Source organism: Parasulfitobacter algicola, from assembly GCF_013315265.1.
In the GTDB taxonomy this organism is placed as follows: Bacteria; Pseudomonadota; Alphaproteobacteria; order Rhodobacterales; family Rhodobacteraceae; genus Parasulfitobacter; species Parasulfitobacter algicola.
Genome location: NZ_JABUFE010000013.1, coordinates 1 through 92,931 on the forward strand (window position 1 = coordinate 1; position 92,931 = coordinate 92,931).

Genomic DNA, 92,931 nt, shown 5'->3' on the forward strand with positions numbered 1-92,931 from the left:
TTCCGCATTGTATTTGCGCATGACTCCGCATCCTTTCTGAAGTGCTAATTTAAAGGGGGGTTGAGGGGTTCCTTTAATCAGAAAGACGCGGCGCGGTGTTGGGTGAACCGTTACGCAGATTCTTTTCTTCAACCGTATCCAGACTGCTGAGCGCTTTACATGCTCGTCTACGCTCTTGCCACCAGACCAAAACAATCGGCACCCCAAACGCAAAAAACATCTGTCCGCCAACAGGCCAGCTTTGCAACGCAACAGTTACAACAACCATGCAAATTAAAAAATAAAGCGCGGACAAAAAATAATTCGGAAGAACTTTAGAATTGATACCATTAACAGAATCCTCTTAAGAACTAGATTAGTCTGCGGGATCCGTGATGCAATCACTATCGCTAAAGTAGTGGCGCAAAAATTTTAGGTTCTGCAATCTCTAAGCTCTCGGTTGGCGACGCAGTTTGTTGTCGATGGTGAAAATATCTTCAGTGAAACGGCGGTAGGCACAGGTTATGCCTGAATCTGCGAAGTGATATTTCGGGTTTTTGGTTTCCCGCTTACCCTCACCATCAAGCTTTGTGATGGGACGACTTTAGGCACCTTGTCTCGTTTTTGCCTGATTGGCAGCAGCCTTTGTACCATTTCCAAATAACTGCTTCCGACTGGTTTCTAACCTTGGTGAATCTTGCGACATCTGATCGATATCGCCACTTGGTCAAGCGCAGCGATGCGATGTGGCGGCTGACGCAAATTGGGCAGGCTGAAAAAGGCGCTTGTTGTTAACTACGAAAATAGCCATCGCCAAAGGCGCAACTTTCAGCCAATTAGAATTATTTGCAGCGAGTCTTGAGTAAGATAACTGCAATTTGCATTTTTTTGTAAAACTCGAGCGTTTAAGACAGAGCGGTCGTCGCATGAAAAACCTCAAAGATCGAACCACCTCCCCCTTTTGCAACGAAAAATCTATGCATTCGAGTGCATAGCTTGTCTTTTGAAGTGGGGGATACTGCGGGGGATAAGTTAATGCCGATCCAGCTTATCTCTTTGATATAAATAAAAACAGATATGGTGGCGGAGGCTGTGGGATTCGAACCCACGGGACGCTCTCACGCCCAACGGTTTTCAAGACCGCCGCATTCGACCACTCTGCCAAACCTCCGGTGGCGATGTCCCTAACGTGATCAAAACGATTCTGAAAGTCTAATTACGAAATGTGGAAAATTGCCGAAATTCAAGCTAACCCTTCCCAAATACAATCCTTGTGGTTACTATGGCTACTAATAGTGGTATAAAGCCATACAAAGAAAACATCATAAAGATGATCGAGCGGTAGTTTGAGGGCAAAAACAATGACAGGTAAGAGAATTATTGGCGTTGTGGCGACACTTGGCGCTGCGGCCTTTTTGGCGGGCTGCGAAGGGTCAGACTTTCAGCCATTTAAAAAAGCCGACGCATCAGAAACAACGACACGAACCGCAACGCAGACTTTACGCACCGTTGAGCGTGACGTAGAATCCCCCGAAGTTTTCCTTGCACGCGAACAAGGGCTTTGGGATGGACGTCTTTCGCTTGGCGGCATTTGGGTCGCGCATCCGGATGTTATCGATCCCGAACGTGCTGTGATCAGAAATGTACGCACGGGTGATAGCGTCGTTGGCGCGTTGTTCCGGCGCGAACGCGAATTTCCCGGCCCCCGTATTCAGGTGTCTTCGGATGCCGCGCGCGATTTGGGCTTGATCGCTGGTCAACCCGTTGAACTTGAAATCGTGGCCTTGCGCAGCGAAAAGGTTGAATTGGGCCCTGCCCCGCAGGATCTGGATACTGAAACTCAACCCCTGGGCTCACCCGGCGACGTTGAAGCAACACCGCTGGATCCGTCAAAATCACTGGATGACCCGATTGAGGCCGCAGCCGCCGCGATTGAACAGGCCGAAACCGGTGGCGCGATGGCTATGCCGCAAAGCACGGGCGAAGAACCTGTCATGATCGGTACCACCGCAGAAGATGGAACCATTGCACCAGCAGAACCGCAAACTGCAGAAGTAAAGCCTGCGCGAAAGGGTTTGTTCGCATTACGCAAACCAATCGTTGAAATTGCGACTTTTCCGACGCGGGAACGCGCTGAACAGGCAGTCGGTGATCTGCGCCGCATTGATATCAGTGCCCGTGTATCGACGGATAATTCAAGCGGCGAACCCGTGTACCGCGTGTTATATGGCCCTGTCTCGGACAGATCTGAACGCAGTGCTGCAATTATAACAGCCAAGGCGTCAGGCTATACCAACGCGAAACCTGTCGCCGAGTAAAAACAGAAAGAACCGGAATGCTAAAACAGATCGTTTCTGCTTTTGCTGTTTTTTTCCTGATCAGCCAAGCGGCGTTTGCTTATGAAACACGCGCAACCGCCGCTTATGTATTGGACCAGGGAACAGGAACGGTTCTGCTAAGTAAAAACGCCGAACAGCCTTTGCCGCCTGCGTCGATGTCAAAACTCATGACGCTATATATGGCGTTTGAGGCTGTATCAGACGGACGGTTGAAAATCGACGAACGCCTTCCCGTGTCTGAACACGCCATGAGCTATGGCGGATCGACCATGTTTCTGGATACGACCGATCGCCCGACGGTCAAGGATCTGATCCGCGGTATTATCGTGATGAGTGGAAATGACGCCTGCGTTGTGATTGCAGAAGCTCTGTCCATTGACGGGACCGAAGCTGGGTTTTCCCGAATGATGACAGCCCGCGCACTCGAACTTGGTATGACAGACTCTGTGTTCACCAACTCAAACGGATGGCCTGACCCTGACCACCGGATGAGCATGAAAGACCTTGCCCTGCTGGCCGATCACCTGATCAAGGATTATCCGACCTATTACCCCTTGTTTGCAGAGCGCGAATTTCAGTTCGATGGGCGCGCGCCACAAAATACCCAAAACCGCAATCCGCTTCTGGGATTGGATATTGGCGCGGATGGCTTGAAAACCGGCCACACGCGCGAGGCTGGGTATGGTCTGGTCGGATCCGCAAAACAGGGTGATCGTCGCATTATTTTCGTGATTACAGGATTGGAAACAACGGCTGAACGTGCCGCGGAATCACGGCGCATTGTGAATTGGGCGTTCCGTCAGTTTTCAGAAAAACAAGTGGCGCCGTCTGGCACTGTTATTACCGAAGCTGAAGTTTGGAATGGCGCGGCGCCCACCGTCGGTCTGGCTATAGATGAAGATTTAAAGCTGTTGATCCCCCTTTTGGCCCGCGACAGCATCACATCAGAAGTTGTCTATACCGGCCCTATTGAGGCACCGATCACTGCCGGAACACCAGCAGGTGAATTGGTCATCCGTGCCGAAGGTCTGCCCGAACGCCGCATTTCATTGGTTGCTGCGACAGATATTGAAAAGGGCGGCTTTCTGCCCCGCATGCGGACTGTGACGCAAGTATTGATGCGCAATCTTGCCGAAAAACAGGCAGATGCGCCATCTTGAACGGCGGGTTGTTCATAACCTTCGAAGGTATTGATGGATCAGGCAAATCAACGCAGGCGCGATTGCTGGCGGATGCACTAGGCTCAGATACGCTTTTGACACGCGAACCAGGTGGATCCCCTGGTGCAGAAGAAATTCGCGCACTTTTGCTGCAAGGTGATCCGGATCGCTGGTCAGCAGAAACTGAAATTCTGCTGTTTACCGCCGCGCGCCGTGATCATCTGGAAAAGACTATTCTGCCCGCACTCAAGGCGCATAAGAATGTCATCTCAGATCGGTTCGCCGACAGCACACGCATATACCAGGGCGCTACACGCGGTGATCTGCGCACCATGGTCGACAATCTGCATATCCAAATGATCGGGCGTGAACCTGATCTGACCTTTATCGTGGATATGAACCCCGATATCGCCCTGACCCGCGGTTTGGCGCGCAACAGTGGCGAAGATCGGTTCGAAGACATGGGGCTTGAGTTTCAACGTCGTCTGCGTACAGGGTTTCTGGCCTTGGCAGATGAATTTTCAGACCGCTGCGTTGTAATAGATGGGCATCGCCCGATTGAAAGCGTTGCAGCCGATATCCTGTCCGTGGCAAAAGCCAGAATATGACTGACACGACCTTTCTTGAAGCAGACCGTATCGCAGGCGCACCGCACCCGCGCGAAACTTTGCACTTAATAGGTCAAAATGATGCACAGACCAGCTTTCTTGAGGCTTTTAATTCCGGCCGTCTGCACCACGCCTGGATGATCACCGGCCCACGCGGTGTCGGTAAGGCCACACTGGCATACCGGATCACACGGTTTCTTTTGACAACCCCTTTAAATGACGATCCCGGATTGTTTGGCGATCCTGCCCCTGTGACGACACTGGATGTGCCAGTCGATGACCCGGTCAGCCGTCGGATCAATGCAAACAGCGAAGCGCGCTTGTTCGTGTTGCGACGCGGTGTCGACGAAAAAGACAAACGCGACCCAAAGCTGAAAACCGTCATTTCGGTTGATGATGCGCGTAAGCTCAAGGGTTTTTTCAGCATGTCCGCCACCGATGGTGGACGGCGGATTGTGATCATCGACGCCGCGGATGAGATGAACCCACAAACCGCAAATGCTATTCTGAAACTACTGGAAGAGCCCCCTGAAAACGTATTCTTGTTGCTGATCTGCCATCAACCTTCGCGGTTGTTGCCAACCATCAGATCCAGATGTCGAGAATTGCGGCTGCGCGCCTTGGATCCAGAACAGATGGATCAAGCCATCGGCGCAACAGGTGCAGATGTTGGTTCGCAGACCGAATATTTAGCTGCTTTGTCAGATGGTTCTGTTGGCGAAGCGATCCGGATGCTGAACCTTGATGGTCTTCAAAGCTATCAAAACATTATCGACCTACTGGGCACCCTGCCACAACTGGATCGCCCCAAGACACTCAAACTGGGCGAAAGTATTCTGGGCCGTGCCAAGGAACCGCAATTCGATCTTTTACTGCGCCTGATGGATATCTTTCTATCCCGCGTGGCGCAAACCGGAATACGCGGAGCCCTACCAGCCGAGGCCGCAAATGATGAGGCGGCTTTACTGACGCGCCTTGCCCCAAATGTCCACGCCGCACGCGCCTGGGCCGAGCTGCAACAGACACTATCCGCCCGTGCGCGTCACGGCAAAGCGGTCAACCTTGACCCTGCCTCGTTGATCCTTGATATGTTTCTCAAGATCGAACAAACAGCGGCCAAATTCGCGCCCATCCGAGGTTGAATGAGCATTCCTGAAATAGCCGACAGTCATTGCCACCTGGATTTCCCTGACTTTGACGCAGAACGTGATGCCATTGTTCAGCGTGCTGTTGACGCTGGCGTCACGCGGATGATTACGATCTGCACCAAGCTGCGCACAGAACCAAATGTGCGGGCGATTGCAGAAAAATACACGCCTGTGTTTTACGCCGCCGGCACCCACCCGATGAGTGTGGCCGACGAACCGATGATCACGCTGGACCAACTGATTGCACTGGCCGATCATCCAAAATTCGTTGGCATCGGCGAAACAGGTCTGGATTATTATTACACCGCAGATACGGCTGACATCCAAAAGGAAAGCCTGAAAATCCATATTCATGCCGCACGTCAAACAGGCCTGCCTTTAATCATCCATGCCCGTGCCGCAGACGAAGACATGGCTCGCATTCTGACCGATGAACATGCCAATGGGGCATTTTCCTGTGTCATGCACTGCTTTTCATCCAGCGCGGAACTGGCACAAACCGCACTGGACTTGGGCTTTTATCTGTCGATGTCTGGCATTGCCGCTTTTCCCAAAAGCCAAGATCTGCGCGATATCTTTGGCAAGGCCCCCGCAGACCGCATTTTGGTCGAAACCGATGCACCCTACCTTGCCCCACCGCCCTTTCGCGGCAAACGCAATGAACCGGGCTATACCGTACACACTGCCAAAATCGGGGCCGAGGTTTTTGGCCTAAGCTATAAAGATTTCGCCGCGCAAACGACCGCAAACTTTGATCGTCTTTTCAGTAAGGCCGCTTAATGGCGCAGCTTCGCTTTACCATATTGGGATGCGGGTCATCGGGCGGAGTACCGCGTCTGGGTGGAAACTGGGGCGACTGTGATCCGACCAACCCTCGCAATGCAAGACAACGCTGTTCGATGCTGATCGAACGCCAGACTAATGCAGGTATCACGCGGGTTCTGATCGATACATCCCCCGATCTGCGCAGCCAACTTCTGGATGCTAATGTGGGCGAACTGGACGCTGTTGTTTATACCCATTCGCACGCCGATCATGTTCACGGTTTGGATGATCTACGGATGATCGTCTATAATATGCGCCAGAGACTGCCTGTTTGGGCCGATGGTGATACGCAGAATGATCTGTTTTCGCGGTTTGGCTATGCATTCGTCCAACCCGAAGGGTCGCCCTATCCGTCTATTCTGGATATGCACACGATCAACGGCGATGTTGTCATTGACGGCGCGGGTGGGGCTGTGGCGCTAACACCCTTCAAGGTCAATCACGGATCAATCGATGCGCTTGGATTTCGGATTGCCGATCTGGCATATTTGCCGGACGTGGCAGACATGTATGACGATAGCTGGGCCGCTCTGGATGGGCTGGACTGCTGGATTCTGGATGCTCTGCGCCGCACACCGCATCCGACACACTTGCATCTGGAAAAGTCGCTGAACTGGATTGCGCGTGTAAAGCCCAAACGCGCCGTGCTAACGAATATGCACATCGATCTAGATTACACCACGGTTGATGCAGAAACACCTAACCACATCACGCCGGCCTATGATGGGATGACCATCACCTACGAGGTCTAGAATTTGGGCGCGCTAATCGACGTCATTTTACCGGTTTTCCTTGTCATCGGGTTCGGTTACGTCGCCGTATGGCGCGGTTTTTTCAGCAACGAAGGCGTCGACGGTCTGATGAAATTCACCCAGAATTTCGCAATCCCCTGTCTTCTGTTCAGCGCGATTTCACAACTGGATCTGGGTCAGAACTTTGATCTGAACCTATTGTTCAGCTTTTACACCGGGGCAACAGCGGGCTTTCTGGCGGGGCTTCTGGGGGCCAGATATCTGTTTGGTCGCCCATGGGAAGACAGCGTTGCTATTGGATTCTGCGGTTTGTTTTCAAATTCGGTTCTGCTTGGCCTGCCCATAACTGAACGTGCATACGGCACCAGCGCGCTTGAAGCGAACTATGCCATTGTCGCGATCCATTCGCCGTTTTGCTACATGCTGGGCATCACCGTCATGGAAATCGTAAGGGCCAAGGGAACCGTTGGCATGGCCGTCGCGGGCAAGGTTTTAAAGGCGATTTTCTCAAACGCTCTGATCATTGGCATCATGTTGGGGTTTGCGGTAAACATCAGCGAAATATCACTTTTCGAACCATTACAAGACGGTATTGACCTAATGGTTCGCGCGGCCCTGCCTGCCGCTTTGTTCGGCCTTGGCGGTGTTCTTTACCGATATAAACCCGAAGGAGACTTGCGCACGATTTTCTTTATTTGTGCGGTCAGTCTGATCCTGCATCCCATGGTCGTTTGGGGTATGGCGACATGGCTTAACGTTGACCGTGATGCATTCAGATCGGCCATCCTGACCTCTGCAATGGCGCCGGGCATCAACACTTATATCTTTGCCAACATTTACGGCGTGGCAAAACGGGTCGCGGCATCGGGGGTTCTGATTGGGACAGCCCTGTCAATTCTGACGGTTTGGGTGTGGCTGGCAATCCTGCCCTGACCTGTCAGATCAAAGTGCCAGAACCGCCAGCGCCTCGTGTGACTTAAGGCTCGTCGCGGCGGAATTACCATAGTTGTCTGGACAGCCAAGCTGAGGAAACAGCTGTAATATTTCAACCTTTGCCGCGTCATCAAACGCGTTCAGCGATATTTGACCGGGATGCAGGCTTTCGGTTGGAACATTCTCTGCAAAGAGAATCTGATGGGTTTCAAACAGTATGTGAAAATATTCCACAACCCCGCCCGGATCACAGATAATATCAATTCCATTCACAAAATGCTTTGCTGCGATCAAGGCCTGATCCGCGCCGATCAGAAAATCAACACGCCAGTCCTGCACAATCATCCGGTGCTATGGCGACACACGCAAATCACGTGTATTTCCGATACTGCCCTTACGAAATAAAACAGGGGCCATATGCCCGTGCGCCCGCCGCTTGACCGACCCGATCCACATAACTTTCTGAAACTCTTGGGATTGGGTTAGAACCTCATCACCGACAGACAGCGTTTCAACCCGCTTATAGCCAGTTTTTGTTCTGATGCGTGTGCCACGGACAAAACAGGGCGGGGTTGCAAAATCAGGCGCTGGAAAGCTGGGCCCTTCGGCGGCTGATATCACCTCAAGCGGGACACCAACCGGGAGAAAGCCCCCGACATCGCCAATGAATGCCAAACCTTCGATCGTGGCGTAGGGCGGGCTTGAGTCCACGACGTTGAACGCAACGACCGTATATTGATTGCCGTCAGGATCTTCGACGATAAAGGAATATTCGGCTTCAACCCTGGTGCCATCAGCATAAAGGGTCCCATCAATCGTCTGGCCGCCATCCAATCTTTGACTGCCGTCATTGTCTGCAAAATCCTCGTCAGACCCGGCGCCATCACTGATGTTGATCTGGTTCCAGCCATTGTTATTCAGCGTCAGAAATTCACCAACCAAATGGGATCCATTGCCTTGGATGACGCCGTCCAAAATGGCTCCGCCTGTCAAACTAATGTCGGCTTCGTCTAATACATAAATCGAATAGTCAGCCATAATCTTACACCTGCAATCACGGCGTAGGATAAACTGTAGTTAACAAGAAGTTAAATAAAATTAGGTATTTATGGTTTACGACTGCGTTATTCCACGCAATTTTTCTGATCTGCGACGCAATAATTCAACCACGGTGAGAAGGCAAATTGACACCACAACCAAAAGCGTCGCAACCGACAAAATGGCTGGGCTGATCTGTTCACGAATACCGTTCCACATTTGCCGCGGAATCGTTTGCTGATCAAAGTCAGCAACGAACAACACCACAACAACCTCGTCAAAACTGGTCACAAAGGCAAACAATGCGCCAGAGATTACGCCGGGCAAAATCAACGGCATGATCACCTTGAAAAACGTGGTTGTGGGATTTGCACCCAAACTGGCCGCAGCACGTGTCAACGAATGATCAAATCCAATAAGCGTCGCCGTCACGGTAATGATCACAAACGGAATACCCAATGTTGCGTGGGCCATGATTACGCCGATGAATGAATTGGCCAAACCAATCGACGAATAGAAAAAGAACATGCCTGTGGCCACAATAATAATCGGAACAATCATGGGCGAGATCAGGATAGCCATGATCGCCCTGCGATAAGGCATCTCGGGTCGGCTAAGCCCCAATGCCGCCAATGTGCCCAACACTGTCGCCAGAATGGTCGAAAACAGCCCGATCCAAAGCGAATTGCCAGCAACCTGCAACCATGTGGAATTGTTCCACACGTCGCGCCACCAATTGCCATCGCGTACAGCATTGGGCGCGTTCATCCCAAAGGTCAGCAGTGTGTCGTACCAACGCAGACTGTACCCTGCGGGATCAAAACTCAGCATTTCCTTCGTGAACGTAAAATAAGGCTGCGAATTGAAGCTAAGCGGGATTACGATCAGAATCGGGGCAATCAGAAACAGAAAAATCAGCCCGCATATAACCAGATAGACATAATGCCAGATGCGTTCCAAGGTCGATGCGTGTTTGGGAAGGGCCATGGGTTATCCAAGCTTCAGGTTGTCGATGCCAACAAGGCGATCATAAAGCCAATACAGGATCAGCACGCCTGCCAGCAGCAGCGATGCCAAAGCGGCCGCCAGTGACCAGTTCAGCGACCCCTGCATATGAAAGGCAATCAGATTTGAGATCAGCTGACCGGACGATCCACCGACAAGTGCTGGCGTGATGTAATATCCAACGGCCAGAATAAAGACCAGCAACGCCCCCGCCCCGATACCCGGTGCGGTTTGCGGCAGATATATCCGGAAAAATGCTGTCCAACTGGACGCACCCAGCGATCGCGCCGCACGCACATAACTGGGGTCAATCGGCCGCATCACTGAATAAAGCGGAAGCACCATGAACGGCAACAGGATATGCGTCATCGCGATGATCGTACCCGTCTGGTTATAGATCATCTGCATCCGGCCATCATCGCCCACAATGCCAAGCGTCACCAGTATGTCATTTACAACACCTTGCGATTGCAAGAGCACGATCCAACTGGTCGTTCGGACCAAAAGTGATGTCCAAAACGGCAACAGCACGAAAATCATCAACAGATTGGAATAGCGCAGCGGTAAGGTCGCCAGCAGATGTGCCACCGGAAAGGCCAGTATAAAGCAGAGCACGGTAATCAGCGCGGCCAGCAACAGCGTCCGCCAGAACAGTTTGACATAAACCTTACGATTATCATTCACCTGCGTGATCGATCCATCTGCATCACGCGCCAGATCAACCGCCGCCAGATAGAAATTCGCGGTATAGGGCGACGACGCACCGCGCATCGCTTGCCACAAGGCAGGATCGGCCCAATCTTCATCGATGTCCAACAGCGCCTCTTTATAGGGCGGTTCAAGCCGCTCGGCCCGCCGCGCCGATTTGGTAAACAATGATCTGGTGCCCGACACTTCGTAATTGATCCGCGTGCCCACCTGACCCGGCGCACGCAATTCGCGCAGCACGACCAGATCGGCAGCAAGTGCTGCAAAGGCAGCCTCGTCCGGGTCAGTACCTGCCAGATTTGCATCAAACCATGCGGACAGATTGGTCATAATCGGGGTAATTTCCCGTGTGCCGAAATCTTTGTGAATGGTAAAATCGGCATTATAAACTGATCGGTGCAACATCTGACCGATGGGCACAATAAAAGTCACGATCACAAAGGCCAACAAAGGCAGCACCAGCAGAAACGCCCGGCGGCGCGCTTTGGCCTGCGCGGCTGACAGTGCCTTTTTCAGCGGCTGCCCGTCGACTGTTCTAAGACCTGTATCGGTACTTGTGTCAGACATTGATATCGTTCCATAAACATCCGGCTTTGCGAAAGACCCGCATCATCGGACAGGTTTCGGCGCCAGAACACCCTTGTAATAGGCCTGATCTTCGGCAGACAACTGTGGCAGCATCACCCGCATTGTGAACGCACCGTGCATTTTTTCATCCTGCCAAAAGAACCAGTCCGAAATATCGGCATTGGTAAATTCTATAACATCCCCACGATTGCCTTGTGCCATAGCAGGCTGGTTCATCAAAGCGCCTTCAAAACTGTTATTTTGATGATTGAAATATGCTACCCACACATGTTCATGGCCCGCATCAGGCGTTGGCAAAGCCACCTTAAGGGCAAATAATTCCTGTGCCGGATTAGACACGCTGACCTTATTTAAAAAGATCGGCAACGTCGCGCGGGCCTCGGCGATGGCGTCATTCATGACCGGATCGCTGGCTTCGAAATTCCAGACCGGGTCTGCTTTATCTGCCAGCAGACCAACGGGTAAAACCATCAGACAGGCCGCAAAAAGAATGGATAAAATACGCATCAAATCAACCGTTGGTTTGGGCACACCCAGAATGGATGCGCCCGTTGCTTTTATTGCGCCAACCAGGCGTTGAAACGTTCAGACAGGTCTGTATCGCGATCGGCCCAGAACTCAAAGTTATTGACCAATGCGTTTGTCAGATTGGCTTCGGCTGTGGGCATGTGTGACGCCATGTCGGTTTCACCGTCCATGAATTTACCAACCAATGCACCCGATGATTTGCGCGCAGGACCATAGCTGATCCAGCTGGCCTGATCCGCTAACGGCTGTGTGCCAGTGGAAAATGCAATGAACTTCATTGCTTCTTCCTTGTTCGGTGCGCCTTTTGGTACAACAAACAGGTCAAAATCCATGATCTGACCGTCCCAGACGATTTCAAACGGTTGGTTTTCACTAACGGCCGCGTTGAAGATACGACCGTTATAGGCAGTGGACATCACCACTTCGCCATCTGCCAAAAGCTGGGGCGGTTGCGCACCGGCTTCCCACCAAACGATGTCGTCCTTGATTGTATCCAGCTTAGCAAAAGCACGATCCACACCTTCGTCGGTTTCCAACAGGTCATAGACCTCGGCTGCAGGTACACCATCTGCCATTAGCGCCATTTCCAAGTTCGCTTTGGCAGATTTGCGCATACCACGCTTGCCCGGGAACTCTGCCGTATTGAAGAAATCGTCAATTGTGTCGGGCGTGCCTTCCAGATTTGCAGTGTTATAAGCAAAAACAGTGGACCATACGATATTGGCCACCGCGCAATCGGTCAGCGCACCTTCGATAAAGTCATCTGCCGCAGCGGTGCCATCGGGAGCGGCTGGCAACATGGATTGGTCGATCTCGTACAGCAGGCCTTCGTCACATAGACGAACAGCGTCAGAATATTCCACGTCTGCCACGTCGATTGTGACATTGCCCGCTTCAACTTGCGCTTTGATCGGCGTGCCAGGATTGTCAGCATCAACCGAATTCACGGTAATCCCAGTCTCGGCCATGAAAGGTTTGTGATACGCCTCGACCTGCGATTTGGTATAGGCACCACCCCATGACATCACGGTGACCTCTTGCGCGGATGCGGCAAAGGCCATGCTGGTCAGGGCAGTTGTTAAAATAAGTGTCTTTTTCATCGTACTCTCCTACTGATGGATTTTATGCGACCGGGTTTGCCCCGATTCATGGTTTAAAGTGGGTTCAAGGCACGGGCGTCTTCAGTGGCCCATGTCACCATAGTGTCTTCGCCAACGATCAAATGCTTGTGGCCTGCCGAATTCGGCACCTTGACGATAAAGGCATCATTTCCATGCACATTCATGCGGCACCGGATGTGATCGCCCAGATAAATCAGCTCAAGCACTTTGGCCTGCGCCGTATTGGGACCTGCGGCTTCGGTCACGTCCACACGTTCGGGCCGGATCGAAATCAACGTTTCGCTGCCTGGTTCGCCGCAATTTACAGCCAAGGCTTCACAGGTTTTGCCATCGGGCAACTCGACCAAAACAGCATCGCCTGCGCGGTTCAGAACCTTGCCGGTCAGCTTGTTGTTTTCCCCGATAAACTGCGCCACAAAGCTGTTGTCAGGGCGTTCATACAGCTGATCAGGTGGGGCCAATTGTTGGATTTTACCATCGTTGAAAACAGCCACACGGTCAGACATTGTCAAAGCCTCTGACTGGTCATGCGTTACATAAACAACTGTAATACCAAGATTTTCATGCAAATGTTTGATTTCATATTGCATGTGTTCGCGCAGCTGTTTGTCCAACGCGCCCAAGGGTTCGTCCATCAACACAAGCGTTGGATCAAAGACCAAGGCACGTGACAGGGCGATGCGCTGTTGCTGCCCGCCTGACAATTGCGCCGGACGCCGGTCCCCAAATTCGCCCATCTGAACCATATCCAGTGCACGTTTGACTTTTTCCTCGCGTTCGGACTTGCCCATTTTGCGCACTTCCAATGGAAAGGACAGATTTTCAGACACTGTCATATGCGGAAACAAAGCATAGTTCTGGAATACCATGCCAATATCTCGCTTGTGCGGCGGGATGTTGTTGATCTCGCGCCCTTCAAGTCGGATTTCACCGTGCGTAGCCGTTTCAAACCCTGCCAACATCATCAGACAGGTTGTCTTGCCCGATCCTGATGGTCCAAGCATTGTCAGAAACTCGCCCCGAGCCATGGACAGATTCAAATCTTTGACGACAAGTGTCTCACCGTCATAGCTTTTTTGGACGCGGTCAAACTCAACAAATGCGTCCTGCGTTACAGCTGATGCCACCAATGGCTCCCTGATATCATCGCGGGTTGGCCCGCTTGTTCAGTCGATAGTAAAACAACTGCCGGGCCGTCATGCAAGCGTTACAATTTGTTTTTCACAAAAAAGCGAACGGCAGAATTTTTCCGCACCCTTTCATAAAGCACAAGAAACGGGTCGCCTGAACTGCGGTCTGACATCAACATGTCATTGCAAAGTCAAGGAAACATCCAATGATCGAAACAACAATTGCATTGATTATCTTCCTTTTCCCGCTGGCCTATAGCCCCGGCCCCGGCAATATGTTTTTTGCAGCCAATGGCGCACGGTTTGGGTTTCGGGCAACGATTCCCGCCAACGCGGGGTATCACATCGCAACTTGGATTGTGACTTTTGCAATTGGTTTTGGGTTTCTGGCCACACTGGATAAATACCCGCAGATTTTCATGACCCTTAAAATTGCTGGCGCGCTTTATGTTTTTTGGCTGGCTTGGAAACTGTTTCGCATGGGCACGTTGCAGGAAAACGAAAGCGCCCGCCCGGCAAATTTCATAGACGGAGTCATGTTGTTGCTGTTGAACCCCAAAGCCTATGTCATCATCGGCCTGATGTTCACGCAGTTCCTTGCCCAATCTCAGGGATCATTATTCACATTGGTCTTGCTGATCACCACCGTGTTCACGCTGAACAATCTGCTGGCCTTTAGTATCTGGACAATCATCGGCGACAGCATTGCCAACCATTTCCGATCACCTGAAACAGCCGGCATTTTAAACAAGGTTTTTGGCGTGATCCTGGCATTGGTCGCGACCTGGATGCTGTTCTTTTAAATCAGATCATCCAAAAACATAGCGCCCATCTTCAACCGTGACATCGGGCGGATTGCGTGTGTTTTCAAACGCATCATACCCTTGTTTCAAATTCTGCCAGAAGGCATACCACATCGTCCCCTGCTCTTTCATCAGTCGGTCGTCTGTCATTCGGAACGGAAACGCATGCACGCGGAAAAAAGGCTGACCGTTGGTATGTGCGGCTTCAGCGATCACGTAAATCTCTTCGATTTGGGCATCGGTCATCGCATAGCATCCGACCGACACACAATCCCCGTGTACCATCAAAAAACTGCCCGTCCGCCCTGCATCATGGTCAAACCGATTGGGAAAACCCAGATTGAACGACAGATGATAACTGCTGTTGGGGTTCATTGCACCGGGCGGCACGAAATAAAAACCTTCGGGGGATTGCCAATCGCCTTCGCGCAGTTTTGGCCCCAACGCGCCGGAATAATTGCAAATGCCATAGGTTTTGAACAATTCAAACTGATGGCCATTCTGCACCCAAAACTCAAGCACGCGCTCTTCCTTGAAAATACGCATGAACACCGGTGCGCCATACGTCAACCCGGCCTCGGCAAATTCGGCCTGCAGTTGCGGCGTCACACGCGCGCGAATTTCATTGATATCGCGAGGTGGGGCGGTGATGAAAGGCGGATCAATCCGATCACGAAGTATCACCGTCAGAATCGCAACACAAACCACAGCCACCAACAGGATCTTAAGGCGGGTCATTTTACATCTGCCTCAAAAATCTGATCAAAACTGTGGCGCAGCGCCAGATCAACGTCTGGCATCGTCACTGGAAGGCCAAGATCAACCAAACTGGTCACCCCATGATCTTGAATACCGCAAGGTACAATCCCGTCAAAATGGCTTAGATCAGGATCCACATTAATCGACAGCCCATGAAAACTGACCCATTTGCGCAGCCTGATACCCAAAGCGGCAATCTTATCTTCCTGCGGCTGTCCCATTAGGCCAAGCGGTTTGTCATTGCGCTGAACCCAAACGCCAACACGACCATCGCGCAATTCGCCGGTAACCTTGAACTCTGCGAGCGTCGCAATCACCCACGCCTCGAGCTGACGCACAAACCGCCGCACATCCTGTCCGCGCTTGCCCACATCCAACAGCACATAAACCACCCGCTGCCCCGGTCCGTGATAGGTGTATTGCCCGCCCCGACGCGTCTGGTGCACAGGAAACCGGTCCGGTTGCGTCAGATCTTTGGGGTCGGCACTTGTGCCCGCCGTATAAAGAGCAGGATGTTCCAGCAGCCAGACCGCCTCATCTGCCTGGCCCGCCGCAATTGCATTGGCGCGCGTTTCCATCCAGTCGACAGCCCGCTGATACTCCGTCAGCCCATCTGATGTGATCCATTCCACCATAAACCCATCCTTTTCGCCGTCATGCCGTGTCTGACAGAAGTTGTCAAAGGCGCGCATTTGGGGGCTTCACAACAGCACCCCGCTGGTCTATATCGCCCGCTACCGAAAGGTCACATGCGGTTGTGGCGGAATGGTAGACGCGCAGCGTTGAGGTCGCTGTGGGGTAACACCCGTGGAGGTTCGAGTCCTCTCAACCGCACCATTTTACATTTTTCTGAAATCTCACCTAAAAATTCAAATATTACAGACACTTGCGGAGTTCGATAACCAGTTTTGTAGTCGTATGCGACAGGGCCCTCAAAGGCGAGTTTTAGCACAAGTCGTTTCATTGCAAAGCTGCTATTTTTATAAAGATTCCAGGGACTTGCGAGGAATGCCATAGGTGGTTCGATAACTTCAGCGAATGTGCGCTTTGGCTTTGTTGATGTTTCACATCTTTCAACCAAAGCCGTCTTTTCGATTTCCAGGTTCTCAATCCGCTTTTCAAAGGCTGCGATGACGGTTGGCGTGTTGGCGCTCATGATCTTGTCCAGGGTTTTCTCGATCTCTTTGTCGATGGCTTTGATCTTTGTCTTCAGTGCCGTCTTATGCTGCCCTTGTTGAGCAAGGCGAATGTCCCAGGCGTGTTTGAGCATCGCCTTCACGATCTCAAAGAGATTTTGGGTCGGTTGTAACGCTTGGAGTGTGTCTTCAAATGCGCCTTCGATATCTTCACGGCGGATGGATTTGCGACGATAATCGCATCCACGCGTCTGACAGAAGTAATATGGATGTCCATTGCCTGTTCTGCTTTTTGCCCAGGCCGCCGTCATGGGGTTGTCGCAGCAGGCACAGGTGACAAATCCTCTCAAGGGAAAGTCACGATTAAGATCTTTGCGAGCCGGTGCAATCGGGCGCGCAAGCTTACGGTTTTGAATGGCCTGATAAGTTTCTAATGAGATAATCTGCTCATGGTGGCCCTTGCGGCGAGTGATGCCCCAAGGTTCATGTTCGACATACCCAGCATAAATTACGCGGTTCAGAATATCGCTGACCTTTTGCTGGCGGATTTGACCGCCGGGCAGGTCTTTAGGGAAATCGGGTTGCGCCTCAAAGAAGCGCTTCACTTCAGCTTGCGTGGCAAAGCGGCCAGAGGCATATCCTTCCAACGCCTCCTGAATGATCGAGGCAATCGGCTCATCGCGGGTCAGCAGTTTTCCATGCGATCCGGTCTTCTTGTATTTGTAACCGATGGGCGCGGCGAAGACGGCGTAGCCGTTCATCATGCGGCCCCGAAAAGCAAAGTCAGCTGGATCAGCCATCGGCGACCAATCCACATTGCACAAAACCAGACCATGCACGCATCAGCGCTCGGCGCTTTTCTAAGAGGTCCGATCTTGCATACGCCCGCTCGACCTCATTTCCAACAGTATGGGCAAGACTCAACTCTGCAATTTCACGTGGCACATTCGGCTGCTCGGACGCCCAATCCCTGAACGCAGAACGGAACCCATGAACAGTGATCCCCTCTACCTTCATTCGCCGCAGAAGCATCAGCATGGCCATGTTGCTCATGGGTTTGTGCCGCTTCTGTCCCTCGAACACGACTTCGGATCGCAGCGCCTTTAGCGGTTCAAGGATCGCAATCATCTCCGGTGTTAGGGGAACTCGGTGCTCTTTGTCTGCCTTCATTCGCTCGGCAGGAATGGTCCAAAGGTGTTCGTCAAAGTCGAACTCCTTCCATCGCGCCTGCAAGACCTCGCTGGTTCGGCTGGCCGTCAAGCAGGTGAACATAAGCGCCTTCGCGGCCATGGCATCTTTTGTGGCCAATTCTGCATAGAATGCAGGCACATCTTGCCAGCGCATCGCTTTGTGGTGCTGCACCTTCTGTTTAACGGTCGGCAGCACCCGCGCATCGCGGATGGTCGTCACAGGGTTTTCACCATCGCGAAAGCCTTTCGACTTCGGCACGTCCAGCACTGCTTTGATCCGCTGTGCGAGCCGTTTGGCTGTTTCGTGCTTTTCCGTCCAGACTGGCAGAAGGACTTGCAGCACCTCGGGCTGGCCGACCTCGGACACCGGCAACCGCCCGATCTTGGGGAAGGCATACTCGGCCAGCGTGTTAATCCACTGCTGGCCATGCTTTGGGTTTTTCCATGTCGGCAGGCGCTCAATGTGGACCTGACGAGCGATTTCCTCAAAGCAGGGAATTTCCTGGCGTCCATTGTAGCGGGGATTGATGCTCTGCTTGGCAAGGCGGCGATATTCTAATGCCCGATCCCGCGCTTCGTTGAGAGTCACCACATCCGCGCCGCCCAACCCGAAGTCAGTTCGCAACGGTTTGCCTTCGCGGTTGCGCTGACCCTTTACTGTGACGCGCACAATCCAGCGCCGAGCACCGGATGGATCGACAACGAGGTACAAGCCGCTACCGTCGCCATGACGACCGGGGCCAAGGGTTCGGACCAGATTTTTCGTCAGCTTTCCGCTTAGAGCAGCCATGAAAATACCACGATTTCTACCGCGCAATGAATAGAAACGAATCTATTCGAAGAGAAATGAAATACAATAACGAATGCAGATAGATCAACAAAAACAGCCCCGTAAGGGGTTGTATGAGTGCCGGCAGAACTGAATGAAAATGGTGGGTGGCGGAGACGAAGGGATTCGAACCCTCGAGACGGTTTCCCGCCTACTCCCTTAGCAGGGGAGCGCCTTCGACCACTCGGCCACGTCTCCGCTGATCGTCCTATCGGGACAGCATCAAGAAAACAAGGTGAAAAATACATTCATTTTGCATCTAATAAAATTTTTTCTTCGAGTCTCAAATCGGCATTCGTTTGTATGAAAATCTTTACAAAAGTGCGTGCTGATCGCTTCTATTAAGTATAATTTACAGCTCTATTGGCTAAGCATCCAGTCCGGTTAGAGCTTTGGCAAAATCCTCAGGATCAAAGGCATCCAGATCATCTATCTGTTCGCCGACCCCAATGGCATGGATTGGCAATCCAAATTTATCGGCCAGCGCAACCAGCACACCGCCTTTGGCGGTGCCGTCCAATTTTGTCATAACCAAGCCTGACACGTTAGCCAGTTTCTGGAAAATCTCGACCTGATTGATCGCATTCTGACCTGTCGTGGCGTCCAGAACCAATAAGGTGTTATGTGGTGCTGTTTCGTCTTTCTTACGGATCACACGAACTATCTTAGCCAATTCTTCCATTAAATCCGCACGGTTTTGCAAACGGCCCGCGGTATCAATCAACAACAGATCCGCGCCATCTGTTTCAGCTTTGGTCATTGCGTCAAAGGCAAGGCTGGCCGGATCTGATCCTTCGGGGGCGGTCAAGACCGGCACGCCAGCGCGGTCACCCCAAACCTGCAATTGCTCAACGGCGGCAGCACGGAATGTATCGCCCGCAGCAATGACAACGTTTTTACCGGCAGCGCGGAATTGGCTGGCCAGTTTGCCGATGGTTGTCGTTTTACCGGATCCGTTCACGCCCACGACCAGAACGACCTGTGGTGTCTTTGGATAAAGCGGAAGGGGTTTCGCGACAGGATCCATGACCCGCGTTACTTCATCCGCCAGCAATCCCTTGATTTCATTGACAGACAGCTTTTTGCCGAACCGCCCTTCGGCCATGTTTGCGGTCACACGCATCGCAGTATCCACGCCCATATCTGCGCTGATTAACAGTTCTTCCAACTGTTCCAACATATCATCATCCAGCACGCGGCGGGGTGCTGTGCTATCTTCAACCTTGCCTAAAAGACGACCCAGAATACCTGGCTTTTCTTCAGGCTCAGCAATTACAAGACTGGTCTCTTCACCGCTATCAGGCGCTTCGGTTGGACCTTCTTCTACAATAGCGTCCAGGCCTTCTTCCAATTTGGAAGAAGATTTGAACATCCGGTCTTTGAGTTTTTTGAAAAAGGCCATTCCTGCCCCCGATCTGCAAGCGTTTCACTCACCTAATGTGAAAGGCCGGGATTTGAAAGGCCGATGGTGCTAAACCTCGTTGGGGAAATGCTTTATTGTCAAACGGATCGGATTGGGCGCAGCTTGCCCCAACCCGCAGATTGATGCATCGGCCATCGCAGTGCATAGATCCTCTAGCAGCGCTTGATCCCATGTGTTGGCCTGCATCAGCTTGACCGCTTTTTCGCATCCCACACGGCAAGGTGTGCATTGGCCACAACTTTCATCTTCAAAAAACCGCAACATATTCAAAGCGGCGGCTTTCACGCTGTCATGATCCGATAAAACCACAACTGCCGCTGATCCGATAAAGCTGCCGTGTTCCTGCAATGTGTCAAAGTCCAGCGGCACATTGTTCAATGTTGCGGGCAACAGCCCCGAAGACGGGCCGCCAGGTTGATAGGCTTTTAAAGTATGGCCTGCCAGCATTCCACCTGCAGCGTCGATAATATCCAGAATGGTCGATCCCGCAGGCAACAGATAGACACCCGGAGCATTCACGCGCCCCGAAACGGAATAGTTCCGCAGTCCTTTACGCCCGTTTTTCTCAACGCTGTTCAAAATCTCGGGGCCCTCGCGACAGATACGTGTGACCCAGTGAAGCGTCTCAACATTATGAACTAGCGTCGGCTTCCCAAAAATGCCAACCTCGGCCACGAAGGGCGGACGATGGCGAGGCAAACCGCGTTTGCCTTCGATGCTTTCGATCATCGCGCTTTCTTCACCACAGATATAGGCCCCGGCCCCGCGTCGCAGATCAATATAACCCGGCGCAACCAGACCCGTATCTTCCAGCGCTTTGATTTCACACTGCAGAATTTCCAGTACAGCGGGGTATTCATCGCGCATATAGATGAAACAGGTTTCCGCATTGATCGCCCACGCGGCAATCAACATACCTTCTAGAAACATGTGCGGTTCACGTTCCAGATGATAACGATCCTTGAACGTGCCGGGTTCGCCTTCATCCCCGTTCACAGCCAGATAACGGGGGCCATCATAACTGCGCACGAATGACCATTTTCGGCCTGATGGGAAGCCCGCGCCACCCAATCCGCGCAAACCGGCATCCAGCAATTTATCTTGAATATTTTCCGGATTTCCGTCTTTTCGCAGCTGGGATAAAAGCCGATAGCCGCCTTTAGTCTGATATAGATCCAAGGATTGATACTTGGGGATCACGGGATGGGTTTTGTTTGCCTTGATTGCAGCCAGGATTTTTTCGGATGTCGCTTGATCGATGTGGTTATGCCCCAACTCGACCGTAGGAGCGACATCACAACGCCCCATGCAGGGCGCACGCAAAACGCGAACTTTTGCAGGATCAAGCCCGTCTTCCAATGCCGCCTTAAGCTGCTGCGCGCCTGCCAGTTCACACGACAATGAATCGCACACGCGGATCGTCAGGGCGGGCGGCGGGGTGTCATTTTCTTTTACGACATCGAAATGCGCATAAAAGGTCGCAACTTCGTAAACTTCGGCCATGCTGAGTCGCATTTCTTCGGCCAATGCACGCAAATGGCGGGCGGAAAGATGACCATAATGGTCTTGCAACAGATGCAAATATTCAATCAAAAGGTCAGGCCGACGCGGGCGTTCGCCTAATAGTTGCTGAACATCAGTCCATGCCTGATCATCCAGCTGGCGTCCTTTGGGCGTTTTGCGGCCCTTGCCTTTGCCTGATTTCCAGACACCCTTTTTTTCGTCCAGCGCCATGCCATATCCCTTTGTTTCATTGCTGATTATAGAAACTTGCGCGCAGATGCGACAGACCAAATGCGACATCTTATGGTCCCTAAAAGCCACCTGTTATGATGCATGCAAAACCTTGGCAAGTGGCCGGTTTTTGCCGATCGCGAAACACGGGCCTTGGCGTATTGGAACCGGATCGGTCAAGATAACCCTATGAGATATCTAATTATATTTCTGGTTTTTGTGCTTCCAGCTTACGCTGTACCAGATCAGCAGCTTAGCCCGGATGCGTTTGAGCAGTATGTAACTGGTAAGACTTTGTATTACGGCGAACCCGGTGCCCGACCTTATGGTGCAGAAGAATATTTGCCCGGTCGGCGCGTGCGTTGGTCTTTTCTGAATGGTGAATGCATTGAAGGTCAGTGGTTTGTTGATATGGACCTGATTTGCTTTGTTTACGAGGATAACCCGGAACCACAATGCTGGAGTTTTTACAAAGACGGTGGTGGCATTGTGGCCATGTTTGAAAACGACCCCAATTCGACAACTTTATACGAGCTTCAGAATGCGTCTGAGCCGCTAAGATGTCTGGGGCCGGATGTCGGTGTTTAGTTTGTGCGATGGTACTGATGGGACGGTTAGTGTGCACAAAACAGGATGATGACCATCAGAAAAGTGAACCTTGTTCGGGCGCTTTTTGAGTTTTTGTTTTTCGTGATTTTGCCCCTAGGGTCAGGCGACCGTCTGTGAATTCGATTTCCAGATGAGTTGCCTGGCCTGCTGCGGTTTTCGTCGTCACGACCTCGCCGTCACCATAGACGACAGCATAACCGCGTTTCAGCGTGGCTTTATATCCAAGCGTTTCATGCAATCTGTCCAGGCTTTCAAGCATTGATATTCTGGTCGAATGCTGGCGCTTTGCGGCGTCCGACAGGCGCTTGGCCATTTGCGAAAACCCATCTGATTTTCGCTTTAGATCATCTTGCAAAAGCTGCATCCGCAGCCCGCGCGCAGTCTGTTCCAATTTTTGTCGCTTATCCCGCATACTGCGCGATAATCCTGGGGCCAGTCTAGCAGAACGCTCATCAAGCTTTCTGCTTTCTTCGCGAATACTCCGGATCAAAACCGCGGGCTTTAGACCACCCGACACATCCGCCAGTTTCAGCTTTTTAAACTGTGCGGCCGCGCGCAGGGCGGCAGGCAGACGGTCATCCATATAATCCAGCCGCTGGCGCGCGTTCGACAGCAACGCTTCTGGTCGTGGCAGCGCCCGCGCCACATCACGCAATCGCTGTTGACGCTGACCCAACGTCGACGTCAACGCGCGGGTCAGGCGGGCGTCTTGATCATCGACCCATGACAGCAACTCAAGCCTGACAGGAACGGCCAATTCCGCCGCAGCCGTGGGCGTTGGTGCCCGCTGGTCTGACACGAAATCAATCAGCGTCGTATCTGTTTCATGCCCCACAGCCGAAATCAGTGGTATGTCAGATGCCGCCACCGCACGGGCGACGATTTCTTCGTTAAAGCCCCAAAGATCTTCGATTGATCCACCACCACGTGCCACGATCAGCAAATCAGGGCGTGGCACTGGCCCACCGGGTGTCAGCGCATTAAAGCCATTGATGGCTGCGGTTACTTCGGGTGCACATTTTGCCCCCTGCACAGCAACCGGCCAGATCAGCACTTTGCGTGGAAACCGGTCGCGCAAACGATGCAGAATATCACGGATCACAGCCCCCGATGGCGATGTCACAACCCCGATCACCTCGGGCAAATAGGGCAACCGTTTTTTGCGGTCAGGGCTGAACAGACCTTCGGCCTCAAGCGTTTTTTTGCGCTTTTCCAGCATCGCCATAAGCGCACCCACACCCGCAGGTGCGATATCTTCGATGACCATCTGATATTTTGACTGCCCACCGAATGTGGTCAGTTTGCCGGTCGCGACGACCTCAAGCCCTTCCTCGGGTTGCGTAGCCAGACGACTTGCAACGCCCTTCCAGATCACACCTGACAAAACGGATCGGTCGTCTTTCAGGTCCAGATAGACATGGCCGGATCGCGGCCGCGACACGCGCCCGATTTCGCCTTTGACCCGAACGTGGCCGAATTCACCTTCGATTGTGCGCTTCACCGCGCCCGAAATTTCGGTAACAGTGAATTCAGGGGCATTCTGGCCCGGGCTTGGGTCGTCGATCAGATCCATGACGGCTCGCTTGTGCTTGGTGTCGCTTGACCTTAGAACGCCCAGCAACAAAGGCCAAGCAAGAGGTGCGCATGAATATCTTGATCCTGGGCGGCGGCGGGCGCGAACACAGTCTGGCCTGGGCCGTCAAGCAAAACCCAAAATGCGACCGATTGATTGTCGCCCCCGGAAACGCCGGGATCGCAGCCATCGCTGAATGCGCCGATCTTGATATTGAAAATGGCGGGGCCGTCGTGACATTTGCCGAAGAAAACGCGATTGATTTCGTGATTGTCGGCCCCGAGGCCCCACTGGCCGCCGGTATCGCGGATCGCCTGACTGACGCAGGATTGCTGGTCTTTGGCTGTTCACAAGAAGCCGCACAGCTTGAGGCATCCAAAGCCTTTACCAAAGAAATTTGCGACGCCTGCAACGCCCCAACCGCCGCCTATGCCCACTTTACCGATGCGACTGCAGCCAAGGATTATATCCGCGCCCAAGGCACCCCGATTGTTGTCAAAGCCGACGGTTTGGCAGCGGGTAAAGGCGTGATTGTCGCGATGGACGAAGCCACCGCACTGGCCGCCATCGACGATATGTTCGGCGGCGCGTTTGGCGGAGCCGGGGCAGAAGTCGTGATCGAAGAATTCATGGAAGGCGAAGAGGCGTCGTTCTTCGTGCTGTGCGATGGAACAGATGTGCTGCCCTTGGGCACTGCGCAAGACCACAAACGTGTGGGCGAAGGCGATACCGGGCCAAATACCGGCGGCATGGGGGCTTATTCCCCCGCGCCGGTGTTGTCGGCTGACGTGATGGAACGAACCCTTGACCAGATAATCCGTCCGACTGTTACCGAAATGGCGCGGCGCGGTACACCTTTTAAGGGGATCCTTTTCGCCGGCCTGATGATCAAGGACAACCAGCCCAGATTGGTGGAATACAACGTGCGTTTCGGCGACCCAGAATGTCAGGTTCTGATGATGCGGCTTGGGGCGCAAGCGTTTGATCTGATGCATGCCTGTGCCGAAGGGCGCTTGAAAGACATGCAGGTCAACTGGGCCGATGACCATGCGATCACGGTTGTCATGGCCGCAGATGGATACCCAGGGTCTTACGAAAAAGGCAGTCTGATCAAAGGACTGGATGATCTGCCTGCAACAAGTTTTGAAATGTGCTTTCACGCCGGAACCACCCATCGCAATGGTCAGATCACAGCAACAGGTGGCCGCGTTCTAAGTGTGACCGCGCGGGGCGCGTCCTTGTCTGAGGCACGGGATAAAGCCTATGATATGATGCGCAAAATTGACTGGCCACAGGGATTTTATCGTAATGATATTGCCTGGCGCGCACTGCCGTGACGGCAGTATCGCACTATCGGCATACACATACAGACAACGATAAGGATGTGTTTGCCGTGTTAAGGATGATGCGAACATTGTGTGAACACCTCTTTTCTTTAAATTACAATCGCGCTAGGTAAACCGATATGAGTGGGTTTTCCGAAGATGACGCCTTTGATGCCGCCGTGCCCCTGTCGCAACGGGCGATGGCCGCACGTCCCATGCCCTATCTGGATGGGTTAAACCCCGCGCAGCGCGAAGCTGTTGAAAAAACAGACGGCCCCGTTCTGATGCTTGCGGGCGCTGGAACGGGTAAAACCAAAGCGCTGACGTCGCGCATCGCGCATCTGCTAAGCGCCGGTACTGCACGCCCCAACGAAATATTGGCCGTGACTTTTACCAACAAAGCCGCGCGCGAGATGAAAAAACGTGTGGGCGATCTGATGGGCCAAACTGTCGAAGGCATGCCGTGGCTGGGTACGTTCCATTCAATCTGCGCCAAATTGTTGCGCCGTCACGCGGAACTGGTTGGGTTAAAGCCAAACTTCACCATTCTTGACACCGATGATCAGAACCGCTTGTTAAAACAGTTGATCGTTGCCGAAAACATTGATGAAAAACGCTGGCCCGCCCGTGCGCTGTCCAGTGTTATTGACGGCTGGAAAAATCGGGCCCTAACACCAGACAAGGTTCCCGCTGCCGATGCAGGCGCGTTTGATCAAAAGGGGCCCTTGCTTTACGCCCAATATCAGGATCGGCTGAAATCGCTGAACGCCGTCGATTTCGGTGATCTTCTGCTGCACATGGTCACAATCTTTCAAACGCACTCAGACGTGCTGAACCAGTATCAGCGTTGGTTCAAATATATCCTTGTCGACGAATATCAGGACACGAACGTCGCGCAGTATATGTGGCTTCGGCTGCTGGCCAGTGGTCACAAAAACATCTGTTGTGTGGGTGATGATGACCAGTCGATCTATGGTTGGCGCGGGGCCGAAGTGGGCAATATCCTGCGATTTGAAAAGGATTTTCCAGGCGCCCATGTGGTACGACTGGAACAGAATTACCGCTCAACCCCGCATATTCTGGCAGCCGCGTCGGGTGTAATCGCTGCGAACCAAGGGCGCTTGGGCAAAACACTTTGGACAGCGGAAACCGAAGGAGAACAGGTCCGACTGATCGGCCACTGGGACGGCGAAGAAGAAGCCCGCTGGATCGGCGATGAGATTGAAGCGATGCAATCGGGCACGCGCGGGTTACATCCGTTCAATCTGGATCAGATGGCTATACTCGTCCGCGCCTCGCACCAGATGCGCGCGTTTGAGGATCGCTTTCTGACCATCGGCCTGCCTTACCGTGTCATCGGCGGCCCCCGGTTTTATGAACGGATGGAAATCCGCGACGCCATGGCCTATTTCCGGCTGGCGGTGTCGCCCGATGATGATCTGGCATTTGAGCGGATTGTGAACACGCCAAAGCGCGGACTTGGCGATAAGGCGCAGCAGAAAATTCAGATCACCGCACGCACCAACGGTGTCTCGCTTGTCGAAGGTGCGCGACTTCTTCTGGCAGTCAAGGGTATCGGCGGCAAGGGTGCGACAGAACTGGCCAAACTATTGGATGGGCTGGACCGGTGGGCGAAAAATGCCCGCAACGGTGCGATGGGTCATATTGAACTGGCCGAGGTTATTCTGGACGAAAGCGGCTATACTGAAATGTGGCAGAACGACAAAACGCCCGAAGCCCCGGGTCGTTTGGAAAACCTCAAGGAACTCGTTAAAGCGCTGGAAAATTTCGAAAATCTGCAAGGATTTCTGGAACATGTCAGCTTGATCATGGACAACGAATCCGATGGTGACGGCGAAAAGGTGTCGATCATGACCCTGCACGCCGCCAAGGGGCTGGAATTTCCCGCCGTCTTCCTGCCCGGATGGGAAGATGGCCTGTTTCCCAGTCAACGATCCATGGATGAAAGCGGGCTAAAAGGGCTAGAGGAAGAACGCCGTCTGGCCTATGTCGGCATTACCCGGGCCGAGGAAATCTGCACCATCAGCTTTGCCGCCAACCGCCGCGTTTACGGGCAATGGCAATCCGCGATGCCATCGCGATTTATTGATGAATTGCCGCAGGAACATGTTGACGTACTAACACCCCCCGGTCTTTACGGGTGCGGATATGGTGCGGCGGCTGGAAATTCCATTGAAACCGCAGCAGCCGCAGCAAATGTGTATAATTCGCCCGGCTGGAAGCGCCTTCAGGCACGCAGTCAGGCCCGTGGCACCAGCCAACCAGCAGAGGCGAAAAATATGGTGATCGATCTGGATGCTGTATCATCTTTTACAGCAGGTGATCGCGTCTTTCACCAAAAATTCGGCTATGGCACTATTTTGGGCATCGAAGGCGACAAATTAGATATCGAATTTGATAAGGCAGGCAGCAAGAAAGTTGTCGCGCGATTTATTGTGTCCGCAGACCGCGCCGATGATATCCCGTTCTAGGCTAAATTGCGCAAATCCATGAAAAAAGGCACGCCTGAAAGACGTGCCTTGGTCATATCAGCATCCAAAGCTGCTGATATCAGATCGATCAGTCAGCAGAAGCTACTGCGACAATCAAAAGAAGCGCAATCAAAGGAATGATCACACCGGCCGAGCTGGACGATGTTTCTGTTTCTTCAATAATGATTTCTTTTTCCATCTCAGGTTCGTCAAAACCGCCAGCGAACGCGCCGCCTGCGACTGCGAAGCTAAGTGCAAATGCAGATAGTGTTTTTTTCATCCTGTGTCCCTTCACTTAATAAGTTGGATGTGAATTCAGCTTTTATTCTTTTTATAGGTAGTTACAACAGGCAGATGACAGGCCAGTGTTTCAAATTTCAGCTTTAGGTCATCAAAGATAAAACGCATCGCAACCAATCATAATAAAAAGTCGAATTCTTTGTTTAACGGCAAATCACGCACTCTGGTTCCCGACAAATCAAATAAAGCATTCGCAAGCGCTGGCATCGATGGTGGGGTCGCAGGTTCGCCAACACCGCCCATGTGTGCGTTGTTTTCCAAAATACGCACGTCGACCTGTGGCGCGTTGTGCATGCGCAACGCATCATAATCGGGAAAATTATATTGCTGCGCTTCGCCGTCCGCAAACGTGATGTCGCCCTGAACGGCCGCAGACAGACCATAGATCAGCCCAGATATCATCTGCGCCTCGATAATACTTTTATCCAAGGCAAGGCCAACATCACAGGCGATCCAGGCTTTCTGAATGCGGATCAGACCATCTTCTTGCACGACCTCAACCACTTGCGCGACGGGTGTGCCAAAGGAATAGGTAAACGCCACGCCGCGCCCCACGCCATCAATGGTGGATCCTGTCCAACCGGACATCTCGGCCACTTCGTCCAGCAATGCCGCAGAAGGTGCATGTTCACGCGCGATAAGTTCATGACGAAATTCCAGTGGATCACGATTTGCAGCATGGGCCATTTCGTCAATAAAGCTATCAAAGAAGAACCCATTAAAGGAATTCCCGACAGATCGCCAAAACCCGATGGGCACTGACACATCCGCCAGATGTCCCGTGATGCGATAATTCGGGATACCATAAGGTTGGTCAAAGGCACCTTCGACATGGCCCTTATCAGGACCGGGGGCCGCAAAACCTGCCAGACGCATCGTTGCGGCCCGGGTCACAGAAGGGGCCGCGATTTTACCGTCCAGTAACACAGCCTTGCCGTTTTGGATCAATCCACGAAAGCGGGCACTGGCAGCGGGGCGATAAAAATCATGACGCATGTCTTCTTCGCGCGACCATGTTGTTTTGACAGGTGTGCCAGGCATCGCCTGGGCCACGCGCGCTGCCAGAACAGCGAAATCAAATTCACCCCGGCGTCCAAAACCGCCACCAAGATAGGTCGTATGCACGGTAACCGCATCCTTTTTCAGATCTACAGCGGCGGCACATTTATCACGTACAATCGTAGGCGCTTGTGTGCCGGACCAGATCTCAAGACTGCTATCTGTGTAAAGCGCGACTGAATTCATCGGCTCCATGGTGGAATGGGCCAGCCAAGGCACGTGGTATTCTGCCGTGATCTCAGTCGCACCTTCAATCGCTGTATCAACGTCGCCATCGCCCCGCATGGTGGAATTAGCGCTGGTATCGAACGCTTTGACGATCTCGGCTCGCAAGGCTGCGGTCGTGGCAGGATAACTGGCGGCTTCCCATTCGATCTCAACGGCTTCGGCGGCTTTCATAGCCAACCACGTGTTATTTGCGATCACAGCGATACCATCGCCCAGATCAACGATCTTTTCGACACCGGGCATCGTTTCGGCTGCGCTGGCGTCAAAGCGGATCATGCCAGCGCGTTTGGGGTTCATCCGGACAGTTGCAAATTTCATGCCCGGCAGGCGCACATCTGCACCGAATTCGGCCGTGCCCGTGGCTTTGCCCACCATATCAACCCGGGGCAAGGATGTGCCCAACAGCTTCCATTCGCTGGCCGGGCGCAGCGTGATCTCTGCCGGGGGCTCAATGGCGGCCGCCGCTTGGGCCAGATCAGCGTAAGACAAGGTCTGACCATTTGGCCCAATCACCTGACCGTTTTCGGTTGCCACCTCAAAATCCTGCACGCCCCACTGATTAGCAGCGGCAGTTTTCAGCGTTTCGCGCGCAGTAGCCCCCGCCATGCGCATTTTTTCAAACGCATCCACGGTCGAGGTTGACCCACCCGTGACCTGAAGCCCCATAATCTTGCCAACAACGCCGACAGTTTCTTTGACGGTGTCCTGAAAATCGGTGACGGCATAGTCTTTGAACGGTAAACTAAGCCCCATCATCACACCATTATAATATGCCTGCGCAGCCGGGCCATGAATGACGTTGATGCTTGCAAAATCTACATCCAGTTCCTCGGCCGCCAAAGCGGCAAGGGTCGTCATGATGCCCTGTCCCATCTCGGCCCGCGGCGCGATGATCGTCGTGCCGGACTGGTCAATGATGATATAGGGGTTCAGCGTGACCGCATCGCCTTCGGGACGCAGCGGGTTTTCCAATTCACGCCGGGCCTGCCAGACACCAAAGGCCACACCACCCACAACAGCAGCCGATCCGATCAGAAACGTACGGCGGGCGATTTTTCCAAGACGGCTCATCTTTATGCCTCCTGCAGCTTTTGCGCGGCATCCTTTATCGCCGCGCGGATGCGGGGATAGGTGCCGCAGCGGCACAGGTTGCCCTGCATTGCGTCATCAATTTCAGCGTCATTTGGGTTGGGTGTGTTCGCCAAAAGATCGGCAGCTTGCATGATCTGGCCGGATTGGCAGTAGCCGCATTGCGCCACCTGATTGTCGATCCAGGCTTGCTGGATTACAGCCAGATTGTCGGGCGTCCCCAGCCCTTCGATGGTTGTCACATCACCCCAGACATCGGCCAAAGCCACCTGACATGACCGCACAGCTTCGCCGTCAATATGAACCGTGCAGGCCCCACAAGCCGCAACACCGCAGCCAAACTTGGTGCCGGTCAGACCGACTTCATCACGTAAAACCCAAAGCAAGGGCACATCTTCGGGCAAATCCACGGTATGGGATTGCCCGTTTATGGTAAGTGTGGTGGCCATCGTAATGCTCCCTTTCATCGGATATGACAAAATATTCGTATTTTGTCATAATGTCAAATTGACGTTCTAGCGCGAAACTGTCAAATGCTTTTACATGACAACTGCATTACCAGATTTCAGCCCGGATCCCCGCGTAAAAGATATTATGGGCGCGGCGTTTGAAACTTTTGCAACCTATGGCTATCGCCGTACTGCAATGGAAGACATCGCCAAGACTGCCGGTATGTCGCGATCTGCGCTTTATCTGCATTTCAAGAATAAAGAAGACATCTTCCGGTCCTTGGCACAGTATTACTACGACGCAGCCGCCGAAGGTATGACAAAAGCATTGCAGAATCCCGGGCCGTTGGCGCAGGTTTTGCATGGTGCATTTGTCGCCCGTGGTGCTGGCATCATGGAAACAGTCCTGTCTTCACCCCACGGCGAAGAACTGCTTGATACGAAATCTACCACAATCGCCGATGTGTCCAAATCCGGAGAGGCGAAACTGGCGGGTATTTTCGCCGACTGGCTGAAACATGCCAAGGCAAGCGGCCAGATCAGACTGATGATGGACCCCGACGTCATGGCCGATACAATCATGGCAGCATTAAAGGGGTTAAAAACGCCGCCACCATCGCTTGACGTTTATCGCGAACGGCAACAGGTTCTGGCCGAAGTTCTGGCACAAGCCTTAAGTCATTAGTTAAATTTTTTAAAATCGCCATCAGGGTTTGATAATGAAAAAAGTAACTTTGATAAGCCTGCTTGTTTTTATAGGCGCTCTTATTTTGGGGCGCTATTGCTTGGTCGAAATCTGGAGAATAGAGGATAATTACTGGAAGCCAGACGGTAGCAATTTGCAGCAGGGTCAGCTTGATGTCTTGGGCATTCTTTTGCTGATATCACTTATCAGCATTCCCGCCAGCTTTTTAGCATTTTTCATAGGGTTGGCGACAATCTGGGGTGAATACGGGAAGAAACAAGATTAAATAAGTAGGATCAGATCTGCATGGCTAAATAAATGTCCTAATTTCACCTTATAACCTCACCTTTTGTCCGCTAAACAAAAAGTACAATGACAAAATTGATAGACACTCCCCCCGCCTGGCTGGCAACGTGCCTGATCATTGCTTGGCTGCAGTCACACTATTTCGATCTGGGGATGTCGCTGGATTACGGGATCACCGATCTTTTAAGTGCCATTCTTCTTGGCGGCGGCATCATCATATTTTTCATGGCCGTTATCCAGTTTCGCCGTCATCAGACCACGATCATACCACATCAAGAGGCCTCAAACCTGATTACGCAGGGTATTTATAAATGGTCCCGTAATCCGATTTATGTCGCTGACACACTGATCTTGGCCGGGCTGATCCTGCGATGGGATGCCGTGCTGAGTTTGCCACTCATCCCAATATTCGTCTGGATCATCGAACGTCGTTTCGTCATACCTGAAGAAAATCGGTTGCGGCGCAAATTTCGGGCTGACTTCGCACGATACGAAAAAAAGACGCGGCGTTGGGTTTGACGTCATTGGTGGTATCTTGATTGGATGTGGTTGCGCAATAATGTTGCGCAAGTTAAGTGGGTTTTGAATCATATCTGTCCTGATTTCAGGACGGACATAAACAAGCAAGGGGGACGGGCCGTATGAAAATCGGGGCGCCAAAGGAAACATACGAAGGGGAGGCCCGCGTGGCCATGACCCCTGACAGCGCAGCTCAACTGCAAAAGCTGGGCTATGATTGCGTGATCGAAACCGGCGCTGGCGAAGCCGCAGGATTTTCGAATGCTGCCTATAAAGAAGCCGGTGTTCAGGTCGTCAAAACGGCGGCTGCCCTTTGGAAAGCCGCAGATGTTGTCGCCAAAGTGCGCCCACCATCCGAGACAGAGATCAAGCGCCTGCGGGACGGGCAAACGCTGATTTCCTTTTTCTATCCCGGCGCCAATGAAAAACTGATGGATTTGGCCAAGGGCAAGGGTGCCAACGTCATAGCAATGGATATGGTCCCCCGGATCAGTCGCGCCCAAAAGATGGACGCGCTGTCGTCGATGGCCAATATCGCAGGCTATCGCGCCGTGATCGAGGCAGGCAATAACTTTGGCCGCTTCTTCACGGGTCAGGTGACCGCTGCTGGTAAAGTACCGCCTGCCAAAGTTCTGATCGTGGGCGCAGGTGTGGCTGGTCTGGCCGCAATTGGCACGGCGACATCACTTGGCGCAATGACATACGCCTTTGATGTACGCCCCGAAGTTTCTGAACAAATCGAATCCATGGGCGCCGAATTTGTGTTCCTTGAATTCGAAGACAGCCAGGACAGCGCCGGAACCGGTGGCTATGCCGCGCCCTCCAGCCCCGAATTCCGCGAAAAGCAGCTGGAAAAGTTCCGCGAATTGGCGCCCGAGATGGATATCGTTATCACCACGGCCCTGATCCCCAACCGCGACGCGCCGATCTTGTGGACCGAAGACATGGTCAAGGCGATGAAGCCCGGTAGCGTGGTCGTGGATCTGGCCGCCGAAAAGGGCGGCAACTGCGAACTGACCATTATGGACGAAAAAATCGTAACGAAAAATGGTGTGACCATCGTGGGGTATACTGATTTCCCAAGTCGAATGGCCTCGCAGGCTTCAACCCTGTATTCCACGAATATCCGCCACATGATGACCGATCTGACACCCGAAAAAGACGGGCAGGTCGTCCACAACATGGAAGATGACGTGATCCGCGGCGCAACGGTGACGTTCAAGGGCGACATCACCTTTCCGCCACCGCCACCCAAGATAAAGGCGATCGCAGCCGCCCCGAAAAAAGAAGCGGTCAAAGAACTGACGCCTGAACAGAAAAAAGCACAGGAACTTGCAGTCTTTCAAAAACAAACCCGAAATCAGGTGGGCTTGTTGGCGATTGGCGGCGCGTTGATCCTATTGGTGGGTCTTGTAGCCCCCGCCAGTTTCATGCAGCATTTCATCGTCTTTGTGCTATCAGTTTTTGTTGGCTTTCAGGTGATCTGGGGCGTCTCGCACAGCTTGCACACACCGCTGATGTCCGTGACCAACGCCATTTCATCCATCATCATTCTGGGGGCATTAATGCAGATCGGATCTGGATCATATCTTGTGATCCTACTGGCGGCACTTTCCGTTTTTATGGCCGGGATCAATATCTTTGGCGGCTTCCTCGTGACACGGCGCATGCTTGCCATGTTCCAGAAATCTTAAGGGGGACCGGTCAATGGATTTCGGATTCACCACAGCGGCCTATGTCGTCGCAGCTGTTCTTTTCATTTTGTCCCTAGGCGGTCTGTCAGGACAGGAAAGTGCAAAACGCGCCGTATGGTACGGCATTACAGGCATGGCGCTGGCCGTCTTTGCAACACTGATCGGGCCCGGTGCCGGGCTTTGGTTTTTATCAATCATCCTGATCGCTGGCGGCGGCGTCATCGGCTATCAACTGGCCACCCGCGTACAAATGACACAGATGCCCGAATTGGTCGCCGCGATGCATTCGCTGGTTGGTCTAGCGGCTGTGTTTGTGGGCTTCATCGCGCATTTTGAAATGGTAAATGTTGCCGCTGCAATGACAGATGGTAAACTTATCGGCAGCTTGCCTGAGATGGGCACTTTTGCAAATCTCATCGCCAAGAAATCAGTGGTTGAGCTGAATATCCTTCGGGTCGAACTGTTCCTGGGTATCTTTATCGGGGCTGTGACCTTTACCGGATCGGTCATCGCATATGGCAAATTGGCGGGCAAAGTCGACACATCTGCCGCCAAACTGCCCGGTGGCCACTTGCTGAATGCCGCCGCTGCGGGCCTGTCACTGGTCTGCCTGATCTGGTATTTCAACAGCGGTGGCTTCTTCCCGCTGTTTCTGATGACTCTGGCTGCACTTTTCATCGGCTATCACCTGATCATGGGGATTGGCGGGGCGGATATGCCTGTGGTCGTATCGATGCTGAACAGCTATTCCGGTTGGGCGGCGGCGGCCATCGGCTTCAGCCTTGGCAATGACCTTTTGATCGTGGTCGGTGCCTTGGTCGGATCGTCCGGTGCGATCTTGTCATACATCATGTGCAAAGCGATGAACCGGTCTTTCATCAGTGTGATCCTGGGTGGTTTTGGCGGCCCTGCAGGGGAACAGATGGCGGTTGAAGGCGAACAAGTCGCGATCGATGCCGACGGCGTGGCAACGGCCCTTGAAGACGCCGACAGCATCGTCATCATCCCCGGCTATGGCATGGCCGTGGCCCAAGCGCAGCAATCGGTTAGCGAATTGACCAAACGCCTGCGCGCCAAGGGCAAGACCGTGCGCTTCGCCATCCACCCTGTCGCTGGCCGCTTGCCGGGCCACATGAATGTACTGCTGGCCGAAGCCAAAGTGCCCTATGACATCGTGCTGGAAATGGACGAGATCAACGATGATTTCCCCGACACCGACGTGGCGATTGTCATCGGTTCAAACGATATCGTGAACCCCGCCGCCCAAGACGACCCCAACAGCCCCATCGCCGGTATGCCGGTTCTGGAATGCTGGAAGGCCAAGCAGGTCTTTGTGTCAAAACGCGGTCAGGGCACCGGCTATTCCGGCATCGAAAATCCGCTGTTTTTCAAGGATAATACCCGGATGTTTTATGGCGACGCCAAGGCATCACTGGATCAGCTTCTGACTAAAATCAGCTGAATAAAACGCGCAGACCTCGGATTTAATCCGGGGTCTCGTAGCATACTCATTATTTCCGCCGATGATGTTCATCCAGCCGCGGGAAAATTTCTACAAAATTGCAAGGGCGGTGGCGGTAATCCAGCTGCTTGGCTAAAATCTCGTCCCAGGCATCCTTGCAGGCCCCAGGACTGCCCGGCAGCGCAAACAGATAAGTACCACCCGCTACCCCACCAGTTGCGCGGCTTTGCACGGCCGACGTACCGATCTTGTTCATCGACACCATCGTGAACACCGTGCCAAAGGCATCGATTTCCTTTTCATAGACATCTCGGTGCGCCTCGACCGTGACATCGCGCCCCGTCAGGCCCGTTCCCCCGGTTGAGATCACAACATCAATTTCAGGATCCGCACACCAGGCGCGCAGTTGATCCGCGATCTGGTCACGTTCATCCGTCAGGATCATTCGCGCGGCCACAATATGCCCCGCTGCTTCGATCCGGTCGACCAGTACTTGCCCTGATCGATCCTGATCCAGCGATCGGGTGTCCGACACGGTCAGCACGGCAATACGGACGGCGATAAAGTCCATCGTTTCGTCAATACGCGACATCTATACCTCGAACCAATTTACGGTCGGGCCCAGGTTATGAACCTGTGTTTCACCGATCTGCCCGGATTTGCCCCAGCTGTCATGAATGTGCCCGCAAAACATCAGCTTGGGCTGCACCCGTTCAATCGCAGCTCGGACAGAGGTCGACCCGACCGACTGTCCGGCAGATGTGATATCAGCGACACCTTTAGGTGGCGAATGGGATACCAGAATATCGGCACTGCCGCAGGCATTCAGCATCTCTTCGGCGGTATCTTCGCTCAGATCGCAGGACCATGATCCAAAGGGCGTCACAGGAATCGCATAGCCGATCCCAAAGATCGTCACGCCGTCAATTTCAACGCTTTGCCCGTGCAAAACAGTCATGCCATCCAACGCCGCATCCCGCAGTTCATCCGCGCTTTCGGCATTTCCCGGCACAGTGACAAAGGGGCGCTTAATATCGCGCAGTAACACCATCGCCTCTGGCAAGCCTTGACGCATATTGCAGAAATCGCCCGCCCCAATCACCAGATCGGCCTGCGCACTGGCTTGCATCAAATCAGCGGCACGGACCCGGGCCAGATGCAGATCAGAAAATGCCAGTATCTTCATGCCTTTAACCTTTCTTGCAACATCAACAGATCATGCCACGCCTCGCGCTTTTTTTCGGGACTGCGCAGCAGATAAGCAGGGTGAAACATCGGCAATGCGGGCTTGCCCAGCACATCGGTCCATTGCCCGCGCAACCGCGTGATCCCCTTGCGTCCCAGCATCGCCTGACACGAAATATTGCCCATCAGGACAATTACATCGGGATCGACCAACGCCACATGCTTTTCCACAAACGGCAGCATCATCGCAATTTCTTCAGGCTTAGGATCGCGATTCTGTGGCGGCCGCCAAGGCAGTACATTTGTGATATAGACCGACGCCGCAGCATCCGGTGTTTCGCGCCACAACTGAATGGCAGCCAACATCTTGTCCAGCAATTGCCCGGCCCGCCCGACAAAAGGGCGCCCCTGAATATCCTCGTCTCGTCCCGGCGCTTCGCCAATGATCATCAGGCGCGCAGCCGGATTGCCATCGCTAAAGACCAGGTTTTTCGCGCCTTTCTTCAGCTCGCAATGCTCATAGGCCGCCATGGCCGCCTGCAACCCGTCCAGATCGCTGGCCCCATCTGCCGCCTGTCTGGCAACCATGACCGGGTCAACCTCATCCAGTAATGCGGGTTGAACAGGCGCTGCCTTTGGCTTGGGCTTTTCCGCAGGTACCTCATAGCGGTTCACAGGCACGTCCGATATCGCCTCGGTCGCACCCATCTCAACCTGCCAGTCCAGCAAGGCTTTGGCCGTATGAAAATCCATCTTGTCCACCCCCCATAGCTAGGGCCGGAACGCCCAAAGGTAAACACTTTCCGAATGGTACAACGCCGTTCTGTTGGATATCAGACGGTTGTGGGCGGTATGCGAAAATTAAATCTTATGTTGGCTATGAGCCCAATCTGCACGATGCTGCTCCAGCAACGAAGGGCGGCTAATGCTATCTGGCTATTTGCGTATGACAGTTTCGTTGTAGCAAACACCTGAATCTTCAATCTTAGAAACAAGGGCAGAGAGAGTTAAGCCTGAGTAATCCATAAGTTGAATGGGCTTTTGATCGACAAAATGTACCCAATACTCTTTGGTGGTGTCCTCTTCGAACTCGTATGTCGTGCGATACTCGATCTCCGTTATGTTTGACAGCTTTGAACTGAAGCCTGTCTCAGGTCCAAAGGTGTGTTTTGGCACTTCCCAGAGCAGCTCATCGTTAGTCAGCCTAAAATGCCAACTGCCTGCCGTTCCTTTGAACTTTAGCACTTGAAAGAACATCTTAATGAGATGCCCAATTCCAGTGGCTATGAATCCTAAACCAAAGAAAGACCATACAGACAATTGCTGCAGCATATCTTCCGATAGTTCCCAGACAAAGGTTTCCGGGATCATCCAGTAGCCCAACAGGATGCAACCGAACGAAAAGAGCGGCATGACGAACAAGTACTGGATATTCCTGCTACGCACTGACGTTCTAATATCAAAAATAGGGTCTGATGGCATGCAAACCTAGCTCCTCTGCGTGCGTGGCAGCATCTTCTAGCCACCGCCAAAGATGTGTATAGCTCCTAACCAATATACGCTACCTGCAAGTATCGACACCGGACCTTCGCGCAGACGCAGCGAAAGAGCGGTTTGTCCCGCTGACCGACCATTGCGTCAAAACCGAATGAAGCTTGCCTTAGTGTTCCTAGCAAGGCTCACTAAGCCTGGAAATTTCGCATATCAGTTCAAAGCATGACATGCTTTTCATAAACGCCGGCCGTCCCTTGGTCGGGACCAAATGGCGGCCGTCAGGCTCTTTGCAAAAGAGCTCTGTTGCAGACTTTCCACTCATTCCTTTATAGAACACCCAACAATAAATGGGGATGCAATGAACTGGCGGGCCAAACATCTTTTGGGGATCGAACATCTGGGCCCCGATGAAATCACCACACTTCTGGATCTGGCCGATCAATATGTGTCGCTGAACCGCCAACAGGTCAAACATCGCGATACGCTGGCCGGGCTGACGCAAATCAACATGTTCTTTGAAAACTCGACCCGCACGCAGGCCAGTTTTGAACTGGCGGGCAAGCGTCTGGGTGCCGATGTGATGAACATGGGCATGCAGGCGTCATCGATTAAAAAGGGCGAAACCCTGATCGACACAGCGATGACGCTGAACGCGATGCACCCTGACCTGCTGGTCGTGCGCCATCCCCATTCCGGTGCGGTCAACCTGCTGGCCGATAAAGTGAACTGCGCTGTCCTGAACGCAGGCGACGGGCGGCACGAACACCCCACGCAGGCCCTGCTGGACGCGCTGACAATCCGCCGCGCGAAAGGGCGTCTGCACCGGCTGTCCATCGCGATTTGTGGCGATATCGCCCACAGCCGCGTGGCACGATCCAACATTCTGCTGCTGGGCAAAATGGAAAACCGTATCCGCCTGATTGGCCCGCCGACGCTGATGCCATCCCAGGTGTCCGACTTCGGGGTCGAGGTGTTCGAGGACATGCGCGAAGGTCTGGCTGACGTCGATGTTGTCATGATGCTGCGTCTGCAACGCGAACGGATGGACGGGGGGTTCATTCCCAGCGAACGCGAATATTACCACCGCTATGGGCTGGATGCCGACAAACTGTCCCACGCCAAACCTGACGCCATCATCATGCACCCCGGCCCAATGAACCGCGGGGTCGAAATTGACGGCACACTGGCCGATGACATCAACCGCAGTGTGATTCAAGAACAGGTCGAGATGGGCGTCGCCGTCCGCATGGCCGCGATGGAACTGCTGGTCAAAGCCCGCCAGTCCAAACCGCAGGATGTGATGGTTTAAGCACACCGCAGGATTATCAAATACTTCTATTTCATCGGCAGTCTTGGACTTATTCAGTCCAAACCTAACTGATACTTGGCAACAGCAAGCCAGAATTACATCTTATAAATGCACAAAGGGACGATATCCAAATGACTTCTGGATGGGACGGTATTTTAGAACCCGGAGAGCGCATAATTTGGCAAGGCCGCCCTGATTATAAATTTGATCTGAAACGTGTACCGGTTATAATTTATATTGCTGGATTTAGCATGGTTACTGTCATGTCATATCAATTGATTGCCAATGCTATGTTTCAAACAACTGCTGGAATTGTTTTGTCCGGTATATGTATATTATCTGGATTACTTATATTAATAGGTATTCCTTTTTTAGATGCCCACAATCGGAAGTATACGACATACACTTTAACTGACCGCCGTGCATTTATAGCAGCAATCACCATTTTGGGGGACAGGTTATGGACAAGCCATCAAATTCGCATAGACTTCCCAATTACTTTTAAAGAAGGCTCACCACCCTCAATTTATTTTACAGAAGGTTGGGGACATAGATGGTATTCAAAATACAGGGTCAAAGTTCCGGTTGGTTTTGAACGGATCAATAATGCACATGAAGTTCATGCCCTTTTACAAAAAGTCCAGCGACGCGAAGCCTGATATAAACATTCAAAATTCGCCTCAATTAAAGTTTGAAAACAGAGAGTTCAGTTTTTGTCAGATATAAAACCGCAAACACCAATCAATGTTTCTACAAATGAAACCGGTATAATCCGGCTTTACGACATCACTTTGCCGGATACTCAAGCCAAGGCATTAACGGCGACGGACGTTCAACAGGCCCTTGGCGTGGATCGCTTGAATGGCGATTACATCGATATTTTCCCGATCAGCACATTACAGGGCGTGGGGTTGTTGGGCTATATGATCGATGGGCTTGGCATCGCTGCTGATGATCTGGTGGCGGACAAAGACCGGATTGATCAGATCACGGGGTATGTCGTGGTAATATTGTCACGCGCCTTTGGTGGTCAGACTGTCACCCTGCGACCTGATGCATCGTTGCAGCTGATCGGCACCTATAGCGAAGCCCAAAGCAAAACAGCCCCGGTTGATCTGCAGGCCGAAACGGCCCAGCCGAAACAGGCCGACACACCGCCGTCCAAAAAGCCGAAAAGCAATGCGGCGATATCCGGCATGGTCGCAACCGTGGCGCTTTTGGTGATGTTTGCCCTTGTGGGCCTGATGATCTGGATCGGGGGATAAGTCAAAGTGGCTGATCCCTATCGCTTCAAAGACACCATCACACCTTTCGATCCGGATCTGAAATTCTGGCAGAAACATCTTGTGCCCGGGGAAACTATCATTTGGGAAGGTCGTCCGAATTTCAGCTTCAAACTGGATAAAACAGCCTTGGGTCTGGCCATCCCGGGTTTTGTGGCATCTGCTGTTCTGTTTATCATCAATAATGATCTGCTTGGGGCATCGGGACCAGGCCAACTTGTCCTATCACCAACAATAACGCAGCAGATCAATTGGGGTATCTTCATCGCCATTGTGTATCTTGTGCTTTATCTTCTGTATCACAGCATGACCCAGTCGCGATTGACCCGCTATGCATTAACCAACAAACGCGCCTTGATCCACAACAGGCTGCCGTGGCCGAAACTAAATGCCAAGTATTTGACGCCGATGTCTGAAGTTGCATGGGATCAAAGCGATCCCGGCAGCATTGTCTTAGGTCAGTCCATCACGCAGTATAGATCAAATGCGATCTTCAGATCCGGCATTGTCAAAGAGCGAAAAGAAGGGTTTTTGAATATCGACAACCCACAAAAGGTCTATGATCTGATGCAGCGCGTGGTAAACGATAAGGTATGACAACGCTATTCACCAATGCCCGTTTGATTGATCCGCAGGCTGGAACAGACCAGATCGGATCGCTGCTCATCAAGGATGGGCAGATTAACAAAGTGTTAACGCAAGATGTTGATTTAGCTGAAAAAAAGTTGACAGCTGTCAACTTTTTGGATTGCGGCGGAAAATGTCTGGCCCCCGGCATTGTTGATATCGGTGTAAAGGTGTGCGAACCGGGCGAACGGCACAAGGAAAGTTTCAGGTCCGCAGGGCAAGCCGCTGCAGCGGGCGGCGTGACCACGATGGTGACACGCCCCGATACGCTGCCCGCCATCGACACGCCCGAAACCCTTGAATTTGTGACCCGCCGCGCTCAGGAAGACAGCCCCGTCCATATCCGCCATATGGCCGCCCTGACCAAAGGCCGCGAGGGCCGCGAGATGGTCGAGATCGGCTTTTTGCAAGACGCCGGAGCTGTGGCTTTTACCGACTGTGATCTTGTCGTCCAATCGACCAAGGTCTTGTCCCGCGCGCTGACATATGCCCGCAGTCTGGGCGCGTTGGTCATGGCGCATCCACAAGATCCAGGGCTATCGCAGGGGGCCGCCGTCACATCGGGCAAGTTTGCATCCCTGCGCGGTTTGCCAGCCGTGTCACCCATGGCCGAACGCATGGGCTTGCAGCGCGATCTGACACTGGTCGAGATGACCGGCGTCAGATATCACGCCGACGGTATCACCACCGCCACCGCCCTGCCTGCGCTGCGCCGCGCAAAAGACGCCGGGCTGGATGTGACAGCTGGCATTAACATCCACCACCTGACCCTGAACGCGCTGGACGTCGGCGATTACCGGACTTTCTTCAAAATCAAACCACCCTTGCGCGATGAAGACGACCGTTTGGCGATGGTTCAGGCTGTGGCCGATGGCACAATCGACATCATCAGTTCAATGCACACCCCACAGGACGAAGAAAGCAAACGCCTGCCGTTTGAAGAAGCCGCCAGCGGGGCCGTCGCCCTTGAAACCCTGCTGCCTGCTGCGATGCGGCTATATCATTCCGGCATGATCGATCTGCCAACGCTGTGGCGGGCCATGTCGCTGAACCCGGCCAAACGGTTGGGTCTGAACACTGGTCGTCTGACCGTTGGCGCGCCTGCTGATCTGGTGTTATTCGATCCCGACGCGCCATTCGTATTAGACCGTTTCAAACTGCGGTCAAAATCCAAGAACACGCCCTTTGACGGTCAGCGGATGCAAGGCAAAGTCATCGCTACCTATGTGGCTGGAAAACAGGTTTACGGCCCATGATCCCACCCTTTGACACTGCGCCGCTGATCTTGCTGCTTTGGGCTGCTGTCGGATATTTTCTAGGCAGTATTCCGTTTGGTATGGTGCTGGCCAAGCTGATGGGTTTGGGTAATCTGCGCGATGTCGGGTCCGGCAACATTGGGGCGACGAATGTTTTGCGCACCGGCAATAAAACCGCAGCGGCACTGACTTTGATTCTGGATGGTGGCAAGGGTGCGGCGGCCCTGATCCTGGCACGTCTGTTCGCAGGCGAGGATGCCGCTCATCTGGCAGCTTTTGCCGCATTCCTGGGCCATTGTTTTCCCATCTGGTTGATGTTCCGCGGCGGCAAGGGCGTGGCGACATTCTTTGGCATCATATTTGCGCTGTACTGGCCGCTTGGATTGGCTTGCGCTGCCCTATGGCTGACAGTGGCAGCGATTTTTCGATATTCATCACTGGCGGCCTTGGTCGCATCGGCGCTGTCGCCACTTTTGCTGTTAGCATTGGGTCGACCCGAGGCGATTGCCCTATGTCTTATGCTAACCCTTTTAATTTACACAAGACACGTCCAAAACATCAAAAGGTTGTTTTTTGGCACGGAATTTAAAATCAAAGGTTGATAAGGTCGCAAAACCGATACGCGATGTCCGCACTCAACAGTTTTTTTACATAGCATTGTCACTTCGTCTTGATTTTCAGATCAAATAGGGAAATGTCAGCGCGATAAAAACGTGAAAAATGTGGAGACGGTATAAAATGTCATTTATGGACGCAGTGAAAACCTGCCTTAGCAAGTACGTAGATTTTTCGGGCCGCGCACGTCGTTCCGAATATTGGTTCTTTTACCTGTTTACCTTTCTGGTCGGCATCGTTGGTGCAATCATTGACGGTGTTCTGGGAACAGGTTTCTTTAATCTGATCGCAACACTGGCCTTCCTTCTGCCCTCTATCGCGGCTGGTGTTCGTCGTTTGCACGACACAGACAGATCCGGTTGGTGGTTCTTGATCATTCTTGTGCCGATCGTCGGTGCAATCGTTCTTCTGGTCTTCTTTGTTATGGATGGCACAAAAGGCGAAAACCGCTTTGGTCCAGACCCCAAAGGCGGCAACGAAGCTGAAGTCTTCAGCTGATCTTTTTTGCAGGCCCTGACTCAGGGCCTGCATATTTTCATATGTGCAGTGCGCAGTTGCATCACTTTTAACACTGAAAAATTTGCAATCTTGATTTTGAATGCCCGGTCGGATTATCGAAATGTCAGGCATTATGTAAAAGCGGAGTTATTTTAGATGTCATTCATGGAAGCGGTTAAAACCTGTTTTAGCAAATACGTCACTTTTTCGGGCCGCGCGCGTCGGTCTGAATATTGGTATTTCACCTTATTCAATTTTCTTGTTGGCATTGTTTTGGGCATTGTTGACGGGGTTATTTCTGGCGGTGACCCTGACAGTGTCGGTATCTTTGGCACAATCTATTCACTGGCTGTTTTTCTGCCAGGCCTGGCTGTTGCGATCCGTCGTTTGCATGACACCGACAGATCTGGCTGGTGGTACCTATTGGTCTTTATTCCAATCATTGGCTGGATTGTCTTGCTTGTTTTCTTCTGCACAAATGGAACAGAGGGCGAAAACCGCTTTGGACATGACCCAAAGCACGAAAATGAAGCTGACGTTTTCAGCTGATTTTATTTCAAATCAAATACTTAAAGCGCCGTCCTTTTGGGCGGCGTTTTTTGTTTGCTAATAGAAACTTTGCGGATCGATATCGACAGACAAGCGCAGGGAATTGGGCGGGCGGAATTGGCTGATCCATCTTTCGACTGAGGCCTGCAGGGGGGCTGTTTTTTCAGCCTTGATCAAAAGGCGCACGCGGTGGCGGCCACGGATACGGGCGATGGGCGCGGGGGCCGGACCAAACAGTTGGGCGTTGATCTGTCGCAAAGGCGCATCGTTTCGCGCCATTTCAGTTGCGAAATCAAAGACTTCCTGAACATTTGGGCTGCTTAGGATGATGCCAGCCATACGGCCAAAGGGGGGCACGCCTGCCTGTTCACGTTCAGCTGCTTCGGCCTTCCAGAAATCTTCTTCGTCCCCGGACAGGATCGCGCGGATCACCGGGTGATCCGGTTGATAGGTTTGCAACAATGCCTGACCGGGTTTATCGGCCCGCCCGGCCCGGCCAGACACCTGTCGCATCAGTTGGAATGTTCGTTCAGCCGCGCGCAGATCAGACCCTTGCAACCCAAGGTCGGCATCAATGACACCCACCAGCGTAAGATTTTGAAAATTATGGCCTTTTGCAACCAATTGCGTTCCGATAATGACGTCGGCAGCCCCGTCTGCGATGGCTTCGATCTGGGCTTTCAGGGCGCGGGCCGATCCGTAAAGATCTGATGATAACGTGGCCACGCGGGCGTCTGGGAACAGGGCCTGTGCTTCCTCTGTCAGGCGTTCAACACCGGGGCCAACGGCGGCCAATCGCCCTTCGGCATCGCAGGATGGGCAAACCGATGGCATTGGCTTTGTTTCACCGCATTGATGGCAGACCAGCCGCTTTTGAAATCGGTGTTCGACCATGCGCGCATCGCAATCATCGCAGCCGATCTGGTGCCCACAGGCCCGGCACAGGGTTATTGGCGCATAGCCACGGCGATTGATGAACAAAAGCGCCTGTTCGTTGCGGTCCAGTCGTGCCTGAACGGCCTTTTGCAGGGATGATGAAATCCAGCGATCAGCCGGGATCACCTCATCGCGCATGTCGATGGCCTGCATATCGGGCAGCACGGCATCGCCGAACCGCGAGGTCAGTTCCAGCTTGCTGTATTTCCCACTTTCGGCGTTGACCCAGCTTTCCAGCGATGGCGTGGCAGATGCCAGTATGACCTGAGCGCCCAGAATGGACGCGCGCAACACAGCCATATCGCGGGCGTTATACAAAACGCCGTCTTCCTGTTTATAGGATGTATCGTGTTCCTCATCCACGACGATCAGGCCAAGGTCTTGATATGGAAGAAATAATGCCGATCTTGCGCCCACAACCATGTCGGCGGCCCCTTGGCCTACCATACGCCACGCACGGCGGCGTTCGGTCATGGTCACACCAGAATGCCATTCAGCGGGCCGCGCGCCAAAGCGGGCTTCGACGCGGGTCAGAAATTCAGACGTCAGGGCAATTTCCGGCAACAGAACCAAGGCCTGACGACCCTGACGCAGGCATTCGGCGACCGCTTCCAGGTAAACTTCGGTTTTGCCGGATCCGGTGACGCCGCGCAGCAGGGTTGTGCCGTAATTTTGCGACACAACGGCCGATCGCAGCTGTTTGGCACCAGCATCCTGATCGGGGGTCAGCGATTTTCCGCCATAGTTCGGATCAAGCCGGGGATAAGGCACATCGCGGGGGCAGTCTTGTTCAGAAACGGCACCCAGTTTGACCAGACCTTTGACGACACTTGAGGTAACATCGGCGCTGTCGGCCAGCTCTTTCAGGGTGAACGCCAGCCCGCCGTAATCGCGCAAAACCTGCAAAACCCGGGTGCGTGCGTCGGTCATTCGAGTGGGTTCTGCGGTGCCCAAACGATAGACTTTGCGCATGGATGGCGGATCACCCAACCCCGGCGCACGGGTCGCCAAACGCAGCATTGCAGCCATGGGTGTTAGCGTATAATCAGCGGCCCGCTTCAGGAATATCTGCATTTCTTCGCGCATGGGGGCCACATCCAACACCCTGATAACGCTTCGGATTTTGGCGATGTCATAATCCCCGCGTCCCGCGTCCCAGACCACCCCGATCACCTTGCGGGGGCCAAGTGGCACTTCGACAAATGCGCCAATGGCACAGCCGCCTTCGGGAGCCTTGTAATCCAGCAACCGATCTAACGGTTGCGTTGTCAGCACCGCAACCAGATCGCCTTGATTGAAAAATGATGGTGTTTGCACTGTGATGGCCCGTCGAGGGTTTCATTGAATTTCGGGATGCCGACCGTTTCGTGTCTTAGTCTAATTCGATTGAATTGGCACGATATCCCGACGTTTCTGTGATAAAAAAGTGAGCCCAACTGTCTTTACCGCAGAAAAGCCTTGCCACTTTCGGGGTAGATTGGGCAATAACGGTATCAGAAAAAATATAAAAGCGATGGTACAGTCGTGGAAAAAAAATACGAGACAGGTATGAGCAGTAAACCTTTGATGGATGAAGGCGTACGCGAAAAGATCATCGCAAAGCCTGATATAATACTTGAAGATCAAGATGTTATGCGTGCTTTGGCATCCGCTAATGTTCGCGGTCTTGGCAGTAATGTCATTGATTTGCGTGGTGTTGCAATGGATCGGCTGGCTGCAAAGCTGGACCGGTTAGAAGACACCCACAAATCCGTCATATCCGCCGCGTATGAAAACCTGGCAGGCACAAATCAGGTGCATCGTGCGATTTTGCGCATGCTGGACCCGATTGAGTTTGAGGATTTTCTGAATAATCTCAATGGTGAGGTGTCTCAGACATTGCGTGTGGACAGCATCAAACTGGTGCTGGAAACGACGCAGGATGATGCTTATTTGCAATCGGATCAATTGGATGATGTTCTGATTGTTGCTGATCCGGGATACATTGATGACTATATCACCCAAGGGGCCAATGCATCGGCAAGACTGATCACGCTAAGGCCGGTTGAACATGCAGATCCGGCGATTTATGGCGATCTGGCTGCTGAAATCAGATCAGAATCCTGCATGAAATTGAACCTTGGTGATGGGCGTCTGCCCGGTATGCTGGTGATGGGGGCCAAGGATGCCGATCTGTTCAAGCAAAGCCAAGGCACTGATCTTTTGACGTTTTTTGCCGGCGTGTTCGAACGATCGATGCGCCGCTGGTTATCGTGATCCAGATCTCAGCTGCCGCGCATCACGCGCTTGAGACTTGGTTATCGCATCAAAAATCCCTTGCAGGATCTGCGCAGAATACATTGACCGCCTATCACAGTGATGTACTGGGATTTTTGGCGTTCATGACGGAATACAAAGCCGAAGCGCAGGGGTTGGCGGCACTGTCCAAGCTGTCGATCACTGATATGCGGGCCTGGATGGCGCGGGAACGCAGCCAAGATGTCAGTGCACGGTCGTTGGCGCGCAAGCTGTCTGCGGTCAAAACCTTTTATCGTTGGCTGGCTGCGCGCGAAGGGTTTGAACCCACCGCCGTTCTGGCCACGCGGTCACCGAAGTTTCAGAAAAAACTGCCGCGGCCTTTGGATATAAATGCGGCCAAAGCGATGATCGATACGGTCGAACTGCAGTCGCAGGAAAACTGGATTGCTTTGCGTGATGTCGCGGTTGTTACGCTGCTTTACGGCTGCGGTCTACGGATTTCCGAGGCGCTTGGCCTGCAGGGACGCGATGCCCCGTTGCCCGATGTGCTGCGTATTCTTGGCAAGGGCGGCAAGGAACGGATCGTGCCGGTGATTGATGCAGCCCGCGATGCGGTTGATACCTATCTTGATGCGTGCCCTTACCGACAAGATGCTGATCAGCCGTTGTTTCGCGGGTCACGGGGGGGTGCGTTGTCATCGCGTTTGATCCGCAAAGCCATGCAACAGGCACGGATGCAGCTTGGCCTGCCCGCGACTGCGACACCACACGCCATGCGCCATTCCTTTGCAACGCATCTATTGGCGGCAGGTGGCGATCTGCGGGCCATTCAGGAATTATTGGGGCATGCGTCGTTATCGACCACCCAAGCCTATACGGCTGTGGACACCGCGCGACTATTGGACGTTTATCAAAAGGCACATCCAAAAGCGTGATTGCCAGACTGGCTATTTTCGGCCATGAAACCTTGATGGCGAACAGATTTAAAGCAACATTGGTTCATTTTTTAACTGCGACGGGTGCCGTTTTCGCGATGTTGGCCCTGATCGCCGCTGTCGAAGAAAGCTGGAGCATGATGTTCTTGTGGCTGGTCGTGGCCCTGTTGGTCGATGGGATCGATGGCCCATTGGCGCGGCGTTACGATGTGAAATCCCATGCGCCGCAGTTTGACGGTGCGATCCTGGATCTGATCATCGATTATCTGACGTATGTGTTCATCCCGGCCTATGCATTGTTCAAATCGGGCCTGCTTGGCGGGTGGCTGGGGTGGTACGCATTGGTTGTGATCACCTTTGCCTCGGCCATGTATTTTGCGGATACGCGGATGAAAACAAAAGATAACTCTTTTTCCGGGTTTCCTGGCTGTTGGAACATGGTTGTGCTGGTTTTCTTTGCGATTGAACCCGACAAGCTGATCATTACGGGCGTCGTGACATTGCTGGCGATCACGATGTTTGTGCCCGCGAAGTTCATTCACCCCGTGCGTACAGCCCGGTGGCGGACAATTTCGCTGCCCGTTGTTCTGGGCTGGACGGTGTTTGCCGCATGGGCGGCATGGGTCGATTTTGACCCGGACAGCTGGGCGCATTGGGGTCTGATTGTCACCAGTATTTATCTGATGGTGGCAGGCATACTGCAGCAGTTGATCCCGGTTAAAGCGGTGTCATAGCAAAACATCCGGCATATGCGGTTTATACAAATCGTGCATATCTTCCCCGGAAAGTACACGTGATGATCGATATTCTAAGATCAAACATGCGTAGTGGTGATCATTAGCTGTTTTCATAAAATTATATGTCCAACGTCGCGCATCTTTTTTACCATTTTTTCTTTTCAAGGAGGTTGCGTCACGCACTATTGAAATTAGCATCAAGAATTATTGATCCAGATCGGACGTTTGTCGCGATCTGGGCAAAGTTCAGATGTGCGGACAATCCGGGCTTTCGCTGCATTGTGCTCGAAGGTCCGTTCCGGAGAGGTATACCTAGCGAAACTGCGTTGATCCGTTGACTTCTGGGATGGCAGGTTCCTTTATTGGTCTCACCCAGCAGGGGGACGACGCGATGGAACTGCAGACATTCTTAATCTTTGCGATGACGCAGGCCATCGTGATCGCGTCGCCTGGCCCGTCCGCGATCGTCGTGGCTTCGCAAGGCGCGACAAACGGTTGGCGCACTACGGTTTTCCAGATGTTCGGGATGATGGTAGCAACGGCGATTTACTTCGTTATGTCGGCGACCGGGCTGGCCGCTCTCATCCTCGCGTCCAACCTTGTCTTCCAAATCATCAAGTGGGTTGGCGTCGGTTACCTTATCTATCTCGGCCTAACCGCCTTGCTCAGCCGTTCGGGTGGGCTCTCAGTCGCTCCGACTGGCAAGGTAAAGTCCCAGAAATCTCTCTTCTTGCAAGGCTTTGTCGTGGAGTTTGCCAATCCTAAGGTGCTCCTATTCTTCGCTGCCATCCTGCCTCAGTTTCTCGACACCGCCGCGCCGATTGCGCCGCAGATGACCATCATGGGGCTGACGGGGGCTGCGATGCAATTCGTGATTTACTCGGCCTATGCGAGTCTGGGGAACAAGCTTGCCAATGGTGGCATGCGTGCTTGGATTGTCGATCTGATAAACAGAACGGCTGGAGCGGCCCTCATCTTCGCGGGCATCAAGATGGCGAGCGTCACCGCCGAACGATAGAGTGCGCCATGGAAGACAGCTGTGTGAAACGGTTTCGCCCTTGCATTGTGGTCGTCGTCAGATTTCGGCACGCCTACAAAGGAACGTCTAGAGGCATGCCGAACACTGGAAGCTGCCGTTCATGCACGGCGCAGCATCGGTCAGCCTGGGCTCAAACCGGACCTTACCTGCGATCCGCTTGAACGGCCGCTTTTTATTTTAGGTAAAGCTATCTGGCGGTTCAGGCTAGGGCACAGTGATAACCTCTTTTTCCGTAATAATCATATCAAGTGGTTGATCGGTCTGTTCTAGGGGGATCTGATCAACCTGTTGTATGCTATAGGCAAATCCAATGGCCAATGTTGCCCGTTTTGTGCGCAAATTCTGCAGCGTGCGGTCATAAAACCCACCGCCGTATCCAAGCCGCCCACCCTTACGATCGAATGCGGCCAGCGGCACGATCAGCAGTTCTGGTTCGATCCAGTCGCCCTTGACCGGTACCATGACCTTAAAGGGGCCGGGCATCAAAGCGCCGTCCGGGTGCCAGGCGCGGAACTGCAACGGATGATCGCGCGCCGTGATCACAGGGACACCAACGCGGCCATGGGCCACGGCCTCGGACATGGCGGGCAGTGGGTTAATTTCGCTGTTGATTGGTAAATAACCGGCAACGGGAACCCCACGATAACCAGCTAAAACTTCGGACAATAGTCCAGCGGAGGCACCGGCATCGGCCTGTTTCGCCACATCACGGCGTTGCAACATCTGCGTGCGCAATGCTGATTTTTCGTCAGCCACACTCATAATAAAACAATCACTGCCAGCCCGAGGAAAGCGAAGAACCCAACAACATCTGTCACAGTTGTCACAAAGGCCCCGCTTGCCAACGCCGGATCAACCTTTAGCTTTTCCAGCACAACGGGAATGACCGTGCCTGCCAATCCCGCAACAACCAAGTTGATGACCATGGCAGCGGCAATCACCAGACCCAGATTAATTGATCCGAACCAGATAACGCCAACAATACCCATCACAACAGCAAAGATCACACCATTTATCAAACCCACCAGAACCTCGCGTCGGATCACACGCCAGACGTTGGATCCGGTCAGGTCACGGGTCGCGATCGCGCGCACGGCGACAGTCAGTGATTGCGTTCCTGCGTTTCCGCCCATCGAAGCAACAATCGGCATCAAAACCGCCAGAGCGACAAGTTGACTGATTGCTACCTCAAACTGCGAAATCACCATTGAGGCCAGGATCGCCGTAAGAAGATTAACAGCCAACCATGGAAACCGCCGCCGCGTTGTGCTGATCACTTTGTCACTCAGGCGGCCTTCGCCCACACCGGCCAGACGCAGAATGTCTTCTTCATGTTCTTCGTCCAAGACGTTCATAGCATCATCGATGGTAATGACACCCACCAACCTGTCATCCTGGTCCACGACAGGGGCCGAAATCAGGTGATATTGGTTAAACGCATAAGCGACCTGATCTTCGGGCTGAGTCACGGGAATGGTTCGAAAGCTTTCTTCAGCAATCAGGGTCAGTTTCGTTTCCCGGCGGTTTGCAAGCAATTTGCCAAGGGTGACATACCCCGTGGGCTTCAATCTGGGATCAACCAAAATCATATGATAAAACTGATCCGGAAGATCGTCATTTGCACGCATATAATCAATGGCTTGGCCAACATTCCAATGATCTGGCGCCATGACGAATTCGCGCTGCATAAGGCGGCCAGCGGATTCTTCTGGATAAGACAGCGCTTGTTCAACGGCAACCCGGTCAGCATCATCCAAAGCCTCAAGTACGGCTTCCTGTTGCGGCTCGCCCAGATCTTCGACCAGATCAACAACGTCGTCTGACTCAAGATCGCGAACAGCTTCTGACAAGACTTTTTGAGGCAAAAAATCGATGATTTCTTCCCGCAAGCCTTCATCAAGTTCTGACAAAACCTCGCCGTCGATAATATCCGTCGACAGAACAAGAATTTCGCGCCTTTGCACTTCATCCACTTGTTCCAGCATGTCGGCGATGTCAGCCGCATGTAAGGGTTCAAGCAGATCAGCCAGACGTTCTGCATCGGCCGTCGAAACAGCCAGACGTATGGAAGAAATCAGCTTGTTGTTCAGCTTATAGCTGTCATCTGCAGACACTTCGGGTTCAAGGGTCTCTTGGGTCATATCCTGCCTCCGGGTCGTTGCGGCACCATACGCACAAAGATGGGATTTACCACCCTGCCCCCTGCGCATAGGGTGGCGCGCATGACAGTGCAAGACAGATTACTTCTGGGCCAAACTCTTTCGTTTATCGACGATCCGTTTGACGTTCCCGTTTCAGCTGCTGTTCAGTATATTCGCGATGGCGCGGTGCTGCTGCGGGGGCATTTGATTGCGGATGTTGATGAGGCCGTTACCTTGAAAAAGGCCCACCCCAATGCTGATATTACGGATTATGGGGATGCGTTGATCCTGCCGGGTTTTATCGATGCCCACGTTCATTATCCGCAAACCGCGATTATCGCCAGTTGGGGAAAACAGCTGATTGATTGGCTGAATACATACACATTTCCAGAAGAGATACGGTTTTCCGATCACGATTATGCGACGGTCATCGCTAATCGCTATCTTGATCTGGTGACCGCCCACGGCACAACCACCGTCGTCAGCTATTGCACCAGCCACCCCGAAAGCGTGGATGCGTTTTTTACGGCAGCCAGTGCGCGGAATATGCGCGTTGTTGCGGGCAAGACCTGTATGGATCGCAACGCACCGGACGCCTTGATGGATACTGCGCAATCGGCCTATGATGACAGCAAACGTTTGCTGGAAAAATGGCACGAGCGTGGGCGGGCATCATACGCGATTACACCACGATTTTCGCCGACATCCACGCCAGATCAACTTACCGCGCTTGGCGCGCTTTGGGCAGAACATCCCGATTGCCTGATGCAAACACATATCAGCGAACAAAAGGCTGAATTGGATTGGGTTGCCAAGCTGTTTCCGGATGCGCGTGATTATCTGGACACCTATGAACGCTTTGGCCTTTTGGGGCAAAGGGGTCTTTATGGGCACGCAATTCATCTGACAGCGCGCGAAAGTGACAGACTGCGGGAAATGGGTGCAGCCCTGATACACTGCCCGACATCCAATACATTTATCGGATCAGGGCTGTTCGATATGGCCGCTCGCAAATCCCAAGGGCATATTGTCGGGCTGGCCACGGATACAGGTGGGGGATCATCGTTTTCGATGCTGCGCACAATGGCCGCGGCCTATGAAATCGGACAGTTGAACGGCACAGCACTGCATCCCGCGCAATTGCTTTGGCTGGCCAGTGCCGGAAATGCGCGCACGCTTCATATGGGTAATAAGATCGGGAAATTGCAAAACGGGTTTGAAGCCGATCTTGTTGTGCTTGATCTAGCCTCAACACCAGCAATTGCACAGCGATCCGGGCACGCCGACGATATCTGGCAGGCTGTTTTTCCGACAATCATGATGGGCGATGATCGTGCCGTAATGGCTGTTTGGATAAACGGGCAGAGCATAAGCTTAGAAAACCCGAACAGGGTTTGATAAGCAGCACGTCAATCCAGATCGAACTGCTGCATAATTTCTAAAGCCTCGGCGTGTTGTTGGGCCGATGCCGCAGCAATAACACGTCCCCCCCTGTACGCAGAACCGCCAGTCCAATCCGTGACGATGCCACCTGCCGCCTGGATAACAGCAATTGGTGCGGCAATATCATAAGATTGCAATCCGGCCTCGATCACCAGATCTATCTGACCAGCTGCCAACAGCGCATATGCATAACAATCCATACCATAGCGCGTCAGCTTGCATGTCTTGGCGACGGCATGGAATGCGGCTTGGTCAATCTTGGTTCCAATTTCGGGGAATGTTGTGAAAATGATCGACTGCGCCAGATCAAACCCGACCTTTGTACGCAATTTTTTTGACCCATGCGGACCAAGCATTGTTGCATGGCCGAACCCGCCTTCAAAGCGTTCACCAATATATGGCTGATCAATAATCCCATACAGCGGACCACTGTCATCGCAAATTGCGATCAAAACGCCCCAAGTTGGGGTACCCGCGATAAATCCGCGGGTACCATCAATTGGGTCCAGCACCCACGTTAAACCCGATTGACCTTTTAAATGGCCAAATTCTTCACCTAAAATCGCATCTTTCGGACGATCTTTGGCCAGGATATCTCGCATTGCCTGTTCTGCGGCACGATCTGCGATAGTGACTGGATCAAACTCATCCTCAAGTTTGTTTTCAGTCTGCAGATCGAACGCGCGAAAATGCGGTAATATGGCTTCGCGGGCGGCATCTGCCAAAGCATGTGCCGTTCTGCGAAGCATTTTTTGAGTATCGTCGCTTAGCAAGACAGTCTCCCGGCCAATCCCAAGCGCGGTAGACTGAATTTACCCGGTCACGTCAAGTCATGGCGCCGGGTTCAGTCCTTTCAGGCAGCTTCGCTTAGAACCCGCGCCAAATCAAACAAACGACGACGCTGATTTTCCGGTATCGCATAATATGACCGGACCAGCTCAAGCGCTTCCTTGTCGGCCAGCAAATCGCTAGGCACATCAGAATTCGCAGCAGATGGTGTTTCCAGATCATTCAGACCTTCGAAGAAGAAGCTGACTTCAACCCCAAGGGCATCTGAGATGTCCCAAAGACGTGATGCTGAAACACGGTTCATGCCAGTTTCGTACTTCTGAATCTGTTGAAACTTAATGCCAACTTTTTCAGCCAATTGTTGTTGCGTCATTCCGACCATCCAACGACGGTGGCGAACGCGTTTTCCAACATGGACATCGACGGGGTGCTTCATAGGTATGCTCCTGGTTGTTTCAAATCACCATACAACACGTAAATAAAGAAATCACGCTTTTTTAACGGTGAATTTCACGTTATTTTCACGAGACATTCCAGAAATTGCGATTTTTTGAACAATTTCATACATAATGTTGCCGATAAGGAGACGGTTTATTTCGAAAAAACGTACAATCAAAACGTGTACGACACAAATTAACGACAAAATCACACTCAGTTACACCTGATTCCCTCTCGCCTATGTACGGCCGCTGCGCTAGATCTCTACACAAATCGCAGGAGGTTTAGTATGCGCGCGTTTCAGGTCAATGAACTGGGTAAAAATCCACAACTGGCGGATGTTCTCATACCTGAGCCAAAAGAGGGAGAGGTCAGAGTAAAAATTCACGCCTGTGGGCTGAATTTCGCCGATCTCTTGCTCGTAAAGGGTGAATACCAAGAAAAACCGCTGCTGCCTTTCACACTTGGTATCGAAGTCGCTGGCCTGGTTGAGGCTTGCGGGCCGGGCGTCAAACACCCCGCGATTGGGTCACGCATCGCCGTTCTTGGCAATTCAGGCGGGCTGGCAGAGGCCGGTATCTTTCCCGCCGAACGCTGTTTGCCGATCCCCGACGCAATGCCTTTTACCGATGCGGCCGCATTCCAAGTGGCCTATGGCACAAGTCATCTGGCACTGACCCAACGCGCCATGCTGAAAAAGGGCGACACACTTCTTGTTCTGGGGGCAGCTGGCGGCGTTGGTCTGACGGCTGTTGAAATCGGCAAAGCATTGGGCGCAACTGTTATCGCTTGCGCGCGCGGGGACGACAAACTGGCCGCTGCCAAATCTGCCGGTGCGGATCATCTGATTGACAGTGAAACCGCTGACATCACCCGCGAAGTCAAGGCGCTTGGCGGTGCTGACGTTGTATATGACCCGGTGGGCGGCGATCAGTTCACAGCAGCTTTGCGCGCCTGTAATCGTGGGGCGCGCATGCTGGTCATCGGATTTGCCAGCGGCGATGTGCCACCGATCCCTGCAAATATCCTGCTGGTCAAGAATATCTCGGTCATTGGGTTTTACTGGGGCGGTTATATGGCCTTGAATCCCAAAGCGTTGATGGACAGCCTGGTCGAATTGATGGCCTGGTACAGCAAAGGCGATCTGCACCCGCACATCAGTAACATACTGCCACTGGAACATGCAGCCGACGCACTCGAACTTTTGCGCAGCAGAAAGTCAACAGGCAAGGTTGTCGTTACCCCCTAAGCCACGGCTAAAGTGTTTGGAATATATTAGCCGTTAGATCAGATAGCGCGTCGACCAATGCACTTTTTTCGACGCTTTTTTTATACATATTCACATTCATAGAGGTCAGATCCGGCAAAGCCCCGCCATGCTGAATGCGTTCAAGATGATTGATGGACGTGCCATCCAACATCGTATGAACCGCCAAATCTGCACTGACCATCGCGCCGATTGTGCGATAGCTGTCTGATTCGACCGCCATTTCCCACGGGATATCCGCCTGGTCCAGCAAGCGCTGAACACCACTGCGGAAAATACAGGTCTGTTCAAACGCCAAACGCAAGGGGTGCTGCCGCCATGCCTGACCATCAGGGGCCCCAACCCAAACCAGCGGCAAGGTGATCAGGGTTTGCCCCCCCGCATCCACATTTTCTTCTGTTGTCAGAATGATATCTACCTCGCCGCGGGAAAACTGTTCTTTCAGCTTTCGGGTAAACGATGACAGCAACTGCACCTTTACCCTGGGAAATTGCGCATTAAATCGCTGCAGAATCTGTGGAATGGCCGGGTATACGATATCGTGGGGGACCCCGAAAATAATTTCGCCTTCATATTCCTGGGCTGTTAGGCGCGACATTGCTTCGTCATTGATTGCCAACATTCGCCGCGCATAACTTAGTAATTGTTCCCCGGTCGTGGTCAAAGCAACAGATCGATTGCTTCGATCCAGCAGCAAAATATCCAGCGATTCCTCAAGGCGTTTCAGCTGCATTGAAACGGCAGATTGTGTCAGGTTCAAAAGACCCGCAGCTTTGGTGACGCCGCCGACCTCGGCCACAGTTACAAAAGAACGTAGGGCTGTCAGATCCAGATTTCTAATCATCACAAATCCTTATGATAAATCAATCAAACATTCATTTTAAGAATGTCATAAGCTGTACTAGATATCAATATATCTTATGAATCAGTGATCCAGCATCACGAAATGGAAAGACAAGACTATGGCAACTTTTGCACTTACAGGCTTGCGTCAGAAAACCGCAGTCATATCTTTGAAACAGATCAAAAACGTTCTTGCGCTTCAGAAAAGCCGTCGCGCGCTGGCACAATTGGATGATGCGGCCCTTGCAGATATCGGTCTGACACGCGAATCCGCACTGGCCGAAGCAAATCGCCCCATCTGGGATGCACCGATATCTTGGTACAAATAGACAATTTGCGAAAAAACACGACAATTTTGCATAGGTTTTCGGTTTCTTATTCTTGAAAACCCGTTAGGTTCGACCAATATTACAAGCAATAGCGGGGCTTCGTGCGCCCGCGCCAGTGATTTTGGAGAGAGCAATGCAAGAATACGCAAACGTTCGGTCGACTGCCGGCATCCGCTCGGAGGAGATCGACGCAGGGCTACGCGCCCACATGAACAAGGTCTACGGCACGATGTCCGTCGGCATGTTGATCACTTTCGCCGCCGCATGGGCCATTTCTAGTCTTGCGGTAACAACTCAGCCATCATTGGCTGCAGCACAAATGCCGAATGGCATTCTGCTGACAGATCTTGGCGCACTGATCTATGGATCACCGTTGCGCTGGGTTATCATGCTTGCACCGTTGGCCTTTGTTTTCGGCTTTAGCGCGATGATCAACCGGATGAGTGCAGCCACTGCTCAGTTGGTCTTCTATGCATTCGCGGCTGTGATGGGTCTGTCGATCAGCTCAATCTTTCTGATGTTTACCGGATATTCGATTATCCAGATATTCCTGATCACGGCGATTGCTTTTGCGGGCCTTAGCATTTGGGGATACACAACTAAGAAAGATATCTCGGGCTGGGGATCATTTCTGATCATGGGCGTGATTGGTCTGATCGTGGCGATGGTCGTCAATATATTCATGCAGTCAGAAGTCATGATGTACGCCATTTCGATGATTGGGGTTTTGATTTTCGCAGGCCTTACAGCCTATGATACGCAGAATATCAAAAACACTTATCTGCAAATGGCATTTGCTGGGGATCAAGAATGGTTGGGTAAAGCCGCGATTATGGGTGCGTTGAACCTGTATCTGGACTTTATCAACATGTTTATGTTCCTGCTGCAGCTTCTGGGGAACAGACAGTAAAATCTGTCAGACTTCGATAATGACACAAGCCCTGTCCAACGGAATGTTGGGCAGGGTTTTTTTATGTATAAATGATAGGCTAGCATTTATCGTGCTGCGCAATACAAGCGTTTGCCTTGGATAAACGTAATCTTATTCAGCGAAATACTGATTTCTGTTATGAAACAGGTATCTGCCTAAATCTCGATCTCGTCAGTTCCAGACTGTGGGACTGGGGCATCAGGTTTGCGGCGTATGATAATATCGCCATTGGGCAGGATCGCGGGCGCCTCGTAATTGGTGGCGTCGTCGATCAGGTTCGAAAGGTCCTGCAATGCCGGGCCCATTTCCATCGCGAACGCCCGTAAGGCTGGTTCAAGTTCACCGGCCAAATCTTTAAGGTCTTCCATCGCCGGTTCCATTTCCTGAGCCAACCCTTGGAAAAACATTTGCATGCCCCGTTCCATCAGGGACAGGCCCTGTTCGGGTTCAGCGTCTTGCGCGGCAAGCGGCGCAGTGCACAGGGCGGTGATCAAAAATGCGGCGACTGTCTGTTTCATATGTTCAATATAGGGCAGTTTACCCGGAATTTACAGATCAGATATCAATATCCAATGTCAGCGGGAAATGATCAGATGCCATCAACAGGGCCTGTTGCAATTCTGGCGTATCATAGCAGACCTGATCATCAAACGGATGCCAGATGCGCCATCGCTGCGATTTTGTACGCAAATCCGGGCTGACCATAATGTAATCCAACAGCGCCTCAAGATAGCGTTTTTCGGGTTCAATATAAAACCGCGCGGTGGTCGGATGGGCGCTAATACGTTGGCTGAGTGCCATATGCGCATTGGGGTCGAAAAGTGCGCTTTCCCCAGCGCCCAGCACGATTTCAACGCCCGAACGACCGAATAGCTTTTCAAACCCGTCCAAACCCGGGCCATCGTTCAGATCCCCCAGAACGATCAGCGGATGATCTGCGACGATCTGATCGATACGCCGACGGATCCAGATGCACTGGGCCAGCTGCTTGCGACGGTTGGCGATGGACAGACGAATCGCGTCTTTTTCAGTGCGTGCGCCATGAGGCGCCTTGGATTTGGCATGTACGCCCAGCATCCGCAGCTTTGTACCATTCGCCGTCGTCACGGCCAGTTCCAGCGGCGGCTTTGAAAAGGTGACCTTGTCCAGCGTAGCATCAATATCCAGATCAATGCGAAAGGCACCATCGAAACGCGGCGCATCCGACGCGTCACCATCACCCCACGGATCATGTGTAACCGTCAGCGCATCGGGATCATACAACAGAGCGATTTCCTGCTGAGTATTATTGGGAAAGCCAATCAACGCCTTGCGCGCCCGCAGCCCCATGGTTTGGGCAAAGGTTTCAAGCGCGAGTTCCGTGGCGCGTTGACGACTGGTATCGGGGGCCTCGATGATCATGATCGCATCGGAATCCAGCGCATTGAAAACGATGCCCAAAGCGTCGGTCTGCTGGATGCAGGTCACATTATAGCGTCCAGACCAATCAGTGTTGTTGCGCAACTGGCCTGTGTCGTCAAACAGGGTGTTGAACCATTCGACGTTATAGGTCGCGATCCTCACGATTGGACCTTAGGCCGCATGCTGCTGGGTGATTTCTTCCCATGCGCGATTGATCGCAACCATGCGTTTTTCGGCCATCTTGACGGCCTCTTCCGGAACGCCACGGGCGATCATCTGATCGGGGTGTGTGTCACGGACCATCTGACGCCAAATCTTGCGAATATCCTGCATCGACATGTCAGGCGTAACCCCTAGTACGTCATAGGGATCGTGTTCCGCATTGGGTACAAAACGCGCGCGCAGGCTTTTGAATTCGCGAGCGTCCATACCAAAAATCTGGGCGACCTGGTGCAGAAAATCATCTTCGTTGGGATGATATTCACCATCGGCCATGGCGATGTGAAACAGCCCTTCTAGCAGATCGCACAGAGCGATATGGTTTTCGCCGAACATGGTTTTGATCTTGCGGGCATATTCTTCGAAGCCGGCAACGTCCTGACGGGCCAGGTTGAAAACACGCGCCGCATTGGATTCTTCGGCTTGCGGAATGGTAAAGACCTGACGAAATGCGGTAACTTCATCACGGGTCACCAAACCATCGGCCTTGGCCATTTTTGCACCCAAAGCAATGACTGCAATGGCGAAAGCAACCGTGCGCTCAGGCGGTGTGCGCAAGCGGTCAAACACATTGCTAAGGCTTTCGCCAGACGTCAGCGCAGATACGGCATCGGCAATTTTGGACCAAAGTGACATGGCCCATACTTTAGACCGGGAACGCCCCGGGGTTACAGCATTTTCTGCATTACGATCAAATCCATCCAACGGCCAAACTTGCGGCCCACTTCGGGCAGACGTGCGACTTCGGTGTATCCAAGGGCACTATGAAAGGCGGCACCATCCGAATTTTCACCACTGACGCCTGCTATCATGGAATGCACACCACGGGCGCGGGCGTGTCCTTCGATAACAGACATTAGCGCGCGGCCTATGCCACGGCCACGGGCGGCGGCAGCAAGATTAATCGAATGTTCCATCGTATGGGCATAACCGGGGCCGTTACGAAACGGGAAATAGGTGGCAAAGCCCAGAATGATGCCTGCGTCTTCGTAAACGAAAAAGCCCTGCCCGGCTTCGCGCTTTAGATATATATCAGCGCGTATGGCACGTGGTGTCTTTTCGGCAGTGGTAAACGTAATCGCAGTATTGCGGATCACGTCGTTCCAGATCGCCGCAATCGCTTCTGCATCGTCACGTTCGGCGGGCCGTATCATTCCAGAATGCGTATGCCATGAAGTGTTTCAATTTCAGCTTGCAGGTTTTTGGCCGGACCTTGGTGGACCGAAACGACATCGCCAAAATCCAGCACCGACAGAGCATCGCGCAGCCCGTCCGCCTGGGGGTGGGTAACGTGCAACTGCTTTAGGCGGCACTTCAAATCCGGCAGGCGCAGTGCTGGATGATCGGCCCCTTCCCACTGGATCAACGCCGGGAACGCACCATCAAAGGGCAGTTTACCATCATCCGGAACTGCCATCTGCCAATGCAGATCACCGCGCGTCAGCTTGACCGGTGTACCTGTGCCTGCGGGTGATTTGGCGAGAGTTTCATCAAGTGTATCGGTCTGCACGATCCAGTTGGTCAACTTGGGCGGGCCGCTGATGTTATCCAGATCAAACCAGCGGGGATGGGATGGTTTAGGGGCCTCGGGGTTGATCGTGATGACCTCAAGATAAAAGATACCCAGACCCAACAATTGATTATGCGTGCCCATATAATCATGCTGCCCCCCGGGGGCCATCTGAACACCTAGCGCATTTTCGACATAGGACACACCAGAGGCTAAGTTTTCAGCCGTAACAGCAAGATGATCAAGCATGTTGGGGGTCCTTTTTGGTTTCGCACATAGATCTTTGGTTAAATTAAAACTGGCGACAATGGCAAAGGCATGCAAGGGGTAAAAATGTATGGCGATAAGACAATTGGTTAGTATGTAAAACTTTCACCAAGCAGTCGGGTCCAGTTGGAAAAGCTCTGAAAGTTGTTCGTAAACCTCTGGTTCTTCGCGCTTCAGGCGTGCCGGTTTTTCAAAGAAAACTTCGACTGCAACAGCAAAAAATTCCTCTTGTCCTGCTGCCCCATAAGCATCAAGCACAGTTTTGCGTCCTTTTTCGATATTTTGTACATGGTCTTTGTAAGCTTGTACGAAAACGCGTTCCCAATCTGCAAAACTTTGGCCTTTCCGAAGTATCGGCGCGCCATCGGTGTGGCCCGAAAGCTGATCAATTTGATGCGCAAATTCATGCAACACGACATTTTGACCATCTTCGTGGTTAATGGCACCCTGTTCACTGTGCGCCCACGACAGAACAACAGGACCATACGACCAGCTTTCCCCTAAACGCACAGTTTCATGTTCAGTGATGATATAACCACTGTGAGACGCTTGCTGAGATTTAAAGGCACCGGGGTAAATCAGATTTGTACGAAGATGTTTATACCATGCATCACTGTTCATGATCAGCAAACAGGCTTGTGCAGCAATAGACAGCTCCATCTCTTCCGTGACGTCCAGCCCATCGCACCCATAAAAGTCAACCTGATCAAGAAAAACATTGATCTTACCTTCAAGTGTATAACGCAATTCAGGTGGAATTTTCTGAATTATAGGGACTTTCTCTAAGATTATCGCACGTTGATGATCCAGCAATGCCGTAGAAAGCAGCTTTTTACGCTTCCGGTACTTTGCCCAAAAACGTGCGCTGATGGCAGCTGTAATAATAAATAGAAGCGTTAGAAAAATTACCATCAGCATGTCGCATACTGATCAGCTAAATTGCAGACCGAGAGATTTATCAAATTTCCACACCATGTATTGTGAAGTATTATGGTAAAAGACACGTCGCCAAAGCTATGTATATTGATCCGACATAAAACTCGGCAAGAAGAACCGTAACAAAACCAAATAGCCAGAGAAGTTCGATTGCTATTGGAATTTCCAAGCTGAGAGTTGGGAACTGCAAATCCACGAACGCAATAACGAAGCCTGCAAAGACTACCGTACGCAATGAATTACGCCAAATCGGATGCCGGGGCTTTCCTTCTGTCCCGTAAATCGCGATGGCAGTAAATCCAATTACAAGCTCAAGTAATGTATCCAACTCGCAATATCCTTTACATTACTTAGACTTAGTGATGCCGAACTCATTTACAACTGTGGCCCTGCCCTTCGGCTAATTCTTTAAATCCCGCCAAACGAGTTACTGGCAATGCGCCGGGATAAGCACAAACTGGAAGGGCTGGAACAGGCTGGATGGTCAGGACAATACAAATCTAGACTCTGTCGCCGACGCTGCCATGAATGCGGTGAATTGGGGTTAAAACGCCTTCTTGAAACACGCTGCCCAACCACTCACGCCCGGTGGGAACCACCGGGCCGCGCCGACCCGCCCCACAGGGCGGCGATTGCGCCACCCTCGGGCCGGCGCGGCCCTCAGTTCTGCAGGGTTTACAAGCAGATTTTCAGAACAATACTTAGCGTGCCAAAGCGGGCTATTCCTTTGATCGTTGTGGGATCGCTTGCTCAAATCTCTGCATCGTACCTCAAGTCTTGGGCCGGAACGATCTCGGCCCCCATATACCTGATGAAAGCAATCCCGATATCGTGTTTATGACGGTCGCGAAAACGCAAGTTTGCTTCGGGTCCACAATCGTCGGCCAACATAACCCATTCAGCAAATTCATCTGCAGACACCTGCCCATATTCAGGAATGAAGTCAGTCACATGCATTCTCTTTCCATTGACTACACTTCCACAATACCCATGGCCGACGCAAACATAGTGCATCAGCTTTCGGAAACGATTTTCTGACATTTTGTTTTCGACACGCTATGGCTGTCGTGCGGCACTCAGCAAGTGCATTTCAGTTTCAACGTCCAAGTAGTTATAACGTCCTCATGGGTCGCACAACTAACTTCTTCGTTTCTGGGTGACTACAAAGGTGATCAGGCCTGCCATCCAAATTTTCTTACCCAAACCTTAACGCTGCAAATTTTGCAAAGTTTTCGATTCGATTTTTGTAAAGTTGCAAAGTTTGGCACCGTACGGTGCGATTTATGAGACGTTAATGGCCTCGGGAAATGGTTAACTAGGGCAGAGTGTTACCGAACTCTATCGCCTCCGCGCGCGTTGACATGAACTTTATCCACAGGGTGATTTCAGGCAAAATCCGTGGGAATCACGAAATCGCGGCAAATCCTACGAAAAATGTGCAAATTGCACATCTGAATTGTGCAGCTTTACGGTAAATGTGCAATTTGCACACGTGAATTTGCCACTGTACGCAGCATTAAGATTTGTGACCTTGCGTCAAAATCCACTGCTATGATGGCCTGAATACCCCTAAACTAAGCCGCGTCCTGTCTGGCTTCTCGGATCAATCGCAAGATATCCTGCGCGGCTTCGGGGATGTTGGTCCCGGGGCCGAAAATCGCCTTAACCCCTGAATTATAAAGGAAATCATAATCCTGCTGCGGAATGACTCCGCCGCAAATCACGATGATATCGCCCGCACCCTGAGCCTTCAAAGCCTCAACCAGCTTCGGCGCCAGCGTTTTGTGCCCCGCCGCCTGACTGCTGATCCCGATCACATGAACATCATTATCAACAGCATCCTGCGCCGCCTCGTCCGGGGTCTGGAAAAGCGGCCCCACATCGACGTCAAACCCTATATCTGCAAAGGCCGTCGCGATCACTTTCGCCCCGCGATCGTGCCCGTCCTGGCCCATTTTCACAACCAGCATACGGGGGCGGCGGCCCTCATCCTCGGCGAAATCTTCGACGGATTTCTGGATGGCGGCGAAACCTTCGTCGCCTTCATATGCTGCACCATAAACACCGGCCAGCGTTTTCACCTCAGCCCGATGACGACCGAATGCTTTTTCCATAGCCATGCTAATCTCTCCTACGGATGCGCGGGCGCGCGCGGCCTCAACTGCCGCGTCCAGCAGATTGCCGCCCTTGGACGCGCGATGTTCCAATTCCACCAGCGCCGCATCGCATTTCGCCTGATCTCGTGTGCTGCGTATGGTTTCAAGCCGCGCAATCTGGCTGTCACGGACGGCGGCGTTATCAATATCAAGGATGTCAATTTCGTCTTCTTTTTCAAGGCGATACTTGTTGACGCCGACGATTACATCCTCGCCCCGATCGATCAGGGCCTGACGCTTGGCCGCAGTTTCTTCAATCCGCAGTTTCGGCATGCCCGAGGCCACGGCCTTGGTCATACCGCCCATTTCCTCGACCTCTTCGATCAGTTTCCAGGCCTCATCAGCCAGTTGCGCGGTCAGGCTTTCCACATAATACGACCCGGCCAGCGGATCGACGACGTTTGTCACCCCGGTTTCCTCTTGCAGGATCAACTGGGTATTCCGTGCGATGCGCGCGCTGAATTCGGTGGGCAGCGCGATCGCTTCGTCCAGTGCATTAGTGTGCAGTGACTGTGTGCCGCCCAGCACAGCCGACATCGCCTCATACGCGGTGCGGACGACGTTGTTATAGGGGTCCTGTTCCTGAAGACTGACGCCCGAGGTCTGGCAGTGTGTCCGCAGCATCATGGACCGTGGGTTCTTGGGTTCAAATTCGCTCATGATGCGGTGCCACAACAGACGGGCGGCGCGCAGTTTGGCGGCCTCCATAAAGAAATTCATGCCGATGGCGAAGAAGAACGACAGGCGGCCAGCGAATTTATCCACGTCCATGCCGCGGGCCAGCGCCGCACGCACGTATTCGCGCCCGTCGGCCAAGGTATAGGCTAGTTCCTGCACCAGGTTCGCGCCAGCTTCCTGCATATGATAACCTGAAATGCTGATCGAATTGAATTTCGGCATCTCGTTCGAGGTGTATTCGATGATATCCGCAATAATCCGCATCGACGGTTCAGGCGGATAAACATAGGTGTTGCGGACCATGAATTCCTTGAGGATATCGTTCTGGATCGTGCCCGACAGTACACTGCGATCATGGCCCTGTTCTTCGCCGGTGACGATGAAATTGGCCAGAACCGGGATGACGGCGCCATTCATTGTCATCGACACGCTGACCTTATCCAGCGGGATGCCGTCGAAGAGAATTTTCATATCCTCGACGCTGTCGATGGCAACACCGGCCTTGCCCACATCGCCCTCAACCCTTGGGTGGTCACTGTCGTACCCGCGATGTGTTGCCAGATCAAAGGCGACCGATACGCCCTGCTGCCCGGCGGCTAACGCCTTGCGATAAAAGGCATTTGACTCTTCAGCTGTGGAAAAGCCCGCGTATTGCCGGATGGTCCAGGGGCGACCGGCATACATCGTGGCTTTGACCCCGCGTGTGAACGGCGCGGCCCCGGGAATGGTGCCCAGATGATCAAGGCCCGCGATATCGTCTTCGGTATAAAGCGGTTTGACCTTGATCCCTTCCAGCGTTTCCCAGGTCAGATCATCCAGCGGACGGCCACGCAGTTCCTGTTCGGCCAGCTTTTTCCAGTCGTTTGTCTTGTCGGTCATCTGCGTGTCCTTATGTATCCGGGGATCCCCGGGTATTTATCTTGTCTTATAGCATATTTGCGGCAGCTGTGGCGGATCAGACCCATATGTGCCGCTGTGCTGAAACGGGTTGAATTTGACCTATTCGTATTTCCCAAGAATGCGCTTATATCAATGCTAACAGGAGACCCAATGAAACGCATTTTCACACTGATCTTTTCCATCGCCCTTGCCACACCGCTGTGGTCTGATTCGGCAGCCGACCCCGTTTTGGTCGTTAAGCCTATTGACCAATGGCGTGCGGACCCCAAAGTGCAACTGGATGCAATCGACATTGATCTGAACGATTTTATCTGGTTGGCGCGCCCTGTCGTCGTGTTTGCCGACAGCCCGAATGACCCGCGCCTGCGCGAACAGATCGAATTGCTGGCCGCGCGGTCCGATGTGTTGGCTGAACGCGATGTCGTTGTTTTAATTGACAGTAATCCCGATGCGAACTCAGACATCCGCCGCAAATTGCGCCCGCGCGGCTTTATGTTGGTGCTGATCGGCAAGGATGGCGGCGTCAAATTGCGCAAACCATTTCCGTGGGACGTGCGTGAATTATCACGTGTGATCGACAAAATGCCGCTGCGGCAACAGGAAATTCGTGATAAAAGAAATGCGGGTAGATAAGCGAAACCCTTGAAATTTCGCCAATTTCTGCTTAGTATAAAAATTAACGGATCATTCCGGAAAAATTTCGCGTACGAGGGATATTTTAATGTCGAATACAAGGAATACACCTATTCCCGTGACGGGCCGGACGGGTCCACGTCCGGGGTATTGATTTCACTGGGTTTTTTCTGACTTTCTTCTTTCGATAATGCTTTTACTTCTGTGGCGACACGCACTTCTTGATCGCGTGCCTTGGCCCGACCGCCTTCTGCAAAGGCTGTAATCATCTTCAACGCATAGTTTCCATCGGCCAGCGCCTGCGTTTTCAGGGCGATATAATCCGAATACATAGCCGCACGGCGCTCATGATCCAATTCTTTAAAGCCATCCCCACGCATGTCAGTGACCAATGATTCAATCGCAAACAACTGATTATAATAGGCCACAACCGGGTCGATGCTGGTACGTGGCAAGATATGGATTTCCGGCAAAATTGTGCGAAAAATCGTGTCATTCTGTTCGGTCGGGATCAGCGGAATAAATCCGGGATTTTCGCGCATATGGGCCAGCATTTGGTCGCGGTAAGCCAAAAGCGCCTCTTCGCTTTGAAGGTTTTCCAGATAGGATGCAATTTCAGCATAAAGCGCGCGGTGGACATCGCGCAGCCGTTCTTCGCGCTGGCGTAGACGGGCGCGGCGGTTCTGGCGGCCATTGACCATCCAACCAACAGCCACAACAGCCCCAGCCACAAAAGCCTGCTGAACACGTGGATCAATATAGGGTTCTAGAAAAACCATAAAGCATTCCTATTCATTAAATTCCGCCGGATCCGGAATACGGCCAAACGCGATTTTCGCCCCAGTATAGGGCACCGTATGCGGGGGCAATTCGCCAAAGCGCACGGTGTTTTGCCCAAACTTGCTGTTCAGCGCATCGATCGCCAGACACAAACCTTCGCGCTGTGTGACATGGCCTGCCTCGCGATCTTCGAACAGATCGGCGACATGGGCATCGACCGCCTGTAATCCGCCCAACATCACCGACACAGACAGGGGTTTCAAGGGCTTCAATTGTCGCCAGTACCGGTCGAAAGTGCGCAGCAGATCGAATGTATCCTGGGTTGCCCCGATACTGCCGTCGGCGCCCAACCGCCCTTTGACCGCACATTTCACACTGACCGACAGGCCGCGGGCAAACAGGCCTTCGCGGCGCAAACGCGAGGCGGCTTTGATCAGCAGGCGCCGCGCAACAAGACGTGCGCCGTCGGGTTTGCGGTTTTTGGGCGTCAGCACTTGACCGTGGCCCAGCGAATGGCGCTGCGTCGCAGGATAAATCACCGTTTCGCCATGCAACTGGCGCAGAAACCGTTCGCCTTCGACGCTGCGCCACAGGTGTCGGGCTGCTTTCGGCGACATGGCATAAAGCGTTGACACATCGTGAATGCCCGCCCGCGTCAACCGCCCCATGATCCCGCGCGAAATGCCTGGAATATCGTTTAGTTCCAGCGCTTTGATCTTGTCCGGCAGCACATCGGGCGTCAGCCAATTCAGACCTTCGGGTTTCTGCAATTCGGCGGCGATCTTGGCCAGCAGCTTGTTGGGCCCCACACCCACCGAGCAGCGCAAAGCCGGACTGACTTGATCCTTGATCGCGCGCTGCAGGCCCGCACCGATCTGTAATGCGGTGTTCAGATTGCGTTCCCGGCCCAAAAGTTTGCACGAACATTCGTCGACCGAATGCACCTTGTCGATGGGGATCACCGTTTCGACGGCCGTACGAATGCGATGATGGTAATCGACAAACAGATCGTGTTCGGCCGCACGAAACTGAATGCCCGGGCACATCTGCTGCGCTTCGGCCATGCGGGTACCCATGCGCACGCCAAATTTCTTGGCCTCGACACTGGCCGCGATACAGGTTGCGCGGGGCGATAGGGTGGTCACCACGCCCAATGGTTTGCCCACCAGATCGCGTTCTTCGGCCTGAAAAACCGACGCGAAATAAGAGTTCATATCGAAAAACAGAACGTTGACGGACTGTGCCATGGTGCGACTCATTTTGACTGGATGGTTCTAATTTAGAACAAATAGAGAACATTTTTCCAGTCCTGAGTTTCAAATTTCCCAAATTATGCTGATATGTCACGGGGAAATCGCGGCGCATGGCGGGTTATTCAAACTCCATGATGACGTCATCTACAGCTAGGTTATCGCCCGCATTTGCATTGATTTTCGTGACTTTAGCCGTGCGTTCAGCGCGCAGGATATTTTCCATTTTCATCGCTTCGACTGTGCAAAGCGCCTGACCATCCTGCACCTCGTCTCCTGCTTGAACAGCGACGTTCACGATCAACCCCGGCATCGGACACAACAACAGTTTTGACGTGTCGGGCGCCACTTTTTCCGGCATCAGACGGGCCAGTTCAGCCTGTCGCGGGGTATAAAGTTTAACCGCCAGATCAGCGCCCCGGAATCTCAAGCGGAAGCCGCCCGACACCTTGCCGACCTTGACGATCATGGGTGTGTCGTCGATCTGCAAAACGGCCAGGCTGTCGCCGGGCGTCCAATCACTGACAACGCGGTGGGTCGTACCATCATCAAAGGAAACGGTCGCCCCTTTTGGGTCCGCCGCGATGGTTACAGGCCATTCATACCCATCGATCAATACGACCCAATCATCGCCTACCTTGCGTTCGTGATTGTCCATTCGTCCCGACACACGGGTGCGTCGAATTTCAGCCACGCGGTACATGGCAGCGGCTGCCGCAGACAACTTACGCAAATCATCCTGTGGCAAGGTAACGCCCTGAAACCCCTCTGGGAATTCTTCTTCGATAAAGGCCGTCGTGATGTTGCCCGATGTGAATTTCGGATGGTCCATCACCGCACTCAGAAACGGCAGGTTGTGACCGATCCCTTCCAGTTCAAAGGCATCCAGGGCGTTGCGCATATGGTCAATTGCCTGAGCCCGATCCGGACCCCAGGTGCATAGTTTGGCGATCATCGGGTCGTAATACATGCTGATTTCACCCCCTTCAAATACGCCGGTATCATTGCGCACCACATGGGTTGCATCCGTGATTTCAGCGGGCGGGCGATAGCGGGTCAGACGCCCGATCGAAGGCAGAAAGTTGCGATAAGGATCTTCGGCATAAAGCCTGCTTTCCATGGCCCAACCGTTCAGTTTCACGTCATCCTGGCTGATCGACAGCTTTTCGCCATTCGCCACGCGGATCATCTGTTCGACCAGATCAATACCGGTGATCAGCTCGGTCACCGGGTGTTCGACCTGCAGGCGTGTGTTCATTTCCAGAAAATAGAAATTGCGGTCGCCATCAACGATAAACTCTACGGTACCTGCACTGGTATAGCCAACGGCCTGAGCCAGCGCGCAACTTTGTTCGCCCATTGCTTTGCGGGTGGCTTCATCCAGGAAAGGGCTAGGCGCCTCTTCAATCACCTTCTGGTTCCGACGCTGGATCGAACATTCGCGTTCACCCAGATAGATGCAGTTGCCATGGGCGTCGGCCAGCACCTGAATTTCGATGTGACGGGGTTGGGTTACGAATTTCTCGATAAAGATCCGGTCATCGCCGAAACTGTTGGCGGCCTCGTTTTTCGATGACTGAAACCCTTCGCGTGCTTCATCATCGTTCCAGGCGATCCGCATGCCCTTGCCGCCGCCGCCAGCGCTGGCCTTGATCATCACTGGATAGCCGATTTCCCCTGAGATTTTGACCGCTTCATCGGCATCTTTGATCAGCCCCATATTGCCGGGCACAATGCTAACGTCAGCCTCTTGCGCGATTTTCTTTGAGGTGATTTTATCGCCCATGCTTTCAATGGCACCGGAGGGCGGGCCGATAAAGGCAACGCCTTCCTTGGCCAAGGCTTCGGCAAAGAGCTTATTTTCAGACAGAAATCCATAGCCAGGGTGAACCGCCTCGGCCCTTGTTTGGCGAACGGCCTGCATCACTTTATCAATAACAATATAGGACTGATTGGCAGGCGACGGTCCGATATGCACAGCCTCATCCGCCATTTTGACGTGCAAGGCATTTTTATCGGCATCTGAGTAGATTGCCACAGTTTGAATGCCCATCTTGCGCGCGGTTTTGATGACGCGACACGCAATTTCGCCGCGGTTTGCGATCAATATTTTCTTGAACATCCCGTATCCTTTTGGACCTTAGTCAAACAGAAAAAGCCACCGGCGCGCCCTTTGCCGATGGCTTTGATTGTCTTGTTTTCTGGGCGCAAAGCGCCAGAGTTTATTGTATTATTGACAGACGCGAACGCCTGCGTCGTCACAGAACACACCTGCGGCACCACCGATAACGGCACCGGCAAGAATGCTGCTGTCCAACGCACCAGCGATAACAGCGCCGGTTGCAGCGCCTGCGGCACCGCGTTCAACATCATTATCACATGCCGCCAAGACACCAAAAACTGCGACAAAAGCCGCCAATTTGCAAACTCTAACCATCTTTTTTCTACTCCTGCTCCACGCTTAGGGCGCGATGATCTTATTCTGGCTTCCCTAAAAAATGGCCTGACCCGACTTTGGGCCAGGCCAGTCGTTTGGGGAAGGGTATGGTCTTTCCAAACCATGACAGGATGGTCGTCTGTACGTCCTGCCGTACCAAAAATCGTGCCCAGTTCGGGCGGATTTGCATAGTCTACAGATGTACAGATGATATTTTGAGCCAATTTTCGCTGAAATCGAGCTGTGTCGCGCAACATAATGCTTAACCTTTGCCAAAAATTTCAGGAAAAGAGATTTGAGCCGCGCGAACATCAATGCGCAACATCGCGTCATAGGAGATCGGATCAAAGGGATCTTCGTCTGCGACAACCTCGCGACCAAACAGCCAAGACAGACGTCCGGCATCCAGATTTCCGCGTTCAAATGGCTGATCCCCAAAACAATCCCAAAGGGCCGTCATAAATCCCAAATCGGCCCGGCGATCTGCTGGTTTTCGGTCGGCAAATCGTTCGCGTACGACTAAAGGCGTAGGCCCCGCTTTGCTTTCACGACGAATCGTAAACTGAAAATCTGTACCTGGAAGACGCCCTGGAAACCCGCGGTGCTTTTTCATGACCACAGTCTTTCTGACGATTTTAGTGTGAGTGTATTTATGAGGCGGCTAAGCCGGACATTTAAAAATATGAATTGTCTTAAATAATTAAATCTGCGGGCGGGCCCCAGGGCCCGCACCGCAAGTTTTATATCAGAATTTGCCTGTGTATGTTGGCTCTTCTGTGACTGGATCAACCATAACGACATCGTCGTCGTCATTACGGTTTCCACATGCTGCAACCAGAACGATAAGGCCAACAACGGCCATAGCTTTGATGCTCTTTGACATCCATTTCTCCTACTGTCTGTCCGTAAGGCGCGTGCGGACAGTCCCCCGCGCCCAGTTCTAGAAATATGGTTCGCGTTAGTGCGATCCACGGCTAACCTATTAAAACTGCGCGGGAAAAGATATGTTCCACGTGACATGTTGGCGGTATGTGGCGTGAAAGCATCATTCACCGGCGCGATCTTGCCAATTACGTCAATTATAACTGATTTAACACACATCAAAACATGTCCCATACGCAGGATTGATCTTCAATCCGGAATGCTTCGAAGAATTGTGTCGCTTCTGGCAGGGTTACGCCAAAGGCCACAGGCCTGTCTGACAGACTTACGATAACTTGTGCAGGCCTGATTCCCTGGTCTGCCAAAAGTTGTAATGCATGATCCCGACACAGTACCTGAAAATCAGCTTCGACATCGGCATAGTTCAGATACCCCGTCTGTCGCGAAATTGCAGGCGCAATATATCGAAAACGCGCAACGGGTTCGGCGGTGTCTTCGATCAACATATCCTGCAACGTCACCGTCTGCCCGGATGGCAATGCGACCTCGGCCCAAAGTGGGGTCGTGGATGCGATACAGATTATAAAGATGCGAAGAAGCTGTGACATGATATCTTATAGCGGAATATTATCGTGTTTCTTCCACGGATTTTGCAGCTTTTTATTTCGCAGCGATGCAAATGCGCGATTGACCCTGCGCCGCGTGGAATGCGGCATGATCACATCGTCAATAAACCCTTTTTCTGCAGCCACGAACGGATTGGCAAAGCGATCTTCGTAATCCGCGGTGCGTTGGGCGATTTTCTCAGCATCAACCAATTCGGACCGATACAGGATTTCCGTTGCCCCTTTTGCGCCCATGACGGCAATTTCAGCCGTGGGCCACGCATAATTGAAATCCCCCCGCAGATGTTTTGAGGCCATCACGTCATATGCCCCACCATATGCTTTGCGGGTGATAACCGTAACCTTGGGCACAGTGGCTTCGCCGTAAGCAAACAGCAATTTGGCCCCATGCTTGATCACCCCCCCATATTCCTGACCCGTTCCTGGCAGGAAACCCGGCACATCAACCAAAGTCAGGATCGGAATTTCAAATGCATCGCAAAACCGGACAAACCGCGCAGCTTTACGGCTGCTGTCGATATCCAGACATCCGGCCAGAACCATCGGCTGATTGGCGACAACGCCCACGGTCGATCCTTCAAGACGGATAAATCCGGTGATAATATTTTTTGCAAAATCTTCCTGAATTTCATAAAAATCGCCTTCGTCGGCCAGCTTTATGATCAGCTCTTTCATATCATAAGGTGTGTTGGCATTTTCAGGCACCAAGGTATCAAGGCTGTTGTCAATGCGGTCCGGACTGTCAAAGAATGGCCGCACCGGCGGCTTTTCACGGTTATTCAAGGGCAGAAAATCGACCAGGCGACGCACTTCTGTCAAAGCCTCAACATCGTTTTCGAACGCTTTGTCTGCGACGGATGATTTGCGCGTGTGTGTCGTGGCCCCACCCAGTTCTTCGGCAGTTACGACTTCGTTCGTGACGGTTTTCACAACATCGGGTCCGGTGACGAACATGTAACTGGTGTCTTTGACCATAAAGATAAAGTCGGTCATCGCGGGGGAATAGACGGCCCCACCCGCACATGGCCCCATGATCACACTGATCTGAGGGATCACACCGCTGGCCATGATATTGCGCTGGAATACATCAGCATATCCGGCCAGCGACATCACACCTTCCTGAATGCGCGCACCACCGGAATCGTTCAACCCAATGACAGGCGCACCATTCTGGATCGCCATATCCATGATCTTACAAATCTTTTGGGAATGCGTTTCAGACAATGATCCACCAAACACTGTGAAGTCCTGACTGAAGACATAGACGACACGACCATTGATCGTGCCCCAGCCAGTGACGACGCCATCACCTGCAGGCTTTTCATCCTGCATTCCGAAATCGGTGCAGCGATGCGTAACAAACATGTCGAATTCTTCAAACGATCCTTCATCAAGCAACAGTTCAATCCGCTCGCGCGCGGTCAGCTTGCCTTTGGAATGCTGCGCTTGAATGCGTTTTTCCCCCCCTCCCAAACGTGCCAGACCGCGGCGATCTTGAAGCTCTTGCAGAATATCTTTCATGGATTTCCCCGAATGCAGTATTTTTGCCAGACACTAAGCACAGATGGTCGATCAAAAAAGGAAAAACTGGAAAATTTGCAAAACTCTGCAAAACACTATTTTGCAAAATGAATAATTGAATATTTTGTTTCATTAAAACGCGCTCCATAGACAAAGTATCGCGTTCCGCTTAGAGCAATCTGCTATGTCTGCATCTCGTAAGGCGCGATTTTTCGATCGTACCACTCCACCACATATCAGCACATTGATCCTGCTGGCAGGGCTGTCCGCTTTGTCAATGAGCGTATTTCTTCCAGCGCTGCCAAACATGACGGCCCATTACCAGACAGAGCCTTGGGTTATGCAGCTGTCTGTCGCGCTTTATCTGGCGGTTAATGCCGTGATGCAGGTCTTTATTGGTCCGATGTCTGATTTTTTTGGCCGCAGGCCGATCATATTGGGCGGCATTGCGATCTTTATCGTGGCATCAATTGGCTGCGCTCTTGCCCCAACGCCCGAGTTGTTTTTGGTTGCACGCATGGTTCAGGCCACCATCGCCCTTGGCCTGGTTTTAAGTCGTGCCATCGTGCGTGATTTATACCCTCAGGCAGAAGCGGCATCGATGATCGGCTATGTCACAATGGGCATGGCGTTGGTCCCAATGATCGGTCCCGCTATCGGGGGTTTTTTGAATGATCAGTTCGGCTGGCAGTCTAACTTCTGGATGCTGGTCATTCTGGGCATCGCCACATTTGGACTGGTTTTTAAAGATCTAGGCGAGACGAAAACAGGTGGGCAAGCCAGCCTGTCTGATCAATTCGCGCAATATCCTGAATTGCTGAAAGCCCGCAGGTTTTGGGGGTATTGTCTGGCGGCGGCCTTTGCATCAGGGGCCTTTTTTGCTTTTCTGGGTGGCGCCCCCGGTGTCGGCGCCGAGGTATACGGCATGGGGTCAACCACCCTTGGGTTCTACATGGGCGCGCCTGCCTTGGGTTATCTGATGGGTAACTTTATTTCCGGCAAGTTTTCAGTGCGCATTGGCGTCAACCGTATGGTGTTGTGGGGCACTGCAGTCAGTTCATTTGGATTGGGTTTGTGTCTTATCCTAAGCTACACGCCCTTGAATAACGCGTTGACATTTTTTGGGTTCATGGCCTTTGTCGGGATCGGAAACGGCATGACATTGCCCAACGCCACTGCCGGCATGCTAAGTGTTCGTCCACATCTTGCAGGAACTGCATCAGGGCTTGGTGGCGCGATCATGATCGGGGGCGGTGCTGCCCTGTCTGCATTTGCAAGCAAAGCACAAAGCTTTGGGGCGGGCGCAGCACCGCTGGTCTGGATTATGCTGATCACCTCACTATTTTCGATGATAGCGATCGTATACACTATTAGACGTGATCGCTATCTTGGCACCTGCTAGGGCTTGCGCGATGCAGTTTGCAAACGCTACTATCTGAAAAAGCAAAATTGCAAAGACACCTATGGCCACTCAGAAACTGTATGCAGGCGTCAAACTTCGTGAAACCCGGGGACGACTTGGGCTGACACAAAAGGCGTTTGCGGAAAAACTGGGCGTATCGCTGCCCTATTTGAACCAGATGGAAAACAACAATCGTCCCGTTTCGACGGGTGTTGTTTTGGCGCTGGCGGCCGAATTTGGCTTTGATGTGCGTGAGTTATCTACAGGCGATACCGAACGCATTGTGGTGGACATGCGTGAGGCATTGGCCGATCCCGTTTTTGCAGATATCGCCCCGCCTTTGGCCGATCTACGGCTTGCCGCGTCGAACGCCCCTGCATTGGCGCGGGCCTTTCTGGAACTGCACCGCGCATACCGCGAAAATCACGAACAACTGGCATCACTGGACGAAGCTTTGGGCCGCGACGAAACCCTGACGCAGCGATCACCCTGGGCTGAAGTGCGCGATTTCTTTCACTATTGCGACAATTATCTGGATGCGATGGACCGTGCCGCCGAACGCGTTGCATCAGAAGCCGCGCAGCTTGGACAATCCATCGACGCGTTTGCAGAAGCGAAACTGTCAGATATGGGCGTGACATTGCAGCGAACAGATACCGAAACACTGCGTCACTATGATGATACGACACGCATTTTGACCCTGTCTGCGCGCAGCGCTCCCGCCACACAGCGTTTTCAACTGTTGGTTCAGCTTGGACTTCTGACACAAGAAACACTGCTGGAGGCCACCCTTGATTTCGCCCGCTTTCACACACCCGAAGCACGCGGTATCGCCAAGATTGGTCTGGCCAACTATTTCGCCGGGGCCGCACTGATGCCGTATCAGGTTTTTCTGGAACAGGCGCAAAAGGAACGCCACGATTTGGAACGCCTGAGTGACCGTTTCGGGGCGTCGATCGAACAGATCGCACATCGTTTGTCGACGCTGCAACGCCCAGGGGCCAAAGGTATTCCGTTCTTTTTTGTACGTGTCGATCAGTCGGGCACAATTACCAAGCGCCATTCGGCAACACGACTGCAATTCGCGCGGTTCGGGGGGGCTTGTCCATTGTGGAATGTACATCGTGCTTTTGAAACACCGGGGCGTTTTTTACGCCAGCTGGCCGAAACACCTGATGGGGTGCGCTATTTCTGTCTGGCCCATGATGTATCAAAAAACGGCGGATCCTTTCATGCCCCCACTCGCCGCTACGCCATTGGGTTAGGCTGCGAGGTCAAACACGCCCCTGATTTGGTCTATGCCGACAATATGGAAACAACAAACCCACAAGCTTTTGAACCTATTGGGATTTCTTGCCGGATTTGCGAACGCACAAATTGCCATCAACGGTCTGTGCCGCAATTGGAACGGCGGTTAAGTATAAATCCTGATGTTCGCGGCGTTCTGCCCTATGAGATGCATCGATCATGACAAAACTTTTGTTTTACAGTGCTTTATTCCTTGCCCTTGGCGCCGTTGCGGTTCGCCCATTTGAGCGCTTTATGGTCTATCCCCTTGATCCCACCGAAGTCGATCCGACCGGTTTCAATGTACCCGGCCTGATCGCAAATGAGCTGACCGCAGATGATGAAACCCGTCTTGTTATCTGGACCAGAAATCCCGATCCGGGCAAACCAGTGATCGTCTATTTCCACGGAAACGCATCGAACCTGGCCAATCGTATTCACCGTTTTGATCTGTTTGCGACGCAAGGGTATGGGTTGGTCGCTTTGGGGTATCGCGGATCGTCGGGCAGCGGCGGCAAGGCGCGGCAATCGTTGATCGAAGCTGATGCGCTGGTGATGTACAAGGCTCTGCCAGATCTGGTCCAGATAACGACGGACACGCCGGTTGTGCTTTATGGCGAAAGCATCGGTGCGGCTGTATCGATCCAACTGGCGAAGACAATCAGACAGAATAATTTTCGCAAACCCGCGGCCCTGGTGCTTGAAGCACCTTTCACCGCCCTTCCGCATGTTGTCGTACATCTTTATCCGTGGCTGAAACCAATCACGGGTATCATGGTCAACAAATGGCCCAGCGAAGCGACCATCGACCAGATTGATTCCCCTCTGCTGATCCTGCATGGCGTGAATGATCAGCTGATCCCAGTGCAAATGGGGCGGGATCTTTTGGCGGCTTCGGGCGCCGATGACAAACAGATGATCGAGGTCGCTGGCGCAGGCCATAACGACGTCTGGAACAATGATGTTTGGGCGACGCTAACAGAATATCTGGACGCCACCCGGTAATATCAATCATCCAGCGTCAATGCTACGCTATAAAGCTAAGCGTATAAGCTGCTGAAATCTAGCGACGTTTCAGATCGGCTGGATAGACACCCAAAAGCGTTATGTCATCGGTGAAATAGTCCAATTCCTCAAGCGCGAGTTGGACATTTCGATCATCCGGGTGCCCTTCGATATCGGCATAGAATTGCGTCGCCGTGAACTGACCGTCCACCATATAGCTTTCCAATTTGGTCATGTTCACGCCATTTGTCGCAAATCCGCCCATCGCCTTGTAAAGCGCGGCTGGAATGTTGCGAACGCGGAACACAAAGCTGGTCATCATCATGACATCGCCACGGCGCTTCATATCCATTTCGCGGGACATGATCAAAAAGCGTGTCGTATTCTTGTCATGGTCTTCGATGTGACGGGCCAGCAGTTCAAGCCCATAAATCTCACCTGCCAGTTCAGAGGCAAGTGCGGCTTGCGTGATATCGCCTTCGTCGGCCACATGCATCGCAGACCCCGCCGTATCCGCGCCGACAACCGGGTGAATATCATGTTCGCGAAGAAAGTCTCGGCATTGGCCCAGTAAAACCGTATGGCTCATCGCGGTTTTGATCTGATCAAGCCGCACGCCTTTGACGCCCAGAAGATTGATGTGAACCCGCACGAATGCTTCGTCCACGATATGAAGACCGCTGTCGGGCAGCAGACGGTGAATATCGGCCACGCGGCCATAGGTTGAATTTTCCACGGGCAGCATCGCCAGATCTGCGTCACCTTTGCGGACAGTTTCGATAACATCTTCAAAGGTGCGGCATGGCACGGCCTCCATGTCGGGGCGGGCGTCATGGCAGGCTTGGTGGGAGTAGGCACCGGGTTCCCCTTGGAAGGCAATTTTATTAGTCATGGTGTGGCTGATCCGGAACTTTTAACATAAATGGGCGTTTCGTCGCGGTAACTACACCTTGCACAGACGGGTTGGAAGCGCATATAGAACGCCGAACCGACGCCAAAAATGGATCGCGACATGTTCGACACAATGACATTTACGAAAGTTTTGGGTGGGCTCTGCGGCTCACTTCTGGTTTTTTTGCTGGGTGCCTGGCTTGCAGAAGAGCTTTATCATGTGGGTGGCCACGGCGAAGATCATGCCCAAGGGTATGTGATTGAAACCGGTACCGAAGAAGTTGAAGTCGTCGAAGATGCGATTCCATTTGCAGAAGTTTACGCAGCAGCCGATGCGGGCGCGGGTGAGCGTCTGTGGCGTGCATGCAGCGCGTGTCACAAGCTTGAACAAGGCGAAAACGGTACCGGGCCATATCTTTATGGTGTCGTGGGTCGTGACAAAGGATCCGTAGACGGGTTTGGATATTCCAGCACTTTGGCTGAAATGGAAGGCGACTGGACACCGGAAAACCTGAGCGGTTTCATTGAAAACCCGCGTGGTTATGCCCCCGGAACAGCAATGGTGTATCGTGGTATGCCCAAGGTCGAAGATCGTGCAAACCTGATTGCATATATCGCGACTTTTGGCAGTTGATCGCATAAATCCAGATAACATCTGACTAAATAACCCGCATTACCTGTGCGGGTTTTTTTGTAATTCAGGATATTGGCAAGCTGTTGCCTAATTTTCATGCAATCTGACGAATGATCACATAATCGCAACTGGACAGATAGACTTCTGGAAAAATAACTTAGCTTAATATCTTATACGGTAAAGATCACTTGAACAGGAGGTTCCTGATGCAGCCATCCCGCCCCGCAAAGGCCCGCGTTAAAGCACGTGCGATTGCACAACGTCGCAAAATACCAACCACTCTGCTTGCTTTTCCGCTTTTCCTGATTGCGCTTTTCTGGATGGCCACGGCCCTGTTTGCTGAAGAAAAGATCATCAAATCGCACGCCTATGCGATTTTGGGTGAACCGAAATATGCCGCTGATTTCGAACATTTCGACTATGTGAACCCCGACGCACCAAAGGGCGGCGAGATGTCGACCTGGACCCAGGGCACCTTTGACAGCTTCAATCCTTATTCGCTGAAGGGGCGCGCGGGTGCGTTATCAAGTGCATCTATCGAACGGCTGATGATGTCCCCTGCTGACGAATCTGGTGTGCGTTATGGCCTGTTGGCAGAATCGCTGGAGTATCCTGAAAGCCGCGATTGGGTCATTTTTAACATGCGCCCCGAAGCCCGGTTTTCTGATGGCACGCCAGTGACCGCCGACGATATCGTGTTCAGTCATGAATTGTTGATGGAACAGGCATTGCCATCCTATCGCGAAGCGATTTCCAAGCTGGTCCAAAAGGTCGAGGCGATTGATACGCATCGTGTAAAGTTCACTTTTATGCCAGATGTACCGCGCGATGGGCTGATCAGCCAAGTGTCCACCAATCCGGCATTTTCCCGTAAATGGTTCGAAGAAAACAACATGCGGCTGGATGAAAGCCGTTTGGTCCAAAATCTCGGATCCGGCCCTTATGTGCTGGATACGTTCAACGTCAATCGTAATATCGTTTACCGTCGCAATCCTGATTATTGGGGCAAGGATCTGCCTGTGAACCGCGGTCGCCATAATTTTGATAAGATCCGGATTGAGTATTTCACCGACAACAACGCAGCGCTTGAGGCATTCAAAGGCGGTGTTTACGCGTTTCGTCTGGAACAAAGCGCCCTGACTTGGGCCACACAATATGATTTTCCCGCCGTGCAAAATGGACGGGTCATCAAGGAAGAAATTGCAGATGGTAATTTGCCGATCTCAGAAGGGTTTGTGTTTAACCTGAACCGCGAAAACCTGAAAGACCCCCGCGTCCGCGAGGCAATTTCGCTGATGTACAACTTTGAATGGACCAATGAAAGCCTGCAGTTTGGTCTGTATAGCCAACGCCATTCATTCTGGGAAAATACCGATTTTGCAGCAACTGGTATACCCGAAGGCGCAGAACTTGCGTTTTTGCGGTCACTTGGTGACTTGATTGATCCAGCCATTCTGACAGAACCGGCCGTGATGGCCCACACATCGGGCGCGCGGCAGCTGGACCGCCGCAACCTGCGCCGCGCGACACAATTGTTGCAGGACTCTGGCTGGGAAATTGGTGATGACGGGAAGCTGCGTAATGGCGATGGTCAGGCTTTTAATCTTGAGTTTCTGACCGATGACCCTGAAATCGAACGGCTGGCCAGCGGTTTTGTCGATAACCTCAATGGTTTGGGCATGAACGCGCGCCTGACCCGCGTTGATCCTACGCAATACACAAATCGCACACGTGCGCGCCCACGTGAATATGACATGATCTTTGATCAATATGGCACATCGCTGGTACCAGGACTTGGGTATCAACAACAGTATGGATCCGAAGATGCCTATGTCAGCAACTTCAATCCTGCAGGGTTTGCCGACCCCGGCGCTGACGCGATTATTGAAAAGTTAATCGCATCCAAAACACCCGAAGAATTTGCAGTCACTACCAAGGCGCTTGACCGTGTGATGCGAGCTGAACGCTTCATCATTCCAACGTGGTACAAAAGCAATCACTGGGTCGCGTATTATGATCAATATGAATACCCCGAAAACATGCCCCCTTATGCACTGGGATATCTGGATTTCTGGTGGTACAACGCTGATAAAGGACAAGCGCTGACTGACGCAGGCGCGTTTCAATAATAAAAAGCCGAGCATAAAAGCCCATGGGCGCATATATCATCCGTCGTTTGTTGCTGGTCATTCCAACCTTGTTTGGAATTATGGTGATCAACTTTGCACTGATCCAATTTGTGCCGGGTGGCCCGATTGATCAGGCCATTGCCCGCGCCCAAGGGTCTGGCGACGTGTTCGAAGGCATCTCTGGACCCGGGTCAAATGTTCAGCTTGAAGGTGGCGATGAAACCTATATCGGCGCGCGCGGACTGCCGCCAGAGTTCATCGAACAGCTGGAACGCGAATACGGCTTTGACAAGCCGCCGCTGGAACGTTTTCTGAATATGATGTGGAATTATGTACGATTTGATTTCGGCGACAGCTATTTTCAATCCCGCGGGGTAATGGAACTGGTTTGGGAAAAAATGCCCGTGTCAATCACTTTGGGATTTTGGTCGGTCTTTCTGGCGTATATGATTTCGATCCCACTTGGCATTCGCAAGGCAGTCAAGGACGGCAGCCCCTTTGACACCTGGACATCCGGTGCGATCATTGTCGGCTATGCCATTCCGGGTTTTTTGTTCGCGATCCTTCTGCTGGTTCTATTTGCAGGCGGATCCTATTTTCAGATATTTCCATTGCGTGGCCTAACGTCAGAAAACTGGTCCGATCTTTCGTTCTTTGGGAAAATTACCGATTATTTGTGGCATATTACATTGCCCGTTATTGCAACGACCATTTCGGGGTTTGCGACACTGACCTTGCTGACTAAAAATTCGTTCCTAGATGAGATCAACAAACAGTATGTGATAACTGCGAAAGCCAAAGGGCTTGAGGAACGAGCGGTTCTTTATGGCCATGTATTTCGTAATGCGATGCTTATTGTGATTGCTGGCTTTCCAGCTGTTTTCATAGGGGTTTTCTTTGGCCAGTCCCTGATTATCGAACTTATATTTTCGCTTGATGGCCTTGGCCGACTGATGTTCGAATCTGTTGTGCAACGTGATTATCCGATTGTCTTTGGCACGCTGTTTGTATTCGGTATTATCGGGTTGATGGTAAACATCATAAGCGATCTGATGTATGTCGTCGTCGACCCCCGTATCGATTTTGAGCGGAGGCAAACGTGACAGACGTCATCGTCCCGCCAAAGCCCAAGGATAAATCGGGTTTTTTCACTTTGTCGCCTCTGAACAAACGCAGATGGCGCAATTTTCGCAGAAACAGACGCGCGTTCTGGTCGCTGATCATTTTTACCGTGCTGTTCACCTTGTCGCTTTTTGCGGAATTCCTGGCCAATGATAAGCCGATCCTGGTGAGATATGACGGTGGTTTTTACATGCCAGTGTTTAACTTCTATCCGGAAACCGCCTTTGGCGGCGATATCCGCACCGAAGCGATTTACCGCGATATTGAAGTACAATGTTTGATTATCGCACAGGGCACGATTGATTGTTATGATGATCCCGAAGGTATCATCGAACAGGCCGAAACGGGTGTAGTCAATGGGACTGAGATCAATAAAGGCTGGATGATTTGGCCCCCCATTCGCTATCGCTATGATACGCAAACCAATCTGGGCCGCCCATCGCCCACCCCACCCGACAGTGAACACTGGCTTGGCACTGACAGCGCCGCGCGTGATGTACTAGCGCGTGTAATCTATGGTGTGCGGCTATCGATTATCTTTACGCTGATTGTCACGACATTATCCAGCATTGTGGGCATTATCGCAGGCGCGCTTCAGGGGTATTTTGGCGGCGTTCTGGATATCACATTCCAGCGGTTTCTTGAGATTTGGGGGAACACACCGCAGCTTTACGTGATCATTATCATGTTTGCGCTGTTTGGGCGAAGTTTCGGATTATTGCTGTTCTTGATGGTCCTGTTCGGCTGGCCTGCGCTGACTGGGTTGGTACGCGCGGAATTTCTGCGCGCGCGCAACCTGGAATATGTACGCGCGGCCAAGGCGCTTGGCGTCAGTGATTGGACGATCATGTTCCGGCATATGCTGCCCAACGCGATGGTCGCCACGCTGACTATGCTGCCTTTTATCGTTACTGGCGTCATATCGACCTTGGCAATCCTGGATTATCTTGGCTTTGGCCTGCCTGCATCTGCCCCATCTTTGGGCGAATTGACCCTGCAGGCACAGCGTAATCTACAAGCGCCCTGGCTTGGCTTTACCGCGTTTTTCACCTTTGCGATCATGCTGTCGCTTCTGGTCTTTATTTTCGAAGGCGTCCGCGATGCCTTTGACCCCAGAAAGATATTCAAATGACATCGGTTCTGGATATTCGTGACCTGAACGTATCGTTTCAACAGGACGGCAAGATCATTCAGGCAGTAAAAGGTGTCAGCTTTTCGGTGGGCAAAGGTGAAACCGTGGCTTTGGTCGGCGAAAGTGGGTCGGGTAAATCGGTAACCGCGTTGTCGACGGTGCAATTGTTGGGCAGCAATGCCAGCGTTGCAGGATCGGTTAAATATAACGACGAAGAACTAATAAACGTACCCGAGAAAACCCTGCGCCGGGTGCGCGGCAACGACATCAGTTTTATCTTTCAGGAACCCATGACATCGCTGAACCCATTGCACCGACTTGAAAAACAATTGGGTGAAAGTCTTGCACTGCATCAGGGTCTGACGGGCCAGCCCGCGCGCGACCGCATTCTGGAACTGTTGACCAAGGTTGGCATTCGCGACCCTGAAACGCGGCTTGATGCCTATCCGCATCAGCTGTCAGGCGGACAACGTCAGCGCGTTATGATTGCCATGGCGCTGGCGAACGGGCCCGAACTGCTGATCGCAGATGAGCCAACGACAGCACTCGACGTTACAATTCAAGCGCAAATTCTGGAACTTCTGGCCGACCTCAAGGCTGCCGAAGGTATGTCGATGCTATTTATCACCCACGATCTGGGCATCGTGCGCAAAATCGCAGATCGCGTCTGTGTGATGAAGGACGGCGAAATTGTCGAAACCGGCCCTGTGGCGGAAATTTTTGATAACCCGCAGCATCCGTACACCCAGCTTTTACTTTCCGCCGAGGCGAAAGGTCGCCCCGACCCCGTGCCAGAACAAGCCGAAAAGATTATCGAAGTTGACAACCTTCGCATCTGGTTTCCCATTCAGGCAGGCATTCTGAAACGGACGGTCGGCCACGTCAAAGCTGTGAACGAAGCATCGTTTTCCGTAAGGTCCGGCGAAACATTGGGCGTGGTGGGCGAAAGTGGTTCCGGCAAAACCACGCTGGCGTTGGCGGTTTTACGGCTGATCCAGTCACAGGGTCTGATTACCTATGAAGGCAAAGACCTGCGTGCGCTGTCGAATGGGCAAATGCGGTCTTTGCGGCGCGATATGCAAATCGTGTTCCAAGATCCCTACGGATCTCTATCACCGCGCATGACTATCGCGCAGATCATCGCCGAAGGGTTGGCCATTCATGTCGTCGACAAGACCCGCAATGACCGCGAACTGGTGGCCGAGATTATGGTCGAGGTTGGTTTGGATCCTACCACAATGGATCGGTATCCCCACGAATTTTCCGGTGGCCAGCGTCAGCGCATCGCTATCGCGCGTGCGATGATCCTAAAACCCAAGTTGATTGTTCTGGACGAACCGACCAGTGCGTTGGACATGACCGTTCAGGCCCAGATCGTTGATCTTTTGCGAGATCTGCAAAAGAAATATCAACTGGCGTATCTGTTTATCAGCCATGATCTGAAAGTCGTGCGTGCGTTGTCACACAAGGTGATGGTGATGAAACAGGGCGATATTGTCGAAGCCGGTCTTGCCGATCAAATCTTTGACGATCCGCAAACCGAATATACCCGCACCCTGATCCGTGCGGCCTTTGATATCACTGCGGACGATAACCAGGTCAGCAGTACAGCTTAAAATCTATCCAGTCGCGCCTTGGTCAGACCAATTTTGATGCCTGTGAAGACCACGCAGGGCATGGTTTTGCATACTTTAAAGGCCTCCGAATGTTAGTATAATAGACTGAATGCTAATAAATTTTTATATTAAATGCCTTTGATCTTACGCGCTCTGCCGCTGTCTTTTCAAACATTCTGGCGCTATCTGATCTTGCTGCCCGTCCTTGCTGTTGCGACGGTCGTCATGTCATTGATTGGGGCCTTTATTCCCGTTTTTAACTTTCTTATTCCGGGAACGATCAGCGCTTTTTGCGTTATCGTCGGGCTACGCTGTGCCTTGGCCGCACAAGGGTATCGTCGCGAAACTGATATGGGTCAGCTTTTACTTGCCAGTGTCATCTTTTGCATCATGAGCATTATCGCTAACCAAGCGATTGAATGGATCGTTAGCGGGATTTTAAAAGTCGCAGGACTTGTCGCTATTGGACTGGGTTATGATATCGCGTTACTGACCGAGCTTTTTGTTCTGATCCCTGTGTTAGGCGGGGTCTTTTTGCTTAAATGCATCCTGATCGCGACTTATGTGGGGGCCATCGCTGTGCCAATGACAACAGCTGCTGCAGACGATACCTATCGGGTGTCGGGCAGAAACCTGTTTTTCGGGTTTGGCACGGGCATGTTCAGTCTTTTTCTGATCACTGTTATCTGGCTGTCTGGCGGTCAGTTCTATGCAATTTTCGGCGAAGTGTGGGCGACGTTCGGGTTGGTAGCAAGTGCGCTGATCGCCATTGCTAATGGCACAGAAATCCCTTGGAGCACGAGCTTTCAATTCGACACATTACTGGTCAGGACACTGTTCATGACCTGGGCGTCCAGCTGGTTCTTTGCAACTGCCATCCTTGCTTGGGAAAAGGCGCGCCAACGCAATGAAAAGACAACCAATTCAGCCATGGATACAAACCGGGTCAGTTCTGATGATATCCGTGCTTTGCGCGCAGCGCGTGACAAGGGAAACCACGTATCAACAGAAAGCTGACGGTTCAGATTAATGCCTTGGGCGATGTTTATTCAGGCCCAAGGGCATCAGGTTGCAAAGCCCACATGGCAACAGCACCCCCAACATATCTGCCAAGGATGATATTGGTTTAAATAAAAGTAATTTACGCCGCTTCGTTGGTCAGCATTTTGTAAATTTCGTCCTTTAGCGCCATTCTTTTCTTGCGCAGATCAACAATCGCCAGATCATCCATCGGCTCAATATTGGTTTCTGCGCGGTGCAAGACACCGTTCACATCATGATAGTCCTGGGCCAGCTTCGCAAAATGTGCATCTGATTGTTTTAACGCACTTATTTTGTCGGCATACTCTGGAAAATCTTCGGCAAGTTCGTGGGGTGTGTGTGACATATGGGATCTCCGACGTTTTGATTGTCATCACCATAGAATCTGAATAACGCTCACGCTTTGACCAAGGTCAAATAGATACCGATCCCTTACACTTTGGTGGCATTTACCATTGGGGTAACAGCCTTGCGTTTTAATTTTGCCTCGCGCCAGCTGATAAACACAACGGACGCCAAAATGATTGTACCGCCCAGCACCGTCAGAATGTCGATTTCTTCGGAAAACAGGAAAAAGCCCAACAGTGTGGCCCAGACAAGTTGTAGGAACGTCACCGGTTGCGTCACCGTCAGGGGGGCCGCGGCAAAAGCTAGTGTCATCGTATAGTGCCCCGCCGTGGCAAAACACGCGACCAAAAACAGCCAAGCCAGTTGCGTCATGGTCGGTGTCACCCAAACCGCTGCGGCAAAGGGCAACAACCCCACTGTCACGATCAGTGACAGCATACCCACGATCACAACCGGGTTCACCTCGGACGACATTTGTTTCGCGATCAGATAGCCCCCCGCGAATAGAACGGCGGTGCCAAGCATTGCCAGATGCCCAGTCTCAATTTCGCGAAAGCCGGGACGCAAGATGATCAGTACGCCCAACAGCGCGACGCAAACCGCAATGATGCGTCGCAGTGCCAACTTTTCGCCCAAAAACAACGCAGCACCGATGGTGACATAGACCGGTGAAAGGTAGTTCATCGCCGTCACCTCTGCGATGGGGATCTGACTCATGGCATAAAACCACAGCATCACCGCAAGCGTATGAACGATGCCGCGGATACCAAACAGCTTGAACTGTCGTTTCGTCAGCCGCGCGCGCAAGATCGGGCGGATCATCGGCAGAATAAACACCAACCCCAGAAGATACCGCAAAAATGCGGCCTGTGCTGCTGGAACGGCCCCGTCAAGATGTTTGACAACAGCCGTAACCGCGACAAACAAGATGCCGGTGACCAGCATCCAGAATATCCCGGCAAGGGGGCGCGAAGCGGCAGAATTATTCATGCGGCGACCTGATCTGAAATCAACGTCAGACGCAAGTCACTGCAGCCAAATCAATTTTACAGCGATGAACCACATAATCAAACCTACAATCACGTCCAATATGCGCCACGCGATTTCTTTGGCGAACAAAGGCGTCAGCAGGCGTGCGCCATATCCCAGAACAAAGAAAAAGCAAAAGCTGGCCGTCACAGCCCCGGCCCCGAATGCGACGGTATTGTCATAGTTCGACGAAACAGAGCCCAGCAAAATCACTGTATCCAGATAGACATGCGGATTCAGCCATGTCAGCGCCAGACATGTCGCCAAAGCCGCTTTCAATGATCTGGATTTATCTGCAGATGGGGCCAGCGTTTCGCCCCCTTTCCATGCGGCGCGAAAACTGATCAACCCATAGATAAACAAAAAGGCAGCACCCCCAAAGCGTGCCACAGGCACCAGCCATGGGGCCGATTCCGTCAGAACGCCGAACCCGGCAACGCCTGCGGTAATTAAGATTGCATCTGATGCGGCACAGGTCAAACAAACGGCGAAAACATGTGCGCGACGCAATCCCTGGCGCAGAACGAATGCATTCTGCGCACCAATGGCCATGATCAAACTAAGGCCCAGAATAAATCCGGGAATAAAGGATGCTTTTATCATGGCTGTTTGACTAGACAGACTTTTCAAATTACACAAATTAATGTTTCTAATTATTCATTAGGAAAAATAATGTTGGATTACAGCTTTTTGTTCACGCTGTCTGCTGTTGTCACATCCGGCAGCTTTGATCAGGCGGCAACACAATTGGGGCTGACGCCATCGGCCGTGTCACAGCGTATCAAGGCGCTTGAAGACCGCGTGGGCACCGTTCTGATCATTCGTGGTCAACCTTGCACCGCGACCAAAGCAGGTGATCGCCTGATCCGTCACGTGCAGGATGTGCAAGCGCTGGAACATACACTTGGTCAAGATATCGGCACGCTGGCCTTGGCATCCCCGACCAGTGTCCGCATCGCCGTGAATGCAGACAGTCTTGCCACGTGGTTTATGCCCGCGCTGGCGCGCACCAACGACCTGCTGTTTGATCTTGAGATTGACGATCAAGATCATTCCGACGATTGGTTGCGCCACGGCAAGGTTCTGGCCGCCATCACCAGTCGCAAAACACCCGTGCAGGGTTGTAACAGTTATAATCTGGGCAAGTTACGCTATCTTGCGACGGCCAGCCCTGACTTTATGGCTCAGTATTTTCCGGATGGTATTACGCAACAGACCTTAAAACAGGCCCCGGCACTGACGTTCAATCGCAAGGATAGCTTGCAGCGCGACTGGATCTCGACAGTACTTGGCAAGCCCGTGACTGTACCAAGCCATATGATGGCCAGCTCACAAGGGTTCGTTGATGCCGCCTGTCTTGGCTTAGGCTGGGGGATGAACCCGCTGGATCTGGTCAAAGATCACATCGCCGCAGGGCGGTTGGTCACATTGCTTGGAACACCGCTGGATATCCCGCTTTATTGGCAAGTCAGTCGTGTTGCAAAAGGGGCGTTACAGCAGCTGACCCGGAATATTCAACGCGCAGCACGTCTTCATCTGATCCAATGACGGCTAAAGTTAACCACGTCTTAACCTCTGTCGGCTTGCCTGCGCGCAAAGTTTCCAAGATAGTCGGTACATCCCGGGTAAAGGGCGCGTGACATGATTACTCCAGTTCTATTATGCGGCGGTTCCGGCACGCGGCTTTGGCCGTTGTCACGCAAAAGCTATCCCAAACAATTCGCATCCCTGATTAGGGACAAGACTTTGTTTCAGGCTTGTGCTGAACGTCTGTCAGGCCCGGGTTATACTGCCCCCCTTGTTCTGACCAATTCCGATTTTCGGTTTATTGTCACGCAGCAGATGTCAGAAATCGGCATTGATCCCGGCGCAATATTGATCGAACCGGATGGCCGTAATACCGCCCCCGCTATTCTGGCCGCCGCCTTATGGCTGGAACGCATTGATCCCGATGTATTGATGCTGATTGCACCCGCCGATCATGTGATCCCTGATGGGGATGCTTTTGGTGCAGCAGTATCGGCCGGGGTCGATGCGGCAAAAAGCGGTCAACTTGTGACCTTTGGCATCAAACCAACTCACGCCGAAACCGGATATGGCTATCTTGAACTGTCCGAAAAGACAGCTGATTTCAGCCCGCGCCCGATCGGTCTGAAGCGTTTTGTCGAAAAGCCTGATGCACAAGCCGCACAAGACATGGTGACGTCAGGCAGGTTCTTATGGAACGCGGGTATTTTCCTGTTTTCGGTCAAAACAATCCTGGATGCTTTCCGCGCGCATGCCCCTGATATGATGACAGCTGTGCAATCTTCGACCAAGTCCGGCAAAACAGATCTGGGGTTTTTCCGGCTTGATCTGCGCCACTGGAAACGGGTTCCCGATATCTCGATTGACTATGCAGTCATGGAACGGGCCGATAACCTGTCGGTCGTGCCCTTTGACGGGGGCTGGTCCGATTTGGGCGGCTGGGACGCGGTCTGGCGCGAGACAGAACAGAATGCTGATGGCGTAGCCACATCAGACCACGCAACAGCCATTGATTGCGAAAATACTTTGCTGCGATCCGAACACGATGGTGTTGAACTGGTGGGCATCGGTCTGAAAAATATCATCGCCGTGGCAATGCAAGATGCTGTTTTGGTCGCGGATGCATCGCACGCACAGGATGTGAAAAAAGCAGTCACAACACTGAAAGAAAAACAGGTCACACAGGCCGAGGCATTCCCCAAAGATCATAGACCATGGGGATGGTTTGAAACCCTGGTCACGGCGCACAGATTTCAAGTAAAGCGTATTGTCGTGAACCCAGGTGCAGCCCTGTCATTGCAAAGCCATCATCACCGGTCCGAACACTGGATTGTCGTTCAGGGTACTGCCAAAGTCACGATCGATGGCAGCATACAACTGATCACCGAAAATCAATCTGTCTATGTGCCTGTAGGCGCTGTGCATCGCATGGAAAACCCGGGCAAATTGCCGATGATTCTGATCGAAGTTCAGACTGGTGCATATCTGGGCGAAGACGATATCACCCGTTATGACGACGATTATTCACGACAATAAATGTTATAATCACACATACGTTCCTGAAATCGCGACAAAGCGCGCACGCCTGTTGTCACACTGTATTTTTTTGATGTAATAGATTAATTAGTTTTAAACTTAATAAGTGTGCGTGTTCAGGTGAAAAAATTTCTTTTTATTCATGTCGTGGCAAGCCTATTTATAACCACAGAGGTGATGGCAATGTCCAAAATTTCTAGCGGGCAGCAAACTTCTTGCAATAACAAAATGGAACATCAGGATTGTTCAGCTGAAATTCCACCTGCGCGCGATGGTAATATCGCGATACGTGAGGAATATGATGCGGCAATGGCTGCAAATACAGTTGCGGCGTTCGAGATATTTATCGCGCGCCACCCAGATCATACGCTGGCAAATTTAGCTCGCGACAAGCTGGCGCAGCTACAGTGTGACGATTGCTGAATATCGGCAAATGTCACTATGACGACAAAGTCTTTATGAAATATTAACGCAGCTTTATCAGAGGGTATGAGATAAGATGTCGGGAACGGGAAAATCTACAAAACTTATAGGTACAACTGGCGATCAGAAAATTGATGGCCTGCTCTTTGAGAGAGCTTGGGATGGTCCGATAACATATTCTTTTCCAACCTCAAGCGGCCATTACTCATATTCTAATACTGGCGAGCGCGAAACCTTCGGCCAAATCTCTTCCCAGCAAAAAGATGCTGCTCGGACAGCGCTTGACACTGGTTTCGGATCTTCGGCGAATGACGGTTTTTCGGTGGAAGGTTTTACCAATATGAGTGTGTCGCTTGGATCGACAACTTCTGCTCATCTTCGATTTGGTGAATCTTCAGTTCCGGGAACAGCATACGCCTATCTGCCGGGATCCTATCCTCAGGCGGGCGATGTATGGTTTGGTCGTGCAATCAATTACCGATCGCCCGAGGCTGGCAATTATGAATGGGCCACGATGTATCATGAGATCGGTCATGCCCTGGGTTTGCTACACCCTCATGAAGGGGGCGATTACGGTACGGTTCCATTGGCATTCGACTCAATGGAACATAGCATCATGTCTTATCGTGCCTATCAAAATGCGCCGTTGACCGGCTATACGAACGAAACAAATGGTTATGCGCAGACGTTCATGCGCAGTGATATTGCCGCGTTACAACATATGTATGGGGCCGACTTCACGACAAATAGCAATGACACTGTCTATTCATGGGCGCCGAATTCAGGTAATACGCTTGTAAACGGACAAGTTGGCATTGACGCTTCCGGCAATCGTATTTTTGCGACAATCTGGGATGGTGGTGGTATCGATACCTATGATCTGAGCGCTTACTCAAATAATCTTAATATTGATCTCGCGCCAGGTGCAGTATCATCTTTCAGTGCGACACAGACAGCCAACCTGGGACGTGGAAACTTTGCAGAAGGCAATATCTATAATGCCTATCTCTATGATGGCGATACGCGATCTTTGATTGAAAATGCCATTGGCGGCTCAGGAAATGATACCATTTCTGGTAACCAAGCGCAAAATGACCTGCAAGGCGGAAGCGGTAACGATATGTTAAGCGGCCTTGACGGTTCTGACACTTTAAGTGGCGGTTCTGGTTCTGACGTTTTGGACGGTGGTTTGGGTTTTGATTTTG

At 52.4% G+C, this 92,931-nt stretch carries 91 protein-coding genes, 3 tRNA genes and 2 pseudogenes; 47 read left to right on the top strand and 49 right to left on the bottom strand.

Features of this window, described 5'->3' with window-relative positions; translation table 11 throughout:
- Window positions 1-1,060 precede the first annotated feature (1,060 nt).
- Window positions 1,061-1,150: transfer RNA gene (locus tag HRQ87_RS16810), tRNA-Ser, on the bottom strand.
- Between the two features lie 190 nt (window positions 1,151-1,340).
- Here HRQ87_RS16810 and HRQ87_RS16815 point away from each other — a divergent pair.
- Genes HRQ87_RS16815 through HRQ87_RS16845 form a run of 7 tightly spaced genes read left to right on the top strand, consistent with a single transcriptional unit; the run spans window position 1,341 to window position 7,744 of the window.
- Window positions 1,341-2,297: an SPOR domain-containing protein gene (locus HRQ87_RS16815; protein WP_174139608.1), complete on the top strand. Its 957-nt coding sequence runs from the start codon at window positions 1,341-1,343 to the stop codon at window positions 2,295-2,297.
- A gap of 17 nt (window positions 2,298-2,314) precedes the next feature.
- Window positions 2,315-3,478 (top strand): D-alanyl-D-alanine carboxypeptidase family protein, encoded by a 1,164-nt coding sequence (locus tag HRQ87_RS16820; protein ID WP_174139609.1) that lies wholly within the window; start codon window positions 2,315-2,317, stop codon window positions 3,476-3,478.
- Window positions 3,475-4,086: a dTMP kinase gene (tmk, locus tag HRQ87_RS16825; protein ID WP_174139610.1), complete on the top strand. Its 612-nt coding sequence runs from the start codon at window positions 3,475-3,477 to the stop codon at window positions 4,084-4,086. The genes HRQ87_RS16820 and tmk overlap by 4 nt, the downstream gene beginning before the upstream one ends.
- The gene (locus tag HRQ87_RS16830; RefSeq protein WP_174139611.1) at window positions 4,083-5,228 is read left to right on the top strand and encodes a DNA polymerase III subunit delta'; all 1,146 of its coding nucleotides are present in this window, start codon (window positions 4,083-4,085) and stop codon (window positions 5,226-5,228) included. Before tmk ends, HRQ87_RS16830 begins: the two co-directional genes overlap by 4 nt.
- On the top strand, window positions 5,229-6,014 hold the full coding sequence (locus tag HRQ87_RS16835) for a TatD family hydrolase (protein ID WP_174139612.1): 786 nt from the start codon (window positions 5,229-5,231) through the stop codon (window positions 6,012-6,014).
- Complete coding sequence (locus HRQ87_RS16840) at window positions 6,014-6,811, top strand: MBL fold metallo-hydrolase (RefSeq protein WP_174139613.1); 798 nt, start codon at window positions 6,014-6,016, stop codon at window positions 6,809-6,811. The genes HRQ87_RS16835 and HRQ87_RS16840 overlap by 1 nt, the downstream gene beginning before the upstream one ends.
- Window positions 6,812-6,814: 3 nt before the next feature.
- Window positions 6,815-7,744, top strand: coding sequence for an AEC family transporter (locus HRQ87_RS16845; RefSeq protein ID WP_174139614.1), 930 nt, complete (start codon window positions 6,815-6,817; stop codon window positions 7,742-7,744).
- A gap of 9 nt (window positions 7,745-7,753) precedes the next feature.
- Here the strand turns inward: HRQ87_RS16845 and HRQ87_RS16855 are convergent.
- The 6 genes and pseudogenes from HRQ87_RS16855 to HRQ87_RS16880 form a co-directional block, all read right to left on the bottom strand.
- A pseudogene (locus HRQ87_RS16855) lies at window positions 7,754-8,782 on the bottom strand (Hint domain-containing protein).
- A 75-nt stretch (window positions 8,783-8,857) separates the two neighbouring features.
- Entirely contained in the window at window positions 8,858-9,769 is a 912-nt protein-coding gene (locus tag HRQ87_RS16860) for an ABC transporter permease (RefSeq protein ID WP_174139617.1), read from the bottom strand.
- Between the two features lie 3 nt (window positions 9,770-9,772).
- The gene (locus HRQ87_RS16865) at window positions 9,773-11,062 is read right to left on the bottom strand and encodes an ABC transporter permease (RefSeq protein WP_174139618.1); all 1,290 of its coding nucleotides are present in this window, start codon (window positions 11,060-11,062) and stop codon (window positions 9,773-9,775) included.
- Window positions 11,063-11,104: 42 nt separating this feature from the next.
- Entirely contained in the window at window positions 11,105-11,590 is a 486-nt protein-coding gene (locus HRQ87_RS16870) for a YegJ family protein (protein ID WP_174139619.1), read from the bottom strand.
- A 50-nt stretch (window positions 11,591-11,640) separates the two neighbouring features.
- The gene (locus HRQ87_RS16875; RefSeq protein WP_174139620.1) at window positions 11,641-12,711 is read right to left on the bottom strand and encodes an ABC transporter substrate-binding protein; all 1,071 of its coding nucleotides are present in this window, start codon (window positions 12,709-12,711) and stop codon (window positions 11,641-11,643) included.
- Between the two features lie 53 nt (window positions 12,712-12,764).
- Window positions 12,765-13,859: an ABC transporter ATP-binding protein gene (locus HRQ87_RS16880; protein ID WP_425501594.1), complete on the bottom strand. Its 1,095-nt coding sequence runs from the start codon at window positions 13,857-13,859 to the stop codon at window positions 12,765-12,767.
- Between the two features lie 209 nt (window positions 13,860-14,068).
- On the opposite strand from HRQ87_RS16880, the gene HRQ87_RS16885 reads away from it, so the two are divergent.
- Window positions 14,069-14,665 carry a LysE family translocator gene (locus HRQ87_RS16885; RefSeq protein ID WP_174139622.1) on the top strand — a complete coding sequence of 199 codons (597 nt, stop codon included), beginning with the start codon at window positions 14,069-14,071 and terminating at the stop codon, window positions 14,663-14,665.
- A 6-nt stretch (window positions 14,666-14,671) separates the two neighbouring features.
- On the opposite strand, the gene HRQ87_RS16890 is transcribed toward HRQ87_RS16885, so the two are convergent.
- Window positions 14,672-15,403 carry a L,D-transpeptidase family protein gene (locus tag HRQ87_RS16890; protein WP_217430485.1) on the bottom strand — a complete coding sequence of 244 codons (732 nt, stop codon included), beginning with the start codon at window positions 15,401-15,403 and terminating at the stop codon, window positions 14,672-14,674.
- Window positions 15,400-16,116: a lipoyl(octanoyl) transferase LipB gene (gene lipB, locus HRQ87_RS16895; RefSeq protein WP_281356679.1), complete on the bottom strand. Its 717-nt coding sequence runs from the start codon at window positions 16,114-16,116 to the stop codon at window positions 15,400-15,402. The genes HRQ87_RS16890 and lipB overlap by 4 nt, the downstream gene beginning before the upstream one ends.
- A gap of 59 nt (window positions 16,117-16,175) precedes the next feature.
- On the opposite strand from lipB, the gene HRQ87_RS16900 reads away from it, so the two are divergent.
- A tRNA-Leu gene (locus tag HRQ87_RS16900) sits at window positions 16,176-16,261 on the top strand.
- A gap of 490 nt (window positions 16,262-16,751) precedes the next feature.
- Here HRQ87_RS16900 and HRQ87_RS20680 read toward each other — a convergent pair.
- The 5 genes and pseudogenes from HRQ87_RS20680 to HRQ87_RS16925 all read right to left on the bottom strand — a co-directional run.
- Window positions 16,752-17,360: pseudogene (locus tag HRQ87_RS20680) on the bottom strand (recombinase zinc beta ribbon domain-containing protein); the annotation flags it as partial.
- Complete coding sequence (locus tag HRQ87_RS16910) at window positions 17,353-18,540, bottom strand: tyrosine-type recombinase/integrase (RefSeq protein ID WP_174139623.1); 1,188 nt, start codon at window positions 18,538-18,540, stop codon at window positions 17,353-17,355. The pseudogene HRQ87_RS20680 and the gene HRQ87_RS16910, both read right to left, overlap by 8 nt.
- 147 nt (window positions 18,541-18,687) lie before the next feature.
- A tRNA-Ser gene (locus HRQ87_RS16915) sits at window positions 18,688-18,777 on the bottom strand.
- Between the two features lie 169 nt (window positions 18,778-18,946).
- Window positions 18,947-19,981: a signal recognition particle-docking protein FtsY gene (ftsY, locus tag HRQ87_RS16920; RefSeq protein ID WP_174139624.1), complete on the bottom strand. Its 1,035-nt coding sequence runs from the start codon at window positions 19,979-19,981 to the stop codon at window positions 18,947-18,949.
- Between the two features lie 69 nt (window positions 19,982-20,050).
- Entirely contained in the window at window positions 20,051-21,736 is a 1,686-nt protein-coding gene (locus HRQ87_RS16925) for an NAD(P)H-dependent oxidoreductase subunit E (protein ID WP_174139625.1), read from the bottom strand.
- Between the two features lie 189 nt (window positions 21,737-21,925).
- Between HRQ87_RS16925 and HRQ87_RS16930 the strand changes: the two genes are divergently transcribed.
- Complete coding sequence (locus tag HRQ87_RS16930) at window positions 21,926-22,324, top strand: hypothetical protein (RefSeq protein WP_174139626.1); 399 nt, start codon at window positions 21,926-21,928, stop codon at window positions 22,322-22,324.
- A 55-nt stretch (window positions 22,325-22,379) separates the two neighbouring features.
- Here the strand turns inward: HRQ87_RS16930 and xseA are convergent, their stop codons facing one another.
- Window positions 22,380-23,918: an exodeoxyribonuclease VII large subunit gene (xseA, locus tag HRQ87_RS16935; protein ID WP_174139627.1), complete on the bottom strand. Its 1,539-nt coding sequence runs from the start codon at window positions 23,916-23,918 to the stop codon at window positions 22,380-22,382.
- Window positions 23,919-23,989: 71 nt separating this feature from the next.
- Between xseA and purD the strand changes: the two genes are divergently transcribed.
- Entirely contained in the window at window positions 23,990-25,255 is a 1,266-nt protein-coding gene (gene purD, locus HRQ87_RS16940) for a phosphoribosylamine--glycine ligase (RefSeq protein ID WP_174139628.1), read from the top strand.
- A gap of 128 nt (window positions 25,256-25,383) precedes the next feature.
- The gene (locus HRQ87_RS16945; protein WP_174139629.1) at window positions 25,384-27,735 is read left to right on the top strand and encodes an ATP-dependent helicase; all 2,352 of its coding nucleotides are present in this window, start codon (window positions 25,384-25,386) and stop codon (window positions 27,733-27,735) included.
- 88 nt (window positions 27,736-27,823) lie between these two features.
- Here the strand turns inward: HRQ87_RS16945 and HRQ87_RS16950 are convergent, their stop codons facing one another.
- The 3 genes from HRQ87_RS16950 to HRQ87_RS16960 form a co-directional block, all read right to left on the bottom strand.
- Complete coding sequence (locus HRQ87_RS16950) at window positions 27,824-28,015, bottom strand: hypothetical protein (protein WP_174139630.1); 192 nt, start codon at window positions 28,013-28,015, stop codon at window positions 27,824-27,826.
- 137 nt (window positions 28,016-28,152) lie between these two features.
- Complete coding sequence (locus HRQ87_RS16955; RefSeq protein ID WP_174139631.1) at window positions 28,153-30,393, bottom strand: xanthine dehydrogenase family protein molybdopterin-binding subunit; 2,241 nt, start codon at window positions 30,391-30,393, stop codon at window positions 28,153-28,155.
- Between the two features lie 2 nt (window positions 30,394-30,395).
- The gene (locus HRQ87_RS16960) at window positions 30,396-30,860 is read right to left on the bottom strand and encodes a (2Fe-2S)-binding protein (protein ID WP_174139632.1); all 465 of its coding nucleotides are present in this window, start codon (window positions 30,858-30,860) and stop codon (window positions 30,396-30,398) included.
- Window positions 30,861-30,954: 94 nt separating this feature from the next.
- Here HRQ87_RS16960 and HRQ87_RS16965 point away from each other — a divergent pair, with 94 nt between their 5' ends.
- From HRQ87_RS16965 to HRQ87_RS16985, 5 genes are all read left to right on the top strand, one after another.
- Window positions 30,955-31,545 (top strand): TetR/AcrR family transcriptional regulator, encoded by a 591-nt coding sequence (locus tag HRQ87_RS16965; protein WP_174139633.1) that lies wholly within the window; start codon window positions 30,955-30,957, stop codon window positions 31,543-31,545.
- 34 nt (window positions 31,546-31,579) lie between these two features.
- Window positions 31,580-31,831 (top strand): hypothetical protein, encoded by a 252-nt coding sequence (locus HRQ87_RS16970; RefSeq protein WP_174139634.1) that lies wholly within the window; start codon window positions 31,580-31,582, stop codon window positions 31,829-31,831.
- An 86-nt stretch (window positions 31,832-31,917) separates the two neighbouring features.
- Window positions 31,918-32,370, top strand: a complete 453-nt coding sequence (locus tag HRQ87_RS16975) for a methyltransferase family protein (RefSeq protein WP_174139635.1) — start codon at window positions 31,918-31,920, stop codon at window positions 32,368-32,370.
- 122 nt (window positions 32,371-32,492) lie between these two features.
- The gene (locus HRQ87_RS16980) at window positions 32,493-34,064 is read left to right on the top strand and encodes a Re/Si-specific NAD(P)(+) transhydrogenase subunit alpha (RefSeq protein ID WP_174139636.1); all 1,572 of its coding nucleotides are present in this window, start codon (window positions 32,493-32,495) and stop codon (window positions 34,062-34,064) included.
- 13 nt (window positions 34,065-34,077) lie between these two features.
- Window positions 34,078-35,526 (top strand): NAD(P)(+) transhydrogenase (Re/Si-specific) subunit beta, encoded by a 1,449-nt coding sequence (locus tag HRQ87_RS16985; RefSeq protein WP_174139637.1) that lies wholly within the window; start codon window positions 34,078-34,080, stop codon window positions 35,524-35,526.
- A gap of 49 nt (window positions 35,527-35,575) precedes the next feature.
- Here HRQ87_RS16985 and moaB read toward each other — a convergent pair whose 3' ends face one another.
- From moaB to HRQ87_RS17005, 4 genes are all read right to left on the bottom strand, one after another.
- A complete protein-coding gene (gene moaB / locus HRQ87_RS16990; RefSeq protein WP_174139638.1) occupies window positions 35,576-36,118 on the bottom strand; it encodes a molybdenum cofactor biosynthesis protein B in 543 nt (180 codons plus the stop codon).
- Entirely contained in the window at window positions 36,119-36,712 is a 594-nt protein-coding gene (locus HRQ87_RS16995; protein ID WP_174139639.1) for a metallophosphoesterase family protein, read from the bottom strand. It lies immediately after the preceding gene.
- On the bottom strand, window positions 36,709-37,464 hold the full coding sequence (locus HRQ87_RS17000; protein ID WP_174139640.1) for a uracil-DNA glycosylase: 756 nt from the start codon (window positions 37,462-37,464) through the stop codon (window positions 36,709-36,711). Before HRQ87_RS17000 ends, HRQ87_RS16995 begins: the two co-directional genes overlap by 4 nt.
- A gap of 183 nt (window positions 37,465-37,647) precedes the next feature.
- Window positions 37,648-38,193: a hypothetical protein gene (locus HRQ87_RS17005; RefSeq protein WP_174139641.1), complete on the bottom strand. Its 546-nt coding sequence runs from the start codon at window positions 38,191-38,193 to the stop codon at window positions 37,648-37,650.
- A 370-nt stretch (window positions 38,194-38,563) separates the two neighbouring features.
- Here HRQ87_RS17005 and HRQ87_RS17010 point away from each other — a divergent pair, with 370 nt between their 5' ends.
- The 8 genes from HRQ87_RS17010 to HRQ87_RS17045 all read left to right on the top strand — a co-directional run bounded on the left by HRQ87_RS17010 (window position 38,564) and on the right by HRQ87_RS17045 (window position 44,342).
- Window positions 38,564-39,514 (top strand): aspartate carbamoyltransferase catalytic subunit, encoded by a 951-nt coding sequence (locus HRQ87_RS17010; protein WP_174139642.1) that lies wholly within the window; start codon window positions 38,564-38,566, stop codon window positions 39,512-39,514.
- A gap of 131 nt (window positions 39,515-39,645) precedes the next feature.
- Entirely contained in the window at window positions 39,646-40,173 is a 528-nt protein-coding gene (locus tag HRQ87_RS17015; RefSeq protein WP_174139643.1) for an IclR family transcriptional regulator, read from the top strand.
- 54 nt (window positions 40,174-40,227) lie between these two features.
- Window positions 40,228-40,779: a hypothetical protein gene (locus tag HRQ87_RS17020; protein WP_174139644.1), complete on the top strand. Its 552-nt coding sequence runs from the start codon at window positions 40,228-40,230 to the stop codon at window positions 40,777-40,779.
- Window positions 40,780-40,785: 6 nt separating this feature from the next.
- Window positions 40,786-41,394, top strand: a complete 609-nt coding sequence (locus HRQ87_RS17025) for a hypothetical protein (protein ID WP_174139645.1) — start codon at window positions 40,786-40,788, stop codon at window positions 41,392-41,394.
- A complete protein-coding gene (gene pyrC, locus HRQ87_RS17030) occupies window positions 41,391-42,680 on the top strand; it encodes a dihydroorotase (RefSeq protein WP_174139646.1) in 1,290 nt (429 codons plus the stop codon). The genes HRQ87_RS17025 and pyrC overlap by 4 nt, the downstream gene beginning before the upstream one ends.
- Window positions 42,677-43,282, top strand: a complete 606-nt coding sequence (gene plsY / locus HRQ87_RS17035) for a glycerol-3-phosphate 1-O-acyltransferase PlsY (RefSeq protein WP_174139647.1) — start codon at window positions 42,677-42,679, stop codon at window positions 43,280-43,282. The genes pyrC and plsY overlap by 4 nt, the downstream gene beginning before the upstream one ends.
- A gap of 136 nt (window positions 43,283-43,418) precedes the next feature.
- The gene (locus tag HRQ87_RS17040) at window positions 43,419-43,793 is read left to right on the top strand and encodes a DUF805 domain-containing protein (protein ID WP_174139648.1); all 375 of its coding nucleotides are present in this window, start codon (window positions 43,419-43,421) and stop codon (window positions 43,791-43,793) included.
- A gap of 156 nt (window positions 43,794-43,949) precedes the next feature.
- A complete protein-coding gene (locus HRQ87_RS17045; RefSeq protein ID WP_174139649.1) occupies window positions 43,950-44,342 on the top strand; it encodes a DUF805 domain-containing protein in 393 nt (130 codons plus the stop codon).
- 57 nt (window positions 44,343-44,399) lie between these two features.
- Here HRQ87_RS17045 and HRQ87_RS17050 read toward each other — a convergent pair whose 3' ends face one another.
- On the bottom strand, window positions 44,400-46,595 hold the full coding sequence (locus tag HRQ87_RS17050; RefSeq protein ID WP_174139650.1) for a primosomal protein N': 2,196 nt from the start codon (window positions 46,593-46,595) through the stop codon (window positions 44,400-44,402).
- Between the two features lie 231 nt (window positions 46,596-46,826).
- On the opposite strand from HRQ87_RS17050, the gene HRQ87_RS17055 reads away from it, so the two are divergent.
- From HRQ87_RS17055 to HRQ87_RS17070, 4 genes are all read left to right on the top strand, one after another.
- Window positions 46,827-47,534 carry a DUF484 family protein gene (locus HRQ87_RS17055; RefSeq protein WP_174139651.1) on the top strand — a complete coding sequence of 236 codons (708 nt, stop codon included), beginning with the start codon at window positions 46,827-46,829 and terminating at the stop codon, window positions 47,532-47,534.
- Window positions 47,531-48,451, top strand: coding sequence for a tyrosine-type recombinase/integrase (locus HRQ87_RS17060; protein WP_174139652.1), 921 nt, complete (start codon window positions 47,531-47,533; stop codon window positions 48,449-48,451). Before HRQ87_RS17055 ends, HRQ87_RS17060 begins: the two co-directional genes overlap by 4 nt.
- Before the next feature lie 35 nt (window positions 48,452-48,486).
- Entirely contained in the window at window positions 48,487-49,185 is a 699-nt protein-coding gene (locus HRQ87_RS17065) for a CDP-alcohol phosphatidyltransferase family protein (RefSeq protein ID WP_174139653.1), read from the top strand.
- Between the two features lie 394 nt (window positions 49,186-49,579).
- Window positions 49,580-50,206 carry a LysE family translocator gene (locus HRQ87_RS17070; RefSeq protein ID WP_174139654.1) on the top strand — a complete coding sequence of 209 codons (627 nt, stop codon included), beginning with the start codon at window positions 49,580-49,582 and terminating at the stop codon, window positions 50,204-50,206.
- Window positions 50,207-50,431: 225 nt separating this feature from the next.
- On the opposite strand, the gene HRQ87_RS17075 is transcribed toward HRQ87_RS17070, so the two are convergent.
- Both HRQ87_RS17075 and mgtE read right to left on the bottom strand, forming a co-directional pair.
- Window positions 50,432-50,989, bottom strand: a complete 558-nt coding sequence (locus HRQ87_RS17075; protein WP_174139655.1) for a 5-formyltetrahydrofolate cyclo-ligase — start codon at window positions 50,987-50,989, stop codon at window positions 50,432-50,434.
- Window positions 50,986-52,368, bottom strand: a complete 1,383-nt coding sequence (gene mgtE, locus HRQ87_RS17080; RefSeq protein ID WP_174139656.1) for a magnesium transporter — start codon at window positions 52,366-52,368, stop codon at window positions 50,986-50,988. The genes HRQ87_RS17075 and mgtE overlap by 4 nt, the downstream gene beginning before the upstream one ends.
- Before the next feature lie 81 nt (window positions 52,369-52,449).
- Between mgtE and guaD the strand changes: the two genes are divergently transcribed.
- On the top strand, window positions 52,450-53,766 hold the full coding sequence (guaD, locus tag HRQ87_RS17085) for a guanine deaminase (RefSeq protein WP_174139657.1): 1,317 nt from the start codon (window positions 52,450-52,452) through the stop codon (window positions 53,764-53,766).
- Between the two features lie 11 nt (window positions 53,767-53,777).
- Here guaD and hisN read toward each other — a convergent pair whose 3' ends face one another.
- On the bottom strand, window positions 53,778-54,560 hold the full coding sequence (hisN, locus tag HRQ87_RS17090; RefSeq protein WP_174139658.1) for a histidinol-phosphatase: 783 nt from the start codon (window positions 54,558-54,560) through the stop codon (window positions 53,778-53,780).
- Between the two features lie 104 nt (window positions 54,561-54,664).
- Window positions 54,665-55,036, bottom strand: coding sequence for a helix-turn-helix domain-containing protein (locus HRQ87_RS17095; protein WP_174139659.1), 372 nt, complete (start codon window positions 55,034-55,036; stop codon window positions 54,665-54,667).
- 291 nt (window positions 55,037-55,327) lie between these two features.
- Between HRQ87_RS17095 and HRQ87_RS17100 the strand changes: the two genes are divergently transcribed.
- On the top strand, window positions 55,328-56,287 hold the full coding sequence (locus HRQ87_RS17100) for an NADPH:quinone oxidoreductase family protein (protein WP_174139660.1): 960 nt from the start codon (window positions 55,328-55,330) through the stop codon (window positions 56,285-56,287).
- A 7-nt stretch (window positions 56,288-56,294) separates the two neighbouring features.
- Here HRQ87_RS17100 and HRQ87_RS17105 read toward each other — a convergent pair whose 3' ends face one another.
- A complete protein-coding gene (locus HRQ87_RS17105) occupies window positions 56,295-57,149 on the bottom strand; it encodes a LysR family transcriptional regulator (RefSeq protein ID WP_174139661.1) in 855 nt (284 codons plus the stop codon).
- 118 nt (window positions 57,150-57,267) lie between these two features.
- Between HRQ87_RS17105 and HRQ87_RS17110 the strand changes: the two genes are divergently transcribed.
- Together HRQ87_RS17110 and HRQ87_RS17115 are read left to right on the top strand one after the other, a co-directional pair.
- Window positions 57,268-57,477, top strand: coding sequence for a DUF1127 domain-containing protein (locus tag HRQ87_RS17110; protein WP_174139662.1), 210 nt, complete (start codon window positions 57,268-57,270; stop codon window positions 57,475-57,477).
- 133 nt (window positions 57,478-57,610) lie between these two features.
- Window positions 57,611-58,387 (top strand): Bax inhibitor-1/YccA family protein, encoded by a 777-nt coding sequence (locus HRQ87_RS17115; RefSeq protein ID WP_174139663.1) that lies wholly within the window; start codon window positions 57,611-57,613, stop codon window positions 58,385-58,387.
- 176 nt (window positions 58,388-58,563) lie between these two features.
- Here HRQ87_RS17115 and HRQ87_RS17120 read toward each other — a convergent pair whose 3' ends face one another.
- From HRQ87_RS17120 to scpA, 9 genes are all read right to left on the bottom strand, one after another.
- Window positions 58,564-58,926 carry a hypothetical protein gene (locus HRQ87_RS17120; RefSeq protein ID WP_174139664.1) on the bottom strand — a complete coding sequence of 121 codons (363 nt, stop codon included), beginning with the start codon at window positions 58,924-58,926 and terminating at the stop codon, window positions 58,564-58,566.
- Between the two features lie 37 nt (window positions 58,927-58,963).
- Window positions 58,964-59,971, bottom strand: a complete 1,008-nt coding sequence (locus HRQ87_RS17125) for an endonuclease/exonuclease/phosphatase family protein (protein ID WP_174139665.1) — start codon at window positions 59,969-59,971, stop codon at window positions 58,964-58,966.
- 9 nt (window positions 59,972-59,980) lie between these two features.
- The gene (locus HRQ87_RS17130; protein ID WP_174139666.1) at window positions 59,981-60,664 is read right to left on the bottom strand and encodes a molecular chaperone DjiA; all 684 of its coding nucleotides are present in this window, start codon (window positions 60,662-60,664) and stop codon (window positions 59,981-59,983) included.
- Window positions 60,665-60,696: 32 nt separating this feature from the next.
- Window positions 60,697-61,182, bottom strand: coding sequence for a GNAT family N-acetyltransferase (locus HRQ87_RS17135; protein ID WP_174139667.1), 486 nt, complete (start codon window positions 61,180-61,182; stop codon window positions 60,697-60,699).
- Window positions 61,179-61,787, bottom strand: a complete 609-nt coding sequence (locus tag HRQ87_RS17140) for a VOC family protein (RefSeq protein WP_174139668.1) — start codon at window positions 61,785-61,787, stop codon at window positions 61,179-61,181. Before HRQ87_RS17140 ends, HRQ87_RS17135 begins: the two co-directional genes overlap by 4 nt.
- 123 nt (window positions 61,788-61,910) lie before the next feature.
- Entirely contained in the window at window positions 61,911-62,717 is an 807-nt protein-coding gene (locus tag HRQ87_RS17145; protein ID WP_174139669.1) for a M90 family metallopeptidase, read from the bottom strand.
- Window positions 62,718-62,793: 76 nt separating this feature from the next.
- Window positions 62,794-63,069, bottom strand: coding sequence for a hypothetical protein (locus HRQ87_RS17150; protein ID WP_174139670.1), 276 nt, complete (start codon window positions 63,067-63,069; stop codon window positions 62,794-62,796).
- 422 nt (window positions 63,070-63,491) lie between these two features.
- A complete protein-coding gene (locus tag HRQ87_RS17155; RefSeq protein WP_174139671.1) occupies window positions 63,492-63,692 on the bottom strand; it encodes a hypothetical protein in 201 nt (66 codons plus the stop codon).
- 623 nt (window positions 63,693-64,315) lie between these two features.
- Window positions 64,316-66,454 (bottom strand): methylmalonyl-CoA mutase, encoded by a 2,139-nt coding sequence (gene scpA / locus HRQ87_RS17160; RefSeq protein ID WP_174139672.1) that lies wholly within the window; start codon window positions 66,452-66,454, stop codon window positions 64,316-64,318.
- 171 nt (window positions 66,455-66,625) lie between these two features.
- Between scpA and HRQ87_RS17165 the strand changes: the two genes are divergently transcribed.
- A complete protein-coding gene (locus HRQ87_RS17165; RefSeq protein WP_174139673.1) occupies window positions 66,626-67,108 on the top strand; it encodes a DUF4174 domain-containing protein in 483 nt (160 codons plus the stop codon).
- A 110-nt stretch (window positions 67,109-67,218) separates the two neighbouring features.
- Here the strand turns inward: HRQ87_RS17165 and HRQ87_RS17170 are convergent, their stop codons facing one another.
- From HRQ87_RS17170 to HRQ87_RS17205, 8 genes are all read right to left on the bottom strand, one after another.
- A complete protein-coding gene (locus tag HRQ87_RS17170) occupies window positions 67,219-67,887 on the bottom strand; it encodes a hypothetical protein (protein WP_174139674.1) in 669 nt (222 codons plus the stop codon).
- Window positions 67,888-67,896: 9 nt separating this feature from the next.
- Complete coding sequence (locus HRQ87_RS17175; protein WP_174139675.1) at window positions 67,897-69,135, bottom strand: Y-family DNA polymerase; 1,239 nt, start codon at window positions 69,133-69,135, stop codon at window positions 67,897-67,899.
- 124 nt (window positions 69,136-69,259) lie between these two features.
- The gene (locus HRQ87_RS17180) at window positions 69,260-71,260 is read right to left on the bottom strand and encodes an acetyl-CoA carboxylase biotin carboxylase subunit (RefSeq protein WP_174139676.1); all 2,001 of its coding nucleotides are present in this window, start codon (window positions 71,258-71,260) and stop codon (window positions 69,260-69,262) included.
- A gap of 108 nt (window positions 71,261-71,368) precedes the next feature.
- The gene (locus HRQ87_RS17185; RefSeq protein ID WP_174139677.1) at window positions 71,369-71,575 is read right to left on the bottom strand and encodes a hypothetical protein; all 207 of its coding nucleotides are present in this window, start codon (window positions 71,573-71,575) and stop codon (window positions 71,369-71,371) included.
- 262 nt (window positions 71,576-71,837) lie between these two features.
- Entirely contained in the window at window positions 71,838-72,188 is a 351-nt protein-coding gene (locus HRQ87_RS17190) for a hypothetical protein (protein WP_174139678.1), read from the bottom strand.
- Window positions 72,189-72,320: 132 nt separating this feature from the next.
- Window positions 72,321-72,458 (bottom strand): hypothetical protein, encoded by a 138-nt coding sequence (locus HRQ87_RS17195; RefSeq protein ID WP_174139679.1) that lies wholly within the window; start codon window positions 72,456-72,458, stop codon window positions 72,321-72,323.
- Between the two features lie 217 nt (window positions 72,459-72,675).
- Window positions 72,676-73,065 carry a DUF6497 family protein gene (locus HRQ87_RS17200; RefSeq protein ID WP_174139680.1) on the bottom strand — a complete coding sequence of 130 codons (390 nt, stop codon included), beginning with the start codon at window positions 73,063-73,065 and terminating at the stop codon, window positions 72,676-72,678.
- A 6-nt stretch (window positions 73,066-73,071) separates the two neighbouring features.
- Complete coding sequence (locus HRQ87_RS17205; RefSeq protein ID WP_174139681.1) at window positions 73,072-74,604, bottom strand: acyl-CoA carboxylase subunit beta; 1,533 nt, start codon at window positions 74,602-74,604, stop codon at window positions 73,072-73,074.
- 184 nt (window positions 74,605-74,788) lie between these two features.
- On the opposite strand from HRQ87_RS17205, the gene HRQ87_RS17210 reads away from it, so the two are divergent.
- The 3 genes from HRQ87_RS17210 (at window position 74,789) to HRQ87_RS17220 (ending at window position 78,298) form a co-directional block, all read left to right on the top strand.
- The gene (locus tag HRQ87_RS17210) at window positions 74,789-76,006 is read left to right on the top strand and encodes a multidrug effflux MFS transporter (RefSeq protein WP_174139682.1); all 1,218 of its coding nucleotides are present in this window, start codon (window positions 74,789-74,791) and stop codon (window positions 76,004-76,006) included.
- 61 nt (window positions 76,007-76,067) lie between these two features.
- Window positions 76,068-77,477 carry a helix-turn-helix domain-containing protein gene (locus HRQ87_RS17215; protein ID WP_174139683.1) on the top strand — a complete coding sequence of 470 codons (1,410 nt, stop codon included), beginning with the start codon at window positions 76,068-76,070 and terminating at the stop codon, window positions 77,475-77,477.
- Window positions 77,474-78,298 carry an alpha/beta hydrolase gene (locus HRQ87_RS17220; protein WP_174139684.1) on the top strand — a complete coding sequence of 275 codons (825 nt, stop codon included), beginning with the start codon at window positions 77,474-77,476 and terminating at the stop codon, window positions 78,296-78,298. Before HRQ87_RS17215 ends, HRQ87_RS17220 begins: the two co-directional genes overlap by 4 nt.
- A gap of 58 nt (window positions 78,299-78,356) precedes the next feature.
- On the opposite strand, the gene HRQ87_RS17225 is transcribed toward HRQ87_RS17220, so the two are convergent.
- A complete protein-coding gene (locus HRQ87_RS17225; protein ID WP_174139685.1) occupies window positions 78,357-79,190 on the bottom strand; it encodes a prephenate dehydratase in 834 nt (277 codons plus the stop codon).
- A gap of 120 nt (window positions 79,191-79,310) precedes the next feature.
- On the opposite strand from HRQ87_RS17225, the gene HRQ87_RS17230 reads away from it, so the two are divergent.
- The 6 genes from HRQ87_RS17230 (at window position 79,311) to HRQ87_RS17255 (ending at window position 86,839) form a co-directional block, all read left to right on the top strand.
- Window positions 79,311-79,823 carry a c-type cytochrome gene (locus HRQ87_RS17230; protein WP_174139686.1) on the top strand — a complete coding sequence of 171 codons (513 nt, stop codon included), beginning with the start codon at window positions 79,311-79,313 and terminating at the stop codon, window positions 79,821-79,823.
- A gap of 206 nt (window positions 79,824-80,029) precedes the next feature.
- Window positions 80,030-81,952 (top strand): extracellular solute-binding protein, encoded by a 1,923-nt coding sequence (locus HRQ87_RS17235; RefSeq protein WP_174139687.1) that lies wholly within the window; start codon window positions 80,030-80,032, stop codon window positions 81,950-81,952.
- Window positions 81,953-81,975: 23 nt separating this feature from the next.
- Window positions 81,976-83,055, top strand: a complete 1,080-nt coding sequence (locus HRQ87_RS17240; RefSeq protein WP_174139688.1) for a microcin C ABC transporter permease YejB — start codon at window positions 81,976-81,978, stop codon at window positions 83,053-83,055.
- Window positions 83,052-84,206: an ABC transporter permease subunit gene (locus HRQ87_RS17245; RefSeq protein ID WP_174139689.1), complete on the top strand. Its 1,155-nt coding sequence runs from the start codon at window positions 83,052-83,054 to the stop codon at window positions 84,204-84,206. The genes HRQ87_RS17240 and HRQ87_RS17245 overlap by 4 nt, the downstream gene beginning before the upstream one ends.
- The gene (locus HRQ87_RS17250; protein WP_174139690.1) at window positions 84,203-85,822 is read left to right on the top strand and encodes an ABC transporter ATP-binding protein; all 1,620 of its coding nucleotides are present in this window, start codon (window positions 84,203-84,205) and stop codon (window positions 85,820-85,822) included. Before HRQ87_RS17245 ends, HRQ87_RS17250 begins: the two co-directional genes overlap by 4 nt.
- Before the next feature lie 132 nt (window positions 85,823-85,954).
- Window positions 85,955-86,839 carry a hypothetical protein gene (locus HRQ87_RS17255; RefSeq protein ID WP_174139691.1) on the top strand — a complete coding sequence of 295 codons (885 nt, stop codon included), beginning with the start codon at window positions 85,955-85,957 and terminating at the stop codon, window positions 86,837-86,839.
- A 124-nt stretch (window positions 86,840-86,963) separates the two neighbouring features.
- On the opposite strand, the gene HRQ87_RS17260 is transcribed toward HRQ87_RS17255, so the two are convergent.
- From HRQ87_RS17260 to HRQ87_RS17270, 3 genes are all read right to left on the bottom strand, one after another.
- On the bottom strand, window positions 86,964-87,209 hold the full coding sequence (locus HRQ87_RS17260) for an HP1242/YdcH family protein (RefSeq protein WP_174139692.1): 246 nt from the start codon (window positions 87,207-87,209) through the stop codon (window positions 86,964-86,966).
- 86 nt (window positions 87,210-87,295) lie between these two features.
- Window positions 87,296-88,201: a DMT family transporter gene (locus tag HRQ87_RS17265; RefSeq protein ID WP_174139693.1), complete on the bottom strand. Its 906-nt coding sequence runs from the start codon at window positions 88,199-88,201 to the stop codon at window positions 87,296-87,298.
- 36 nt (window positions 88,202-88,237) lie between these two features.
- Window positions 88,238-88,843: a LysE/ArgO family amino acid transporter gene (locus HRQ87_RS17270; protein WP_174139694.1), complete on the bottom strand. Its 606-nt coding sequence runs from the start codon at window positions 88,841-88,843 to the stop codon at window positions 88,238-88,240.
- A gap of 69 nt (window positions 88,844-88,912) precedes the next feature.
- On the opposite strand from HRQ87_RS17270, the gene HRQ87_RS17275 reads away from it, so the two are divergent.
- From HRQ87_RS17275 to HRQ87_RS20510, 4 genes are all read left to right on the top strand, one after another.
- Window positions 88,913-89,788, top strand: coding sequence for a LysR family transcriptional regulator ArgP (locus tag HRQ87_RS17275; RefSeq protein ID WP_174139695.1), 876 nt, complete (start codon window positions 88,913-88,915; stop codon window positions 89,786-89,788).
- 93 nt (window positions 89,789-89,881) lie between these two features.
- Window positions 89,882-91,303: a mannose-1-phosphate guanylyltransferase/mannose-6-phosphate isomerase gene (locus HRQ87_RS17280; RefSeq protein WP_174139696.1), complete on the top strand. Its 1,422-nt coding sequence runs from the start codon at window positions 89,882-89,884 to the stop codon at window positions 91,301-91,303.
- Window positions 91,304-91,423: 120 nt separating this feature from the next.
- Window positions 91,424-91,726, top strand: coding sequence for a hypothetical protein (locus HRQ87_RS17285; protein WP_174139697.1), 303 nt, complete (start codon window positions 91,424-91,426; stop codon window positions 91,724-91,726).
- Between the two features lie 76 nt (window positions 91,727-91,802).
- Window positions 91,803-92,931, top strand: a 1,129-nt coding sequence (locus HRQ87_RS20510; protein ID WP_174139698.1) for a M10 family metallopeptidase, incomplete at its 3' end; no start/stop codon positions are given.

Coding starts and splice junctions, on each gene's coding strand:
- HRQ87_RS17275 (WP_174139695.1), top strand. CDS start 88,913: ATGTTGGATTACAGCTTTTTGTTCACGCTGTCTGCTGTTGTCACATCC.
- HRQ87_RS17145 (WP_174139669.1), bottom strand. CDS start 62,717: ATGGTAATTTTTCTAACGCTTCTATTTATTATTACAGCTGCCATCAGC.
- guaD (WP_174139657.1), top strand. CDS start 52,450: ATGACAGTGCAAGACAGATTACTTCTGGGCCAAACTCTTTCGTTTATC.
- HRQ87_RS16970 (WP_174139634.1), top strand. CDS start 31,580: ATGAAAAAAGTAACTTTGATAAGCCTGCTTGTTTTTATAGGCGCTCTT.
- HRQ87_RS16885 (WP_174139622.1), top strand. CDS start 14,069: ATGATCGAAACAACAATTGCATTGATTATCTTCCTTTTCCCGCTGGCC.
- HRQ87_RS16955 (WP_174139631.1), bottom strand. CDS start 30,393: ATGAGCCGTCTTGGAAAAATCGCCCGCCGTACGTTTCTGATCGGATCG.
- HRQ87_RS17165 (WP_174139673.1), top strand. CDS start 66,626: ATGAAACGCATTTTCACACTGATCTTTTCCATCGCCCTTGCCACACCG.
- scpA (WP_174139672.1), bottom strand. CDS start 66,454: ATGACCGACAAGACAAACGACTGGAAAAAGCTGGCCGAACAGGAACTG.
- HRQ87_RS16930 (WP_174139626.1), top strand. CDS start 21,926: ATGAGATATCTAATTATATTTCTGGTTTTTGTGCTTCCAGCTTACGCT.
- HRQ87_RS17095 (WP_174139659.1), bottom strand. CDS start 55,036: ATGAAGCACCCCGTCGATGTCCATGTTGGAAAACGCGTTCGCCACCGT.
- HRQ87_RS17065 (WP_174139653.1), top strand. CDS start 48,487: ATGGCGAACAGATTTAAAGCAACATTGGTTCATTTTTTAACTGCGACG.
- HRQ87_RS17040 (WP_174139648.1), top strand. CDS start 43,419: ATGTCATTTATGGACGCAGTGAAAACCTGCCTTAGCAAGTACGTAGAT.
- HRQ87_RS17000 (WP_174139640.1), bottom strand. CDS start 37,464: ATGGATTTTCATACGGCCAAAGCCTTGCTGGACTGGCAGGTTGAGATG.
- HRQ87_RS16835 (WP_174139612.1), top strand. CDS start 5,229: ATGAGCATTCCTGAAATAGCCGACAGTCATTGCCACCTGGATTTCCCT.
- HRQ87_RS17210 (WP_174139682.1), top strand. CDS start 74,789: ATGTCTGCATCTCGTAAGGCGCGATTTTTCGATCGTACCACTCCACCA.
- HRQ87_RS16910 (WP_174139623.1), bottom strand. CDS start 18,540: ATGGCTGCTCTAAGCGGAAAGCTGACGAAAAATCTGGTCCGAACCCTT.
- HRQ87_RS16965 (WP_174139633.1), top strand. CDS start 30,955: ATGACAACTGCATTACCAGATTTCAGCCCGGATCCCCGCGTAAAAGAT.
- HRQ87_RS17265 (WP_174139693.1), bottom strand. CDS start 88,201: ATGAATAATTCTGCCGCTTCGCGCCCCCTTGCCGGGATATTCTGGATG.
- HRQ87_RS16950 (WP_174139630.1), bottom strand. CDS start 28,015: ATGAAAAAAACACTATCTGCATTTGCACTTAGCTTCGCAGTCGCAGGC.
- purD (WP_174139628.1), top strand. CDS start 23,990: ATGAATATCTTGATCCTGGGCGGCGGCGGGCGCGAACACAGTCTGGCC.
- HRQ87_RS17175 (WP_174139675.1), bottom strand. CDS start 69,135: ATGGCACAGTCCGTCAACGTTCTGTTTTTCGATATGAACTCTTATTTC.
- HRQ87_RS17105 (WP_174139661.1), bottom strand. CDS start 57,149: ATGATTAGAAATCTGGATCTGACAGCCCTACGTTCTTTTGTAACTGTG.
- HRQ87_RS17100 (WP_174139660.1), top strand. CDS start 55,328: ATGCGCGCGTTTCAGGTCAATGAACTGGGTAAAAATCCACAACTGGCG.
- HRQ87_RS16975 (WP_174139635.1), top strand. CDS start 31,918: ATGACAAAATTGATAGACACTCCCCCCGCCTGGCTGGCAACGTGCCTG.
- HRQ87_RS16840 (WP_174139613.1), top strand. CDS start 6,014: ATGGCGCAGCTTCGCTTTACCATATTGGGATGCGGGTCATCGGGCGGA.
- ftsY (WP_174139624.1), bottom strand. CDS start 19,981: ATGGCCTTTTTCAAAAAACTCAAAGACCGGATGTTCAAATCTTCTTCC.
- HRQ87_RS17200 (WP_174139680.1), bottom strand. CDS start 73,065: ATGTCACAGCTTCTTCGCATCTTTATAATCTGTATCGCATCCACGACC.
- HRQ87_RS17230 (WP_174139686.1), top strand. CDS start 79,311: ATGTTCGACACAATGACATTTACGAAAGTTTTGGGTGGGCTCTGCGGC.
- HRQ87_RS17115 (WP_174139663.1), top strand. CDS start 57,611: ATGCAAGAATACGCAAACGTTCGGTCGACTGCCGGCATCCGCTCGGAG.
- HRQ87_RS17055 (WP_174139651.1), top strand. CDS start 46,827: ATGAGCAGTAAACCTTTGATGGATGAAGGCGTACGCGAAAAGATCATC.
- HRQ87_RS17185 (WP_174139677.1), bottom strand. CDS start 71,575: ATGGTTAGAGTTTGCAAATTGGCGGCTTTTGTCGCAGTTTTTGGTGTC.
- HRQ87_RS17110 (WP_174139662.1), top strand. CDS start 57,268: ATGGCAACTTTTGCACTTACAGGCTTGCGTCAGAAAACCGCAGTCATA.
- HRQ87_RS17180 (WP_174139676.1), bottom strand. CDS start 71,260: ATGTTCAAGAAAATATTGATCGCAAACCGCGGCGAAATTGCGTGTCGC.
- HRQ87_RS16815 (WP_174139608.1), top strand. CDS start 1,341: ATGACAGGTAAGAGAATTATTGGCGTTGTGGCGACACTTGGCGCTGCG.
- HRQ87_RS17130 (WP_174139666.1), bottom strand. CDS start 60,664: ATGTCACTTTGGTCCAAAATTGCCGATGCCGTATCTGCGCTGACGTCT.
- HRQ87_RS17120 (WP_174139664.1), bottom strand. CDS start 58,926: ATGAAACAGACAGTCGCCGCATTTTTGATCACCGCCCTGTGCACTGCG.
- HRQ87_RS16890 (WP_217430485.1), bottom strand. CDS start 15,403: ATGACCCGCCTTAAGATCCTGTTGGTGGCTGTGGTTTGTGTTGCGATT.
- HRQ87_RS17220 (WP_174139684.1), top strand. CDS start 77,474: ATGACAAAACTTTTGTTTTACAGTGCTTTATTCCTTGCCCTTGGCGCC.
- HRQ87_RS16820 (WP_174139609.1), top strand. CDS start 2,315: ATGCTAAAACAGATCGTTTCTGCTTTTGCTGTTTTTTTCCTGATCAGC.
- HRQ87_RS16860 (WP_174139617.1), bottom strand. CDS start 9,769: ATGGCCCTTCCCAAACACGCATCGACCTTGGAACGCATCTGGCATTAT.
- pyrC (WP_174139646.1), top strand. CDS start 41,391: ATGACAACGCTATTCACCAATGCCCGTTTGATTGATCCGCAGGCTGGA.
- HRQ87_RS17195 (WP_174139679.1), bottom strand. CDS start 72,458: ATGTCAAAGAGCATCAAAGCTATGGCCGTTGTTGGCCTTATCGTTCTG.
- HRQ87_RS17270 (WP_174139694.1), bottom strand. CDS start 88,843: ATGATAAAAGCATCCTTTATTCCCGGATTTATTCTGGGCCTTAGTTTG.
- HRQ87_RS16830 (WP_174139611.1), top strand. CDS start 4,083: ATGACTGACACGACCTTTCTTGAAGCAGACCGTATCGCAGGCGCACCG.
- HRQ87_RS17170 (WP_174139674.1), bottom strand. CDS start 67,887: ATGGTTTTTCTAGAACCCTATATTGATCCACGTGTTCAGCAGGCTTTT.
- HRQ87_RS17215 (WP_174139683.1), top strand. CDS start 76,068: ATGGCCACTCAGAAACTGTATGCAGGCGTCAAACTTCGTGAAACCCGG.
- HRQ87_RS16865 (WP_174139618.1), bottom strand. CDS start 11,062: ATGTCTGACACAAGTACCGATACAGGTCTTAGAACAGTCGACGGGCAG.
- xseA (WP_174139627.1), bottom strand. CDS start 23,918: ATGGATCTGATCGACGACCCAAGCCCGGGCCAGAATGCCCCTGAATTC.
- HRQ87_RS17240 (WP_174139688.1), top strand. CDS start 81,976: ATGGGCGCATATATCATCCGTCGTTTGTTGCTGGTCATTCCAACCTTG.
- HRQ87_RS16875 (WP_174139620.1), bottom strand. CDS start 12,711: ATGAAAAAGACACTTATTTTAACAACTGCCCTGACCAGCATGGCCTTT.
- HRQ87_RS17045 (WP_174139649.1), top strand. CDS start 43,950: ATGTCATTCATGGAAGCGGTTAAAACCTGTTTTAGCAAATACGTCACT.
- HRQ87_RS16980 (WP_174139636.1), top strand. CDS start 32,493: ATGAAAATCGGGGCGCCAAAGGAAACATACGAAGGGGAGGCCCGCGTG.
- mgtE (WP_174139656.1), bottom strand. CDS start 52,368: ATGACCCAAGAGACCCTTGAACCCGAAGTGTCTGCAGATGACAGCTAT.
- HRQ87_RS16925 (WP_174139625.1), bottom strand. CDS start 21,736: ATGGCGCTGGACGAAAAAAAGGGTGTCTGGAAATCAGGCAAAGGCAAG.
- moaB (WP_174139638.1), bottom strand. CDS start 36,118: ATGTCGCGTATTGACGAAACGATGGACTTTATCGCCGTCCGTATTGCC.
- HRQ87_RS17005 (WP_174139641.1), bottom strand. CDS start 38,193: ATGCCATCAGACCCTATTTTTGATATTAGAACGTCAGTGCGTAGCAGG.
- HRQ87_RS17140 (WP_174139668.1), bottom strand. CDS start 61,787: ATGCTTGATCATCTTGCTGTTACGGCTGAAAACTTAGCCTCTGGTGTG.
- HRQ87_RS16960 (WP_174139632.1), bottom strand. CDS start 30,860: ATGGCCACCACACTTACCATAAACGGGCAATCCCATACCGTGGATTTG.
- HRQ87_RS17260 (WP_174139692.1), bottom strand. CDS start 87,209: ATGTCACACACACCCCACGAACTTGCCGAAGATTTTCCAGAGTATGCC.
- HRQ87_RS17225 (WP_174139685.1), bottom strand. CDS start 79,190: ATGACTAATAAAATTGCCTTCCAAGGGGAACCCGGTGCCTACTCCCAC.
- HRQ87_RS17255 (WP_174139691.1), top strand. CDS start 85,955: ATGCCTTTGATCTTACGCGCTCTGCCGCTGTCTTTTCAAACATTCTGG.
- HRQ87_RS17015 (WP_174139643.1), top strand. CDS start 39,646: ATGACTTCTGGATGGGACGGTATTTTAGAACCCGGAGAGCGCATAATT.
- HRQ87_RS17010 (WP_174139642.1), top strand. CDS start 38,564: ATGAACTGGCGGGCCAAACATCTTTTGGGGATCGAACATCTGGGCCCC.
- lipB (WP_281356679.1), bottom strand. CDS start 16,116: ATGCGCGCCTTTGACAACTTCTGTCAGACACGGCATGACGGCGAAAAG.
- HRQ87_RS17075 (WP_174139655.1), bottom strand. CDS start 50,989: ATGAGTGTGGCTGACGAAAAATCAGCATTGCGCACGCAGATGTTGCAA.
- HRQ87_RS16995 (WP_174139639.1), bottom strand. CDS start 36,712: ATGAAGATACTGGCATTTTCTGATCTGCATCTGGCCCGGGTCCGTGCC.
- HRQ87_RS16945 (WP_174139629.1), top strand. CDS start 25,384: ATGAGTGGGTTTTCCGAAGATGACGCCTTTGATGCCGCCGTGCCCCTG.
- HRQ87_RS17070 (WP_174139654.1), top strand. CDS start 49,580: ATGGAACTGCAGACATTCTTAATCTTTGCGATGACGCAGGCCATCGTG.
- HRQ87_RS17280 (WP_174139696.1), top strand. CDS start 89,882: ATGATTACTCCAGTTCTATTATGCGGCGGTTCCGGCACGCGGCTTTGG.
- HRQ87_RS17235 (WP_174139687.1), top strand. CDS start 80,030: ATGCAGCCATCCCGCCCCGCAAAGGCCCGCGTTAAAGCACGTGCGATT.
- HRQ87_RS17190 (WP_174139678.1), bottom strand. CDS start 72,188: ATGAAAAAGCACCGCGGGTTTCCAGGGCGTCTTCCAGGTACAGATTTT.
- HRQ87_RS16870 (WP_174139619.1), bottom strand. CDS start 11,590: ATGCGTATTTTATCCATTCTTTTTGCGGCCTGTCTGATGGTTTTACCC.
- HRQ87_RS17135 (WP_174139667.1), bottom strand. CDS start 61,182: ATGATACGGCCCGCCGAACGTGACGATGCAGAAGCGATTGCGGCGATC.
- plsY (WP_174139647.1), top strand. CDS start 42,677: ATGATCCCACCCTTTGACACTGCGCCGCTGATCTTGCTGCTTTGGGCT.
- hisN (WP_174139658.1), bottom strand. CDS start 54,560: ATGCTTCGCAGAACGGCACATGCTTTGGCAGATGCCGCCCGCGAAGCC.
- HRQ87_RS17205 (WP_174139681.1), bottom strand. CDS start 74,604: ATGAAAGATATTCTGCAAGAGCTTCAAGATCGCCGCGGTCTGGCACGT.
- HRQ87_RS17250 (WP_174139690.1), top strand. CDS start 84,203: ATGACATCGGTTCTGGATATTCGTGACCTGAACGTATCGTTTCAACAG.
- HRQ87_RS16985 (WP_174139637.1), top strand. CDS start 34,078: ATGGATTTCGGATTCACCACAGCGGCCTATGTCGTCGCAGCTGTTCTT.